We start from the raw sequence: 114,102 nt of genomic DNA, 5'->3' as shown, positions 1-114,102 counted from the left end.
GGCCTCGTCGGCCTCGAACACGTCATGGGCCGCACGGCCGAACTCGGTGCCGCGGGCGGTGGTCACGATCACGCCGTCGCCGGCGCGCACCTCGAGGTCCCCGGCGTCGAACCAGAGCGTCTTGGGGTTGTAATACAGGTTAATCGGCGCTATGCGAACCATAGAGCACCTCTCTTATCTCGAACAGCATCGCGTCGATGCACGTTTCCGGTGATACATTATATGAGATCGCCTCGTCGCAGCGGCGCACGGCCTTGAGCGCGGCCGCAGCGCGGGCCTCGTCGGTGGCCTCGGCCGCCTCCATGACGGACGCGCGCGCGTCAACGTTGATCACGAGCTCGGGCGTCTCGGCGCACACGGCCATGACGTCGCGCAGCCACGAGCGCACGATGGCCGTGAGCTGGCGCAGCGACTCGAAGGTCTTGGCCGTCAGCTGGCGCTTGTTGCGCGCCTCGATCTGGCGGATGGCCGACTTCGCGAGGAAGTCCGCGTTCTCGGCGAGCTCCTGCTCCTGCTCGGCGCGCGCCACGTCGAGCGGCGCCTTCACGAGCACCACGAGGTCGCTCGCGAACCCGATGACGTCCCAATCGTCGGCTTTGCGCAGGTAGCCCAGCACTTCCAGCACGCGGGCGCGGAACGCCATGCGCTCGTTGGACTTCAAGAACTCCACGGCGCGCGTGATGGAGCCGTCGCAGGCTTCGATGGCCATGCGCGCCTGCTCGCGCGACGCGCCGGTGTTCTGCACGATGATCCCGGCCGCCTCGCTGGCCGGGATGGTGCGGAACGGCACCACCTGGCAGCGCGACAGGATGGTGGGCAGCACGCTCTCGCGCGTGCGCGCGAGCAGGATGAGCACCACGTCGGAGGGCGGCTCCTCGAGCGTCTTGAGGAACGCGTTGGCGGCCTGGACGCCCAACAGGTCCACGCGGTCGAGGATGTAGACCTTCTTGTGCGCCTGGATGGGCGCGAGCGACGTATCGGACACGATGTCGCGGATCTGCTCGACCAGGTAGCCGCCCGCGCCCTCGGGCGCGAAGTAGCGGACGTCGGGATGCTTCTTGCGCATGATGCGGCGGCAGGCGTCGCATGCGCCGCAGTTGCCGCCGCGCGGGCCGGAAGCGCCCTTCGGGCACAGCACGGCCTGCGCGAACGCGTAGGCGGCCATCGTCTTGTTCGACCCGGCCGGGCCGGTGAACAGGTAGGCATGGCTCACCTTGTCCTGGGCCACCGTGGCGCGCAAGAACTCGCGCACCTGCGGCTGGCCGAGGATGTTCTCGAACGCGTCGGCCATGGCCCTAAGCCTCCACCTGCGAGCGCTTCACGTCGAGGCGCTCGAAGAAGGCGGGATCGTCGTCGACGACCTGCGCCATCCAGGGGAACAGGTCGGCCAACTCGGCGAACACCGCCGCGGCCGTCGAGGACTTGCTGCCGTTCGAGACGACCACGCGCACGCGCTCGGGATCGCGGCGGGCGATCTCCATGAACGCCTCGTTCACGCGGGCGTGGAACGTTTCGCCCGCCTGCTCCAGGCGATCGGCCCCGCCCCGATGCGTCGCGCGCACGAGGCCCACGTTCGCCTCGCCGCCCGTGGTCATGAGGATAGTGCGGTCGGGATGCACGCCCTGGCAGGCGAACTCGTTGACGCGATCGACGAACATGCGCGGCAAGCCCCGCCCGTAAGCTTGGTACGCCACCGTCGAATCGGTGAAGCGGTCGCACAGCACCACGGCTCCCCGCGCGAGCGCGGGCGCGATGACCTGCGCCATCAGCTGCGCGCGAGCGGCTTCGTAGATGAGCAGCTCGGCCTCGTCAGACATGCCGTCGTTCGCCGGGTCCAGCACGACGGCGCGCAGCTGCTCGCCCACCTCGGTGCCGCCGGGCTCGCGCAGGCACAGCACCTCGCGGCCGTGCGCGCGCAGCGCCTCGGACAGGAAGCGGATATGCGTCGTCTTGCCGGCTCCCTCGCCGCCCTCGAACGTGATGAAGATGCCGCGCAGGGCATCGGTCGTATCAGAAAAATCGTGTGTCACGGGTATGGCCGTTCCTTCTCCCTTGAAGCGTGCTGGGGCTTACGCCAGGTCGTACACGTCGCAGCCCCGTACGTCGACGCCGACGAACACGGGGAACTCCACGACCTCGATGCGGCGGAGCGCCTCGGTTCCCAGATCGTCGTACGCCACCGTCTCCGATGATGCCACGCACTTCGCCAGATAGGCCGCGGCCCCGCCGCATGCCACGAAATAAACGGAACCCGTGGCACGGCACGCCTCGCGCACCTCGGCGCTGCGGCGCCCCTTGCCCACCGTGGCCGCGATGCCCGCGCGGTGCAGCGCCGGCGCGGCGAAGTCCATGCGGCTGGCCGTGGTGGGCCCGACCGCGCCGAACGGGCGGCCGGCGGCTGCGGGCGTGGGGCCCGCGTAGAAGACGGCTTGGCCGTCCAAGCCGTAAGGCAGCTCTCCGCCCGCGGCCTCGAGCTCGGCCATGAGGCGCACGTGGCCCGCGTCGCGCAGCGTGTACAGCGGCCCCGTGAGCAGGCAGGCGTCGCCCGCCTCGAGCGTCGCGAGTTGCGCGCGGTCGAGCGGCAGCGTCAAGCGGATGGGTTCATCGTTCATCGCGCGCCCCCCTCGGCCTCGCCGCGCAAATCCACCGTAACCCTTCGCATCGCGCTGCAGCCCATGTTGATGGCGAGCGGCAGCGCCGCGATATGGCACGGCGCGGTCGCCACGCGCACGGCGAGCGCCGTCGTGCGCCCACCGAGCCCGCCGGGGCCCACGCCCGTGGCGTTCACGGCCTCGAGCAGCTCCTCCTCGAGCGCGCGCAGCTGCGGATCGGCCGCCGGCTCGTCCACGGGCCGCATGAGCGCCCGCTTCGCCAGACCGGCCACCTTGTCGAACGTGCTTCCGATCCCGATGCCCACCACGAGCGGCGGGCAGGCGTTCGCGGCCTTTTCGCGCACGCAGCGCACGAGCTCGTCCACGATGCCCTGCTTGCCGGCGCCCGGCACGAGCATGACCACGCGGCTCGCGTTGTCCGAGCCGCCGCCCTTCAGCATGAGGTGCAGCCGCGCCGCGCCCGGCTCGTCCACCGGGTGGATATCGCAGAACGCCGGCGTGTTGTCGCCCGTATTCGCTCGGTCGAAGACGGCATTGCGCACCACCGATTTGCGCAGGCGCGCCTCGTCGTACGCGCGGGCCACCGCGTCGTCCACGTCGGCGAACACGTCGCCGCGCACGAGCACGTCCGGTCCGATCTCGAGGCTCGCCCACACGGTGCCGGTATCCTGGCAGATGGGAACGCGATCCTCGGCGGCGATCGAGGCGTTCGTCAGCAGCTGGTCGAGCACGGCGATGCCGCGCGGGTTGTCCTCGGCGGCCCGGGCGGCGGCGAGACCGGCCTCGATGTCGGCCGGCAGCACGCAGGCAAGCTGCGGGATGGCCGCGCGCACCGCGTCTGCGACCTGTGATTTCGTGATGATGGTATCCATAGCGAGAGATTATACCGCAAGCACGGGCGCTTCATGCCGTCCATCCTGCAGGAGCGGGATCGCGCGCGATCAGGGCGCCCCGCCGCACCGGCCGCGCGTCGGTCGAACCCGAAGCGCCCGATGCGCTTCCATGGGAAATCTTGGCAAGTTCGCGTTGTTTTGGCTTTCCTCAATGGAGGAAAGAGTTAGCGTGCCGACTCGTGACCAGGCAATTCTTACGGCGCTCATCGACACGACCCTTCTCCAGCGAGCAAAACCCTCGCATAACGGCACGAACTTGCCAGAATCTCGCCGGCACGCCCGCATCCAGGAGGGGGCGCGTCCTATCCGAAGCTCACGCTCAGCAACGGCTGCCCCCGGAAGGCGGCGTACTCCTCGGCGAGCGCGCGCAGCCGAGCCTCGTCGCAGGGGCTCCACACCTCGCACGAGATCGTCAGGCCACGCGCTTGCTTCTTGCTCGTCCAGACCCCCACCGCCTCGCCATCGCGCACGACGACGCCGGGATTCGCCACCGTCCGCCAGATGCGGCGCTGCAAGGCTCGATCGGCTTGCAGGGTCGCGCGGTCGCGCTGGTCGAGGTACGGATCGTGGGCAGCCAGCAGCAGCAGGCGGCGCTCCGGCCACCCGGAAGACGCGAGCGCATCGCGGTCAGCGGCCAGCGCCCACGCCCGCCCGTCCCCGAACCCCACCGGCTCCAGTTCGTCCGCGACAAGCTTCCACAGGCGCCGCGCCTGCGCGCCCGAGCAGCCGAGCTGCTTCGCGAGCGCGTCGGGCCTCGTCGGGCCGTAGCAGTGCACGAACTTCCGCACGAGGCGCTCCGCCGCGTCGTCGGCGGGCTCCAGCGCGTGCCCCAGCCAACGCCGGTACGAGGTGAACGTGGGCGCGACGCCGTCGCGCTCGCCGAACACGACGAGGCCGAGAAAGGAACAGGGGCGCAGCAAGAACGACACCGCCGCCCCGCCCACCGTCTGCCTGTCGGGGCTGCCGTACATCGACGGCTCCCGCCACGCCGCGCGCTTACCCTCAGGCAGCAGGGGCTCCACCGCATCCGCCAGCACCTGGTCGAGGGCCGCCTTGCTCGCGACGGACCGCTCGTCGAGCAGCGCCGTCGCGCGCCTCACCAGGTCCAGCGCCTCGGCGAACCCTATGCCCAGCGCATCGAGGGCGAGACGGATGCCGTTCGTGTATATCCACGGCTCGCCGTCGCGCGGCACGAGGGCCGAGAGGAACGCGTCGCTCTCCGCCGCCGGGAACACGACGGGGGCGCCGCGCAAGCTCCAGGCCTGCACGAGCGACTTCTCGCCGTACAGCAAGCGCTCGGCGTCCTTCCCGCGGAAGGTTGGCGCGCGGTTGAACAGGGCCGCCTCCCATGCGCCCGGCGGGGTGTTCTGCATCCCGCACGCCCCCGCCAGCGCGAGGGCGTCCCGCACGTCGTAGGAGCGATCGAGGTGATGCGCGCGCAATCGGAACCGTCGTACCTGGTCGACGCCTACGCTCAGCATGCTACTTCACCACGAAGTCGCCCGGCAGGCGCGGCGCCGTGCGCGGAAACGACACGGCCGGGTACCCCAGCAGCATGCACACCTGCAGCGGCTTGTCCTCCGCTTCGAGAAATGCCTTCGCTGCGGGAAGCTCTTCGGCCGCGCGGCATAGGTAGCCGTTGTACAGCACGCCGAGGCCGAGCGAGGAGGCCACGAGCTCCATGTTCTGCGCGGCCAGCCCCGCGTCGTCGGCGCGCTCGGCGGCCACGAACACGACCGCGGGCGCGTTGCGGAAGAGGAAGTCGACGGGCTCGTCGGCGAACCGTCCGCGGCTGAACGGCTTGTACAGCTTCGCCCAACGCGGCTTGTCGGAGGGCGGCAGGGCGAGCAGATCGTCGATGCCGTCCCACACGAGGCCCTTGAACTCGTCGAGCGCGTCCTGCACTACGACGAAGCGGCATCCTTGGGCGTTCTTGGCCGTCGCGGTGTAGCGGCCCGCTTGCAGCACGAGCTCGAGCTCGTCGCGCCCCACCGGACGCGGGCGGTAGTCGCGCACGCTGCGGCGCGACTTGATGGCGCGCAGCAGCGCGACCGCGTCGAGCGTCTCGCTTGCGGGCGCGGCGGGCTCCACGTCAGCCATGTCCAAGCTCGGGATCGACACGGCAGCCGTCAGGCAGATGGCCACGCAGTGCCCGCACAGGATACAGCGGCCTTTCACGCGCGCGATCCCGTTCTCCACCAGCAAGTTCGTTCCCACGCAGTCGGCGACGCACCGTCCGCACCCGATGCAGCGTTCTTCTTCGATTTCGATCAGCATGGATGCCTCCCTTGAAACATCTTCGCTCCGAAAACACGCCACAGCGGCTGTGGCGTGTTTTCGGAGCGAAGATGCATTGATTTCGATGCAGGCGGGCGCAGGGGCCCGCCCTCGCTCCGCCGCGCTTACTCCGGCAGGTTAGCCAGCCCGGCGCGGACGCTGTCGGCGCTGGCGCGCAGGGCTGCCAGCTCGTCGTCGTTCAGGTCGAACTCCACGACCTCCTCGACGCCGTTCTTGCCGAGGCGCACCGGCACGTTCATGTAGAGGTCGTCGATGCCGTACTGGCCGTCGATGTGCGCGCACACGCTCATGACCTCGTGCGAGTCGGTGAGGATGGCTTCCACCATCTTCGCGATGGATGCGCCGGGAGCGTAGTAGGCGCTGCCGGTCTTGAGGAAGGCCACCACTTCGGCGCCGCCCTTCACGCAGCGCTGCACCACGCTGGCCACCGCCGACTCGTCCATGAGCTCGGTGATGGGGGTGCCGTCGACCGTGGTGAAGCGCGGCCAGCACACCATGCCCTCGCCGTGCGCGCCCACGGCCCAAGCCGTCACCGACGCCGGCGGGCAGCCCAGCTGCTCGCACACCGCGAACGCGAGGCGCGAGGAGTCCAGCACGCCGCCCATGCCCATGAGGCGGTTCGCCGGCAGGCCCGACTCGCGGAACGCCAGCGTGGTCATGACGTCGAGCGGGTTCGTCACGCAGATGAACACGGCGTTCGGGGACGCCTCCATGGCCTGGCCGATCACCGACTTCATGATGCCGGCGTTCACGCCGAGCAGGTCCTCGCGGGTCATGCCGGGCTTGCGGGCGATGCCGGCGGTGATGACCACCACGTCGGAGTCGCGCGTATCGGCATAGTCGTTGGTGCCGGTCACCTTGACCGTGAACTGCTCGACGCTGCGCATGTGCATCATGTCGAGCGCCTTGCCCTGGGGCAGGCCCTCGGCCACGTCGATGAGCACGACGTCGGCCAGGTTCTTGGATGCGATGATGTGGGCGGCGGTGGCACCGACGTTGCCGGCGCCGACGATGGTTACCTTGGGCATGTGATAGCTCTCCTTCGATGTCAGGTTCTGCGCCCTGCATTGTAGCGCTTGGGGCGGCCAAGCGCGAAGGCGAGCCGCGTATCTCCAGCGAAACGGCACGTCGCGCGCGAGCCGACGCCCTTAGGCACCCATACGGGGGGCCGCAAGACGTACAACTTGAGGCCTTGCAGCCTCCGTGGCAGAGATCGAACGTTATGAACGATAATAGCCAAAGCTAACTTTTAGCGACCTGGTGCTTTCCCGACCGAAGACGAAAAACATGCCGGAAAATCGTTCATATCGTTCGATCTCTGCCAACACGAAAGGCTTCCGCACGCGGGAAGGAATCGCCCGGCCCGTCAACTCGACGGCGCCGCGCCGATCACGTAGCTGAGCCGGCAGATCTCAGCGGAGGATTCGACGAAAGAGAGCTTCGCATTCGCCGGGAGCGACAGACCGAACGACACCGCGAGGGTGCCCTTGGCGGGGACGACGAAACCCGCGGGCTGGCCGTCCGCCGAGGTCTCGAGCGGGACCTGCACGGCCGAGCCCGCGGAGGCGGGCGGCTCGAGGGTCATGCGGACGCCGACGAGGGTTGCCGGGTCGGAGAAGACGGACTCCGCTCCTGCGAGCCTTGCGCTCTTGACGGCGCTCACCTCGATGGGAGCCACGGATCCAGACACGAAGGGCAGAACCTGGCCCGTTGCGTCCCCCGAAGCGTCGATCGCGACGACGGCGGTTGCGGGCACGTCGCAGGACACCCTCAGCGCCCACTGGGCGTAGAGCACGACGTCGGATGTCGCCGGCGAAGAGAAATCGTAGAGCAACCCGCCTGAGGGAGCATCGAACCAGCCGAGGAAAGAATACCCGTCGCGTACCGGGATGCCGGGCTCGGACGCAGGCGAGTTGTAAGGAACCTCCCGCATCGACACAGCCGAACCGTTGCAGGGGTCGAACGATACCCGCACGGTCAGCGGAGCCGAGCTCGACGAGTCCGTCACCCGAATGCCGAGCAGCGTCGCTCCCGGCTGGCCTCCATCTTCCGAGCCCTGGCCCTGCGAAGAGTCCCACACGCGCAGACCGAGCTGCATGGAGCCTGCGAAGGCCGTGCCCGACAGCGCGAGCGAGGCCGCCAGGACGCAGACCGCCGCCGCATGCCCGACCCAGCGAAGCCTGATCCCTGCTCTGTTGCGTTGCATGCTTTCCGCCTTCCTTTCCATCGCCGATCAGAGGCAGAAGCAGGGGCACACGCCGCCGGGAGCGCTTGCGCTTCCATTGTTGCTAGGATTGCCGTCCGTTATGACGCGGAAGAAATGGGTGTCCGTGTCAGGGTATATCGAACGCTCCCACCAGAGGTTCGGGACGCCCGGCGTATTCTGGAACCCCTTGACGAGTCTGGGGTTTTCGCCAAGTCCGTTCTCGACCTTTCCCTTCCAGTATTCGTATTGCGAACCTTCGCGAGACAGCCATTCTTTCGAAAGCCAACGGCCCTGAACTGTCCCCGTGAGCTCGAAGTAGCTGGCGACGAAAAGTTTGTCGGGAGAATATTCGACATCGGGAGACGTCTGATTTCTCTCGATCCCGTACCCCTTTTGCACGGCCTCGATCGCCTCACTCAGGTCGCTTGGAACCGATTTCCAAATGACGCCCTCGTTCATGCTCTTTCGAAGATCGCTAGAGCCCCAGCCGCCAGCGCTGATGTTTACGGGCTTCATGCTGTGCTCATCGTTCAGAAGATTCTTGAACTGGAACGTGAGGCCGGCCTTTCCGGTTCCGTCCGACTTTACGTCGTGGTTGATGCCGATGACGCGCACCTCGTAGGGGGTGCCGTCCCACGTCGTCCAGCATTCGTATGCGGATTCGTCGGCGATGTAGCCCTCGTATTGACGGTACCACTCGGAGCTTTCGCCTTTCGCGGAGATGTCCTCAGCATGCGATTTCACCTCGACGAGGCTGTACGTCAGGTCCTTGTCGACGTCCTTGAGGTAGAAGGAGTCGCTCTCCTTGCCCTGCCCGGGAACAAGCTCGAACGTGCAAGTCACCGTCGCCAGCGGCTTCACGGTCATGCCATGGTCGGCGGCCGAGCTTTCGATCTGGGCATTTGCAAGGTCCAAGCCGAAGGAGCACACGAGCGTGCTTCCGGGATCGGCGGCGAAAGCCGCTTTATCGGTAGGGACGACGCCAGTGTCGGTCAGGCCGAACGACACCGACTTTGAGGGATCAGATGTTGGCGCGATGGAGAACAGGTCTTGGGACTCCAGGGCCGGTGCGCCTTGTTTCGCGTCGAGAACCGATCCGGCGCCTGCGTCGGCGCAAGACACGCTCGCGAGCCGAACCTGATAGTCGCCGTTGTTCTTGAAGCTGGCGCTCGACGTCACGCTGTCGGCGGGGTTCGCCACGTCGTAGCCGTTGCCGTCGCCGAAGGTGACGGCGACCGGCGCGGTGACGCTGATGGGGGCCGCCGCGGCGCGCTCGCCGGCGAGGTAGGCGGACGGAAGGAGCGGGCGGTCCTCGCTGACGACCGCGGGCTCGGGAACGGCGCCGGCCTCGCCGGGGGCGACCTCGACCGGGCGCGAGGCGCGGGCGAGCTCGACGCCGTCGAGGGAGAGCGACACGGCCACGTCGGCCGCGCCCTCGGACTTGCCGGCGACCGAGCCGTCGGCGTCGACGGAAAGCGGCTTGGCCGGGTAGGAGTAGGACGCCTCCACGGGCTCGGGGGCGAGCAGCCCGCCTCCCTCCAGCAGGTCGGCGGTCTCGCCGGCGGCCAGGGCCAGCGGCTCGGCAGAGAGCGTCGCGGCGTACGGGAGCACGCGGTTGCCCGCGGCGGGAAGGCCGGGGTTCCAGGCGCCCTCGGAGCCCGACGGGCAGTAGACCGAGACGCCCGAGCACTCGGCGAGGGCGTCCGCGGCGACGTCGGGGGTCCCGAGCGCGACCACGCGGGCCAAGGAGGCGCACGACGCGAACGCGCGCGGGCCCACCGCCTCGACGCTTTCAGGGAGCCACGCCTCCGTCAGCGCCGTCGCCTCGAAGGCGCGCTCGCCGATCGAGGAGACGCCGTCGGGGACGTTGACGGAGGAGAGGCTCGAGCAGCCCGCGAAGGCGGCGTCGCCGATCGTCGAGAGGCCCGCCGGGAGGACGACGGACTCGAGGGTCGCCAGGTTCGAGAAGCCCGCGGGGGCGACGGCGCTCACGCGGTAGGACGCGCCCCCGACCTCGGCGGCGGCGGGGACCTCGATCGTCGCGGGGGCCTCGCCTCCGGCCCAGGAGGCGGCCAGCGTGTAGTCGCCAAGCACCTCGAAGGAGAGCCCGGCCCGCGGGGAGCCGGGATCCTCGCCTTCTGGCGCGTCGGGGCCGGCAGGTTCGGGCTCGGCCGTGTCGCCGGGGCTCGCCGGCTCGGCGAACCGCGAGAAGCCCGCGGCCTCCCAGACCCCGCGGTCGGAGCCTTCCGGCAGCGCGACGACGGCCGACTTCGCGGCCTCGTCGAACGCGTCGGGGGCGATGGAATTCACTTCGCCGAGAACCGCGATCGAGTCCACGGAGCAGCCCGCGAACGCGCCGGGGGCGACGGACTCGACGCCCTCCGGGACGACGACGGCCCCGCCCGCGCCGGGCGGGCACGCGACGAGCGCCTTCATGTCCTTGGAATACAGGATACCGTTCCGCGAGGAGCACGCGGCGCAGCCCTCCCCGGCCTGGACGGCTTGGAGCCTCTGGCACCGGGAAAATGCCGAGGCAGGGACAGTCGCCGTCTGGTCGGGGATGCGGGCAGCGCCCTCCTTGCCCTCGGGAACGAGCAGGAGGCTTGAGAGGTCCTTCGAGAACAGCATGCCGTCGAAGGAGGAGTAGGCTTCGTTCTCGTGAGAGACGGCGATGCGGGACAGGGAATCGCAGCCGGCGAGAGCGCCGTCGGCGATCTCGGAGACGGTCGCGGGGATCGAGAGCGACTCGATCTCGGAGCCTTTAAGCAGGGGCCCGCAGCGCCCCTCGTCGTCGGCTAGGCCGATCGCCCGCACCTCGTAGGGGTCGCCGCCGCTCGACACGCGCGCGGGGATCACGACGTCGGCGGGGAGCGCCTCGCCGTACCAGCCGACGAGCGCGGCGGACGCGCCGTCGGGCTGCACGCGGAACACGAGGCCGTCGGCGCGCATCTCGCCGACGGCGGGCTTGGGGTCTTGGGAGAGCGGCACGCTCGCGGCCGCTTGAGAGGACGGCACGACCGCAGGCTCATCCCCGCTTGAAGCCGTCTCGACGCCCTCGGCCGCGAACGCGCAGGACGCCTCAGCTACGGCCCCGACGGACGCGCCCAGCGCAAGCAAGCATGCGCATGCGAAAGCGCAGACGGCTCTTCCGGAGTTGCGAATTTGGTTGCCATGCCGCATATGTTCTTCACGCCTCTCTCTGCAAAATGCTATATATCATAGTCATTATGCTGATTATAACGGCATCTTCGGCAATGTAAAGCTATATATATTCTGTCGATTTATATTATGAGTTATTTGAAACTTGTCGTCAGGAACTACGGGCATCCGCCGCTATCTGAGATGAAGGTTAATGGATATCCTGCTGACGCTTTCGACCAATCTACGGCACTACCGAAAGAAGGCCGGTCTCTCGCAAGAACAGCTTGCGAACAAGACGGGCCTTCACCGCACCTATATCGGGGGCATCGAGCAGCGCCGCATCAACGTGTCCACGTTGAACCTGCAAAAGATCGCCGAGCCGCTCGGCATAGAGGCGTACCAGCTGCTCATGCCTCTCGAGCATTAGCCCCGCAAACGCTCGAGAGCACTCCGGTCTGCCGACCTCCCGCCCGCCGATCCCCCGCGCGAAAACGAACGATGCCGGCGGGTCTTTCCCTGCCGGCATCGTCAACCAGTTCACCGCATCCAAGACGGTTCGCTACTTCTTCGCCGCAGCCTTCTTCGCCGGGGCTTTCTTGGCAGGCGCCTTCTTCGCCGCCGGCTTCTTCGCGACGGCCCCCTTCGCGCCCTTGGCGTCCTTCGCGTCCTCCTTCTGCTCCTTGCCGGGGCAGTCGAAGTTGGGGCACAGCTTCCACGGGCCGCGCGCGGTGGTGACGATCACCATGGGCGCGCCGCAATGCTCGCACACCTCCTCGGTGGCCGTGAGCGCGCCGTACTGGGGCAGCGGGTAGCCCGTGCCGCAGTCGTCGTAGTTCTCGCAGCGGATGAAGCGCTTGAGCGTGCGCGGGTTCTTCTGCGCGATCAGCTTCGCCTGGATGCCCTTCTCCTTGCAGGCCGGGCACTCGCCCACCACCACGTCGGGCTCCTGGTTCGTGGCGCAATGCGGGTCGATGCAGATGGTGCGCGGCTTGGATCGGAACGCGGTCACCTTCACCTGCGGCATGCCGCAGGTGGGGCACGGCTCGGGAACGGCCTCCACCTTGCCCTTCGGCAGCGGATAGGTCACGTCGCAGTCGGGCCAGCCGGAGCAGCCGATGAACATGCTGCGGGTCTTCTGCGACGCGCGCAGCTGCAGATCCTTGCCGCACTTCGGGCACGGCCCCACGTAGGCGTCGGCGGCCACGGCGTCGGCCAGGGCTTCCTTGACCTCCTCGGAATGCGGCAGCAGGCTTGCCAGCTGCTCGGACAGGAGGTTGCGGCTCGTGTCCACCACCTGCGTTTTCGTCGTGCGGCCCTCGGCGATGTTGTCCATCTCCTCCTCGAGCTCGGCCGTCATCTCGGGGTGCGTGATGTGCGGCGCGAACTTGTCGAGGGCGTCGCACACGGCCATGCCCAGCTGGCTGGGCTCGATGGGGTCGTTCATGCAGTACTTCACCGCGTAGAGGCGCTCGATGATGGAGTGGCGCGTGGACTTCGTGCCGAGGCCCAGCTTTTCCATCTCCTGGATGAGCTTGCCCTGGCTGTAGCGCGCGGGCGGCTCGGTCTGCTTCTTCGTGCAGGTGGCGCCGCCGAACGCGATCGTATCGCCTTCGGACAGCGCGGGCAGCTGCTCGTCCTTCTTGAGGCCGTAGGGGTAGATGGCGCGGTAGCCCTGCTTCACCAGCACGTCGCCCTTCGCCACGAACGGCTCGGCGTTCACGTCGAGGGTAACCTTCGTGCCCTCGATGACGGCCGCCTCGGACAGCGTCGCCAGGAAGCGGCGCGCGATGAGGTTGTACAGCTTGTAGTCGGCGGGCGCCAGGTCGTCGGGCGTGGCCTTGGCCGTCGGGTAGATGGGCGGGTGGTCCGTCGTCTCCTTCTTGCCGCGCGTGGCCGTGAGCTTGCCCTTCGCCAGCAGCTCCTTGCAGTACGGCGCGTAGGCGGGGTTGCCGGAGATGGCCTTCACCGTGTCGGCGAGATCGAGCGAGCTCGGGTACACGGTGTTGTCCACACGGGGGTAGGAGATGTAGCCGTCCATGTACAGGCTCTCGGCGATGCGCATGGTGCGCGCGGGGCTCAGGCCCTCGGCCGATGCCGCCGCCATGAGCGACGTGGTGTTGAACGGCGCGGGCGGCTGCACCGTGCGCTTCTTCTTCTCCACCGACGACACGGTCGCGCTCGTCACGCCCTCCACGTGCGCCATGACCGCGTTCGCCTCGGCCTCGGCCTTGAAGCGGGCCGTGGCGTGCGGGGCTTCGAAAGCGTCGGGATCGGTGCCGAACGCGCCGCGGATCACCCAGTAGTCTTCCGGGATGAACGCGAGGCGCTCGCGCTCGCGCGCCACGATGAGGGCGAGCGTGGGCGTCTGCACGCGGCCCGACGAGCGCACGTTGCCGTAGCCGGCGAACTTCACGAGCGTCAGGTAGCGCGTGAGCACCGCGCCCCAGATGAGGTCGATGTCCTGGCGCGAGGCGCCGGCGGAGGCGAGGTTCGTGTCGAGCTCGACGAGGTTGTCGAACGCGTGAGTGATCTCCTCTTTCGTGAACGCCGAGTAGCGGGCGCGCGACACGGGGGCCGTGGGATTCACTTCCTGGATGCAGCTGAGCGCGTCGCTTCCGATGAGCTCGCCCTCGCGGTCGAAGTCGGTCGCGATGATGACCGAGTCGGCCTTCTTCGCGAGGTTCTTCAGCGAGCGAATGATCTCCTTCTCCTTCGGCAGCTTGTTGATGGGGGCGTACACGAGGTACGGCAGCGCGTCCATCTTCCAGGACTTAAGCTCCACGCCGTCCTCGGTGAAGGGCTTCTTCTTTTTGAACGGGGGCTTCGGCAGCGTCGCGGGCAGCTCGGCCGGGAGCGTCTCGCCCTCCTCGGTGACGCCCTGCCATCCGCCGCGCTTCTTGTACACCATCGTCGGCGCGAAGTCGGGCTCGAGGATGTGGCCGCGCAGGCCGATGGTCACCCATTCCTCCCCGTCGACGTCGAAACGGTACACCGGCGTCGAGTACACCTTGTCCGCCTTGGGTTTCTTGACGCCGAGCAAATCGGCGATCTTCTGAGCCGCGTCGTTCTTCTCGGTTACCACCAGCTTCACGCGGTTCCCTCCTGTCCTGTTCCGGCCGCCTCCCGCAGCCTTTCATTCACACGGTTGCCCCACCTATTTATTAACGTGTGCGGGGATGGGCGCGCTTGCAGGCGCGCGTTCGCCGCGCCGTCCGGGCGCAGCAGGTGTTAGCATACACGATTTCTCGCGGGGAGGGCGAAAAATTGCCAAGCTGGCGAAAAACAAGAGCGCCGCACGCGACGAGGCCGTCGGAAAGCCGCACAAGGCGATCCGCGCCCGAGGAGCCGCGCTAGACGAAGCTGATCCTGAGCTTCTTGCCGAGGCCTTCGGCCACGCGCTGAAGCGTTTCGATCGTGGGGTTGGCGTTGCCGGATTCCAGGCGCGCGAACGCGCTTTGCTTCATGCCGCACCGCTGCGCCAGCTCACGCTGGGTGAGGTTCTCTTCGGCGCGCGCCGCGATAATGGCATCGACAACGTCATAGTGCGCGAGGCGCATGCGGATCCCACGCAGGCTCCACGTCACGCCGCAGCGGCGCGACGGCACGCCGCGACTTCCGGAAATCGGATGGGGATTTCGTCACCGTGCGTTGAAGATGCTGGGGGCGTTTTGTGAAGCGGCCGTATGTCGGGTACCCTTGAAGACAAGGGATGAGCCGCCGAATCGCCGCACCGCTGAAATCTCGCCGCACCACGAACGAAGCAGCGGCGGCGTCCCGCCGAACGCACGGCCCGTCGGGCCGACAAACGGGAGGTATGCCATGAAACGAGTTCTGGGCGTGTTCCTCGGGCTGATCGCCCTCATCATCGTCGGCATCGTGGGCGTGTTCGCCCTTTCGGGCGCCGACGCGGGCCCCGCGAGCGACCTCGCGAACGACGCGAAAGCGGCCGCCGCGAACGCCGCCATCGACGCCGCCGGCCTCAAGGACAAGGCCAAGAGCGCCCTCGAGGACAACAAGGCGAGCATCGTCGCCGCAACGGGCCTCAGCGAGAGCCAGGTGGATCAAGCCATCGAGCAGCTCAACATCGACGAGTGGCAAGCCGCCTCGCTGCCTTCCTCCGCCACGCCCACCGGCACCATCGACGGCAGCGCCGCCGGCGTGAACGGCACCATCACCACCTACGACGACCCTGGCTACATTTCCGTCGAAGCCTACGGCCAGACGATCACGCTCGCCGTGCCCGAAAGCGCGCAGGACTACCTTCCCTACCTCGCCTACGTGCAGTAGCGTCGACGACCCAGCAAGCGGCGCGCCGCGGAACTGAGCGGCTCGCCGCGCGACCCAGGTTCTCTTTCGCGCGCTTTTCAGGGGACGATCTGCGGCAAAATCGGATTTTTGGCAGCGTTTTCCCGTTTTGAACGCCGAGAGAAAGCACCCGACCATCAAGCCGTCGGCAAAATGCCTGGTCGCCTCACCGCCTCCGCGAGAAACGCGTTTCCGCACTGCCAAAAACCCGATTTTGCCGCAGATCGGCCCTTCTTCACTGTCACATGGAGGAACTCCGGTCGGCGAGGCCCCAGCGGACGGGGCTGACGCGGGGCTGATCGGCGAGCCTCCGGCGGGCGAGGCTCCGACACCGGTCCGATCGGCGAGCCTCCGGCGGACAGGGTCCCAACACGGGCCCGGTCGGCGAGCCTCCGTCAGACGGGGCTCCAGCCGGATAAAGCCGTACGGCGCCCTTCGACTTCGCGCGGCATTCGGAGATAACAGGGAAACGCGCCCGCATCCCCTTCTACGCCGTGCGGGCTTCCTTCAGCCTGCGCTGGTAGGCGCGCACGATCTGCGACAGCGTGAAGCACACGATGAAGTAGATGAGCGCCATGATGCCGAAGATGGCGAAGATCTGCACAGTGGAGTTGTAGCTGTTCATGAGGATCATGCCGCGACCCATGAGCTCCTGCAGCGCCATGGCGCCCCAGAGGTAGCTCGTGTCCTTGATGGTGGTTACGAACTGCGACAGCAGCGCGGGCACCATGTTGCGCAGCGCCTGCGGCAGGATGATCACCGCGTAGGTCTGCACCGCGGAGAACCCCTGCGACTTGGCGGCCTCGTACTGGCCGTGCGGCACGCTGGCCAGGCCTCCGCGCACGATCTCGGCCACGCTCGCGCTCGTGAACAGCGTGAACGCCAGCACGGCTGCCCCGATGGGCGGTAGCTGGGCCACGAAGAACGTGAACATGATCCACAGCAGGAGCGGCGTGTTCTTGAATATCTCGATGTACACCGTGGCGATGCCCCGCAGCACGCGGACGTTCGACGTGCGCATGACCGAGATGACCGTGCCGAGCACCACCGAGCAGAGGATGGCCAGGGCGGAAATGAGCAGCGTCATGCCGAGCCCCTGCAACAGGAAGCGCATGTTGACCCACGTGAACAGGGCGGCGATGTCGCTCATCAGCGATCCTTCCGCCCGTCGTCGGTCGTGGCGGCCTCTTCGCCCGCGGCGAGCTCGCTGCGCTCCACGTCCATGGAGCGCTCGTCGATCTCGGCCGCCTCCTCGGCGTCCTCGAGCGCTTCGTCCGCCTCCTCGTCGAGGCGCACGTCGTCGGGCTGCACGGTCTGAGGACCGCCGGTCTCGTCGGCCCGCTCGCGCGCCTCGCGTCGCTCTCGACGTTTTGCGCGATGCTCCTCGCGGCGCTCGCGGCGGCTTTCGCGCTCCGCGGCGTCCTCGGCCTCGGCGTCGAAATCGGCTTCGTCGTGCGGCGCGCGCACCTGGGCGATGCGCTCATCGGGCTGCTCCAGCTCGCCCGGCAGGTAGTCGTTATCCAAGAAAGCCTCCTCTCCCAGCTCCGCGCGGTCGCGGACCCGGTCGCGCGCGGCCTGGGCCTGCGCGCTTTCGTCAACGCGACGTCGCACGTCGCTCGTGATACGGTCGCTCGTCACCGTCTCGGCCCGCGAGGCGAGCGCGTCGTCGGCCTCGGGCGAGCGATGGCGCGCCCGCCCGTCGCGCGCGCCCTCGGCGGCGGCGTCGGGCGTCGTGGGCATCGCCGCCCCCGACCCGCGCGCACCCTCGACGCCGCGGCGCGCGGCGACCCGGCGCTCGAGGCGACGGTGCGCCTTCACGCGCCCCGACTTCGTGCGCATGATGCGAGCGGCGCACGCCTCGTCGTCGCCGCACTGCTCGGCGATCTCCTGCGCGATCTCGCGCCCGATCTCGTCGGCGATCTCGGCAGCCTGGTTACCGGTGAAGGTCTGGTCGTACGGATCCTCCGGCGCCACGCCCGGCTCGAGCGCGTCCTCGGCGAGCGCGTGCAGCGGGTGGCGCGGCGAGGGCGCCACGCGCGCCGGCGCGATGTCCACCGTGCCGTACATGGTCTGCACGCCGCCGGCCATCGTGTCCGCCGCCGCCCGGCCCGTGATGTCGTGCGTGCCCGGCGTGACCTCCATCGTGTCCTCGGACAGCGCCTCGGTGGCGTCGCCGGTGGCCAGGTGCCTATGAGAGCGCGTGCGGCGCTCGAGGTACAGCGCCAGGCGCGACAGCGGGAAGCAGATGACGAAGTACAGCAGCGCCGCAACCACGTACACCGGGCCGTAGTAGCTCGTCGCCCCCGCGAACGAGTTCGAGAAGTACATGAGCTCGCCGCCCGCGATGAGCGCGAGCACCGACGTGTTCTTCACGAGGTTCGCGGCCTGCACGGCCAATGGCGGCATGATGATGCGGATGGCCTGGGGCAATATGATCACGAACATCGACTGCCAGTACGAGAAGCCCTGGCTCTTCGCCGCCTCGAACTGCCCGCGGTGGATGGAGCCGATGCCGGAGCGCACCACCTCGGAGATGTAGCCGCCGTGGTAGATGCCGATGGCCAGGACCCCGATCCAGAACGCGGCCAGCGACAGGCCGAGCAAGGGGAAGATGGCGTAGAACACGAACACCTGCAGCAGCAACGGCACGTTCTGCACAACCTCGACGTACACGCGGGTGATGCCGCGCAGCACGGGGATGCGCGATACCGACAGCACGCCGAACACGATGCCCAGCGCCAGCGCGATGACCAGCGCCAGCACCGAGATGCCCACCGTGGTGCCGAACGCGGCCAGGATGTCGGGCCAGCGCTCGAACAGCGCCTCCCATTTGTAGGGCGCGAAGATATCAAGCATGGGACGCGCCTCCCTCGCCCTCGCCGGGCTTCTCGGTGGACAGCCCCCACCGCTGCTGGAGCGCGGCGAGCGTGCCGTCATCGGCCATGCCGGCGATGGCGGCGTCCACCTGGTCGGCAAGCTCGGTGTTCGACTTCTTCGTGGCCACGCCGTACTCCTGGGGCGCGAACTGCGCGTCCAGCAGCATGGTGGAGTCGTCCACGTAGCCGTTGAGGATGGAACGGTCCACCGAGAACGCGTCGACGCGGCCGGTGACCAGCGCGATCTTGATCTCGGGATACGTCGAGTACTCGGCGAAGTTCATGTGGATGCCGATCTCGTCGCCGGCGGCGGTCAGCTTGTCGCGCGTCGTGGCCGACAGCGCCACGCCCACGGTCTTGCCGTCCAGGCCCGCCAGATCGACGATCCCCGACGACTTCTTCACGAGCACCCCGATGTGGTCGGTGTAGTACGGGCGCGAGAAGTTGTAGCTCTTCTTGCGCGCCTCGGTGATGGTGAAGGTGGCCAGCGTCGCATCGAGCGTGCCGTTGTCGAGCATCGCGCCGCGCGTGGTGACGTTCACGCCGGTCACCTTGAGCGCGTCGGGGCTGCCCTTGATGCGCTTCGCCAACTCGCGCGCGATGTCCACTTCCATGCCCTCGATGTTGCCCGTCTCGGGGTTCTGGAAGCCGAAGCCGGGCACGTCGATCTTCGTGCCCACGCGCAACACGTTCGGGTCGGCGGCGCAGCCGACGAGGGCGCCCGCCGTCCCTCCGAGCGCGAGCGTCGCCGCGGCCAGCGCCGACGTGCGGATGAATGTCCTTCTCGTGATCATGGCGCGCCTACAAGATCTTCGACAGGAAGCTCTTGACGCGAGCGTTGTCGGTTTCGTCGAACAGGTAGTGCGGCGTGCCCTGGTCCACCACGAGGCCGTTCTCCATGAACACCACTTTATCGGCCGCCTCGCGCGCCAGGCCCATCTCGTGGGTGACCATTACGATGGTCATGTTCGTCTCGGCCAGCGACTTGATGACGTCGAGCACCTCCTGCACCATCTCGGGGTCGAGCGCGCTCGTGGGCTCGTCGAGCAGCATGATCTTGGGGTGCATGTTGAGGGCGCGGGCGATGGCCACGCGCTGCTGCTGGCCGCCGGAGAGCTGGTCGGGGTACTTGTCCATCTTGTCGACGAGCCCCACGCGCTCGAGGTAGGCGCGCCCGTCCCGCTCGGCCTGGTCGCGCGGCACCTTCAGCACCTTGATGGGAGCGAGCGTCACGTTCTCCAGCACGGTCTTGTGGGGGTAGAGGTTGTAGCTCTGAAACACCATGGCCACGTCGCGGGCGAGCGCGCGGGAGTTCACCTTGCGGTCGGACAGGTTCATGCCCTCGACCACCACGGAACCCGAGTCGGGCACCTCCAAGCCGTTGATGCAGCGGATGAGCACGCTCTTGCCCGAACCGGACGGCCCGATGACGACGACCTTCTCGCCCTCGGCAACGTCGAGCGACACGCCTTTGAGCGCCTCGACCGCGCCGAAGTTCTTCCGAATATCCGTTACTGTGATCGCTTGAGCCACGCTTGACGCCTCCCGTATGGTTCTCGGCCGCGATCTACGAGGGGCGCCGCGGTCAACTGGTCGATGTAGGAATGCACCGATCAGTCTAGCATGCACGGCATCTTCCCAGATGACAGGGAGGTTACGAGACTTTGACGATAGCGAAATCGGTCGCGCTCAGCGCGAAACCGGCCGAGGCAGGGGACGGGGATGAGACAGAGGGACGGGGTAATTGTCTCATTTTGCCCGCAAAATGAGACAATTACCCCGTCCCTCTGTCTCATCCCGCCCGGAGCTAGCGGGCGAACATGAGGCGCTCGCTGTCGAACATGCGCTGCAGCACCGCCACGCCCGCGGCGGTGTACACGAGGTTGCTGACCACGCAAGCGACCACGTTGATCGGTTGGAAATCGAACGAGAAGATGCCGATCATGCACTGCACCGCGTTGTACAGGGGGATGAAGTAGTACCCGATGTCCGCCTTCGCGTCGCCGAACATGCCGAGGATGCCAACGAGCATGACCGCGATCATGAGCGGAGTCAGGTACATCGTGGCCTCTTTCACCGACTTGGCCAGGGTGGACACGATGGTGATCAGCATGACGACGAGCAGCGTCGTCGACAGGATGACGAGCGCCAGCAGCAGGTAGTCCGTCGGGCCGTACACGTTCACGTCCACGGCCCCCTGCATGATGCTGGGCAGCCCCGCGAAGATGCCGAGCGCGCTCGACACAGCGATGAGCAGGCCGATAGCGGTGATGGCCAGCACCTTGCCCAGCGCGATGTCGCGCCGGTTGATAGGCGTTGCCAACAGCGTCGCCATCGTGCCGCGCTCCTTCTCGCCCGCCACCGATTCTGCGGCGATGGACATGACGCTCGTGAACACGAGGATGAGCAGCAAAAGCGGCACGATGGACACCACGATGCTGCCCGCGACGTCGCGCTCCTTGGCCACGTCGTAGCCTCCCTCGCCCGCGTTGACGTCGAAGCGGTTCGACAGCGACGATTCGTAGGCGTCCAGCATCGCGGCGAACGACGAATGCGCCCGGCTGGAATCGGGGTCGGCGGAGTTGTAGAAGATCTCCACCTGCGGCGCCGGAGCGCCCGATGCGGGATCGTACGCCGCCACATCGGCGTCGAACCCGTCGGGGAACGCGGCGAACGCCTTCACATCGCCCTGCTCGATGCGCTCGCGCATCTCGTCGGCGTCGGGCAGCGCGGTTTCGGGCACCACATCGATGCCCGCGGCGGAGGCGAGCGCCTCGACGCTGGCCGGCTCGTTCACCACGGCCACCACGGGCCGCTTGCTGTCGTCGGGATTGAACATGCCGCCCATGGCGTCGCCCATGAACGTCCACATGAAGAAGATCAGCAGGCCAGGCAGCGCGATGGACACGAACGCCGAGGCCTTGTTGCTGAAGAAGCGCGCCAACTCCTTGCGCGCGATGACGAAGGCGCTGCTTTTCATGAGGCCTCACCTGCCGTTTCCGCGTACAAGTCGAAGAACGCGTCCTCGAGCGAACGCTCCCCCGCCACCTCCGGCAGCGTGCCCGAGGCCACCATGCGCCCGTCGATGACGATGCCCACGCGATCGCATACCTTCTCTACGAGGCTGAAGATATGGGTGGACAGGAGCACCGTCCTGCCCTCGGCGGCCAGTTCCAACAGGAAGTCGGTCACCGTCTTGGCCGTGAGCACGTCGAGGCCGTTCGTGGGCTCGTCGAAGATGATGACCCGCGGGTCGTGCACGAGCGAGATGGCCAGCGACGCCTTCTGCTTCATGCCGGTGGACAGGTCGGCCACCTTCGTCTGGGCGAAGCGGTCGATGCCGAACCGCTCGAACAGCGCGCGCTTGCGCTCGTCGCGCACGGGAGCATCGACATGGTGCAGCTCCGAGAAGAAGTCGAACAGGTAGTCGGGCGAGAACACGTCCTCCAGCTTGAGCTCGCTCGTCAAGAAGCCGATGAGGCTGCGCACGCGAGCGGGGTCGGACACGACGGAGGCGCCTTCCACGAACGCGTCGCCCTCGTCGGGCTTCACGAGCGCGGCCAGCATGCGCAGCGTCGTGGTCTTCCCGGCGCCGTTCGGGCCGAGCAGCCCGTAGATCTCGCCGCGGTGCACGTCGAACGACAATCCGTCCACCGCGACCTTCACGGGCGCATCGGTGCGCTCGAGCTTGCGTTGCTTGGCGGAAAGCTTGAACGATTTCCGCAGTCCTCGTGCGGACAGGGCTGATTCCATCGGCTCACCTCTCTGAGTCGAAATCGATAACAGGTTCCGCATGAGTATAACAGCGAGGGGGGGGGCAAGCACATTCGGGCCATCGGTTCGTCTTTAGCGCACCCCCCCGTTGGTGTATACTCGTTGGGTTGCGAACGGGCTACCTTCGCGCAGCGCAGCCTCGATCCGTCCAAAGGAGGCATCATGAAGCAGGTGTACTCACGGCTCGTCGCATCGACGTTCGCCCTCGTGGCCGCCGTCGCGCTCGTATGCGCCGTCGCCGGACAGGCGTACGCCGACGACGAAGGCAGCGCCCCCGCAGACGATCGGCGCACGATTCGCGTCGCATGGCCCGACCAGACCGGTTTGACCGAAATGGACGAAAACGGCGCCTATTCCGGCTACACCTACGAGTACCTCGAAAGGATCGCGCAGTTCACGGACTGGAAGTACGAGTTCGTGCGAGTGGAGGGCGACCTCAACGAGCAGCTCGTCACGCTCCTCGGCATGCTGGAATCCGGCGAAGTGGACATCATGGGCGCTATGAACTACAGCGATGCGTACGCGCAACGCTACGACTTCGCCATCAAGTCCTACGGCACGGCCCACACGGCGCTGCTGGCGTCGGACGCCAACGAAGACCTCACCGACGTCAACGTCTACGCGCGGGAGACCTTGCGCGTCGCTTTCGTAGGCTCTTCGCCGAAAAGCACCCAGACGGCCCAGACGTTCTGCGACATGAACGGCATCGGTTTCGAGCGCGTCGAGTGCGAGGACTCGAACGAGCAGGTCGAAGCCGTGCTGTCCGGACGCGCCGACGCGCTCGTCGGATCGGACATCGGCCCCGTCGAGGGCATGCACGTCGTGGCGACGCTCGGGGCCAACCCGTTCTATTTCGCCGTGGCCAAAGGCGAGCAGGACGTCGTCTCCTCTCTGAACGAGGCGATCACCCAGATCGAGAAGTCCGAGCCCTCGCTGAGCATCGAGCTGTACGACAAGTACTTCAGCGGCGCGAGGGGCTCTCAGACGCTGTCGAAGGACCTGCAGGCCTTCGTCGGACGCAGCGAGCCCGTGCGCGTAGGCTACCTCGCCGGCGCCGCGCCCATCCAAGACATCGACGAGTCCACCGGCGAGCCCGTCGGGGCGTCGAAAGCGACGCTCGAGTTCATCGCCTCGTACACGGGGCTCGAGATCGAGTGCGTCCCCATCCCCAACCCCGACAACTGGAACGACGCGGTCGAGCAGTACGACCTCGATGCAATCGCCGGTATCATCCACGATTTCGATTTCGCCCGGCAGTACGGCCTCTCGCTCAGCACCCCGTACCTGTCGTCGTACCAGTGTCTCGTGGTGCGCGAAAGCAGCGATGCCTCGAACCTCGACGACCAGCGCCTCGCCGTGTCGAGAGGGGCCGCAGGAAGCATGAGCATCAAAGAGGGAACGCTGATCTGCGAGACGCTCGAGGACTGCATCGAAGCGGTGAGCTCAGGGGATGCCGACTACACCTACGCCGAAGGGTTCACGACCTCGTACCTGATCAACGCAAAAGGCTTGCGCAACGTGACATCCCTGGTAAACGCCGACATCCCCAGCGACTTCTGCTTCGCGATCGCTCCCGACTGCGATTCCGCGCTGCTGCGCGCATTCAACGAGGCCATCCGCGAGATGCCGGCCGGGACCGTCAACGACGCCATCTACGGCGAGATCCTGCAGGACCGCGAGATGACGCTCAGCCGGTTCGTGGAGGCCAATGCGAAGACGATCATCGCCTGCGGCGTGCTGTTCACCCTCCTGATCGTCGTGCTCACCGTGGCGTACGCGCGCAACCGGTCGAAAGCGCTCGCCATCATCAGGGCGGAGAAGGAGCGCCTCAAAGCGGTCGCCGAGCAGGACGACCTCACCGGCCTGCTCACGGTGGGGGCGCTTCGCGAGACGGCGGCCGACCTCGCTGCGCGCAAGGAGATCGGCGGGTTCGCCGTCATCGACATCGACGATTTCAAGAACGTGAACGACACGTACGGCCACAAGGCGGGCGACGAGGCCCTGTGCCTTCTGGCCCGCGCGCTCGAGGCTTCGTTTCGGGAAAGCGATGCCGTCAGCCGCTTCGGAGGCGACGAGTTCGCCGTGTGCCTCGGCGGCCCCATCAGCAAGGAGGCCCTCGAAACGCGCTGCGCCGAGCTCGGGGAGCGCGTGCGGCTCGAGTCGCTGGCCCAAGGGCGCCCCTTCACGGTGAGCATCGGGGCGCATCGGGCGACTGAGGGGGACGAGAGCTACCTCGATCTCTACGATTGCGCGGACAAGGCCATGTACGAAGCGAAGCGTTTGGGCAAGGGGCGCTTCGTCATCGCGTGATGCGCGACGATGCGCCCCTTGCGCGCGAGGGTTACGAAGCCGACGGCGCGGAAGGCTCCAAGTCGGCGGCGACGGGCGAAGCTGCGGCCTCGGAGGATGCGGCCTTCGCCTCCTCGGCCTGCTCGCGCTCGAGCACCTTCTGCATGGCGGCGATGGCGCACTCGATCTGGCCGTCGTCGGGCTCGTTCGTGGTGAGGTACTGCATCTGCATGCCCGGCCACAGCACCACCTTCACGAGCGGGTTGTCGGGGTGGCTGCCCGCCCACCTCACGGTGATCTCGTAGGAGATGCCCGCGATGACGGGCATGAGCAGGATGCGCACGAGGATGACGAGCGCGAGCTTCGGCGCGCCGTCGGGCACGCCCCACATCTCGATGAGCCCGTTGATGGGCGTGATGGTGTACACGAAGATGGCGATGACCATGACCATGATGAGGAACGCCGTGCCGCAACGCACGTGCAAGCGCGGGAAGCTGCGCGCGTTGGCGGCCGTGAGCGGCAGGCCGTGCTCGTAGCAGTGGATGGTCTTGTGCTCGGCGCCGTGGTAGCCGAACATGCGCTTGATCTCGCCCATGCGCCCGATGAGCCACAGGTAGAACACGAACACGGCCACGCGCAAAAGGCCGTCCACGATGTTCCACAGCACGGTGTTCTGGTCGTACTCGCCCACGATGAGGTTCGTGATGAACGCCGGCGCCACGATGAACAGCACCACGCCCAGCACGAGGCCGAGCACCATCGAAACGGCCATCTCCTTCTTGCCGAACTCCACCTCTTCGTCCATGAAGGATTTTTTGGCGGGCTCGGGCTCGGGTTCGGAGACCACCTCGAGGGAACGCTGCGCCCCGAGGGCGTCGATCATCGTATCGGGTCGCCCGAAGTCGTCCTTCCAGGAGAAGTCGCCTTCTTCAGCGAGCGAGCCGATCGAGCGCTCCTCAACGGCGGCGCCGTCCCCCTCCGCGGACTCGCCGGACGAGCCCTCCCCCTCCTCCGCGAACGCGTGCAGCGCCGCGATCTCGAGGGCCTTGTACCCCAGCACGAGCGACTCGACGAGCGCCCGGCAGCCGCGCACGAGCGGCCAGTGCATCCAGCCGTTCTTGTTGCGGCCCGAGGCCAGGTCGTGCTCTTCCACGTAGATGTCGCCGCCCGGCTCGCGCACGGCCACCGACCAGTTGTACTTGCCGCGCATCATGATGCCCTCGATGAGCGCCTGGCCGCCGACGTGCGTCTTGAGCGCGCCGTCTTCGGAGAACGCGCGCGACAGGTCGCTCTTCTGCTCGCCCATGCTAGTCCCTCTTCACGCGCGGGTACGGATTCCCGCAGGTCATCTTGCCCTCGGGACAGTTGCCGCGAATGCAGGGCGCGCCCGCGTCCATGAAGATGAACGGAGCCGTGGGCTTGGCCAGCTCCAGCATGCGATGCGCCATGGCGCGGATCTCCCACTGCGCGCGGTTGCAGCAGCGCAGCGAGAAGAAGTGCAACAGCTCGCGCACGTTCATCGTGATGACGATCTTCGTCTCGGCGGCGTTCGGCAGCAGGTAGCGCGCGTCCTCGGCGGGGATGCCAGCCGCCAGCAGCTTCTCGTAGGCGGCGATGGCTGCCTCGATGGCCTCGTCGAACACCGCGTTCGTCTCCTCGCTCGCCCTCACGCTGTCGGGCTTCACCGTGGCCAGGCCGTCCGTGAACTTCACGTAGCGCTGGCTCTGCTGGTTGAAGCTGGCGATGCGGTGACGCACCAGCTGATGCGTCAGCGCGCGCGAGACGCCGTCCACCGCGAACGTGTAGCTGGCATGCTCGAGCGTGGACGTGTGGCCTGCGCTCATGATGGTGGACAGCACGCTTTTCACGCGCTCCTCCGGCATGGTCTCCATGAGCTCGGCCGCGCCGACGGGCGCGTAGCACAGGCGCGCGGCCGTGGCGATGGCGCGCTCGGGGTCGGGCGTGTGGTACAGAAGTTCAACTTGCATGGGATGAATGCTCCTCGCTTCGAGATAAATTCGGCGGTTCGCGCGCACAGAGGCGTTCACTTTCGCTAGTATAGTACCCGAAGCCCCCGACCAGCGAAGCGAGAGGCGCGCCATGCCCGAAAACAACACGTCCCAACCCTTCGTCCCCCAGCTCACCACCCGCGACTGGAACGCCGAGTGGAAGCAGCTCCAACAGGCGCGACGACGGTTCGACGACGCGAGCTACTGGGACAAGCGCGCGGCCACCTTCACGACGAAGGACGCGCCGAACCCCTACGTCGAGCGGTTCCTCGAGCTCGCTGGCATCCGCGAGGGCGAGACGGTGTTCGACATGGGCTGCGGCACGGGCGCGCTGTCGGTGCCGCTGGGCAAGCGCGGCATCAAGGTGGTGGCGGCCGACTTCTCGCAGGGCATGCTCGACCAGATGCAGGCCACGCTCGATGCCGAGGGCGTTCGCACCGTGTTCCCCAAGCGCATGAGCTGGTCGGACGACTGGCCGGCCCACGGCGTGCGCCCGGGCATGGTGGACGTGGCGCTGGCCTCGCGCTCGGTGGCCACGGCCGACCTGCGCGACGCGCTGCTGCGCCTCACCGACGTGGCGCGCCGCCGCGCGTGCGTCACGCTGGCCACGGGCTCGTCGCCGCGCACCGATGAGCGCATCCTCAACGCCATCGGCCTCTCCAGCGTGCTCGGCCGCGACCATCTCTATGCGTTCAACATCCTCGCGAACGAGGGGCTGCGCCCTGAGGTCGCCTACATCGACAGCGAGCGCACCGACACCTTCGACTCCCTCGACGACGCGTTCGGCGTGTTCTCCCGCATGGTAGACGACGCCACCGCGGCGTTCATCGGCGCCGAGGAGCGCGCCGCGGCCATCGTCCGGCTGCGCACGTGGCTCGAGGAGAACCTCGTCGAGAACGAGCGCGCGGGCATGCCCGACAAGAAGGGGCTTCCGGAGAAGCCCCTGCGTCTGCGCGTGCCCCGGACGGTCACCTGGGCCTTCATCGCCTGGAACAAGTAGAGGACCGAAGCAGCGCGCCTCCCTTTTGGCATGGAAAGGGGCTATCCCTTCCCATGCCGTACTCGGCGCCTACAGCTCGATGCGCTCGAACATGTCGGGACCTACGCTGCACACCGGGCATGCGAAGTCCTCGGGCAGCTCGTCGCCATACTCGATGTGGCCGCACACCTTGCAGCGCCACGCGTACTTCGGCTTCGGAGCCTCCTCGTCGCCCGCAGCCGCGACCGCCGGGGCAGCCGGCGCCGCGTCGGGCGCGTCAGGCAGGTAGCTCGAGGCCTTCGGCGGCGTCTTCCCGCCTTTCACCTGGTGGTAGTAGGCGTACGTCATCGGATCGCCCGCGCACACCTTCTCAGCCTCCTCCACCTCGCCGATGTAGAGGATGTGCGTGCCGAGGTTCACCGCCTGGGTGACGCGCACGGAGAAGCGCGCGACGCACTGCTCGGCCACATAGGGCACGCCCGCCGCGTCGAGCCCCGTTTCGCAGGCTGCGAACTTGTCGGTATCGGTGCTGCAATGGAAGCCGAACGTGCCGATGAGCTCCATCGTCGCCTCCTGCGCCAGGCACGACACGGTGAAGCGGCCGGAGTCCAGGATGACGTCGGTGGTGGCGTTCTCCTTGTTCAGCGCCACGCTCACCTGCAACGGCGATGATGTGACCTGCTGAAACGTGTTGGCGACGCAGGCGGCTTTACGCTCGCCGTCCGTCGCGCCGATGATGTAGAGCCCGTAGCTCAAACTGAAGAACGCAGTCTGATCGATCATGATGACGCCTTTCCCCTGCTCTCGTTTACGTTTCCAATAATGATAATCATTCTCATTAAGGAACGCAAGGCCTCAATGCGATTGGTCGGCAAGTCCGCACGCGGCGCGGACGAGGGCGCGGGACGCGTCGTCGGGCGCTATCGCCTGCGCACCGCCCCAGGCTGCGGCGAAGCGCTCCTCGGCGCGCGGGAGCAGCCAGCCGCGCACCACGGCGATCGCATGGCGGAAGCCCGTTCGGGGCCCCTGCGCCAGCAGCGCCGTGGCCGAGACGAGGCCGCCGTCGTGCATGAGCTCGAGCCGTCCCAGCTCGTCCACCACGAGCAGCCCGGAACGCGTCTCGCACGCCTCAACCGCGCCCGATGTTTCACGTGAAACATTTGTTTGCGCGAACGAATGTTTCACGTGAAACACTTCGTTCGGGAGCACAGGGCACGCGGGGCTTGAGAGGCGCGCGGGGGCCGCCGAACATGCAGGGACCACGGGGAGCGCGGGGCTTGAGAGGGCCGTCGAACTCTCGGGACACGCATGATCCGCGGGAGCCGCCGAAACCGCGGGGCGCACGTGATCTACTGGGGCCGCCGCCCCGTGGGCGAGGGCGTCGAAGTGGGCGTTGACGCGCGCGATGGCGTCGTCCGATATCTCCCAGGCCAGCTGGGCGGCGGCGCTCTGGCTCGTCGGGTCGAACGATCCCTCCGCCAGCGCGAGGTCGCGGCGGCGCGCGAACGCGATGCGCTCGCCCGTGGGCAGCAGCACGTTGTCGATACCGAGCTTCTCGAAGCGCCTTTCGCCCGCCCGGCCGCGCTCGCGCCACACGCCGGGCGCCAGCACGCCCGCGACGTCCACGCCTCCGCTCGCAAGCTCGTCCGCCAATGCGGCGAGCCAGCGCGTCTTGCCTGTCTGAACGTCTCCCGTCAACAAGAACAGCACGGGCCTTCTCCTTCCGCATTTCTTCTCATCGGTGTATTATATATCATCACGAATAATACAGAAAGGATGCGCTATGCGAAAAGCCGATGCCGAGGACGCCGCACCGTGGAAGCTGTACGACCGATTGATCGAGAGCGTTCCCGACGACCTCGTCGTGCGCGACTACTGCCTGGGAACGCACTGGTCCTACGTCGAGGCCGACTGCGGCATGGGCGTGAGCTTCACCTGCAAGGGCGGTGGCTTGCGCACCTGCAAGCAGGATCTGCGCGGCGTCCCGCTGCGCGCGATGGCCGAACTCGCGAAGTCATGGTGCTTCGAGGAAGCCACGCTCGGCGTGGCGGCGCTCAACGCCTACTACGCGCGCGCCGAGCTGCTCGACCCGCTCGGCGCCGTGTACGACGAGCCTGTCGAGCTTCCTGACGGCACCGTCCGCACGATGGACGCATTCGAGCGGTACCGTCCGCGCATCGAGCGCTCCGCTGGCAAACGCGTGACGGTGATCGGCCACTTCCCCCACGTCGACCGCATCGCCGCCTACGCCGACCTCACGGTGCTCGAACGGAACTGCACGCACGAGCTCGACACGCCCGACCCCGCGTGCGAGTACGTGCTGCCCGGCACCGACTTCGCCTTCGTCACCGGCGTCACCCTTATCAACAAGACCGCGCCGCGCCTGCTGGAGCTCGCGAAGGACGCGACCACCGTGCTCGTGGGCCCCAGCGTGATCATGGCGCCGTGCCTGTTCGAGCAGGGTGCCGACGCGCTGGCCGGCAGCGTGGTGGCCGATCCGGAGAAGGCGCGCTTCGCCGTGCAGAACGGCGCCGGCCAGTTCTTCGGCGAGGCGCTGCAGATGACCCTCGTCGAACGCGAGCGGTCCTAGCCTCCGCGCCCTCGGACGCATTCCCGCACGGATGTTTCACATGAAGCATCCGTGCGAAGCGGTTGCTCGGTGCAATCTTGATTATATTCAATTGATAATAATTGTACTTTAGTATATATTGCTCTCAGTATTATTCTCAATTGCGAATCATAGGGGACGAGAGCGATAGAAGCTATTGAAGACACTTTAGACGAGGGGATGCGAAGCGCTGCTGATGCCAGAAGCATCAGCAGCGCCGAGGGGGTACCCCCTCGGGCGCGTGACGGCGAGGTTGCGGCCCGATGCGCGTCCCGCCGCAACGCGCGGCGCGGCACGCTCATCCTGATCGCGCTCGGCGCGCTCGTCGTAGCGAGCACGCTCGCCTCGCTCATGCTCGGGCGCTACCCCATCACCCCCATCGAAGCCGTCGGCATGCTGGCCAACCTCGCCTTCCCCATCGACCCGTTCTGGACGTCTCAGCAGGAGACGCTGTTCTTCCAGGTGCGCCTGCCGCGCATCGCGCTCGCGCTCATGGTGGGCTGCAGCCTGGCGGCCGCCGGCGCCGCCTACCAGGGCACGTTCCAGAATCCGCTCGTCTCCCCCGACATCCTCGGCGCCTCGCAGGGCGCCGCGTTCGGCGCCGCGGTGGCCATCCTGCTGGGGCTCGGCTCGCTCAGCATCTCCGTCTTCGCGTTCGCCTGCTCCATCGCCGCCGTGCTGCTGGTGCTGGCCATCGGCACCCGTGCGAAGGGCAACCACCTGCTCATCGTGGTGCTGGCGGGCGTCATGGTCAGCTCGCTGTTCCAGGCGGGCGTGTCGTTCACGAAGCTCATCGCCGACCCCACCGACCAGCTGGCCGCCATCACGTACTGGCTCATGGGCAGCCTCACCGGCGCGAAATGGAGCGACATGGCCTTTTCTCTGGGCCCCATCGCGATCGGCCTCGCGGCGCTGTTCGCCCTGCGCTGGCGCATCAACGTGCTCACCATGGGCGACGACGAGGCCTCCACCATGGGCGTGAACGCGCGCCGCGTGCGGCTCATCGTCATCGTGGCCGCCACGCTCGTCACCGCCGCCAGCGTGTCCATCTCGGGCATGATCGGCTGGGTGGGCCTCGTCATCCCCCACTTCGCGCGCATGATCATCGGCTGCGACTACCGCAAGCTGCTGCCTGCCAGCATGCTCATGGGCGCCAGCTTCCTGCTCGTCGTCGACGACGTGGCACGCCTCGTGGCAACCTCCGAGATACCCATCGGCATCCTGACCGCGTTCGTGGGTGCGCCGTTCTTCCTGTACCTCATCACGAGGAGGAAGCAGGGGCTATGAGCATCGACGTCGAACGCCTCGATTTCTCGTACGGCAGCCACCATGTGCTGCGCGACCTGAGCTTCCATATCCCCGACAACACGCTCGTGAACGTGCTGGGGCCCAACGGCGTGGGCAAATCGACGCTGTTCCGCTGCATCCTGTGCCTCGACAACGGTTGGACGGGAAGCATCCACGTGAACGGGAAGGACCTGCGCACGATATCCATCCGCGAGCGCGCGAGCGAGATCGCCTACATCCCCCAGTCGCATTCGTCCACCTACGCCTACGACGTGCTCGACGTGGTGCTCATGAGCGCCGGCGGCGGCATCGGGCTGTTCTCCTCGCCCAAGCGCATGCACGTCGACCGCGCCTGGGACGCGCTCGAGCGCGTGGGCATCGCTCATCTGGGGCATCGCCCCTACACGCAGATATCGGGCGGCGAGCGGCAGCTCGTGCTCATCGCGCGCGCCATCGCGCAGAACGCGCGCACCATCATCATGGACGAGCCCACGAGCGCGCTCGACTACGGCAACACGGTGCGCGTGCTGTCCACCGTGCGCCAGCTCGCCCGCGAGGGCCTGAGCATCATCCAATCGACGCACCAACCCGACCAGGCGTTTTTGTACGCAGACCAGACGCTTGTCATCAACGAGGGCCGCGTGCACGCGTTCGGCGACCCCAAAGACGTCATCACCAAGGAGCTGGTCAGCACCATCTACGACGTGGACGTGGAGGTCAATTCCCTATACGGCGACAAGGTGCGCGTGTGCGTGCCCGTACGCGAGATAGAGCGTTAGAAGCAAGGCGACAGAGGTTGAGAAAGGAAGAATCTATGGGAGGGATTACCGCAAAGAACACGCAGCGGGCGCGGCGCCTGCTGGTCGCGGGCATGCTGTGCCTGGGGCTGGCGTTCGCGTTGAACGGATGCTCGCAGGCCCCGTCGCAGGACGCGCCCGCAAGCACGGACGGAGCGGCGCAGACCGATCGGGCGACGCAGAACGAGATGCGCACGTTCACCGATTCGGCCGGGCGCACCGTTGAAGTGCCCGCGCAGATCGACCGCATCGCCCCGGCTGGCCACACCGCCACGCAGATCCTGCTGACGATGGCGCCGGAGAAGATGGCGACCGTCTCGCAGGAGCTCACCGCCGATCAGGCGAAGTACCTGGGCTCCGACTACGCCAACCTGCCCGTGACGGGAGCCGCCTTCGGCGCGAAGGGCGACCTCAACAAGGAGGCGGTCGCCGCCTCCGGCGCGCAGATCCTCATCGACACCGGCGAGCTCAAGGACGGCATCAAGGAGGACCTCGACACGCTGCAGGAGCAGCTGGGCATCCCCGTGGTGGTCATCGAGACGAAGATGGAAGACTACGGCGCGGCCTACGAGATGCTGGGCGAGCTTTTGGGCATGGAAGATCGCGGCAAGGAGCTGTCCGACTACTGCAAGGCCGCCTACGACGAGACGGTGTCGGTGATGGGCAAGATCCCCGAGTCCGAGCGCGCGAACGTGGCCTACCTGCTGGGCGACAAGGGCACGAACACCATCGCGAAGGACTCCTACCAGGGCCAAGTGGTCGACCTCGTGGCCAACAACGTGGCCGAGCTGGGCGAGGTGTCCGGCAGCGGCGCCGGCGTGGAGATCAGCATGGAGCAGCTGGCGCTGTGGAACCCGCAGGTCATCCTGTTCGCGGAGAACAGCATCTACGACACGGTGGGCTCCGATGCCGCCTTCGCCGACATCGACGCCGTCAAGTCCGGCTCGTACTACGAGGTGCCCGACACGCCGTGGAACTGGCTGAACAGCCCTCCGACGGTGAACCAGGTGCTGGGCATGCAGTGGCTGCCGCGCCTGCTGTACCCCGAGCAGTACGACAACGACCTGTATGGGACGGTGGCCGGCTACTTCAAGACGTTCTACGGGTACGACCTGAGTGAATCCGAGTTCGACGAGATCGCCGCGAACGCACAGCCCAGGGCCTAGCGTCTCGTCCCGCGACCCGTTCGCACCCCTGCGGGAAAGCCCGGCGCGCGCCGGGCTTTCCCGCTATCATCGTGGAAAACCGAACAAGGAGATGCGTATGGGAGAGAAGATCATGGACGGCTTCCCCTCGCGGGAAGAGGCGCTGACCGACTTCTTCGCCGCATGGGAGCCGGTGCGGCGCGTCGAGCACGTCGCGCTCGACGGCGCAGTCGGGCGCGTGCTCGCCGAGGACCTCGCGTCCGCGAACACACTGCCGGTGGTGCGCGCTTCGGCGTTCGACGGCATCGCGGTGAAGTCTGCGGCGTTCGCGAACGGCCTGCCCGACGCGAGCTGCTGGAAGCCCGGCGCGGACTACGTGCGCGCCGACACCGGCGACGACTTCCTCGATGCGTTCGATGCCGTGGTGATGATCGAGAAGGCGGCCGTTCAGGAGGACGGTTCGGTGAAGCTCGACGACGACGTGACGGTCGAGCCCGGCTCGGGCGTGCGGCCCTCCGGCTCAACGTTGCGCGCGGGCGAGCCGCTCATGAGCGCCGGCAGCGTCATCCGCCCCACCGACCTGGCCGCACTCGCCATGGGCGGCGCCACGATGGTGCCCGTGCGCGTCAGGCCGCGCGTGGCGTTCATCCCCACGGGCAGCGAGCTCGTGCCCGCCGGCATCAAGCCGCGGCGCGGGCAGAACGTGGACACGAACAGCCTCATGTGCAAGCACCTCCTCATCGAGTACGGTGCCGAACCCGTGGTATTCCCCCTCGTGCACGACGACCCCGCCGAACTCGAGCGCGCCTTCGAGGCGGCGCTGGCCACCGCCGACGTCGTGGTGGTCAACGGAGGCTCGGCCCTCGGCGAGGAGGACTTCAACGCGAAGCTGATCGAGCGGCGCGGACAGGTGGTGCACCACTACATCGCCGCCGTGCCGGGGCGACCGCTCATGATGGCCGTGGTGGACGGCAAGCCGGTCGTCGACCTCCCCGGCCCCACCATGGCCGCCTACTTCGGCTCCGAATGGTGCCTGCAGGCGATCACGGCGCGCATCCTGGGAATTCCGCCGCACCGCCGCCCCGTCGTGCAGGCGCGGACGGACGCCGCGAAGACGAGCATCCCCAAGATGGCGAACATCGCCCGCGTACGCGTGACGCGCGGCGGCGAGGGCTACGTGGCGCACTTCCTCGACTTCAAGGCCGGGGAGCTGGCCGTCTGCATGACGTCGAACGCCCAGCGCGTCTCGCCCCTCGGCGAAGCGGGGTGGGAGGAAGGCGACCTCCTCGAGGTGGAGCTGCTGCGCGGCGAGGAGTTCATCGAGGAAGGGTAGCTTGCCAACGCGGGGAATCGCATGGGGCGCGGGCGCGCCGTACCGCGCCGACCGGACGCCATAAGGCCCCGAACGCACGAACGCCCGGCATCGACCGGGCGTTCGTCTTGCTTGCTGCAGAAGCGGCGCGGATGCGCTATTCGGCGGCCGGAGCCTCCTCGACGAGGGCGTCGACGGCAGCGGCTTCCTCGGCCGTGGCCTCGGGAGCGGTCTCGGCGGCAGCCTCGACCTCAGCGGCCTTCTTGGCCTCGGCCTCGGACTTCTTGGCGAACTCCTCGGCGCGCTTGGCCTTCTCGGCAGCCTTCGCGTCGCGCTCGGCCTTCTTCTTGGCCTCGGCCTCGGCGATGGCGGCGGCACGCGCTGCCTTCTTGGCGGCCTCGCGCTCGGCCACGGTCTCCTTCGCGGCGCCGAACTTGTCGGCGAAGCGCTGGACGCGTCCGCCGGTGTCGACGAAGCGCTGCTGGCCGGTGTAGAACGGATGGCACACGTTGCAGATGTCGATCTTCAGCTCAGGCTTCGTGGAACGCGTCGTGAACGTGTTGCCGCAGCTGCACTTGACCGTGCACTCCACGTACTCCGGATGAATACCCTGTTTCATTATGGTTCTCCTTTACAGGCCTTGGTTTCCGACCAAGGCGAAGACAAGCCTTTGCACTATAGCACAGCCATCCTTCGAACGCACGCGTTTTCTCAGGAAATCCCCTCCCCTAGCCGAGGAACGCCTCGTTTACCGGGAGGTTGTAGGCGGCGGCGATACCGCGCAGGCCCTCGTCGGGGATGGCGCTGGCGAATCGGTCGCTACCGCCGTTCATCGCGCGAGCCTGAGCGTAGATGGTCGCCGCTTTGTCGATGGTGTGCGCCAGCCCGAAGGCGGCGTCGAAGTCGGAGCCGGCGCAGAACAGGCCGTGATGCGCCCACACGCACGCGTCGTAGGTGCGCATCGCATCGGCCGTGGCATCGGCGATCTCGGGGCCGCCCGGCACCATCCACGGCACCACGCCGATGCCCTTCGGGAACGCGATCATGCACTCCATCAGCATCTTCCACAAAGCGCGCGTGAACGTGCGCGCGTCGAGCGGCAGCACGTTCGTCAGCGCCACCACGTGCGCGGGATGCGCATGGTACAGCACGCGGCCTGTGCCGCCGGTGACCTCCTTGCGCACCGACTGGATGGCAACATGGCTGGGGAACTCGCTCGTGGGGACGCCGCCGTTCTTGAAGCCCCACACGATGCGCCATGCATCGCCCGCCGCGTTGATCTCCGCGATGCCCGCGCCCGTGTCCGGATCGAGCGCCACGTTGCGCATGTGCGCGCCCGCAGCCGTCACCAGGAAGAACTCGCCGCCCAGGTTGGCGGCCTGCAAGCCCAGCGGCACCCACGAGCTGGGGTTGTCGTAGAAGAACGAGCGGCTTGACGCCACGTCCTCCGGCGTAAGCCGATACGACGCGTTTCCGCCGTTGCTCTCGTGCCAGCCCTGGCCCGCGCCGTCGCTGCACAGGCGCACGAACCCTTTCACGAACGCCTGCTGCTCCACGGCCACGCCCGAGACGGCGCCCTTCGCCGCCGACACGCCGCGATCGAGCACTTCCTGAGCGTTATCGAAGAAACCCATGATCAACTCCTTGTCCGTAGTTCGGTTATCGCTATCGCGTGCGTATCTGCACGACGTACATCACGTTCGTGGCGGCCACCGCGCCGGAACCCGGCTCGCCGATGGTTGGGCTCGTGGACGGGTCGCCCGCCGTGAACACCGCCAGCTGGCCCGGCTGCGCCAGCCCGCTGGCCAGCACGGCGTCGTGAGCCTGCTCGATGACGTGGCGCATGTCGCCCTGCACGTCGCCGAGCATGGGCGTCACGCCCCAGTTGAGCTGCTGCTGGCGCATGACGCGCGGAAACGGCGTGACCACGTAAATGGGCACGCGCGGCCGCAGGTTCGACACGAGGCGCGCCGTGCGTCCCGACATCGTGGGCGCCACGATGCAGGAGGCCCCCACGTTCTCGGCCGTCTGCACGGCGGCCAGCCCCACGGCCAGCGCCACCCGCGCACGGTCGCGCGTGCGGTCGGGCGCGCGTTCGTCGAACAGGTAAGGCTCGCTCGATTCGGCGATGCGCGCCATCATGCGCACGGCCTCCACCGGCCAGCGGCCGCTGGCCGTCTCGCCCGACAGCATGACCGCGTCGGTGCCGTCGTAGATGGCGTTGGCCACGTCCCCCACCTCCGCACGCGTGGGACGCGGGTTGCGTATCATCGAATCGAGCATCTGCGTGGCCGTGATCACCGGCTTCGACGCGCGGTTCGACGCGCGGATGATCTCCTTCTGGATGTGCGGCACCTTGTGCGCCGGCACTTCCACGCCCAAATCGCCGCGCGCAACCATCACGCCGTCGGCCGCCTCGATGATGGCCTCGTAGTTCTCCACCGCCTCGGCGCACTCGATCTTCGCGATGAGGCCCACGTCCGCGCCGCCGTGCTCGTCGAGGAAGCGCCGCAGCTCGCGCACGCCCTCTGCGTTGCGCACGAACGATGCCGCCACGAAGTCGACGTCCTGCTCGATGCCGAAGACGAGGTCTGCGCGATCCTGGTCGGTCATCACCGGCAGCGGCACGCTCGTGTCGGGCAGGTTGATAGACTTGCGCTCGCCCAGAAGACCGCTGTTACGCACGGTGCAGCGGATGTCGGAACCCTCGACGGCGTCCACCGCGAGCTCGATGAGCCCGTCGTCGAGCAAGATGGCCGCGCCGGGCTCGACGACCTTCGCCAGCCCCGCGCAGGTTTGAGCGACCAGCTGCGCGGTTCCTTCCACCGCGCCCTCGGTGAGCACGAGCGCGTCGCCCGCATGCAGCTCGACGGGACCTCCTCCCTCAAGCGAGCCCGTGCGGATCTCGGGGCCGCGGGTATCCAGCAGGATGGCGCACGGCGAGCCGAGGTCGCGGCGCACGCGCTTCAGCATGTCCATGCGCGCGCGATGCTCGTCGTGCGACCCATGCGAGAAGTTGAAGCGCGCCACGTCCATGCCGGCGGACAGCAGCTCGCGCAGGGAGGCCTCGTCGTCGACGGCGGGTCCCAGCGTGCAAACGATCTTCGTGCGTCTGGCCATGCTCCTCCTCGATCGCGCCTGTTCCATGATCGCATGATACCGTGAACCGCAGCGCGCCCATGCCGCAGCGCGCCCAATCCGGCGAGTCTGCACACAACCGTAACGTGCCGTAGACGGCTTCGGCCCGAAGGCACGTCCGCAGGTTCGCCTCTTCGATACCTGACCTGACGCATCATGGACAAAAAGGGCAGTTTTCTCTAGATTTCGAGCGGGAATCCGAGACGCGGGAATTTCGGGTTTTCATAACCGCAGGTGAGGACTTCGCTCGCGCGATTATTCTTTATTCAAGATAAAGAAAAGTCGGCTTTTTGTCCACCCGACCCGTTCAGCGCGCAGTATCGCCCAGCCGAGCGAAAGCGACGCACCCGGCGCGATCCGCAAAATGCTCGCGACCGTCGCGCCGCCCCGAACGGCGGCGCGCGCCGAGCCGCCCGCAGGAGGCACCCCGAAACGGCAACGGGCCCCGAAGCATCCTTCGGGGCCCGCCTGCGCCTTTCGAACGCGCACCCGCACGCGCGCGCTTACGCGACGAGGAAGTCGGCCACCGCCGAAGCGGGGCTAGTGCGGCCCTCCTCGTTCATCGACCGCACGCGCAGCCGGTAGCTGCCGGCGCGCTCCGGCGTGAACGCGTACGTCCAATGCACCCAGAGGTCGGCCGACGCGTCGGACACGTCGTGCGTGCACCACGTGCGGCCCCCGTCGAGCGAGAACTGTAGCGCGACGATGCGCGTGCCGTAGTCGTCGGCGTATCCTTCGAACGTGACGGTCTGGCCTACGGCCAGCTCCTGCGGCGCGATCATAGAATCCCCCTTCGCCTTACGAGACGGATGCCGCCAACACGCCCACGTTGGGGCTGTTGGGGTACGTCATGTCCTCGCCCGGGTTCGCGGGCGGCTCCTCCTCGCGCGTCACGCGCACCTCCACCACGTCGCGCACGAAGTAGTTGGCCGGCGTGCGCGTCATCCACAGCTGGTTGTTGCCGCCCACCGAGGCCGACAGGTCCTCGTCGTTGATCTCGTAGGACAGCACGCCGTGACGGCCCACCACGTAGCTGATGGGCATGGCCAGCTCGGTGCCGTCGCTCGACACGAACGTCACCGTGTTCACGCCGTCGCGCGCTTCGGCGCGGTCGAGCAGGTGCGAGACGGGGATGCCCTTCACGTCGGCGGTGATGATGGCCTTGCCGTCGGCCGGGTTCCCGCCGCAGGTGCACGTCATCACCTGCTTGACGCTGCTCTCGGACGCCAGCACGTCCACCGGGGCGGTGAACGCGTTGTCCACCTCGCCGGTCACCGCGAGCTTCCATTCGAGCGGGTTCGTGACGACGAGATCGTCGGTGGCGCCGCATAGCGCCGACGTCGCCCGCTGGAACACGTCCTTGATGGCGCTGTTCAGCGTGAGCTCGGTCTGGTCGTACGAGAACGTTCCCGCCGCGGCCGATGCGCTGACCAGCGGCGAGGCGACGGCGGTGCCGACGGGCGCCTCGACGGTCGACGCAGGGGAAGCGCCCTGGTCGGATGCCGGCGCGCCGTCGGCCGCGAAGGCCGTGCCCGCCCCGCTCAACGTCAAGGAGGCGATCATCGTGCCGGCCATCAGGCCTTTCTTGTAATCTTGCATGCTCATCTCCGATCTACTTGACGTTGAACAGGAAGTTGGTGTCGCGCGATGACACGCGCTCGGAGCCGTCGGGCTGCGTCGAGGTGGTGCGCACCTTCAGAAGGTACGACCCCGCCTCGGCCGGCGTGTACGTCATGCGCCAGTACGTCCAGCGCGTCGGGTCGTTGACGGGCGTCTCGAGCGTCGTCCAGGTCTTGCCGTGGTCGAGCGAATACTCCACCTTCGCGATGGGCTCGTCGTAGGCGTCGGCGAAGCCTTCGATGGTCAGCTCCTTGCCGGCCTGGCCGTCGAGCACCACGCCGTCGGGGTAGTTGAGGATGGCGCTGTTCGGCTTGCCCTGCATCAGGCCGGTGTGCGGGTCGAGCGGCGTGTCCACGCCCTCCTCGTCCTCGAACTCGGGATCGTTGACGAAGTCGATGGTCATGATGGCCTTGATGTAGGAGGCGGCGGAGTTGCGCGGCACGGCGAGCGTCACCGGGTAGCCCTGGCTCGCGGGCAGCGGCTGGCCGTTGATCTCGGTGACCAGCAGGCAGTCCTCCACGTTGATCGACTCGAACGAGGGTGCCACCATGTTGTAGCCGTCCTCGGACGTCACCTCGATGTTGGTGGTGCCGCCGGCCGGCTTCACGTAGTCGATGACGTCCTTCATGGACACGCCGGTCAGCTCGGCCTGGTAGATCCACGCGTTGGCCGTGGCGTTCTCGATGCACCCCTGCTTCTGCACGAAGCTCTTGGTGCCGAACTTCTCCTTGAGCTCGGTGACCGTCATCTCGAGGGGGTTCTCCACGTCGCCGCCGATGGTCAGCATCCATGCGTCGGCCACCGCCGGGTCGGTGTCGGTGCGCCACTCGGACGGCTCGTTGTTCAGCGACTCGAAGAACAGCTGGTCGTTGTCGGACACGGTGTCCTGGTCGTAGCTCAAGCCGAGCTTCGCATCGTCGGCCTTCACGTCCGTGATGCCCTTGTACAGGTCGTACTTGGCGTAGTCCCACAGGTTGAACTCGCTGTTTTCGTCGATGTAGTGGCACGAGTCGCAGCTGCCGTTCATGCCCGAGAACTTGGCGTTGCCGTTGTGGATGCCGTGCAGCGTCTCCACGAGCTGGATGTTGCCGAACCCGGCGTTGCGGTGGCAGCCCAGGCAGTTCGCCACCGTCAGCTGCGTGGTATAGCCCATGGCGTACACGTTGTGCTTCGTGGGCAGGCTCATCACCACGTCCTCGATGCTCTCGTGGCACGACAGGCAGCCGCGGTTGTCGGCGTCGAGGTACGTGACGTTCCAGCCCTTCGGGTCGGCCGGCACGGGTTGCGTGGTGAACCCGAACTGGTCGGCGTACTGCGCCGGCTGGTTGTCCTCGGCGTTCTTGGCCACCTTGTCGGCGTACTTCAGCTTCTCGGCGTATTCGGCGTAGTTCTCGAGGTACGTGCCCCCGTCGTCGGCATAGCCGATGTCGTTGCCGATGCGGCCCAGATCGTCGGCCGTGATGGGGGCGGGCTTGTCGGCCCCCTGCGTGGACTCGGAGCCCTGCGGCGCGCATGCCGCCATGAGCCCGACGGCGGCCACCAGGCACAGCGCCGATGTCGCCAGCTTTCCTTTCGTCTTCATGCGATCCCTCCTTCTTTCTCGTTCTTCGACGAGCGAATCCCGTGCGCTCGTCCCCCATGGCAACTCTAAGGGAAGACGCCGTTCGACTGTAGGCGCAGGATATCGGCTCGTGACGTCTTTTTCGCGCGGAAGCGACTCGCGCGTGCGCGCGGGAAGTTATTTCTCGACGAGAATGTTCTGAAACGAGTATTCGACAAGATCACATACGGACACGTGAGCGCCTTTCGATTCGGCTGCGATTGTGGCACACTACCAGCTGAAAGAAACGCGCTCGACAAAGGGGGCCGAGCCGCACCAAGCAAAGGGGGACCCATGAGGCTGAGGGGCCAAGAGGGGCACAACGATGAGACGTCGATCCTGCTCACGTCGTCGCTGCACCGCAAGATGGATTTCGATCGATACCTGGATCAGGGCACCGTGCTCAAACTGTTCCGCGAAGAGGAGCACGACGCCACCTGCGAGACGCCCGAAGACCCCTACCTGTTCTACGTGCAGACCGGAGCGATGGAGGTAGGGCTCAGCCGCGACGACGGGCGCAAGCTGAGCTATTTCTACGTACGCGGCGCCGGGGACGCAGCCGTCGCAGGGCTGCCGGGCTATCTGTCGCTCGGATCGAGCCGCCTCACGTTCAGGGCGGTGCGCAACACCGTGCTCATCAGCTTCACGCGCGCCCAGGTGCGCGCCCTTATGCACGCCGACGACGCGTTCTACGACGACGTGATGCACGCGCTGCACATGACGATGGCGCAGCTGGGGCACCGCATCGATGCCGCAAACCAACAATCCACGAGCCGTCGCATGCTGCTATGGCTCGAGAAGCTGTGCGAAGCGAATGCGCCCGACGCCGACGGCGTGTACCGCATCCCCTGCAACCTCATCGTCGACGAGATATCCGGATTGCTGGAGATCCACTACGCCACATGCAACAAGCTGCTGAAATCGCTCAAGGAACAGGGCATCGCCAGCAAAACGAGAACGCACCTCGAGATCGCGGACCGCGGCGAGGTGCAGCGCCTGCTGCTCGAGGAGAACCCCGTCCTGTACTGACAGGGGGCGGCTCGGAAGCAACGAGGAACAAGAACGGATATTTCACGTGAAACATCCTAGCCGGCGCGTGGCCGACGGCGCCGCCGAGCGCTCGCCGCGCGGCACTCCCCTCCGAACGAGAAGCGCCCGCCCCGCTTGGCGGGACGGGCGCATCGCAGACCGGCAGCGGAGCGGACGAACCGCCCGGCCGCGAGACGAAAAAGCGCCCGCCCCGACGACCGGGACGGGCGCTTCGCAGACCGGCGAGCGGAGCTGCTTACACCTCGGCGACCCAGAGGCCGTGGATGTTGCAGTACTCGTACACCTTGAGGGCCTCGTCGCCCTCGGCGATGGCGAAGTCGGCCACGGGGGCGTCCTCCGGCGTGAGCTCGACGATCTGGTAGCCGTTCTTCGTGACGAGGCAGATGAACGTGATGTAGTGCTCAGGGGTCATGGGGTGCAGCGTGCTGCCCACCTCGACATGCACGTTCGCGCCGTCGACGCGCACGACGGGCACGTGCTTCTCGACCGCGGCGTCGGTCGTATTGGCGGTGAGCTCGGTCATCTGCTCGCCGCAGCACACCAGCGGAACGCCCGCGTCGAACGGCTTGATGGCGATGTTGCCGCAATGCATGCACTTGTAGAACTTGAGATCCATGGTGGGTCCCCCTTCGTCGTCTGGTATAACCTGCAATCAATCTGTTCTGTTGCCAGTTTAGCTTCGTCAGGCCAGCAAACCGTTACCGAACGCCCGGTTGCCGCCGAACCGTAACCAAGCGCGTATGCGTCGCCGGATGGCGGCGAAACCGTCGCTCGGTTCGCGTTAAATGTTACTCAGATTGTTGCATTTCGGGAAGACCCTGTTGGGGCTTTTTCACGACAAGCGCATAAACGAACACGCCGACGCCCACGAGGATCAGCGGGACCGACAGCAGCTGCCCCATCGTGAGCCAACCTCCCCACAGGTAGCCCAGCTGCACGTCGGGCTCGCGCACGAACTCGACGAGGAAGCGGAAGCATCCGTACATGATGAGGAACAGGCCGAGGAACGTGCCGCGCGGGCGCGGCGGCATGCGGCGCGACAGCAGGTACAGCACGGCGAAGATGACGATGCCCTCGAGGAACGCCTCGTAGAGCTGGGACGGATGACGAGGCATCGTGCCGGCCGCGCCGCCGAACACCACGCCCCAGGCCGCGTCGGTGGGCGCGCCCCACAGCTCGCCGTTGATGAAGTTCGCGCAACGGCCGAACAGAAGGCCGAGCGGCGCGCCGATGCAACCGAGGTCGGCCAGCGTGAGGTACGGGATGTGGGTGAGCCTCGCCGCCACGATGCCCGACAGCAGGGCGCCGATCAGGCCGCCGTGGAAGCTCATGCCCCCCTGGTTGAACGCGAGGATCAGCTCGGGGTGCTGGAAGTAGTAGCCTTCGCCGTAGAACAGGACGTAGCCGAGGCGCCCGCCCACGATGACGCCGATGATGACGCAGAACATGATGGTGAGCAGCGAGTCCACATCCACGCGCACGCGCCAGCGACGCGCGACGCGCCAGATGACGAGACCGGCGAAGACGAAGCCCAACACATAGGCGACGCCGTACCAGCGTACGGTGAACGGCCCGAAGGCGAAGAGGACGGGATCGATGGATTGGTAGATGTCGTTGAGCATGTCGTTCCTTCATCGCCCGCGCGCGGCGCGGGCCTCTCGTTGTAGTTCGAGCCGCACAGAAAACGGTTCCGCCGGACCGAGCCGACGGAACCGTTATTCGAGACCCATGCCGGCGCCCACTTCAAGGGCGGCGAACCGCACCTCCTCGAGCAGCTGCGGCGGGATGGGCTGCATGCTGGATACGGTCGCATCGCAGTGCGGGCAGCGCAGCGTGAACAGCGCGAGATCGGCGCGCACCACCATCATGGACTCGTAGCGACACACGTCCAAACCGACCGCTCCGCATGCGGGACAGGTCACGCCCTTGCCCATCGGTTCACGCTCCTCTCGCTTCGCCGTCCGCCTGCCGTTGACCTCATTGTAGCAGAACTTCCCAGACCGGCATCTGCGATTGGAAACGCCCCGTCAACGCGTCCGGACCCTCACGATCCCGCGACGTGCTCGAGGAAATAGGCGTGCACGCGGTCGTCGTCGGTGAGCTCCGGATGGAACGCCACGGCGAGCGCCCGGCCCTCGCGCACGGCCAGGGGCTCGCCGTCCTCGGCCGTGCTGAGCACCTCCACGCCCGGCCCCCGATCGGCGAAGCGCGGCGCGCGGATGAACACGCCCTTCACCGGCCCGCCCTCGATTCCCGTCCACGGCACCGTCGTCTCGAACGAGTCGATCTGCCGTCCGTAGGCGTTGCGGCGGATGCGCACGTCCATGAGGGCGAGCGGCTCTTGGTCGGGGCGCGCGCCCTCGATGTCGCGCGCCATGAGGATGGCTCCGGCGCACGTGCCGAATACGGCCATGCCGTCCGCATGCGCGGCGCGCAGCGGTTCGTACAAGCCGTGGATGGCCAGCAGCTTCGCAATGGCCGTGGACTCGCCCCCCGGCATCACGAGGCCGTCGAGGCCGTCGAGCTCGTCCGGCCAGCGCACGAGGCGCGTGTCGGCCCCCAACCCGTCGAGCATCCTCCGATGCTCCCGAAAGGCGCCCTGCAACGCCAGGACGCCGATGCGCTTCGTCGTCATGCGAGCCTTACCAGCCTCGGCCGGCCATGAGCTCGTTGTCGGGGATGTCCGATATCTCGATGCCCACCATGGCCTCGCCCAGGTTGCGCGAGACGCGCGCGATGGTGTCGGGATCGTCGTAGTTCGTCGTGGCCTCCACGATGGCGCGGGCGCGCTTCGCCGGATCGCCCGACTTGAAGATGCCGCTGCCCACGAACACGCCGTCGCAGCCCAGCTGCATCATGAGCGCCGCGTCGGCGGGCGTGGCGATGCCGCCGGCCGAGAAGTTCACCACGGGCAGGCATCCGTGCTCGGCCACCCACTTCACCAGCTCGTAGGGAGCCTGCAGGTCCTTTGCGGCAGTGAACAGCTGCTCGTCGCGCAGGCCCTTGATGCGGGCGATATCGGTGGTCACGGTGCGCATGTGGCGCACGGCTTCCACCACGTTGCCCGTGCCCGGCTCGCCCTTCGTGCGGATCATGGCCGCGCCCTCAGCGATGCGGCGCAGGGCCTCGCCCAGGTTGCGGGCGCCGCACACGAACGGCACGTCGAAGTCCCACTTGTTCACATGGTACTCGTCGTCGGCCGGCGTGAGCACCTCGCTCTCGTCGATGAAGTCGACGCCGAGGCTCTGCAGCACCTGGGCTTCCACGAAGTGCCCGATGCGGCACTTCGCCATGACGGGGATGGACACGGCTTCCACGATGCCCTCGATCATGGTGGGGTCGCTCATGCGAGCCACGCCGCCGTGAGCGCGGATGTCGGCCGGGACGCGCTCGAGGGCCATGACGGCCACCGCTCCCGCATCTTCGGCGATCTTCGCCTGCTCGGGGTTCACGACGTCCATGATGACGCCGCCCTTCATCATCTCCGCGAACCCGGTCTTAACCTTCAGCGTACCCCTCGCCTGCTCTGCCATCGTCTCCCTTTCGTCGGTGATCTCGTGTCGTGCATGGGTAGCGCGCGGCCGCGCAGATGCCCTGCACGGCCGCGTTGGTGATGCGATTGGCGCGCCCGGCCCCGCACGGCCGCGCGCTTTGACCGGATCCGCTCGGCTAGAGCAAAAACCGGTTCGGGTTGCCCTGACGCGTGACCTCGCCGGTGCGTTCGGCAACGTCAGGACCATGTTCCAGGAAGTGCTCGCAGAAGCGGCACACCTCCTTGACGGCCGCGTCGTAATCGCGCTCGGGATTCAGCAGCTTGTTGAAATCCTGGCACACCACGTGCGTCGAGCGCGTGCATGCGGCGAAACGGCATTCGGCGGGGCACGGCTCGCCCGGGATGTTGTGCGGGCAGCGCGACATCATCTCCTCGTCGCATCCGCGACGCTCCCAACACTGCGCCATATCCGCCTCCTTCCCCGCTCTCGTCTGAATCAGGTCTGGCTTACAGGTCTGCCGGGACGACCTTCGTCACGCCGGGGACGCGCTCCTTGAGGATGCGCTCCACGCCGTTGGCCAGCGTCATCTGGGACATCGGGCAGCCCTTGCAGGCACCCTGCAGCTCCACGGACACCACGCCGTCCTCGCTCACGTCCACGAGGCGCACGTCGCCGCCGTCGGCCTGCAGGCTGGGGCGAATGAGCTCGAGCACTGCCGCCACATCGTTCTTATCTACCATGAAAAGCTCCTTTTCGAACTGTAAACTTCCGTCTCGGTTGCCGATTCTACCACAGTCTACGACGTGGGCTTCCAATCCTTGCCGAGAACCACCAACACGTCGGTGTCGAACGTGTAAAAACCGGCGCCCGCCACCGTGCGCCCCATGCCGAGCGACGACACCACGGTTTCCGCGGCCGCCTCGTAGGCGTCGTCGTTATACACCACGAGCGTCTCGTCGTAGGCGTACGTGTCGGTGTTACCCGTTTCGGTCACATCGAAGCCGCGGTCTTTCAGCGCGTCGGCGATCTGGCTCGCCCCGCCCGTCACGCCCGAGCCGTTGCGCACGGTGATGGTGAAACTGCCCGGATCGACCTGGGGCGCCGCCTGCTCCACCACGGGCTCGGACCCGGCCGCCACGAGCTCCATCATGCTCTTCCAGGAATCGGACGATGCCGCGTACGTGGTCACGCCGTCGCGCGTAGTCTCGTAGCCGGGCACGAGCGCGCCGTACACCGCGGAGGCGTCCATACCGCGCATCGCGTCGGCGATGGAGAGCGCCGCCGTCGCCGACAGGTCGGTTTGGAAGGAACCGCCCACGCTGTCGAGCATGGTGAGGAAGCCGAGCGACCCGTCGCCCAACAGGCGCAGCGACAACGCCGTGAGAAATGCGCGTTGATTCGCGGCCTGCGCCTCGAGGCCGTTCGCGAAGTTGCTGGCGCGCAGCAAGGTGAGCGCCTGAGCGCCGTCGAGCGTCTGCGTTCCGGGCTGCAGGAAGGCGTCGCCGGCGTTCGGATCGTCAACCTCCTCGGTCACGTTCACCTCGATGCCGCCGAGGGCGTCCACGAGGCGCACGATGGATTCCGCGTCGGTCTTCACGTAGTGGGCCACGTCCACGCCCGCGAAATCGGCCACGGCCGACACGAGCGAGGCGTCGCCTTCCTGCGTCTGAGCCTCGCGCAGCGGGTGCGTCTTGCCGTCCTTGAGCGACACCTGCAGCGTGGGCGGGATCGACACGACCGTCACGGTGCGGGCGGCCTCGTCGACGCGCACGAGCGCCACGGCGTCGGGGCCGTCGATCCCGTTCGCCGATCCGGGCGCATCCAGGTCGGCGGCAACCACCGTGTAGAACGCCTTCGCGTCGGCCTTCGGCGCGACGAGCGCCGACGAGGCATCGGAGTTCTTGAGCGCGAGCTTCGCGTCGAGCGACCCGAAGAACGTGGCCACGCCCACGGCGACGGCGATGCCCACCGCAACGACGAGGCACACCGCGATCGCGAGGATGCGGCGCACGCGCGCCTTGCGCTGGATCTCCTGGGTGAACTCGCGCCGGCTGACGCGCCGAGCGTACTGCGAAGAGCTCTCCCCCGACGCGGTGGCGGGCAGGATGGTGTCCACGATGCCGCGCGCCGCGCGCTTCTGCTTGCGGGGGCTGGAGAATCCCACCGATTCGCCGTTCATATGGCGCGACGAGCGGCGCGGCACGTGGGTGCCGACCGTCGCCGACTTCATGCGGTGGGACGTGAGTTTCGAGCGGGCCTGCGTGAAGCCCTGCTTGCGTTTGTTGACCATGGGCGCTCGCTAGTGCGACGACCGGGCTTGCTCGGCGTCCGCGCGCACCACGTCGGCGCCGAGGCCGCGCAGCTTGCCCACGTAGTCTTCGTAGCCGCGGTCGATGTGGCCGATGTTGTGCACGCGGGTCTCGCCCTCCCCCACGATGCCGGCCAGCACGAGGGCGGCTCCGGCCCGCAGGTCGGTGGAAGACACGTCGGCGCCCTGCAGCCCCTCGACGCCGCGCACGAGGGCATGGTGGTCTTCGATGGCGATGTCGGCGCCCATGCGCATGAGCTCGCTCGCGAACATGAAGCGGTTCTCGAACACGTTCTCCGTGATGACGGACATGCCTTCGGCGAACGCGGCCAGCAGCATGAACTGAGCCTGCAAATCGGTGGGGAAGCCGGGATGCGGCAGCGTCTGCAGGTCGATGGGCTGAAGCGGGCGCGTGCGACGCACGGTGATCCAATCCTCGCCCGTCTCCACGTCGCAGCCCATGGCGCGGAGCTTCATGAGCGCCACGCGCAAGTACGACGGATCGATGCCGTGCACGGTCACGGGGCCGCCCGTCAGCGCGCCGCCGGCCAGGAAGGTGCCGGCCTCGATGCGGTCGCCCACGGTGGTATGCTCGCAGGGGTGCATCGAGGCGAGCGGCACGCCCTCCACCTCGATGATGTCCGAGCCGGCGCCCGTCACGCGCGCGCCCATGGACGCGAGCATGTTCGCGAGGTCCACGATCTCGGGCTCGCGCGCAGCGTTCTCGATGACCGTGGAGCCCTCGGCCGCCACGGCGGCCATGAGCAGGTTCTCCGTCGCGCCTACGCTGGGGAAGTCGAGCACGACGTGCGAACCGTGCAAACCGTTCGGCGTGGTGGCCTCGAGGAAGCCGTGGTCGATGGAGAACTCCACGCCGATGGCCTCGAGGCCCACGAGGTGCATATCGATCTTGCGCGCCCCGATCTGGCAGCCGCCGGGCATGGCAACGCGGGCCCGACCGAAGCGGCCGACGAGCGGGCCGAGCACCGAGATGCTCGCGCGCATCTTCGACACCAGCTCGTAGGGGGTCTCGTGCTTGTCGACGGCGGAGGTGTCCACCGTCAGCGTATGGCCGTCGCGCTCCACGCGCGCGCCGAGGCAGCGCAGCACGTCGGACATGATGCTGATGTCCGAGATGAGCGGGACGTTGCGGATGACGGTTTCGCCCTGCCCCAGCAGGGCGGCGGCGATCAGCTTGAGCGCCGAGTTCTTCGCGCCCGCCACGGCGACGTCGCCGGCCAGCGTGTTGTTGCCCTGTACGATGATGATCTCTTCAGCCATGGAAGCATCCTCCGAGCCCGATGCGATGGGCTCGGGCGTTTTCTCGTCTATAGACACGCACCGCAGCGGGTGCGCCTGATTCGTCGTTCCACCATTATAGGAACAGGGGGGCTGCCCGCCCACCCTCATCACAACGAAAGCAGAACGGCTGATGGAGGGCGAGCGGCACGCACATCATCGTCGCCCGATTCGTACGGTTTTCGAGCGGGAACCGTGCGAATCGGGCGACGATCTCCGTTGCGGACGCAAAAAGGCCCGGAGCCGAAGCCCCGGGCCTTGGGTGCGCGGTATGCGAGCGAAGCTTACGCTTCCTCGCCAAGCACGAAGCGCTTGAAGTCGACGATCTTGATCTCGCCGCCGAGGTTCTTGGCGACCTCAGCCGCGTACTCGCTGACGGACTGGTCCGGGTTCTTCACGAAGGGCTGCTCGGTCAGCGTGCTCTCCTTGAAGAACTTCTCCAGGCGGCCGGTGGCCATCTTCTCCTGGATGGCCTCGGGCTTGCCGGACTCGGCGGCCTGCGCCATGTAGATGGCCTTCTCGTGCTCGACGATGGCCGGGTCGACCGACTCGCGCGTCGCGGCGACCGGAGCCGCAGCGGCGACCTGCATGGCCACGTCGCGGCCGAACTGCTTGAAGCCGTCGGACGCGGGGTCGATGCCCTCGACGTCGAACTGCACGAGCACGCCGATCTTGCCGCCGCCGTGGATGTAGGACGACACGGCGCCGCCCTCCACCACCGCGAAGCGGGCGAGCTGGATGTTCTCGCCCAGCGTGTGGATAGCGTCGGTCACCACGGCCTCGACCGTCTCGCCTGCGGCGTCGGCGGCCTTGAGGGCCTCGAGGTCGGCCGGCTTGGAAGCCAGGGCGGCCTGGGCGATCTTCTCGGCGTAGGCCTTGAACTTGTCGTTCATGCCCACGAAGTCGGTCTCGCAGTTCAGCTCGACGACGGCGCCGGACGTGGCGTCGTCGGAGACGATGGCCATGACGGTGCCCTCGTTGGTGGCGCGGCCGGCCTTCTTGGCGACGGCGGCGAGACCGCGCGTGCGCAGCACGTCGACGGCCTGGTCGATGTTGCCGTCGGCCTCGACGAGCGCCTTCTTGCACTCCATCATGCCAGCGCCGGTCATCTCACGGAGTTCCTTGACCATGGAAGCGGTAACAGCAGCCACGTTGTTCCTTTCTCTCACGATGCCGCGGCCTCGGGGCGCGGCGGGGTGTCGAGCGCCGCCGCGCTGGAGAGCGGGGCGGCGCGTTCAGTGCGGTAGATGCGCGAAGCAGCTTACTCGGCGGCAGGCGCGGCAGCCTCGACGGCGGCCTCTGCAACAGCCTCGACGGCAGCGGCTTCGACGGCGACCTCGGCGACGGCTTCGGCAGCCTCGGCGGGCGCAGCCATGTCGGCGGCGGTCACCGGCACGCCCACGCCGGCGATGACGGCGTCGGCAATGAAGTCGGCCAGCAGGCGGACCGAGCGGATGGCGTCGTCGTTGGCGGGGATGCCGAAATCGACGTCGTCCGGATCGCAGTTCGTGTCGAGCGTGCCCACCACGGGGATGTCGAGACGACGGGACTCGTGGATGGCGATGGCCTCGCGGTTCGTGTCGATCACGAACACGGCGTCGGGCGTGCGCTTCATGTTGCGGATGCCGTTGAGGTTCGTCTGCAGCTTGGACAGCTCCTTGTGCAGCAGGATCTGCTCCTTCTTGGGCAGCACGGCCATGCGGCCGTCGGCCTCCATGGCCTCCAGCTCCTCCATGCGGTTCACGCGGGAGCGGATGGTCACGAAGTTGGTCAGCATGCCGCCGAGCCAGCGAGCGTTCACATAGGGCATGCCGCAGCGGTTCGCAGCGTCGGCGACGGCCTCCTGGGCCTGCTTCTTCGTGCCCACGAACAGCACGGTGCCGCCCTTCTTGGCCAGCTCGGAAACGAACGTGTACGCCTGGTCGAGGCCCACGAGCGTCTGCTTGAGGTCGATGATGTAGATGTCCCCGCGGCTGCCGAAAATGTACGGCTTCATTTTGGGGTTCCAGCGGCGCGTCTGATGGCCGAAGTGGCTGCCCGCATCGAGCAGCGAGGTAATGCTGACTTTCGTCATGATTCTCTCCATTCGTTAGTCCTCTGCTTGCGGTCATCCCCTTGCATCCGCAGCCTTTTTCGGTTGGCCACTAGCGGATCGGGTCGCGCAAGCATGCGTATTTAGAAACTGCAGAAGTATACCACGCCGCCGAGCGTTTGCAAGCGAAAAGCGCAAAAGGCCGTTCGCGCGCGGTTGCGGCGAATTTGCCGACGACGACGCGCGAGTGCGCCCGAATATGGGCGCGAATCGGTACCCATGACAATCCGGCGACCCTTTGAGCGGGCAACACTGCCTCTGAAGAACGAGAAACCCCAGGTGGGACGAATCACTTTCGTCTGTCGCCGTCCGCAAACACCGTCCACATTGTCACAGCTGCCGATTCGCGCCCACATTCGGCTGCGCGACGAGATCAGGCGTTTTAGAACAAAGCATGTTTGTTGCATGCACTATGCATGTAACAGATTCGCTCTCGCCGAATCGCGGTACACTCTACCCAGCGTATCGGAGATGCCGCAGGCTTGCATGGGAAGGCGGCGCTCCGGACGGCTCCTCTCGTTCGTCGCCCCGGCTTACGTTACCGACACCGAACGAAAGGACGATCATGGACATGCACGATTCACGAAACGCAACGTCCGATGGCTCAAGCACGCTCGTCGACGCCGCGTTCTACACGCACATCCACGAGATCATGGAAAGCGCCCGGAAGCGCGCGTACTCCGCAGCAAACTTCGCCATGGTGCAGGCGTACTGGCGTATCGGCGAGAGCATCGTCGCTAAGCAGAAAGGCATGGAACGCGCAGAGTACGGCACGAAGCTCATCCAGCAGCTGTCGAAACGCATGACCGCCGATTTCGGAAAGGGGTTCACCGTTGCAAACCTCAAGAACATGCGGCAGTTCTACCTGACGTTTCCAATTGGCCAGACACTGTCTAGCCAATTGAGCTGGAGCCACTATTGCGAACTCATGCGCGTCACCCAAAAGGACGCTCGTGCTTTCTATCTGGAAGAATGCATCAAAGAGGGCTGGAGCGTACGACAACTCAAGCGACAGATCGGAAGCTTTCACTACGAGCGCCTTCTCGGCAAGCCCACGCTCGCCGCCCAGCCAGAAGGCGAAATCGCCCCCACGCGCCCCGAAGACCTCATCCGCGACCCGTACGTGCTGGAATTCCTCGGCCTCAGGCAGGATGAAACATGGCTCGAGAGCGACCTTGAGCAAGCGCTTATCGACCATCTGCAGGACTTCATGCTGGAACTCGGTCGCGGCTTCGCCTTTGTCGGTCGGCAGAAGCGCATCACGATCGACGGCGACCACTTCTACATCGACCTCGTGTTCTACAACTACGTTACGCGATGCTTCGTGCTTATCGACCTCAAAACCGGCACGCTCACGCATCAGGATCTCGGACAGATGCAGATGTACGTCCATTATTACACGCGCGAGCTCATGAACGAGGGCGACAACCCGCCCGTGGGGCTCGTGATGTGCGCGAACAAGAAAGACGCCGTGGTAAAGTACACCCTCCCGGAAGGCGAGCGGCAGATCTTCGTGCCGGAATGCCTGCCCTGCTTGCCATCCGAAGACGAGCTGCGCGACGAGATCAGGCGTCAGTACGACGCCCTCGAAGGAGGGATCGGATCGTGAGATCGGGAGCGCCGTTGTAGAAGGACACGTCGACGCGGCGATCCATGAGAACGGCGTGGACGAGCAGGGCGATGGCGGCGGCGAAGCAGGCGAACAGCCCCAACGGCACGAACGAGAACATCTGAATCGATTGGAGCATGCCGGGCATGAACATGCCCAAGACGAGCAGCGCGACACCGCCGCCGACACCGAACAGCTTCCGACGGCGCGCTTCCGCCTTCTCCTCCGGCGTGTAGCAGTCCTCGACCACCGGGTGCTCTTTGCGAAATGCCGCATGGCTGCGATACGCCGGAACGAAAAGGCACAGGCCGAGCGCGATCCCTACGAGGTGGACGACGATGTTCGCCAAAACCGTCGTGCTGTTGTAACCGCCGCCCGTCACGAACATCGCCACCCCGAAGCTCATGACGATCACCGCCACACCGGCGGCGACGTCCCATGCGCGGCGGCGCATGTGCTCGTCGTAGCCGCATGCATCAGCGACTTCGCCCTCGGGTGCCTCGCCCTCGACGCCCACCGCTTCGAGCACGGACTCCCCTTCGGCGGTCCCCGGCATAATGAGCGCGCCACCCACGGATGTCGACGCCTTCAGCGCGACCGTCGGCTCCTCGGCAGCCGTCGCGCAGCCGGTTAAGTCGCCGCGCACGAGGTCGTCGAGCGAGCATTCGAACAGGTCGCACAGCTTGATGAGCTTGTCCATCTCGGGGTAGCTCTTCTCGGCCTCCCACTTGGCTACCGACTGGCGGCTCACGCCGAGCAGCGTCGCAAGCTGCGCCTGGCTCAAATCGCGCGCTGCGCGCAGATGTTGGAGATTGTCTCGGAAGCTCATGGGGCTCTCCTCTCGATCGCCTTCTTCCCCATCATGCACCGAAACCGCGGTTACCTCAACCAACTACGGGATGCTTTTCACGGTCTCCCCGACAACCGGAAGTTGTCAGCGCCGGCCAGACGCCGGTTTGCGCATGGCGCGCGCGTAGAAGAACGCGACGAGCAGGCCCGCCACGGCTATGACGATGGCGATCGAGAGCGTGTGCTCGAACGCCGAGGCGTATGCCTGCGCCTTCGCCGCGCCCGCCGCCGTGTCCCTGAGCACGTCGGCCGACAGCACGCCGACGAACAGCGACGAGCCGATGGCCGAGGCGATTTGCACGGCCGTGGAGTTGATGGACGCGCCGGCGGAGTACGTCGCGGGCGGCAGCGTGCCGAGCGCCGCGGTCTTGGACGGCGCCACCACGAGCCCGGCGCCCGCGTACACGGCCGCAGACGACAGGATGATCAGGATGGCGATCATGCTCTCGGCCGAGAAGAACGCCGCCGCCTGCCCGACGAGCACGAGCACGAGGCCCGCTGGTACGAGCGGCCACGCGCCGCGCCTGTCGAACACCCGGCCGCCCAGAAACGTGAACGCCGCGTTGACCAGCACGGGACCGAGCAGCAGCAAGCCCGCGAAGAACGCCGTGTACCCCAGCGCCCCCTCGTAGTACAGCGGCAGCAGGATGCTCATGGAAAACGACGTGAGCATGCCCACCATGACGAGCAGGATGCCCACGGCGAACCGCGGGTGGCCGAGGGGGTGCAGGTCGAGCAGCGGGCTCTCCAGCGCGAACTGCCGCCAGGCGAACAGGGCGAGCAGCACCGCGCCGACCGCGAGCGCCGCGAGAGAGGGAGCGAGATCGCGCGTGACCTCGCCCAAGCCGTACAGGAACGCGGCCAACCCGAGCGGCCCGAGCATCACGCTGAGCGCATCGATGGGAACGCGCTTCGTCGAAGGGCCGCCGTGAACGCGGAAGAAGCCGACCGCCAGAAGCGCGACGGACATGGCGAGCGACACGACGAACATGGCGCGCCAGCCGAACTGCGTGAGCGCGAATCCCGAGGCCGTCGGGCTGACGGCAAGCCCTACGGCGATGACGCCGCTGTTCAACGCGAGGCGCGTGCCGCGCACCGCGACCGGCGAGTTCGTCATGATGACGCTCGTCACCGATGGGAAGAACAGGCCCGTGCCCACCGCCTGCACGAGGCGGCTGGCGAACAGCATGGGGAAATCCTGCGAGAGCAGCGCGAACGCGCTTCCGAGCGCGAGCGCTCCCGCGCCGACGAAGAACACGCGACGCAGCCCGAGGCGCCTCAGCATGAACGACGACAGCATGATGGCCGTCGCGGCGACCACCATGTACCCCACGATCACCCAGTTCGCGATCGACAGCGTCACGCCGAAGCGCTCCGCCAGCTCGGGGAGGGCGACGTTCATCATGCTCTGCCCGAACGAGGCCGTGAAGGAGCACGCCAGCAGCACGGGCAGCATGCTCGCCACGGTCCCTTTGCGCTTGTTCGCCTCGCCCATGTCGCCGCCTTTCCTCGTTCGCCGAACCGCCCGCGCCCGACGCCTCGCGGCGACGAACGTATCCAGTGTAGCGACGCTCCGGAGCCGGTTCGCATGCGTTTCGGACACGCAACGCTCCGGTTGCGAAACCGAAGCGCAGCCGCCGTCTCGCCTCGCCCCTTGGATTTTTCCGGGAGTCGGGCGGCGGCGTTCGGGTGCACGGGGCTTTCGGGTATGCTGAGGCTCAGCTATCCAGCCGATTGAAAGGACCACCCGATGGGGCTCTTCTCCATGAGCGGTCGCAAAAAGCACCGCACCAACCAAGGCAGCGGCTACTATCAACAGCAAGGATTCATGGGCAAGCTCGGCGGCTTCATGGGCTCGTTCAGCAGCTCGGACCGCAAGCGCTACGGCCACGGCTACCCCCAGCAGAACGCGCAGCCCTTCCCCGGCCAGGCGCAGGCCGCACCCCAAGCGCAAGCGCACGCGCCGCGCGCCGCCTCGGCCGCCGGATCGCTTTCCTGCCCGAAGTGCAACGCGCAAGTGCCGGCGGGTTCCAAGTTTTGCCTCGAATGCGGCGAGAAGCTGGGCGGCGGGTTCTGCGGGCAGTGCGGCGCGACGCTGCCTCCCAGCGCGAAGTTCTGCCTCGAATGCGGCACGCCGCGCGGCTAGCGCGCTTCGCCACCGCTGCCGGCGACCGCAGGCTCGTCGGCAGCACGTTCGGGGCGTGGCATCTCGATGCCGTGCTGGGACAAGGCCGGTTCGGCACGTGCTTTCGAGCCTCGCGCTCCAGCGACGAGCCCCGCATCGCGGCCCTCAAGCTGATCAAGCCCGAGCGGGGATCCCTCGACCGCGACGCCCTCTGGAGAGAGGCGAAGGCGCTGTCGCTGTGCGCGCACCCCGCCGTCCCCCGCTGGCTCGGCATCGTGTGCGAGCGCGACGACCCGCGCGACCGCGGGCGCTGTTTCATGGCGCAAAGCCTCATGCCCGGCACCTCCCTCGACCGCGTGCTGTTCCGGCAGCGAAGACCGTTCGACCATGCTGAGATCGCCTCCGTCGGCCGTCAGGTCGTCGACATGCTCGCGCACTTGGAGCGCTGCGGCGTGACGCACGGCGACGTGCGGCCGGCGAACCTGCTGATCGACGACGAGGGCGCCGTGTCGCTCGTCGATTTCGGGCTGGCCGATTTCTTCGAGCGAGGCGCGCCGGACCCTACGGCGAACGCCTCCGACCGTGCAGGCCTCGCCGACGTGTTGCTGTTCCTGTTGTACGCGAACCCTGCCGTGGCGCGCCGTCGCGGACGGCGCGCCGAGCTTCCCTGGTTCGACGACCTCGACCTCGCGCACGCCCAGCGGGATCTGCTGCTCGACCTGTTCTCGGACGAACCCGCGCTGCCCGACTTCGCATCCATCGGCCCCGCCTTCGAGGAAGCGTTCAGGTGCTGAGCGAGCGCCCCATGGGGAATGCGAGGGGGTTGCCAGGTCTGGCCCGCATCGCCGACGGGGTTCGGGTACCATGAGGGGCATCGTGAATGCAAGAGCGGCAAGGAGCGGCCCATGAACATCAACAACGTGACATTCGAGCGATCGTTCGGCGTATCGTCGCAGCTCACGCCTTCGACCATGCCCGAGATCGCGTTTGCAGGGCGCTCGAACGTGGGCAAATCGTCGCTGCTGAACAAGCTGTTCAACCGCAAAGGGCTGGCGAAGGTGTCGCAGACGCCGGGCAAGACGGCCACCATCAACTTCTTCTCGTGCGACGGCGTGCGCTTCGTCGACCTGCCGGGCTACGGCTACGCGAAGGTGTCGAAGTCGGACAAGAGCCGCTGGTCGGAGCTGATCGAGGGCTACTTCAACCAAGATCGCGACCTTGCGCTCGTGGTGTCGCTCGTAGACATCCGCCATGAGGCGTCCGACCTCGACGTGAACATGATCGGCTTTTTGCAGGAAGCCGAGCTGCCGTTCGCCGTGGTGCTGACGAAAGCCGACAAGCTCAGCCGGCAGCAGCAGATGAAGCAGAAGGCCGCCCTGAAGAAGCAGCTGAAGCTAGGGGCCGACGTGCCGCTCGTCGTGTGCTCATCGGAGAAGGGCACCGGCATCGACGAGCTGCGCTCGCTCATCAAGAGCAGCGTTCGGTAAGCGCGTTCCAGCGGCGCGGCGAGCTTCCCGTCGCTCGATCTCCTCTCCGCAACGCATGCTCCCAGCAGGATCCATCGCGTGCGCCCCTCCGTGCAGCGGACGCCTCCGAGAATGGCAGGTTTTCACCGAATTCGGAGGTTCGGTGCGCCAAGGGCGGGGTCTGCGAACCCGTCGGTGAGATGGGTCTTCCCGCCACCTGGTCTTTTTCCGGGAAGGAGCGCGCAGCCGAGCTTTGGGACGGAGCCCAAAGCTCCGAATTCGATGAAAACCTGCCATCCCGCCCCTTCCAGGATGCACGACGGGCGGAAGCGGACCGGAGGCGAAGCTGCGACCGCGTGGGCGTCGAGGTCGGCGCATTGCGTCGTTCAATCTCATCCATGAAGAGAGGCGGCCCATGGGCCGCCTCTCCGATATCGCTATGAAGTTCGCGCTACGGGCGGACGAACACCATCCCGCTCTGCACCGGGCCCTGCACGACACCGACGCCGTACGTGGCCGCGTGGATCATCTGGCCGCCGCCGACGTAGATACCGCAGTGCTCGGCGTTCACCGCAACGTCGCCCGGCTGGGGTTCGCCTTGCACGCGCGGCCAGCTCAAGAACGTGAGCGTACTGCCCATGCGCGAGTAGCTGCCGCTCAGGCAAAACGAGACGAAGCCGGAGCAGTCGTACGAGGTAGGACCGGCACCGTAGCTGGGATCGTCGTAGCCGTACGCCTTGCCGATCTGGCTGTACGCACGTCCGACGACGGAGCTCGCGATGGGCTCGTTGTAGTCAGGGGCAGGCGAAGGGCTGGGTGCAGGCGAGGGGGAAGGCGCATTGCCGCCGCCTTCATTGCCGCCGCCCGTGTTGCCCTGCTGAGACTGCTGCGCCTGCTTCACGGCTTCGTCTACCACAGCCTGCGCCTGGGCTTCCTCGGCGGCGGTCTGGGCGGCGCGTTCCTGCTCGAGCAGTTCGGCGGCCTCGGCGCTCAACCCGTCGTAGGTGGCCTGCATGGCGGACATCGTAGAGGCCGCCTCTTCCTTGGAACGCAGGGCCTCATCGGCCTTCTCGGTGGCGACGCGCTGCTGCTCGGCGTAGGTGGCTTCCTGCTCCTGCACCTCGGCACGCAGGTCCTTCGTCTGCTGCACGAGGTCGGCGTCGTTCTCGTTCAGGGTGTTGAGCATGTCCCAACCCGTCGAGAACTCCTGGAACGTGGTGGCGCCCAACAGCAAATCGAGGAACGAGCTGCCGCCCGTGCGGTACATGCTGCGCGCGCGAGAGCCCAAGCGCTCCTGCAGATCGGCGATCTGGCCGTTGGCCTCGTCGATGCGGGCCTGCGCCTCGTCGCGCTTGGCTTCGGCCTCCCGCTGTGCGGCCAACGCCTCGTCGTAGACGACGGCGGCCTGGTCGAGCGTGCTCTGCATGCTGTTGAGCGATGCGAGCGCGGCCTGGGCTTCGGCCTGCTTCTCGCTTGCCGACGGATCGGCGTACGCCAACGAGGGAATCATGAGGGTCGCTGCAAGAGCCGCAGCCACCACTCCCGCGAACACGCCCTTGCGGGCGCACGTTGCTTGCTGTTGCATGTGGGAACCTCCACCTGCGCTTAGATGCTTGTATACACTGCGAACCAGTGTACCAGATCGTGCGGTTCGCCTACGAAACAGGTTGGAAATCAAACAGGAACATCATACGAACCCCAGGGGCCGTGCGAGTGCGATCGCAACCCTCAACTAACCGTTGAACCCCTCGTCGCGAATGCGCCCCGTCCCGTCGGCCGCGGTCGTGGCAAGCTCGTCGCACCGCTCGTTCTCGGGATGCCCCGCGTGCCCCTTCACCCACACGAACTCCACGTCGTGGGGCTTCTTTGCCGCGAGCAGGCGCTTCCACAGATCGTCGTTCTTCACGGGCTGCTTCTGCGCGTTCTTCCAGCCGCGCTTGAGCCAACCGTCCACCCAGTGCTGGTTGAACGCGTTCACCACGTACTGGGAGTCGGAGTACAGCGTGATGGAGCACGGGCGCTTGAGCACTTCGAGGCCCGCCACCACGGCCATGAGCTCCATGCGGTTGTTCGTAGTGCGCTCGTAGCCCTGCGACAGCTCCTTCTCGTGGACGACGCCCTTCGAATCGGTGAAGCGCAGCACCGTGCCGTAGCCCCCCGGCCCCGGGTTTCCCCGCGCCGCACCGTCGGTGTAGATGTCTACGTGCATGTGAAAGGCCTTTCGCGTCCGGGAACAAACTGGGTAGGTATCATACCACGAGCCTCTCCCCCGCGCGTCAGCTCCAGATGAGGTCCATCATCTCCTGGCGGTCGTGCACGCCCATCTTGGCGTAGATGTGGGAGACGTGGGTCTTGACGGTGCTGCCCGACAGCACGAGCTCGTCCTGGATGAAGGCCCGCGTGCGGCCCTGGGCCAAGAGCACGAACACCTCGGTCTCGCGCGGGGACAGCCCGTAGCGCCCCGCCAGCTCGAGGCACGTGTCGGACACGGTGTCGGCCAACGGCTGCGCCGCCTCGGGCCGGAATGCAGGCTCGAGCGCGCTCGCTGGTGCGGGTTCGGCCGCGAGCGCCGACGAGGGCGCATGCGGCTGCGGCGCCGCAGCTTCCGCTTCGGCCTTCACGGCGACGGCCTCGGCGGCAAGGGGCGCCTCCCGCTCGTCCGGGCGGCGCTTGCCGCCCAGCCACGTGGCGTACATCGCCCCGATCACGATGACGTAGGTGGCCAGCAGCACGTAAATGTTGCTGATGATCTCCGACGAGCTGAGCAGGAGCAGCCACGCGATGGAGGCGCCGGCGAACACCGCCTCGGAAATGCCGATAACGCGGTACGACGGCATGTCGAGCGCATCGAGCGCCGTGACGATGACCGTCCAGAACAGCAGGTGAGCGCACAGCTCGTCAACCTGGATGACGTCGGTGAGGAACGGGAGCGTTTCGCTGTCAGGACTGGCCTGCAACGCGACCACGAACAGGCCGGCCAAGATGAGCAGCATCGCCGGCTGGAAGCGCATGGTCAGCGTGAAGTCGGCCAACTTGATGAGCGTTCCGTAGGCGAACGCCACGATGACGAGCGCCGAGGCGACGAAGCCCGCGAACCACGTGGGGGACACGCCCCCGTTGGCCGCGTCCCCCCACAGCCCCAGGTAGGTGACCGAGCGGATGACGGCGAGCAGGATGGCCGACACCGCCAGGAGGATGTACAGGTTGCGCTTGAACGCCTTGGACGCGGGCGCCGCCGTGCGCGGCTTCGCCGGTATTCCGTACACCGTGCGCCCCGACGGCGCCTCCCCCTCCGCCGCGCCGCCGTCGAGCCGGGCCTCCCTGCGAGCCATCGCGCAGGCCGCCTCGAACACGAGCGCCGAGACGACCGGGAGCGTGATGGCCACGAGCACTTGCCACTCGGGGCTGATGAGCAGGCTGAACGCAGGGACGATGGGCAGCTTGATGATGATGCCGGCCGCGATGGACCACACCACGCAGACGAAGCCCTGCGTGCGCGCGAGTAGCAGGATGTAGCGCGCCAGGAACCAGAAGAAGCCGATGCCCACCACGAACAGGCCGCCCACGGCCAGCGCCGCAGGGGCGAAGAACGCCTGATGGTACGCGAGCCCGAAGCATGCCGTGCCGAACGCCGACAGCAGCGGCAGCACGTAGCGCAACGCGTTGTCGGCTCGCTTGAGCGCGCGCGGGAAGGCGATGAACGCGAGTGCGAGCAGCAGGATGCCCAGCAGGTAGAACATGCGGGGGTTGACGAGCGCGCCGATGCCCTCCGTCGAGGAGGTGAACCCGAGCGTGTGGCTTGTGAGCATGCACCACGCCAGCGTCAGGCCGAAACCGACGGCTGCGAGCGCTGCGGACATATGGACATGCAAACCCCGGATGGTCATCGAGCGTTCCCCTTTCGCCGTTGACATTATGGCACATCGCGCTCCGCGACGCATCGGCCATGCCTCAACCTTCCTCATATTCGCAGGTCAAACGATTGGCATCGGCCAAAACATCACCCAAACTGGCCGATGCCGAGCCCGTTGGATGAGCGTCGGAAAATCGGACGTACGGGTGATGGCGGGGCGCAGGCGGGCGGCGTAGGATCGAACGATCATCCGGCGTGCACCGTCCGGATCGACCTCAAGGACGAGAGAAAGGGGAACTATGACAGTCGATAAGCGACGGGAAGCAGCGCGAGGAGGGTCGCCGTGCAAGCTCGCCATCACGCTCGCCTGCTGCGTTGCGGCCGCATCCGCGCTGGGCCTGTGCGCCTGCCAGCCTCAGGCGGCACCCGAGCCCGCAGCGGCCGACCAAGCTGCGGAAGCGGGCGTCACGAAATCGTACGACCTGCAGGCCGGGCGCGACACGTTCGACGATCCTTCGAAGCTCGAGGACTACGTGGCAAACCGCACGAAACGAGACGAGGACTCCAAGGAGCTGTACAAGGCGACGGTCACCACGCTCGAGGACGGCACGCAGGTGCAGCCCGTGCCCAACGACGCGCGCGGCTACAACATGGGCATCATCAAGGCCGAGGAGCGCGGCTGCACGTCGTGCCACTCGCTTGAGAACGCGATCGAATGGTGCCCCATCTCGCACAACGGGCTGAACAGCTACGGCGACGACCCCATCAACGTGACCACGTGCATCGCCTGCCACGACGGCCAGCAGAAGCCGCTGTTCGGGCGCTCCGGCTTGGAGATGGGCAACGTCATCCACAACTCCCATCTCAACAGCGACAACTTCACCGACAAGAACGGCAACTGCCTGTCGTGCCACTACATCGATCCCGTCTCCGGCGACATGCCCCTGTGGGACGAGGTCAAGTACGACCAGATGCAGGGCTTCACCGCCGTGGCCGACGTGAACGGCGCGTTCTCGTTCGACCAGAACGTGCTCACGGACAACGACCTGGCGTTCTACCAGCTTTCCGCCTCAACCGACCCGAACGGCATCGCGCTGCACTCGAGCAGCGACGACTCGGTGCTCCAGGAGCGCGTCGTGGCCGTGAGCGGCCAGGTCGAGAAGCCGCTCGACCTCAAGCTCGTCGACATCCCGCAAGACCAGCTGGAGACGCGCATCATGAAGATGAACTGCTCGGCCAACGGCGTGGGCGACGCGTTCATCGCGAACGCCGAGATCACCGGCATCCCGTTCGAGGACATCGTCGAGATGGCCGGGGTCGAGGCCGACGCGGTGACGCTCGTGTGCGAAGAGGGCAAATCCACGTTCAAGGTGGATTGGCTCATCGAGAAGAAGGCCATCCTCGCCTTCAAGATGAACGGCGAGAACCTGCCGAGCGAGCTGGGCTACCCCTGCACGATGTTCACCGAGGGCACCGGTGCCTCCTCGAGCCGCCGCTACATCACCAGCCTCGAGTTCGTCGACGGCGCCGAGGTGAAGAAATGGAAGAACGACGTGCCCGGCACGCTTTTGCCCGGCGAGGACGACACGTACTTCAACAAGCCGGTGGGCGCGTTCCTCAACGTCCAGGACGGCCAGATCTTCACCGGCACGTCGTCGGTCACGTTCGAGGGCTATGCCGACGGTTTCAACGAGCAGGTCACCGAGGTTTCCTTCTCGCTCGATCAGGGCAAGACCTGGCAGACGTGCGACACCTCCTCCTCCATGATCGACCGCTGGATCTATTGGACCTACCGCATCGACGGCCTCGAGCCCGGCAGCTACGATCTGCGCATGCGCATCGTCACCGAAACCGGCCGCGTGATCCCGCAAGACGTCAACACCGTGTTCCACATCCAATAGCGAGGAGAGCCATCATGACCCGAATGAACGCGAAAACCCTGACGGCCATCGCGGGCGCCGTGGCGCTGACCACGTCGGCGGCTGCCGGATACGCACCGGCGCTGGCGGACGGCACCGTGCAGGCCCCCTTGGCCGGGGACGTGCAGCCCTCCGATGCCACCGCGCCCGGCGGCATCGTGCGGGAGTCGAACGTCCAAGGAGCCTTCACCTTCGATCAAGCGGTGCTTTCCAGCACCGCCGACATCTCGAACGTGTTCTCGAAGGCAGCCGCCGTGCTGTGCACGAGCATGCCGGAATACGGCGAGCCGCGCGACGATGAGCCCATCAGCGTGGGAGGCGACGTCGACCAGGCGTACAGCGCCACGCTGTCCGAGCTTGCCGACGAAAAGGGCACCGAAGCCTACGACATGGCGTGTTCGTGCGCTTCCAACGTACCCGGCGGCGGAGCGATCGCGAACGCCGAGGTGGAGGGCGTAGCCCTGGCGTCCATCGCCGACAAGGCCCAAGCCCGGTAGCCTTCGCGCTTCCACGCACGCAGCCGAGCACCGCGCCGTCGGGCTCGGCTGCGTCTTGCAACCGCCGTCTTTTCGAGGAGGAACCCATGCGCTGCAACACCGTAACGTTCACCGCCGCCGACGGGTACCGCACGTCGCTGCCTCTCCAACCGCTCATCGACCGCGGCGCCGTCGTGGCGTCTCGCGTCAACGGCGAGGACGTCTTCGACGTCATGCGCGCACGCAACCAGCTATGGGTGCCGGGGCTGCCCGCCAAGCTCTTCGTGCGCGACATTGTGGACATACGGTTCACCGAAGAGGACGAACCGCCCTCCATCCCCGCGTTCGAGAACGACGGGCACGATTTCACGAACAGGCCCAACGTGGCGGTGAAGGCCCCGTACGCGGCGCGCGTCGGCCAACCGCTGATCCTCGAAGGCTGGGCGAGCGACTTCGACAAGGCCATCGCGGCCGTGGAGCTCTCCTTCGACGAGGGAGAAACCTGGAGCGTCTGCCCCACCGAGGGCGCCACGTTCGAGCGCTGGGTCTGGTGGCGCTTCGAGTTCGCGCCCCGCGCGCCGGGACGCCACAAGGCGCTCGTCCGCGCCGTCAACGAGGACGGCACCGCGTCTCCCGTGCCGGCCGCGCACGTTTTCGACGTGACGCCGTGAGCGAGAGGCGCGCCCGATGAGACAAAGGGACGGGGGCAACGTCTCATCGGCACCGCCCCGTGTCAGCTCCAGATGAGGTCCATCATCTCCTGGCGGTCGTGCACGCCCATCTTGGCGTAGATGTGGGAGACGTGGGTCTTGACGGTGCTGCCCGACAGCACGAGCTCGTCCTGGATGAAGGCCCGCGTGCGACCCTGGGCCAAGAGCACGAACACCTCGGTCTCGCGCGGGGACAGCCCGTAGCGCCCCGCCAGCTCGAAGCACGTGTCGGACACGGTCTGCGCAAGCGGAGCCGCGTCCTCGTCGGAGGAGCCCTTCCGGTTCGGCACGAACCATACCGCGCACAGCGCGATGACCACGAAAGCGTACGTCGCCAGCATGACGAGCAGCGTGTCCACGATGGCCGCGCGCCCCAGCAGCAGCACCCAGGCGATGGACGCCCCCGCGTACACGACGCCGGCCACCCCCATCACGCGGTACGACGGCACGTCGAGCACGTCGAGCGCCGTCACCACCACGGTCCAGAACAAGAGGTGCGCGAACAGCTCGTCGATTTGGATGACCACGGTGAGGAAGCCGAGCGAGGCGCCCGTGGGGTTCGCCTGGATGGCCACCACGAACAGGCCCACGAGGATGAGCAGCAGCGCGGGCTGGAAGCGGATCGGCAACGCCGCGTCGGCCAGGCGCGCGAGCGCCGCATAGGCGAACACCACGACGCAGGCCGCCGGGACGACCAAGGCGGTGAGCCACGGCAGCGCCGTGGAGATGCTCGCGTTCGTGTCGCCCCACATGCCGAGGTAGCTGACCGAGCGGATGACCGCCAGCACCACCGCCGCGATGGCAAGCAGCACGAGCATGGTACGGCGCTCGGCCGCCGACGTGTGCTCGCGCGTGCGCGGGACGGCCGGCACGCCGAACACCGTGCGCAGCCGCACCCCCTCCGCTGCAACGGCCGCCTCCGCGCCGTCCGCAGCTCGAACCGCGCGGTCGCGCGCCAGGGCGCAGGCCGTTTCGAACAGAAGCGCCGTGGCAACCGGCATGACGATGGCGACGATCACCTGCACGGCGGGGCTCGCGAACGCGCCGAGCACGAGCAGGATGGGCAGCTTGACGATCAGCCCGCCCGCGATGCTGCCGACGGCGCACACGTAACCTTGCGTGCGCGCGAGCAGCAGGATGTAGCGCGCCGCCAGCCAGAAGTAGCCCACGCCCGCTACGAACAAACCGCCCACGGCCAGCGCGCCGGGATCGAATATCGTCTGATGGAACGACATGCCGAAGCACGCCGTGCCGAACGCCGACAGCAGCGGCAGCACGAAGCGCAGCATGCCGTCGGCGCGCTTGAGCGCGCGCGGCGCCGCCGTGAACGCCACCGTGCACACAAGGATGCCCGCAAGAAAGAACAGGCGCGGGTTCACCCACACGTCCATGCCGGCCGTGGACGACATGAACCCCAGCGTGTGGCCCATCAACGTGCACCACACCAGGTTGAGCCCCAGCCCGCACGAAGCGAGCACGCCCACCGGATTGATTTGCAGACCGCGGTTGCCCATGATCAGAGATTTCCCATGCTTCCCCCAACGTCCGATCGCCCATGCGGCGACCGTCCCCCATTATCGCACGCCCTTCGCGCACCCGCACCCTCAAATATCGGCAGAGCGCAGCCCGCCAGGCGAATCACCCCGTCCCACACGGGCATCGCCCAAAGTGTCCGATGCGCGCATCGTCGAATACGAAGCGAATCGGATACTTGGGTGATGGCGCGCGCGAGGGCGGGCACCCTACGATGAAACGGTCCGTCGATACGCCGTCAGCACGATACGGAAGGGAACGCGAAGGGAGGAGGCACGACCGGAAAAAGCGGCTGCAGGCGCATCGGACGATAGGATCCAAGACAAGGAAAGGGGGATGCATGAGGTTCAACAAGAAGGCCATCATCGTGGCAACCTGCGCGGCCTGCACGCTCGGCCTGGCGGCCGGATGCGCGCCGCAGCAGTCGGAGAACGCGAGCACCGCCGCCCCGTCCGGGGACGGCGCCGCCGCCCCGCAGGAGCAGAATCTCACGCCCGAGCAGCAAGCCATCATCGACGGCGCCGAAGGCACCACGAACGAGGACATCAACGAAGACTACTATCCCGGCAAGGAGTACCTCGACGGGCTATGGGACCGCTGGGACCAGGTGGCAACCGAGTACGCGCCCGAAGTGAGGACGCTGCCGAACGGCCAGATGGTGCAGCGCACGCCCACCGAGTACGAGGTCGACCCCGACGCCTGGCAGATCCAGGCCGGCTCGAACTCGTACAACACCTACTGGCTCGATGCCGACAACCGCGGCTGCGAATCGTGCCACGCCGACATGAACGCGCTGCTGAAGAACCTGCCTTACGAGCACCCGGTGGCATGGAACGACGAGCTGGACAACAAGACCACGCTGCAGCAGTGCCTGTTCTGCCACTCCTACGCGCCCGGCTACATCTCCAAGCAGTACGAGTTCGGCACGCTCATGCACGGCATCCACTTCGGATCGCGCACGAAGGGCGAGTTCACCGAGCAGTACGACGGCGATTGCATGTCGTGCCACAACGCCACCGAGAACGGCGGCGGCATGGAGCTGTGGGACACCACGAAGTACGACCGCCTGTGGGGCATCAACGACGTTGAGAACGTGCAGGGCGCCTTCGCCATCGACCAGGAGAGGACGCAGGATCAAAGCGGCGTGTTCTCGTACGACTGGATGCACGCCTACTACGACAACATGCGCCACGGCGCGGGCGTGAACGGCCTCGACCTCGAGATGCCGCAGAGCCTGTTCGACGAATGGACCATCACGGTGGACGGCAACGTGAACGCGGAGTACACGGCCACGCTGCCCGAGCTCATCAAGGAAGCGGAAGCCGATGGCGCCGTGGTGACGAAGACCTCGAAGATGGTGTGCAACTGGAACCCGGTCGGCGGCGGCGGCGTCACGAACACCGAGATCACCGGCATTCCCGTGAGCTGGCTCGTCGAGAAGGCGGGCGGCTACAAGGACGGCACCACGGGCGTCAAGGCGCTGCGCGCCGACGGCAGCTCCAAGCGCGCCTTCCCCGTGGGCAAGGTGGACTCCGACGAGGCGCTGCTGGTGTACAAGATCGGCGGCGAGTACCTCGACGCGACGCGCGGCTACCCGTGCACGAACTGGGTCGAGGGCGTCGATGCGCAGATCAACTCCAAGCAGGTCGACACCTACCACGTCACCGACGAGGACATCGACTACACCGACAAGTGGGCCGGCAACCCGAACGGATGGCAGAACGAGGACGACGTTCCCATGAACAAGCCCAACGCCACCATCCTCGGCGTGCCCGACGGCCTGCTCGTGCAGAACGGCCAACCCTACGAGTTCTCGGGCTACGTGGACGGCTACGACGAGAAGATCACGAGCGTCGAGTTCTCGATGGATCGCGGCGAGACCTGGACGAAGTACGACCTGGCCGACACCGACCGCAACAAGATGGTGTGGTGGACGTACTCCTACACGCCCGAGCTGGAAGGCGCGTACTGCCTGACCGTCCGCGCCACCACCGAGAGCGGCATGGTGAGCTTCGAAACGCAGACCGTGATGTTCAACGCAAAGGACAAGCTGCCCAGCCCCGAGGAGACGACCGTGCTGCAGACCGCGTCGCTCGTCCCCCCGAAGGTCGAAGCGGCTGCTGACGAGAAGAGCGAGTAGGAGGACGCTATGGCTTACAACCCCAAGAAGATCGCGGGCGGCGTGGCCGGTGGTGCGCTGCTCATGTTCGGAGCGGCGGGGGCCCTCGGCACCGCAGCCGGGCTGCCGCAGACCGCCGACGCGGACCCGATCGCCACGACGCACACCGTGGGCGACAACGTGGTGACGGCCCAGTGGTTCAACGAGGACGACGGGTCCTTCGTGGCCGTGCACGACGCGCAGGGCTCGTTCTCCTTCAACCAGGAGGGCGTCACTCCCAACGACGAACTGTTCAACGTGTTCGGCGCGGCCCTGACCAGCATGTGCTCGAAGCCCGCCACCGAGTTCGTCGACACGGAGGGCGGCGTCGCCAACTTCTACGTGAACGTGGGCGGCAACATCAAGAAGAACTTCACCATCGACGTGCGCGACATGGCCGACGATGCCAGCCAGGAGACGATGATGGCGTGCTCGTGCGCCACCGGCTCCCCCTTCGGCCAGGCGGCCGTCATGGGCGTGCCGCTGTCGGCCGTCGTGGAGATGGCCGATCTCGAGGACGGCGTGAACACCGTCACCGCCTACGGCGCGGACGGCTTCGGCCAGCCGCTGCCGCTGCGCTACGCCCTCGAGAAGAACGCGCTTCTGGTGTACCAGGTGAACGGCCAGGAGCTGGAAGCGGCCACCGGGTCGAGCCTGCAGCTATGGATGCCCGAGACGGTGGCGCGCTACTTCACGCGCGACATCGTGAACATCGAGCTGACGCAGGAGGACGCCGAGCCCGACGTGCAGCAGGTGGATCCCTGCTACCGCAACAAGATCAACATCATGAACTACGCCGACGACTGCGTGTTCAAGGCCGGCGACGAGATCACGTTCGAGGGCGTGGCTGACGATCTGGGCAGCCCCATCGCCGCCATCGAGTTCTCCTTCGACAACGGAGCCACCTGGACGACGTGCGACACCGACGGCGCAACGGCCGACAAGTGGGTGAACTGGCAGTTCACCACGTCGTTCGAGGAGAAGGGCGACTACCGCATGACCGTGCGCGCGAAGACCGCCGACGACGTGGTGTCCCCGCTCGCGGCGACGCTCGAGTTCGAAGTGGTCTAGAGCGCCCCGCGTTCCGCACCGATCGAGACGCCCGCCCGCATCCCGCGGGCGGGCGTTTTCCTTGCTCGCGCATGCAAGCATCGGTCGAAAGACGCTGCGGCCACGAGACGAAGGGACGGGGTTATCGTCTCGTCCCGCCGTAAAACGTGGAGGCAAGCGCCTCGTTCTGCGGGACGAGACGATAACCCCGTCCCTTCGTCTCACGACGAGCGCCCCGGCGGGCGGGGCGCTCTCGGTTTCGCTACTTGTACTGGCTCGGATGCTTGGCGAAGAAGTCGAAGCGGGGCGGCAGCTCACGGATGCGGTGGCGCGCCTCGGTGATCTCGCCGGCGCTGCACAGCTCCTCCATGCCCTCGAAGTCGTAGTTCCAGCTGAAGAAGTCGTCGAACTCGAAGCTGAGGTAGTCGCAGATCTTCTCGGCGCCCGCCGGCACCACGGGGTGCATGAGCAGCGTGGCCATGCGCAGCAGGAAGAACGAGTCCACGAGCACCTGGCGGCGCAGCTCGTCGTCGCCCGTGTTCTCGGCCTCTCTGATGCCGTCCGACCAGCGCTTGTTCGCCCAGCGGATGAACTCGTCCATGATCGACATGATGGTGTGCAGCTCCACGCGGTGCATCGTGTCGTCGTAGGCGCGCAGCACCTCGTGCGCCTTCGCCACCACGTCCTCGGATACCTCGCCCAGCGGCAGGTAGCCCTCGAAGTTCTTCTGCGCCTCGTAGAAGCAGCTGCGCGCCAGGCGGTTGAACACGTTCGTCAGCAGCGCGCCCTCCTTGAGCACCGGGTCGGCCACGCGCGTGTCCTCGAGCTCCTCGGGGGTGGCGAGGAACGGCTTGGGCTTGAAGCCCACCGACTTCTGGTCGAGGCCGAGCGCCAGGAAGTGCGCGCGCAGCTGCTCGACGGTGTAGTAGTCCAAAAGCTCGTCGGCCGTGGGCGGCTTCACCGAGCCCGACGATGAGGCCTTCTTGTCGCCGAACAGGATGTGGTGGTTCGCCACGAGCGTCGTCTGGCGGATGGGGTGGTCGGTGACGCCCGGGGCGAGGATGTCGCCGGGGCGCAGCGCCTCGATGAGCGCCGGCTGGGCCACGCCGTAGAAGTACAGGTTGTCCTGTCCGATGAACTGGTACACCTCGGCATCTTCCGAGCACCAGTAATCGCGCCAGCTGCCGCGCGGCAGCCCCATCTTGTCGTTGACCGCCATCGTGAACGACATGGGAGCCCACAGGCTCTCGGGCCAGCACCACACCGTGAGGCCCTCGAGACCGTCGATGACCGGCGCCTTCACGCCCCACTCGATGTTGCCGGTGATGCGGAACGGCACGAGCGCCTTGCCCGTGCGGAAGCGGATGCCCGCCCGCCCTAGCACCTCGCGCGCCGCGTCGCGGTCGTCGATCGTGGCGAATTCGATCTCGAAGCTCTGCTTGCCCTTCTCGGCCTCGCGCAGCTCGTGCTTCGGCAGCTCGGCCGCCACGGCCTCGTAGGCCTCGCGCGCGTCGTTCTTGATGTAGACGACGGGCGGGGCGAGGAATTCCTTGATGGTCTGCGGCACGATGGCGCGCACCTCGGGATCGGCCTCGAGCGCCGCCACGTGGCCGCGCAGGAAGTCGGCGAACGCGGGCAGGTCGAAGTACCAGTTCTCCACGGGACGCATCTCGGGCGTGGTGCCCGTCAGCGACGACTTCGGCGCGATGAGGTCCTCGGGCGCGTAGCTGTGCCCGAGGTCGCACTCGTCGGCGTAGGCGTGCTCGGACTTGCAGCCCTGCACGGGGCAGCGGCCGACCACCTGACGGCCGTTGAGGAACGTGTCGGCCTCCGTGTCGTAGAACTGCAGCGTGGCGCGGCGCTGCAAGTGCCCGTTCTCGTGCAGCTTCTCGATGAACTTCTCGGTGATCAGCTGGTGCACGTCGCCCGAGTGGCCCATCCCCGACCCCTCGTAGATGGACAGGCTGATGCCGTAGGCCTCGAGCGTGCGCTTCTGCGCCTCGTGGTTGCGTTCGACGTAGTCGGCGATGGAGCCGTCGAACTCCCCCGCCTCCACGAGCTTGCGGTAGCCCTCGTTGATGGGTGAGCCGAAGCAGTCCGTGCCGCTGATGAAGCGAACGTTGGCGGCGCCGATGCGGTCGCGCAGGAAGCGCGCGAAGGCGTCGGCGGGCACGAACACGCCGGCGATGTGGCCGAAGTGAAGCGGCTTGTTGCCGTAGGGCATGCCCGCCGTGACCACGGCGCGCTTGGGCCAGGAGATTCGTTCGTTGCTAGTGGGCGATGCTGCCATCGGTGTCCAGCTCCTTCAGCGCTCGGGCGATATCGTCGGTGGAGACGTTGCTTTCGGACATGAGATCGAGCAGGCTCGAAAGGCTGCTCGAAGAATCCTTGAGGGTGACCGTGGCGTACTGCGAGACGCCTGCGAGCTCGGCCGCCTTGGACACGGCGTCGTCCTTCGTGCCGATCTCGTCGGCCAAGCCGTTCTCGACCGCCGTCATGCCGGTGAAGGTGAGGCCCGTCGCCAGCGCGCGCACGTCCTCGACGGGCATGTCGCGGCCCTCGGCCACGGTCTGGATGAACGTCTCGTTGATCTGGTCGACCTGATCCTGGTAATAGGCGCGCTCCTCGTCGGTGAGCGGGCGCGTGCCGTAGCTGGAGTCCTTGCTGTCGGCGCTCGTGACGTTGTCCACCGAGATGCCCAGCTTCTCCATAAGGCCCGACAGGTCGGTGACCTGCATGGCCGTGCCGATGGCGCCGATGGCCGTGGTCTTGGCCGTGTAGATGTAGTCGGCCTGCGAGGATATCTCGTAGGCGGCGCTCGCGTTCATGGACGCGCTCGACACCACGACGGGCTTGCCGGAGCGTTCGGAGAACTCGCGCACGTAATCGGACATCTCCTCGCCCGCAGTGGCGGTGCCGCCGCCGGAGTTCACGCGCAGCACGACGGCCTTGATGTGGTTGTTCTTCTCGGCGCGGTCGAGCTGGGCCTTGAGGCCCTCGGGGCTCGAGGTGGAGCCGTCGTATTGGATGGTGCCGTCGATGTCGATGACGCCCACCGCGTCGCCCGTGAGGTAGTCGACGTCGTCGACCGCGGAGCCGGCGCCGAAGGAGCCGAACGACGAGGACATGACGGACGTGCACGACCACATGCCCAGCGCCAGCAGCGCGAACACGAGCACGACGGCCACGAGGGCCACGATCCAGCCGCGGCTTTTCTTCGGAGGCTGCTGCACGGCGTAGCCGTACGGGGCGCCCTGCGGGGCCGGTTGCTGCGGGGCGGCCGGCTGCTGCCATACCTGCTGCTGCCAGTTGTTATCTTGAGACATGGTCCCTCCTAGGTTCATGCGTCTGCTCATACTACCGTATGCGGCACGGAACCGCATCCAACGGATGCGGTTCCCTGGTGGTTTCCATTATAAGACCGCGGGCGGCATGCACGTTGACGCCCGGATGACGGATGCCGGGCCTTAGAACTCGAGCGATCCGTCCGCCTTGGTATGCTGGGCCTTCTTCGCCGTGCGCACGAGGAACTCCTGGTTCGTCTCGGTCTGCTTGAGCGACTTGATGAGCATGTCCATGGCGCGCTCGGTGCTGTTCGTGTTCGCCAGGATGCGGCGCACGGCCCAGATGAGCGGCGCCTCCTGCGGCTCGAGCAGCAGATCCTCCTTGCGCGTGCCCGAAGCCACCGGGTCGATGGCCGGGAAGATGCGGCGGTCGGCCAGGTTGCGATCGAGCTTGAGTTCCATGTTGCCGGTGCCCTTGAACTCCTCGAAGATGACCTCGTCCATCTTCGATCCCGTGTCCACGAGCGCCGAGGCCAGGATGGTGAGGCTGCCGCCGTGCTCGATGTTGCGGGCGGCGCCCAGGAAGCGCTTCGGCGGGTAGAGCGCCGTGGAATCGACGCCGCCCGACAGGATGCGGCCCGAGGCCGGCTGCGCCAGGTTGTAGGCGCGCGCGAGGCGCGTGAGCGAGTCGAGCAGCACGACGACGTCCTTGCCGCATTCCACGAGGCGCTTCGCGCGCTCGATGACCAGCTCGGACACGGCGATGTGGTTCTCGGTGGGCATGTCGAACGTCGAGGAGATGACTTCGCCCTTGATGGAGCGCTCCATGTCGGTGACCTCTTCGGGACGCTCGTCCACGAGCAGGCACATGAGGTGCACTTCGGGGTTGTTCGCGCTGATGGCGGCCGCGATGTCCTTGAGGATGGTGGTTTTGCCGGCCTTCGGGGGGCTGACGATGAGGCCGCGCTGGCCTTTGCCGATGGGCGACACGAGATCGATGACGCGCGCGGTGACGGTGTTCTTGCCGTGCTCCATGGTGAGGCACTCGTCCGGGTAGACCGGGGTGAGATCGCCGAAGCGGACGCGGCTTCCCAGCTCTTCGACCGGGGTGCCGTTGACGGCCGTCACCTTCTGGATGGCCGCGTACTTCTCGTTCTCGCGCGCCGGGCGCGTCTGGCCGGCCACGAGATCGCCTCTGCGCAGGCCGTTGCGGCGGATGGTGGACAGACCAACGTAGCAGTCCGTCTCGCTGGGCAGGTAGCCCTGCGTGCGCAAAAAGCCGTAGCCGTCGGCGAGGATGTCGAGGATGCCCGACACCTCGATGAAGCCCTCGGCCTTCACGCTGGCGCCGAACACGGCTTCGACGAGCTCGGCCTTCTTGAGGCCCGTGACGTCGAGGTTGAACTCGGCGGCCTTCTCGCGCAGCTCGGCCACCTTGAGCTTCGCCAGCTCCTCGCGCGACACGCTGGGCTGCACTTCGCGGTTGCCGCGGTTGTTGTCGTGCTGGCGGCGTTGGCGGCGCTGGTTCTGGTTGTTGTTCTGGCGGTTCTGGCCGCCGCCCTGCTTCTGGCGGTTGTTGTTGCCGCCGTTCGGCTTGCCCGCGTTCGAGGCGTTCTGGCGGCGGTTGTTCGAACCCGAGCCCTGCTGCTGTTGCTGCGTTCCGCCCGCCTTCACCGACTTGCGCGGCGTGCGCGTTGCCGACGAGTTGCGGCCTGGCGTCGCAGCGCCTTCCGCCTTGCTTGCCGATTTGGCGTTCACGCTCGTCGAACGGCGCTTGGCAGGAGCGGCCGCGGGGGCCGTGGAGGTTGCTTCGTTTTCGCTCATGCTTGCTGAACTTTCTCCCAGTCCTTCATGAACGCATCGAGGCCGCGATCCGTCAACGGATGCTGCACGCACTTCTTGAGCGCGGCGAACGGCACCGTGGCGATGTCGGCGCCCATGAGGGCGGCCTGCGTCACGTGGTTTGCGCTGCGCACCGACGCGGCGATGATTTCCACGTCGTGGCCGAAGTCGTAGTTGTTCACGGCGGCCACCACGTCGGCCAGCTGCGCGATGCCGTCTTCGGCGATGTCGTCGAAACGGCCGACGAAGGGGCTGATGTAGCGGGCGCCGGCGCGCGCGGCCATGATGGCCTGCGGCACGCTGAAGCACAGCGTCATGTTCACGGGGATGCCCTCTTCGGAGAGCGCCTTGGTGGCGGCGAGACCCTCCACCATGGTGGGGATCTTCACGACCACGTTGTCGGCGAGCGCGGCCAGCTCGCGGCCGTCGCGGATGATCTCGTCGCGCGTCATGGCGACGCTTTCGGCGGAGACGGGACCGTCGACGATCTCGCAGATGCGCTTGATGTGGTTGTGGAAATCGTCGAGCTTGCCGCCGGTGCGCGCGTACAGCGTCGGGTTCGTGGTGACGCCGGCGAGCACGCCCCAGCTGGCCGCCTCTTCTATTTCGTTGAGATCGGCGGTGTCCAGAAAAAACTTCACCCAGGTCCTCCTTATACAATGGCTATTACAGGTGAAACGCGCGCGACTGCGCGCATGGATTCCGTGATGAGATGCGGATGTGTTGGATGTGTGCTGAGAGATAAAAGAACTGATCATCATGGTACCGCATGTGTTCGGTTCGTTCAAGCGCAAAGCGCGCGGGTTCGTGGAAATGCGATGGAGGAAGGTCTACGAATCGGTGCGGACGGCGCGTTCCTGCCCGTGCGCCAGCTGCGGGTTCCTCCCGATATGCTCGAGCGAGCGTTCCATTTGCTTCTCGCGCGTGACGTTCTCCACGAGACCCACGGCCTTGTCGGGAGCCTTCGCGCCGTTCGGAACGGCCATCAGCGTCACGCGGTTCCATACGTCCGAGCCGTCCGCCATGTTGGCGCGGATCACCGCGGAGGCACGCGGGGCGCCCGCGTACAGGGCGCGGTAGATGCCACGGAAGTCCTCCACCGACTCGTCGGCCACCGTCCCCTGCTCGATAAAGCCCTCCGGAGCGTTCGCCACGGTTTCGGCCAGGCCGAACGCCTGCTGCACGAACTCCGAATAGCGCGCCGTTCGCGTGGGGATGTCCAGCTCGAACACCACGATGCTCGTGGCTTCCATGGCGATCTCGAAGCGCCGCTCGCTCATGCGGAGCGCCTCCATATCCCGCATGTGCGCCGTCACGTCGGCGATGCTGGCGTACACGGTGGCCACGCCGTTCGTCGTGCCGAGATGGAACAGGCGCAGCTTGTGCCAGCGGCATCCGCGCGTGCCGGCGCGACGCACGATGACCTCCACGCCGTCGTCGGGACATGAGCGCACCGCCTCCTCGGCTGCGGCGACGAGCGCGGGGCGATCCTCTTCCATCACGAACGGAAGCACGCTGCCGCCCTCTTCGGCGCCCCGCACGTCGGCGTCGAACGCCGTGATCAGCCGATGGTAGGCTTCGTTGCCGCGCAGAAGGCGCAGATCCTCGTCGGCGTAGGAGTACAGGGCGACCGAGCCGATGATGCTCGACAGCATGCGGTCGCTGATGATGTTCTCGTGCAGCAGGTCCTTGAAATCGAGGACGGGTCGGCGCGCCTCCTGCAGCACGCGCTGCTCGTGCTCGACGCTCGATCCGTCGGTCAGCAGCCCCTCGAACGCGGACACCTCCATGGGGCGCGCGTAGTAGTAGCCCTGGGCGTACGAGCAGCCCACGTCCAACAGGAAGTTCACCTGCTCGCGCGTCTCCACGCCCTCGGCGATGACGGGCAGATCGAGCCAGCGCGCCATGCGGATGACCGACTCCATGATGTCCTTGCTGCGCCGGTCGTCGCGGTCGAGGAAGCGCATGTCGATCTTCAACACGTCGACGTTGATGTCCTTGAGCATGTTGAGCGACGAGTAACCGCTGCCGAAGTCGTCCATGAGCACGGTGAACCCGCGCTCCGCCAACGCGTCGAACGCGGCGACGATGCGGTCGGGCCGCTCCGAGTAGGCGCTTTCGGTGATCTCGACTTCGATGAGCGAGGGATCGATGCCGTAGCGCTGAACGAGCGCATGGAGCTCGGCAGACACGTCCATCAGGTAGATATCGGCTCTCGACACGTTCACCGAAACGGGAACGGGGCGCACTCCCCGGTCGATGAGGCTCCTGACCCAGGCGGCCGACTTCTCCCACACCCGCAGATCGAGCGAGCGCACAAGGCCGTTGCGCTCGAGCAGGGGGATGAACTCGCCGGGGGCGACGATGCCGCGATCGGGATGCCGCCAGCGCGCAAGCGCCTCGGCGCCGACGATCTTGCCGGTGCGCATGTTGCACTTCGGTTGCAGGAACAGCTCGATGCGGTCCTCGCGCAGCGCGGACTCGATGCCGGCGATCACCTCGCGCTCGCGGATGAGCGACGCGCGCATGTCGGGATCGTACTGCGCGACGCGGTCGAAATAGCTGCCCTTCACCGTGCGCAGCGCGATGACCGCGCGGTCGCACATGAGGCTGACGGGGGCGTCGGGGTCCTCGATGTCGTAGACGCCGGCGCGCACGATGGCGTCGATGCCGAGCGGGCAAGTCGCGGCAATGTCAATGAGCGCGCGCTCGACGCAGGCAGGGTCGATGCCGGAGGAGCACAGGGCGAACGTGTCGGCGGCGAGATGAGCGAGCGGATACGAGCCGTCGGGCGAGAAGCGCTCCTTGAGCGCGGCGCCCAGAAAGGCCAGCAACTCATCGCCGCGATCGAGTCCGTGCAGATCGTTGAGTAGCTTGAAATGGTCGACGTCGAAGCAGACGATGCTCGCGCGGGCGCCGTCCGGGCCGCGCAGGTAGGCGGCGGCCTCGGCGAAGAACGCCTCTTTGGTCAACAGCCCCGTGAGGGAGTCGATGCGCACGGGCTCGGAGGGGCGCTCTGCCGATTCGGCCCCGCTCCTCGCGTCTCCATCGCATGCTGCCGTTCTCGCGGCCACTCGCGCTCCCTTCGCAAACGCGCCAACCTATCGGCAGTTATTATGGGACACGCTCAACGGCCTCACAACCCCTCTGAGGAGATCGCTCGGCATTGCACGGGTAAATCCCTCGTTTCGTGCTACGATGCGCCGCTCGGCTACTGCGCGTTTAACGAGGGACGGTGCGGAAGAAGCAGGTGCGCTCCCCCGTGTGGCAGGCCGGCCCTGCCGGGTGCACGAGCGCGAGCAGCGTGTCGGCATCGCAGTCGTAGCGCAGCTCCACGAGCCGCTGCACGTTGCCCGACGTGGCGCCCTTATGCCACAGCTCCTGACGGCTGCGGCTCCAAAACACCGTCTCGCCGCGCTCGAGCGTCAGCGCGAGCGATTCCTCGCTCATCCACGCCATCATGAGCACCTCGAGGGTGTCCGCATCCTGCACGATGCACGGGATCAACCCGTCGGCGTTGTAGGTCAGTTCGGGCATGTCCATGCAGCGCTCCTTGGTCGCTCGAATCGTGCAGCAGCTGTTGCACGATTGCATTTCATATTCGTTTCTCGATATCCTCCGGCGAAGGCAGCAGATCGGCGAAGCCCTCCGGCAGCACTTCGGCGAGCCGGTATTCGCTGACGCCCATCGGCTTGCCGATGTCGCGCAACGCGTATTCGGCTACCACGTTATCCTTCGTCTTGCACAAAAGCAACCCGATGCTGTGGTTGTCATGTTCGGTGCGCAGCAGGTCGTCTACCGCCGAAAGGTAGAAGTTCAGTTTACCCGCGAACTCGGGCTTGAATGCGGCACTCTTCAACTCTACGACCACGTAACTTCGCAGCCGAATGTTATAAAAAAGCAAGTCGATATAGAAATCCTGCTCGCCCACTGAAAGGTGGTATTGTCTTCCGACGAAGGCGAACCCTGTGCCAAGCTCGAGCAAGAGCTTGGTGAGGTTCTCCATCATGCGATCTTCCACCTCGTGTTCGACTGCACCTTGGCGCGTCGTGATGAAATCGAAAATGTACGGATCTTTGAGCGTCTGCTGCGCCAGCTCGCTTTCGGGCGATGGAAGCGTCCGCTCGAAATTGCTCACTTTACCGGAGAGCGCTTGTCGCTGGTAGAGTCTGGTCTCTATCTGGTGCAAAAGAACCGCACGGCTCCACCCGTTCTCTATGGTGGCCTGAACGTACCATTTGCGCTCCGCACCCGGTTCCGTCTTATCGAGAAGATGGGTGATATGGCCCCATGGAATTGTGCAACAGCTGTCGCACAATTGGCGATCCACCTCGCGCGCGAATTTGACCATGTACTTCATGCTTCTCACGGAAAAGCCTTTAATGCCCGGAAACGCAAGGCGTATATCGCGGGAAAGGGTTTCGAGGTACTTGTTTCCCCATAGGGATCGCTCGTCTATCAAGCGGCCGACGCGCCAATACAGCTGGATCACCTCTGCATTAGCGCTTTGTACCGCACGGTTCTGCGCGTCGGCTATTTCTCTTTTGATGTGATTCAGGGCGTTCAGATATCCATCGCTGTTGGCAAGCATGGACGGCCTCCTCTTTCGCACGCGAGTAGTTATGAGGCTGTCCCGGGAATTGCGGTTAGGCACCTACCAACCTGCTATGCAGTATAGCTTTCCAGCGTTCTCTAGTCAAGAACAAATGTTCCTATTTTACGGATAAAACAGCGTGCGAAGACGTCACAGCCTCACCGGGATGCCTTGGGCGCGCATGTGCTCCTTCACTTGGCGCACGGTGAGCTCGCCGAAATGGAAGACGCTGGCGGCCAGCACGGCGTCGGCCTCGCCCTCGATGACGCCCTGGGCGAAGTGCTCGAGCTTCCCCACCCCGCCCGAAGCGATGACCGGGATGTCCACGGCGCGCGCCACGGCGCGGGTGAGCGCGCAGTCGAAGCCGTCGCGGCTGCCGTCGCGGTCCATGCTGGTGAGCAGGATCTCCCCAGCCCCGCGCCGCGCCGCCTCTTGCGCCCACTCCACGGCGTCGATGCCCGTAGCCTTGCGCCCTCCGTGCACGTAGACCTCCCACTTGTCTCCCGCGCCCGCGACGTGCTTCGCGTCGATGGCGCAGAGGATGGCCTGCGAGCCGAACGCCGCGGCGGCGCTCGTGATGAGCGATGGGTCCGCCACCGCGGCCGAGTTCACCGACACCTTGTCGGCACCGGCCGCGATCATCGCGCGGATGTCGGCCACGCTGCGGAAACCCCCGCCCACGCAGTACGGCAGGTGGAGGCGCTCGCTCGCGCGGCTGGCGAGGTCGATGGTGGTGGCGCGGTCGTCGCTCGTGGCCGTGATGTCGAGGAAGATCACCTCGTCGGCGCGCTCCTCGTCGTAGCGCTGCGCGAGCTCGATGGGGTCGCCGGCATCGCGCAGGTTCACGAAGTTGACGCCCTTCACCACGCGCCCGTCCTTCACGTCCATGCAGGGGATCACGCGCTTCGCTAGCATCGCGCACCTCCCATCCCGCACGGATCGGACGCGATGGCGGCGGCCTCGGCGCGGCGCGTGGCCTCGGCGCAGGCGCGCACGCCGTCGGCCACCGACAGCGCGCCCTCGTACACGGCGCGCCCTGCGATGACCCCCTCGATGCTGCCGGCCACCTCGCCCAGGCGCACGAGGTCGTCCACGCCGGCCACGCCGCCCGACGCGATCACCGGATGGCCGAACGCCTCGGCCATGCGCACGTACGCCGCCGCCTCGACGCCGGTTTGCATGCCGTCGCGCGCGATGTCGGTGTACACGAGATGCCTAAAGCCGAGCGCCGCCACGTCGCGCGCCAGCTCCTCGGCCGCCACGCCTGCTCCTTCGCGCCAGCCGGCCACGGCCACCTCGCCGCCCTTCGCGTCGATGCCCGCGCACAAGAGCCTCCCGTACTTCGCGATGGCGGCCTCGGCGAAGGCGGGATCGGCCACGAGCGACGTGCCCAGCACCACGCGCGACACGCCCGCGTCGGCCAGGCGCGCGATGGTGTCGAGCGAGCGCACGCCCCCGCCCACCTCCACCTTGAGCAGGGTCTTCTTCATGATGCGCTCGATGATGGCGATATTCTCGGGGGTCCCCGACCGCGCGCCGTCGAGGTCCACCACGTGCAGCCACGTCGCGCCCTGCTCCTCGAACAGCTGCGCCTGGGCGGCGGGGTCGTCGTGGTACACGGTCACGCGGTCGTAATCGCCCTTGGCGAGGCGGACGGCCTTGCCGCCCAGGATGTCGATGGCCGGAAGCAGGTACACGGCGTTCACGCCCCTTTCACGATGGACACGAAATTGCGCAGCAGACGCGCGCCGGCGTCCGAGCTCTTCTCGGGATGGAACTGCACGCCGAACGCGACGTCGCCGTACTGGACGGCGCTCGGGAACGTCACGCTGTGCGTCGTCTCCCCGACGACGAACGGGCCCGACGGCGCCACGAAGCCGTGCGTGAAGTAGAAGTAGGTGCCCGACGGTATGCCGTCGAACAACGGCGAGCTTTTCTGTCCGTCCGCGAGGGGCTCGACAGCCTCCAGTCGCTCAGACAGTCCTCGCTGCGCTGCGGAACTCGCTTGGTGAAGGCCGCCAAGCCCCTCGCTGCCTCTTTGCAGCTGCACCGTGTTCCAGCCGACGTGGGGCACCTTGTAGGAGAGGCCTTTTTGATCGACCTTCGGCATTTTCGCCACCACGCCGGGCAGCACGGCCAGGCCGCGGGCGTTGTGCGTTGAGGCCTCGTCGTCCTCGCACGGGGCACCTTCGACGCCCTCCTCGAACATGAGGTGCATCCCCAAGCAGATGCCGAGGAACGGCACGCCGGCGGCGATGCGCTCGCGGACGACGTCGACCTGCCCGAGCTCCTCCATCGTGGCGGCCGCGTCGGCGAACGCGCCCACGCCCGGCAGCACGACGGCGTCGGCGCGGGCGATGGCCGCAGGGTCGGACGCGACGAACGCGCTGCCGCCCGCCGCGGCGATGCCGCGCTCGACGCTCTTCAAGTTGCCTTTGCGGTAGTCGACGACCGCAATGCGCGGGGCCGTCACAGCGCGCCCTTCGTGGAGGGAAGCGCGTCGCCGATGCGTGGGTCGCGCTCGACGGCCTGGCGCAACGCGCGCGCGGCGGCCTTGAACGACGCCTCCACCAGGTGATGCGCGTTCTCGCCCGCCAGGCTGCGCACGTGCAGCGTGATCCCTGAGTTCGCGGCGAAGGCGATGAAGAACTCCTTGGCGAGCGACGCGTCGAACGAGCCCAGCATGACGAGGGGCACGTCCACGGCCCAGTGCAGCTGGCCGCGGCCGGAGATGTCCACGGCCGCCAGCACGAGGGCCTCGTCCATGGGCAGCGCGAGCGAGCCGAACCGCGCGATGCCGCGCTTGTCGCCGAGCGCGCAGGCGACGGCCTGGCCCAGCACGATGCCCGTATCCTCCACGGTGTGGTGCGCGTCCACCTCGATGTCGCCCTTCGCGCGCACGGTCAGGTCGATCAGGCTGTGCCGTCCGAACGCCGTCAGCATATGATCGAAGAACGGCACGCCCGTCTCGACGTCCGTCGCGCCCGTGCCGTCGAGGTTCACGGCGATGCGGATGTCCGTCTCGTTCGTCGTGCGCTCGACTTCGGCGGTTCTTTGGTTCATGGCTGGCCTTTCTTTCAGGGGTTCGACGGGGACAGACGCCCGAATGCGCGCCGGGCAAGGATGGCGACCACGTGCGCGTCCTCAGCGCACGAGGGGTTGGCGCACGTCGCACTTTCCCATCACCGCGTCGCGCAGGGCGCGCAGGAACGCGTCGTTCTCCTCGGGGGCGCCCACGGTCACGCGCAGGCAGTTCTCCAAGTGCGGCGCGCTCGAGAAGTCGCGCACGAGCACGCCGCGCTCGTACAGCGCCTCCCACACGATCGCCGCGTTCTCCGCGCGGAACAGCACGTAGTTGGCATCTGATGGGAACGGCTTCACGCCGGGGATCGTTTTCAGCCCCTCGATCAGGCGGGCGCGTTCCTCGATCACCGCGAGGATGCCGCGCTCGAACTTCGCGCGGTTCGCGTACACCACCCGTGCCACGGCCTGCGAGATGGCGTCCACCGAGTACGGCTGGCGCACCTTGGCGAACTCGCGGACGACCTCGGCGTCGCCCAGGATGTAGCCCATGCGCACGCCGGCCAGGCTGAACGCCTTCGAGAACGTGCGCAGGATGACGAGGTTCTTGTGCTGCGCCAGATAGGGGCGCATCGTCTGGCGCGAGAATTCGAAGTAGGCCTCGTCCACCATGACGAGCGCGTCGGTGGCGTCGAGCAGCCGGAGCATGAACTCCTCGCCGGCCAGCTGGCCCGTGGGGTTGTTCGGGCTCGTCACCACGAGGTAGTCGACGCCGCCTTCGGCGACCCGCGCCAGCACGGCCTCCTCGTCGATGGAGAAGTCGGCGCGGCGCGGCACGTCCACCACGTTGGTGCCCGTGAGGCGGGCGTTGGCATCGTACACCGAGAACGTGGGCGGCAGGTTGAGGAACGTGCGCCCCGGGCCGCCCCACGCCAACGCGAGGTTGAACAGCAGCTCGTCGCCGCCGTTGCCCACGAGCACCTGGTCGCGGTCGAGGCCGTTCGCCTCGGCGATCATGTCGCGCAGGTCGTTGGCCAGCGGGTCGGGATAGCGGTTGAGGGGCAGACGCTTCACCTCGCGCATGATGTCGCGGCGGATCTCGTCGTCCACGTCGTGCGGGTTCTCGTTCGCCGACAGGATGGCGGTGGCGGGCAGGTACTTCGGATCGTAGGGCACCACGCCTGCAAGCTGCGGCGCGGCCGCGCACACGCTACGCATCGGCGATCCCGCCTCCGGCCGCGCGGCCCGCGCCGTCGCCGCCCTCTATCCCATACACGTTGCCCGTATCCAGCAGGTTCTTGCGCATCTCCACGCTCATGGCGTGCGCCCACAGGCCCTCGTGCCGCGCGATGGTCATCACCATGTCGGCGTCGCGGGCGAGCGCCTGCGACGAGTACTGGATGACGCTCGACTTCTTCACGAACTCGTCCACCGACAAAGGCGAGGCGTAGCGCGCCGTGCCGCCCGTGGGCAGCGTGTGGTTCGGGCCGGCCGCGTAGTCGCCCACGGCTTCGGGGGTCCAGGCTCCCAGGAAGATGGCGCCCGCGTTGCGGATGGCGCCCAAGAGGTCGAAGGCGTGGTCGACGTGCAGCTCGAGGTGCTCGGGGGCGATGACGTTCACGGTCTCGATCGCCTGGGGCATGCTGTCGCACACCACGACGAGGCCCTGGTCGGCGAGCGAGGCGGCCGTGATCTCGGCGCGCGTGGACGATTTCAGATGGCGCTCCACCATGCGCTCCACCTCGTCGGCATAGGCCGCGTCGAAGGTGACCAGGTAGCAGGCGGCCAGCGGGTCGTGCTCGGCCTGCGCCATGAGGTCGATGGCCACGAGCGCCGGATCGGCCGTGGAATCGGCCACGACGCACACCTCGGACGGGCCGGCGATCATGTCGATGCCGACGTCGCCCGACACCACCTTCTTCGCCGCCGCCACGTAGGCGTTGCCGGGGCCGGTGATCTTGGCCACGGGCGCGATGGACTCGGTGCCGTACGCGAGCGCGGCGATGGCCTGCGCCCCGCCCACCGCGTAGATCTCGGTGACGCCGGAGATGCGACACGCCTCCAGGATGGCCGGATCGAGCGAGCCGTCGGCCGTCGGCGGCGTCACGCATACGATGCGCCCCACGCCGGCCACGGCAGCGGGAATGGCGTTCATCAGCACCGACGACGGGTACAGCGCACGCCCGCCCGGCACGTAGATGCCCACGGACTCCAGCGGCTCCACCTTCGAGCCCACGAGCGCGCCGTCCTCGCGCACGGTGAACCAGCTCTGCTGCTTCTGGCGCTCGTGGAAGTCGCGGATCTGCACGGCGGCCTGGCGCAGGGCCTTCGCCGTCTTGTCGTCCACGTTCACGATGGCCTCGGCGATGGCGGCCTGGCTGACGCGGAAGTTCTCCACGCGCACCCCGTCGAACTGCTCGGTGTAGGCGCGCAGGGCCTCGTCGCCGCGCTCGCGCACGCCCTCGATGATGGAGGTCGCCGCCGTCAGCGCGGCGGCGTTGAACGCGCCGGTGCGCTTGAGGTGGGCGTTGGTGAACTGCTCGCCGGGTTGCAGGATGATGCGGCGCATGGGCTACTCCTTTTCCTCGCCGGAACGCTGCGCGGAGGCCTCCGCGTTTTGCTGCAGCGCGTCCGCTAATTGTACGATACGCGCGTCCGTGCGGAACGCGCAGGTGTTCGAGAAGAAGCGCGCGGTCGACGAAAGGACCTCGTCGACCACCACGAGGTCGTTCTCGCGCAGGGTGGTGCCGGTCGCCGTGATGTCGACGATGCGCTCGGCCATGCCCGTGAGCGGCGCCAGCTCGATGTTGCCGTGCAGTTTCACGATCTCGACCTGCGTGCCCGTCTTCGCGTAGTGGGCCCGCGTGATGTTGGGGTACTTCGTGGCGATGCGCAGCGAGCCCAGGCGGCGGTAGTGCTCGTCGGCCGCGTTGGCGGCGCCGGCGGGCTCGGCCACCACGAAGCGGCACGCGCCGTACCCGAGGTCGACCAGTTCCACGACGTCGGAGGCAGCCTCCAAGAGCGAGTCCTTCCCGCAGATGCCGCAGTCGGCGGCGCCGAGCGACACGAACGCGGGCGCGTCGGTGGGACGCACGATGACGTACTCGACGCCCGGGTTGCGGATGATGAGCTGGCGGCCTGGGTCGTCGAGCCCCGTCACGTCGAGGCCCGCCGCGCCGAGCGCGGCCACCGTGTCGGCGTTGAGCGAGCCCTTCGGCACCGCGATGCGCAGCGGGCGTTCGGCGTCGAACGCCGCAGGTCCGTCGGCATCGCCGCGAGATCGGGTGCCGAGGGAAGCCGCAGCGTCGGCTGCTTCCGTCGGCCGGGAGGCCGGCGGAGCCGAAGCAGCGGCGGCCATGGCCTGCTCGAGCGAGAACGCGAAGCCGGCGGCCGGACGGCTCTCGCCGTACGACCCGATCATGTTGTCGTAGCGGCCGCCGCTGCCGAGCGGGGTGCCCAGCTCGGGCGCGTAGGCCTCGAACACGATGCCCGTGTAGTAGTCGAACGAGCTCATCACCGAGAAGTCCACGAGTATGCGATCGGCCAGGCCCGCCTCGGCGAGCAGGTCGCAGGTGCGCTCGAAGTCGTCGAGGCCGTCCTCGCAGCCGAGCGGCGCCACGAGCGCGCGCACCTGCCCCACCGCCTCGCGCCCGCCGCGGATGCGCGGCAGCGCGCGGATGGCCGCGGCGAACACGGGCGGCACGGCCGTCCCCTCGCCCGTGAGCCGGTCGACCTCGACGAAGTTCGACGCGTGGAACGCGGCCAGTACCTGCTCGGTCCACTGCGCCGACGCCCCGCTCGCCGCGAGCAGCGCGCGCAGCACGCCCACCGTGGCCAGCGCCAGCTTGCAGCCGCGCGCGCCCGCCAGCTCGAGCGCCTCCGCCATGAGCTCCACCACTTCCGCGTCGGCCTGCGGCCCGGCCTCGCCGATGCACTCCACGCCGATCTGCGTCATCTCGCGCGCCTGGGCCTGCATGCGGCCCTCGGCCTCGCGGAACACGCGCTGCATGTAGCGGAAGCGCAGCGGCCCCGGCTGGCCCGCGAGCCGCGTCGCGCACATGCGCGCCACCTGCAGCGTCACGTCGGGACGCATGGCCAAGAGGTCGCCGCTCGCATCGAAGAACTTGAAGGGCGAGCCGGGCATGCGGCCTCCCGCGCGCATGACGTCCATGACCTCGAGCGTGGGCGTCTCGATGGGCAGGTAGCCGCGCGCGGCGAAGCACGCCTGCACGTCGCGGGCGATGCGCTCGCGCGTGCACGCCTCGTCGGCGAGCACGTCCCTGAACCCTGCCGGTGTCACGTAATCCATGGTCTTCTTCCTTCGTCGTATCGCCGCAACGCCGCGCGTCCTGTCGCCGGCGTCCGCGTTCGTCTCGTCGCGCCCGCATTGCCGGGCGGTTCTTTGTTCGCTGTTGGTACTTTATCACAGTAGAGTAGTAAAGCAAGCTGTTCGCACGATGTTTTGGAGAACGGCCACATTGTACGTCATGAAAGGGGCGCGGGGGCAGCCTCGCCGCATCTCGGGGCAAGAATGTTTAGCCGCGGAAGAAGACGCTGTATCCTATCTAGTCCTCGTACGCTGAAAACGCCGCCCGCATCGAGCGACGGATGTCCGCTTGAGTTGAGCTATCTGCTGCAAAATCGGGTTTTTGGCAGCAATTTCCGCGGTTTCAGCGCCATTGAAAGCCTTCAAGCATGTGAGAAGCCGGAAAACGCCAGGTCGCAGGATTTCCACCGAGAGCGTTTCTGCTCCTTGCTGCCAAAAACCCGATTTTGCAGCATATCGAGTCGTCCATCCGCGCCGCTGCTGCTGAAAAGCAACGAATCCGAAGCCGGCGATGCCGTCTGCCGCAGAAAAGGCAAGAAAGTCGAGAGAAGCCTGATCTGCGGCATTTCGGCCAACACCGCACACGCGTGCCATTGTCGGAACGAGGGCGCAGGCCCTCTCCCGTCCCACCCTAGAACAGCGAGAACTGCTGGGGGGCGAAATCGTAGGTGCACACCACTTCGTCTTGGAGCAGCTCGACCTCGTGGGACTCCCATTCCTTGACGGACACGACGTAGTTCGTGCCCTCCTGCTCGAACACGAGCGCGCCGCCCACCATGCCGACGCAACGGCCGCCGCACTCGTCGTCGTGGCCCTCGGGCACCTGCAGGTCGTGGCAGTCGGGCGACGGCCCGCCGAAGTAATGCGGCGACAGGTCCTCGGCCGGCTCCGCGCCCTCGAGGCCGAGCCGCTTCACCGCAGCATCGAGCACGTCCTTCGCCTCGGCGAAGTCGAAACGCTCGTTCACGAGCAGGTCGACCTTCTTCGACGCGCGCATGGTCTCCATGATGCCGGGCTGCGCGCACAGCGCCGCTTCCAGCTCGCGCGCGTCGTCGGCGTTTTCGAAGCGTCCCACGATGCGGGCCGCGCGTGCCCCCTGCTCCAGCAGGCGCTCGATGCCGCGCGTCTCAGACGAGATGCCCGCCTTCACGTGCTTCGGCGAGAAGTACGCCAGATAGGTAAAGTGGGGCGTGAGATTGTAGGCGCGCTGCTGGGCCGAGATGAAATCGGCGTAGTAGAACGAGGGGTTGAAGCCGGTGGCCTCCTGGCACGCCGGGCACATCGTGTCCTTCGCGTCGGGAAGCAGCTCCACGCCCAGCGGGCAGACCTCCTTCGTGTAGGACGCGAGGTCGAAGCGCCCCACGCAGCGCCGGGCCGGCAGCCGGCGCAGCGAGAACGTGTTCCCGAGCACGGCGAAACGGTGCTGGGTGCCCCGTTCCACGTCGTTGATCAGCAGGTAGGGGCCGGTTTCGGCGAAGCCGTGGCCCGCCAGGACGGTCGTGCGACCGTTCGCGAAGTTCGTCATAGCAATGTCCTTGTGCAACTCGTACCGAATAGATCACGTTTTTCGACGCGAATGATACCGCACAAGGAGCATTCGCCGCGGCCACGCGCGGCGAATGGCGAAAAATCGCACAGAACGAGCCTGCGCCCCGCAAAACGGGGCGCAGGAGACGCGATCGTTCGAAACGGGGCGGGCTACGCCACGCCCGCCGCCATGAGCGCCTGCGTGGCCTGGTACATGGTCACCGAGAAGTACACCATGAACGCCACCGCCACCGAGCAGAGGATCTTCGCCACGATGTGCCAGTCGCTCCTCCAGCACAGCACGATGCCCACCGGCCAGAACACGACGAGGAAGAAGACGATCCAGAACGTCTGCTTGTACCAAACCTTCTGGTTCGGCTCTTCGATCAGGTCGTTCGCGTTCTTGCGCAAGTCGCGCTTCAGCCAGTCGCCCGCGCGACGGTCGTCGTCAGCCATGCCGATTCCTTTCCCATGGCGCGCATCCGCCCGCGCGCCCGCCTTTTCGTCTATCCTACCACGCCCGTCGAGCAGCGCGCGTCAGTTCAGCCCGACGTACTCGGGGTCGAGCGCGTCGTCCAGGTACTCCTGGACCGGCGGCTTGCCGTAATCGTGCACCTCGGACACATGCCAGCATTCGGTCTTCGGCATCCCGGGGATACGGTCGGCCACGAACACCGGGTCGACGCCCTCCTTGCGCTGACGGGTGTAGTCGTCGAGCGCGGCGAGCGCCCACTTGCCCAGGAAGAGCAGGGCGATGAGGTTCACGAGGGCCATGAAGCCCATGAAGATGTCCGCGAGGTTCCACGCCAGGTCGAAGCTGTTCACCGCTCCGTAGAACACGACGCCCAGGCACACCAGGCGGAACACGAACAGCAGCGCCTTGCTGTCGCCCTTGATGAAGCGCAGGTTGTTCTCGGCGTAGAAGTAGTTGCCGATGAGGCTGGAGAACGCGAAGGCGAAGATGGCGAACGTGATGAAGTGGATGCCGAACTCGCCCACGGAGTTGTTCACGGCCATCTGCACGAGCGGCATGCCGTTGAGCGCGGCGGCGGCTTCCGGATCCTGCGCGTAGAACACGAGCACCATCATGGCCGAGCACGTGCAGATGAGCAGCGTGTCGATGTACACGGACAGGCTCTGCACGAGACCCTGCTTGCAGGGATGCGACACCGACGCCGTGGCGGCCGCGTTCGGCGCCGAGCCCATGCCGGCCTCGTTGGAGTACAGGCCGCGCTTGATGCCGAGCATGACCACCGAGCCCGCGAACCCGCCGAAGATGGCCTGGACGTCGAACGCCGAGGCGAACACCATGGCGAACACGCCCGGCAGCTCGGTGATGTTGGCGAGGGTGGTCCACACCGCGATGGCGATGTAGCCGATGGCCATGATGGGCACGATGATGGAGGTGATCACGCTGATGCGCTTCGCTCCGCCGAAGATGACGAACGCGGTCATCACCGCCAGCACGATGCCGCAGGCGATGGCCGTGCCGTTCGTGGCGTAGTCGGGGATGTAGTACTCGAGCGCCGAGGTGGCGTTGAAGGCCTGCAGGCCGTTGAAGCCGAACGCGAAGCACAGGATGAGCAGCACGGCGAACAGGATGCCGAGCCAGCGCTTGCCGAGGGCCTTCTCGATGTAGTAGGCCGGGCCGCCGCGGAACTCGCCTTCCTTGCCGCGCACCTTCCAGATCTGCGCGAGGGTCGACTCGACGAACGCCGAGGCCGCGCCCACGATGGCCATGAGCCACATCCAGAACACGGCGCCCGGGCCGCCCGTGGCGATGGCCGTGGCCACGCCGGCGATGTTGCCGGTGCCCACGCGCGAGGCCGTGGACACCATGAGCGCCTGGAACGACGAGATGGAGCGCTCGCCTTGGACGTGCTTCTTCTCCGTCAGCTGCGTGAACATGTCCTTGATGAAGCGGATCTGCACGCCTTTCGTGCGGATCGTGAAGTACACGCCCACGAAGACGAGCAGGATGAGCAGGATGTACGTGTACAGAAACCCGCTCACCTCGCCGGTGATCCCGACGAGCAGTTCGTTGAAGTCCATAGGTGTTCCTCCCCTTTCCTAGAACGAGGCACGCCGCCGCCCTTCCCGAGGCGGCGGCGCGCACGCTTAGCCGAGCTTCTTCGCCAACAGCTCGTTGATGAGCTTGGGGTTGCCCTGGCCGCGCATCTCCTTCATGCACTGGCCCACGAAGAACCCGATCAGACCGGTCTTGCCGCCCTGGTACTGCGCCACCTTGTCGGGGTTCGCGGCAAGCACCGCGTCGATCACGGCCTCGATGGCGCCCTTGTCCGACACCTGCTTCATGCCGCGCTCCTCCACGATGGCCGCCGGGTCCTTGTCCTCGTCGAGCACGGCCGCGAACACCTCTTTGGCCTGCTTGGACGAGATCGCGTCCTCGGCCTGCAAGCGCACGAGCTCGAGCGCGCGGGCGGGCGAAAGCGCCGTGTCGGCGAGCTTCACGCCGTCTGCGGCGTTCAGATAGGCGGTCACGTCGTTGATGACGAGGTTCGCCACCGGCTTGGCCAGCTTGGCCGCGTCCGGCCCGGCAAGCTCCATGCACGCCTCGAAGAAGTCGGACGTCTCGCGATGCTCCACGAGGTGGCGCGCATCGTAAGCGCTCAGGCCGAACGCGTCCTCGAAGCGGCGCGCCTTCTGGTCGGGCAGCTCCGGGAGCTTGGCGCGCACTGAGTCGATCCACGCGTCGTCGAGGTCGTAGGGCGCGAGGTCCGGGTCGGGGAACAGGCGGTAGTCGTCGGCCGTCTCCTTCACGCGCATCACGATGGTGCGCTTGGCCGACGGGTCCCAGTGCCGCGTCTCCTGGAAGATCTGGCCGCCCTCCTCGAGCACTTCCGCCTGGCGGCAGATCTCGTAGGCCAGGCCGTCGTGGAGGTTCTTGAAGCTGTTCATGTTCTTGAGCTCGGTCTTGACGCCGAACTCCTTGGCGCCGCGGCGGCGCAGCGACACGTTGCCGTCGCAGCGCATGCTGCCCTCCTCCATCGAGCAGTCGGAGATGCCGAGCGCCAGGTAGATCTGGCGCAGCTTCTGCATGAACAGGCGCGCCTCCTCGGGCGTGCGCAGGTCGGGCTCGGTCACGAGCTCGGTGAGCGGCGTGCCGGCGCGGTTGTAGTCCACGAGCGAGTGCGTGGCCCCGGCGATGCGGCCCTCGCCGCCGCCAATGTGCACCATCTTGCCCGCGTCCTCCTCCATGTGGATGCGCGTGATGCCCACGTGGGCGGTGTAGCCGTCCGCCGTGCGCGTCACGTTGCCGCGGCTCTCGCCCACGTCGAGCCCGTCCAGGTCGACGCGCTCCTTCGCGGCCGCGCCGTCCACGTCGAGGTCGAGGTGGCCGCGCATGCAGAAGGCGACGGGGCCCTGCGTGGTCTGGTAGTTCTTCGACATGTCGGGGTACATGTAGGTCTTGCGGTAGAACATCGAGTGCTTCTCGATGTCGCAGTTCGTGGCCAGGCCCGCCAGCACGATGGACTCGATGGCCGCGCGGTTCGGCACGGGCAGCGCGCCGGGCATGCCGAGGCACACGGGGCACGTGTGCGTGTTCGGCTCGGCGCCGAACTCCAGCTTGCAGCCGCAGAACATCTTGGTGTCGAGCGTCGTGAGCTCGGCATGGATTTCCAGGCCGATGACGGCCTCCCAGTCCTGCAGCACCTCTTCGAGCTTCCTCATGGCTACTCACCCGCCTTTCCGTCGTCGAGCAGGCCGGGCAGGTCGACGCCGGAGACCGCGTCGGCGGCGTCGGGGATGTTCGCCGTCGAGCCTTCCGGGAGGGGTCGCCCGGGGGCGAAGGCCGGGGCCACGGGGGCCGGGCCGTACACGGTTTCCAGCGCGGCGGCCACGCGCAGCATGTTCTCGTCCTTGAACTGCGGCGAGATCAGCTGCACGCCCACGGGCAGCTGCGTCTGCGCGCCCAGGCCCACCGGCAGGCTCATGCCGCCGTTGCCCGCGATGTTGATGGAGATGGTGAACATGTCCGACAGGTACATGTCGGTGGGATCGCTCACCTCGCCGAACGTGAACGCTGTGCGCGGCGACACAGGCGCGACGATGCAGTCCACCTGCTCGTAGGCGCGCGCATAGTCCTGCGTGATGAGCGTGCGCACCTGCTGCGCCGGATAGTAATAGGTATCGTACACGCCTGCGGACAGAAGGTAGCTGCCCAGCATGATGCGGCGGCGCGCCTCGGGGCCGAAGCCCTTGGCGCGGCTGGCCTCGTACTGGCCGCCGAGGTCCTTGTGGCCGGGATCGCAGTAGCCGTAGCGCACCGAGTCGAAGCGCGCGAGGTTGCTGAACGCCTCGCAGGGGCCCAGCACGTAGTAGGCGCTCATCGCGGCTTGCGCGTTCGGCAGCTCCACCTCGACGATGTCGGCGCCGAGCGCGCGCAGGTGCTCGACGGCCTCCTCCACCTTGGCCTTCACCTCGTCGGTGAGACCGCGGGCCTCCATGAACGCGGGCACCACGCCGATGCGCATGCCGCGCACGCCCTCGGCCAGGTTCGCCGTGAAGTCGACGTCCACGGCCTGGCTCGTGCAGTCGAGCGCGTCGCGGCCGGCGATGGCGCCCAGCGCATACGCCGCGTCCTCCACCGAGCGCGTGAACGGGCCCACCTGGTCAAGCGAGCTGCCGAAGGCCACCACGCCGTAGCGGCTGACCACGCCGTAAGTGGGCTTGACGGCCACGGTGCCGCAGAAGCTGCCGGGCTGGCGGATGGAGCCGCCCGTGTCGCTGCCCAGCGTGATGGTGGCCAGGCCCGCGCCCACGGCCGCCGCGCTGCCGCCCGACGAGCCGCCGGGCACGCGGGCGAGGTCCCACGGGTTGCGGGTGGGGCCGAAGGCGCTCGTCTCCGTGGAGGAGCCGAACGCGAACTCGTCCATGTTGAGTTTGCCGAGCGGGATGCCGCCGGCGTTGATCGTGCGCTCGACGCACGTGGCCGTGTAGGGCGACACGTAGTTGGCGAGCATGGTCGACGAGCACGTGGTGTGCGTGCCCTTCAGGTTCATGTTGTCCTTGAACGCCACGGGCACGCCGGCCAGAGGCCCGCACGCGTCCAGCGTGCCGACGGCCACGGCGGCATCGAGGGCGGCCGCCTGCTCGAGCGCCAGCTGCTCGGTGGTCTCGAGGAACGCGTGCGTGGCGCCGTCGAGCGCGCGCACGCGCGCAAGCGAGCTCTCGGCGATCTCGCGGGCCGAGAAGTCCTTGGCGGCGAGGCCGGCGCGGACCTCGCGCACGCTCATCGCGGCGAACGCGGGTGCGGAGGAAGCCATCAGCGATCGCCCCCCTCTCCGAGGATCGACGGGATGAGGAAGCTGCCGTCCTGTTGCTTCGGCGCGTTCTCGAGCGCCGTATCCTGCGTGAAGGAGGGCGCTTCGACGTCCTCGCGCATGACGTTGGAAAGGCCGCCGATGGGGTGGAACGTGGGCTCCACTCCTTCGAGGTCGTATTCGGTGATGGGCTTCAGGCTGTCGATGATGGCGTTGAGGTCGGCGGTCATCTGCGCCACCTCGTCGCCCGACAACCCGATGCGCGCGTATTCCGCGATGCCGCGGACGTCGCGCTCGGTGAGATGCTGGGTCATAGGGCCTGCTCTTTCCTTCTCTCGTTTTCACGCCTCGGCCCCGGCGCAGCGCGCCCGGAAACCGAAGGTGGAACAGGTGAAAACATAACGCCGTCCATAATAGCAAACCTTGCGGCCCCCGCAGCCCCGCACGCCCGCGCCGCACGATTTTTCTCGAAGGGAAGGGCGTCTTTCGGCCCCTGATCCGCAGAATCACCCGCTTCGGGTGTAGAACCCACCCGTTCGTCGGCTGCCCTGCCCCCCGCCGCGCGGTATATCGTCCGGGGCATAGAAACCGCACCGAAACGAGGGAAGGGAACCAATCATGACGAAGGGCGATCAGAACATCCAGACCACCGCGATGGGCGGCAGGGCCATCGGACGACGAGACTTCCTGCGCGGGGCGATCGGCTCGGGCGTGCTCGCGGCCATGTCGATGGCGGGGCTCTCCGGATGCGCGCCGAGCCAGGCGAGCGCGAGCGAGGCGCGCGACGGCGGGTCGTACGACGTGATCGTCGTCGGGGCCGGCGGCGCGGGCATGACGGCTGCCATGAGCGCGCACGACGGCGGCGCGCGCGTCATCCTTCTGGAGAAGATGGCCGTGGCGGGCGGCAACACCTGCTTCGCCGAGGGCGGCATGAACGCCTGCTGCACCAAGCTGCAGAAGGAGGAGGGCATCGAGGACAGCGTGGACCTGTTCGCGTCCGACACGTTCAAGGGAGGCCACGATCTGGGCAACATGGATCTCATCCGCTACATGTGCGAGAACTCCAACGCCGCCATCGAGCGCCTCGCCGAGCGCGGCATGAACCTCACGAAGATCTCCACGTCCGGCGGCGCGTCGGTGCCGCGCATCCATCGCCCCGAAGACGGAAGCGCCGTGGGCAAGTACCTGGTCAAGCATATGTGCGAGCAGTGCGCCCAGCGCGGCGTCGACGCCGTCACCCACATGGGCGTGCAGGAGATCCTCATCGGCGACGACGGGAACATCGCCGGCGTGCGGGCGCTCGACGACCGCAGCGGCCACCTCGTCGACTACCACGCTCCCGCCATCGTCATCGCCGCGGGCGGGTTCGGCGCGAACCACGAGATGCTGGCGCAGTACCGTCCCGAGCTGCGCGAGGCCGTGACCACGAACCAGCCCGGCGCGCAGGGCGACGGCATCCTGCTCGGCCAGGCCGCAGGCGGCGACATCGTGGACATCGAGCAGATCCAGGTGCACCCCACCGTCGAGCAGAGCACGTCGATCCTCTTGAGCGAGGGCATCCGCGGCGACGGCGCCATCCTCGTGAACGCCGACGGCAACCGCTTCACCGACGAGCTGCTCACGCGCGACGTGGTGTCGGCCGCCGAATGGGCGCAGCCCGGCGGTTGGGCGTTCGCCGTGTTCGACCGCAAGGTCTACGACGAGAACAAGAGCATCAAGGAGAAGTTCGAGGAGAAGGACCTCGCCCTCTCCTCCGACACGCTCGAGGGCCTGTGCGAGCTCATGGGCGTCGACGCGGCCAACTTCGCGGCCACGATGGAAGCGTACAACGGCGCGATAGCCGACGACGTCGACGACCCGTTCGGCCGTTGGAAGAGCCGCTACCCCATCGACGAGGCGCCGTTCTACGCCATCAAGGTGGCGCCGGGCATCCACCACACGATGGGCGGCCTGCGCATCGACACCGAGGCGCGCGTGCTGGACGCGAGCGGAGACCCCATCCCCGGCCTGTTCGCGGCCGGCGAGGTGACGGGCGGCATCCACGGCGGCAACCGCCTTGGCGGCAACGCCATCTGCGACATCAACGTCTTCGGCCACCGCGCCGCGGAAAGCGTGCTGGAGTTCCTCGGCCGCTAACAGCAAGCCCTCCCTCCCGAGCGACGGCGGCCAGCGGGCCGCCGTCGCCGTTTTTCCGAGGAGCAGCCGTCCCCGAGGCGACGACGCCCGCGCAGCCCGCGTTTTCCGTTCCCGAGGCGACGGCGCCCGCGCAGCCCGATCCCGCCGCCCGCTTCCATCGCCCGCTTCCGCTATACTGTGACCCGTCGGAGCAGAGATACGATAGGGAGCGGGTTGCATGGGAAACGCGGTTGACGGACGATCGGATGCACGGGGGTTCTCCGCGTTCCTCGCGCGGCACCTGCCGCTCTTCTCGATCAACTTCCTGGGCCTCGTGGCCGTGCGCATCTGGATCCAAGCCGACCTGTACGATCGCTACACCTCAACCGACTCGGGGATCATCACCATCGCGGCCAACCTGCTGCGCGCCGTGCTCATCCTGGTCATGCTCGCCATCATCGCGCGCCGCGGGTTCTCGCCCAAGGCGCAGAACGCCCTGAGCCTCGTCTCGGCCGCCGCCATGACGGCGGCGAGCGCGCTGTTCCTGCTGGAGAGCGTGTACCCCAGCCAGACGCTCGTCGCGTCGGCGTGCGCGCTGGCCGGGTTCGGCATCATCTGGGGCGGCGGCATGTGGATGTGCTTCTACGTTCGCCTGCGCCCCGCAGAGGCGCTGCTGTACGCGTTCCTGTCGCTTGCGGCCAGCTCGTTTCTGGGGCTGTTCCTCGGCATCGTCCCCGAAAACGTGGCGCTCCTCGCAGCCATCCTCATGCCCACGTTGTCCTGCATCGCGTTCAAGCGCGCGCAGGCGCTGCTCGACGCGCGCGCAGACCGCGAGGCGCCGGGCGTCCGCGAGGATGCCGCGCGCCCGCCCGAGCCGGTGTACGATCGGGAACCGCGTTCCACCTTCGTGCGGCTGCTCGCCGGCGTCGCGCTGTTCAACCTGGCCCTCGGCATCGCGCGCGGCTTCCCCTCGGGAGCCTCCATCGAGCTTCCCCTCCTCTTCCAGGCCCTCCACCAAGTCGGGGCGGTCGCGCTCTCGCTCGGCGTGATCGGCTGGGCGCTCGTGGCGGGGCGCACGCTCAAGTTCTCATCACTGTGGAACGTCGCCGTCACGCTCGTGGTGGCCGGCGTGCTGACGCTCGCCTCCATGAGCGAGCCCCTGGCGCCCTTCGGCGCCATGCTCATCGCGGCGGCGAACACGTTCTCGCTCGGGCTTTTGTGGTACAGCTGCTACGACATCGCGCGCCACAGCAGCTGGGCGCCGTACGCCATCCTCGGGCTGGGATGGGTCGCGCACATCCTGCCGCGCGAGCTGGGACGCGCGCTCATCTGGGTCGTCGAGCCCCACTCGGCGGCAGCCGTCGGCATCACCACCGTCATCGTCCTTCTGCTGGCGGTGAGCATGGCGCTGCTTTTGGGCGACTCCATCCCGCGCACGCGCCCCCTGTTCGCCGATTTCCGCACGCGCGGAGGGGGCATCGCGAGCAGCATAGCCGCCCATGCGCAGGCGGCGCTTGCCGGCGGCGGCGCGGCTGCGGACACCGACGCCGCCGGCGACACGCTGACGCGCCAGCTCGAGCAGCTGAAGCGGCGCTACTTCCTCACGGAGCGCGAGCACGAGGTGGTGGCCCTGCTCGCGCGCGGGCGCAGCAAGACCGCCATCGGCGAGAAGCTGTTCCTGTCCGAGAACACGGTGAAGACCTACGTCAAGAACGTGTACGCGAAGCTCGACGTCCACACCAAGCAGGAGCTCCTCGACCGCATCGACGAGCAGCCCCTCGACTAGCCGTCGCCGCCCGCGGAAGGCTGCGCCCCCGCGCCGGAGCGCAGCCGGGCGGAGCACGGTGCTCGAACGGATGTTTCACGTGAAACATCCTGGCCCTTCCCGGTTCGACGCGCAGCCTGCGGACAAGACATCCCGCCAGGGAGTGCCGCCGCGCGACGCGGCGGCGGCACGCGGCGGCGTAGGGGCGCGCGGCGGAAGCTGGGCGCGAATCGAAAGCTGTGACAATCTCGGGGGCGGATTCCTCTCCGAAAAACCCGTTTGAGACAAGAAAAGGCCAGGTGGCGTTTCGCATCGCCGTTGCAACAGGGGTTCCGGAACCCTTGTTTTTGTCATGACTGCCGATTTGCGCCCAAAACGTCGAGGGTCGACCCCCTCTTGGGCGCAGACGCGCAGCCGAGACGCCATCCTGGGCGAGCACACGCCCGCCGTCTCCCGAACGTGCGAAGCGAGCCGAAGGATGTCGCGCTCCTGCACCCGACGCACAGCCCTCTGCACCCTACGGCGCTCTGCGCGGATCGGCAGCCCCTCCCCCGCCCGCCTCTCCCGATAATTCTCCAAATACCCGTTGACGCCTTATACTATGTGTCATATAGTATAAGGCGAAAGGAGGTATGCGATGGATGCACAATTGAAGCGAGGGTTTCTCGATGTCTGCGTGCTCGCATCGATCAACCGCCAAGACTCGTACGGATACCAGATCGTCAAAGACGTGCCGTCGAGCCTGCATCTTACGGAATCGACGTTGTATCCCCTGCTCAAACGATTGGAAACAGCAGGATTGCTGACGGTGTACGCCGTTGAGCACAACGGACGTCTGCGCAAGTACTATCGCATCACGCCCGCCGGGGTCACCTACCTCGACGAGTTTTTGAAGGAATGGGACGACGTTTTGGACGTCTACGAGTATGTGAAACGAGGTGCCAACCGATGAACAAGACCGAGTTCTTGGATGCGCTGCGGCGCGCGCTCGGCAAGCTGCCGTCGTACGAGGTGGAGCAATCGATCGCGTTCTACGCCGAGATGATCGACGATCGCGTGGAGGACGGCATGGGCGAGCAGGAGGCCGTGGCAGCGCTCGGCCCAGTGGACGCCATCGCGGCGCAGATCATCGCCGAAACGCCGGCCATCCCGAAGGCCATCGCGAAGGCGAACACCGGCAGCCGCACGCTCAACATCGTGCTGCTGGCAATCCTCTCCCCCATCTGGGTGACGCTGGCGCTGGCGTTCGTCGTCGCGGTGTTCTCCATCTATATGGCCATTTGGGCCGTCGTCGTAGCGCTGTGGGCCGTGGTGGTCGCGCTGCTGGTGTGCGCGCCCGTCGGCGTGTTCGGCCTCGCCTGGTGCGCGGCCATCGGATTCCCCCTCTCGGGCATCTGGATCTTCGGCTGCGGCTTGGCCTGCGCGGGCATGGGGCTGTTCTCCTGGTTCGGCGTCCTCGCCGCAAGCAAGGGCCTCATCAACCTCACGCACTCGTTCGCCCGCTGGGTGAAGGGGCTGTTCATCAAGCTGCAGCGCAACGACGCCAGCCCGATCGCACCGGAAGGAGCAGCCCATGTCTAAAGGTAAGAAGACATTGCTCATCGTCGCAACGGCCCTCGTCGTCGGAGGCTGCGCCATCTCCTTCGGCGCGTTCGCGGCAGCCGGGTTCAACCCTGAGAACCTGTCGACCGAAGCCCGCAACTGGACGTCCACCACGAAGACGTTCGATCCCGAGGCGGAAAGCCCCCACACCGCCATCGTCTTGCGCGACGCGGGCGAGAACGTGCGCTTCGAGGCGACCGACGGCGACGCCATCGAGGTGACGTACTGGACGAACGAACGGAAGCGCTTCGACGTGGCGGACAGCGGCGGCACCATCGCCATCGAGGGCTCGCGCGAATCGTACATCGGCATCATGATGATAGGATCGTTCGAGGATCACACCACCGTCGTGAAGGTGCCGCGCAGCTACACCGGCACGCTCGACATCGACCTCATGGGAGGCAACGTGGATATCGCCGGCCTGGAGGACCTGAGCTCCGTCACGGCGAAGACCGCGAGCGGCGACATCGGGCTCGCCCGCCTCGTCGCGAATGACGTCGTGACGAGCGCGGCCAGCGGCAACGTGCAGGCGACGGACGTTCGGTGCTCGTACCTGAGCGCCACCACGATGAGCGGCAACGTGCAACTCTCCGACATCGAAGCGTCCGAGATCGTGAAGCTCGACACCGCGAGCGGCGGCCAGCTGTTGCGGGGCGTGAGCACCCTCGCCCTCGATGCGCACATGGGCAGCGGCGACGTTCTGGCGACGGAGGTGTCCGCCACCGACGCGAAGTTCGACGCCGTAAGCGGCAACGTGAGCGTCTCGTTCGCCGGATCGGACAGCGAGTACGCCATCGAGGCCTCGTCGGTGAGCGGCGACGTGCACTCCCCGGCCGGCAGCTCCACGGCGTCGCGCCACGTGAGCGCCCATACGATGAGCGGCAACGTGACGCTCACGTTCTCCGGCGGCGGCGCGAGCGTCAACAGCGGCGGCGACGGCACGCCGAACTCGTCGTCCGTCCCGGAAGCTCCGGAGGCCCCCGATGCCCCCACGGCGCCCGAAGCTCCCGCAGCTCCGACCCTCTAAGCGCCCTCCCTCCCTGCGCGAAAGCGCGATGAAGGCCCGCAGCATCCGCTGCGGGCCTTCCGCATGGGGGCGATCACGCCTCGTCGGCGGCCATGTCGAACAAGATATAGTGCGACGGCGTCTTCGCGCGGACCGTGATCTCGCGCGTGGCGGTGATCTCGGCCGCGTCGCCCTCGGCCAGCTCGTTGCCGTTCACCATGCCTTCGCCTTCGATCTGGATGAGGTAGGCCTGGCGCGCCGGATCGAGGTCGTAGTACAGCATCTCGTCCGCGCCGATGGCGCTGACGAGCACCCTCATGTCCTGATGGATGCGGATGGGTGCGAAGCCCTCCTCGCCCGAGGCGATGGGCATCCACTTCCCCACGCGATCCTCCCAGTCGAAGCGGTGGTCGCCGTAGTTCGGCTCCACGTTCTTCTCGTCGGGCAGGATCCATATCTGCAGAAAGCGCAGCGGCTCGCTCGTGTCGTTGAACTCGCTGTGCATGATGCCGCTTCCGGCGCTCATGTACTGCACGTCGCCGCGTTCGAGCCTGCTGCCGTTGCCCAGGCTGTCGCGATGGGTGAGCTGGCCGTCCACGACGTAGCTGATGATCTCCATGTTGTCGTGCGGATGCGTGTCGAATCCGCCGTGCGGATCGAACCGGTCGTCGTTGACCACGCGCAGCGCTCCGAACTTGATGTTGTCGGGATTGTAGTACTCGGCGAACGAGAAATGAAACAGGCTGTGCAGCCAACCGCGGTCGCTGCGGCCCATGTTCTCGTGCTTGATGACCTTGATCATGGCGAATCGCTCCTTCTAGTTGTCGTTGAAGCGATCATAGCGTGCGCCCGCGCGGCACGCGTGGCGATTGCATGTCGCGCACGTAACGAGATGATGAGGGGCATGCTCAACGGGCAGGCGGCAAAGCGGGAGCAGGCGCGAAGCGTCCCGGCTTCCGACGGCGTCCTGCGCCCAAAGACGACGAATTAGGGGCTGCGATGCTCCACGTAAAACATTCGTCCTGACTCCCCTGTTCGGCGCATAACCCTCTGTCGAGCCTGCCCGCCCGCTCCGCTTTCGTGCAGTATTCACCCACATGTTGCGGTATTTGCGGCACCGGGAGCGGCACGAGGCGACGCGGCGAAGGGCGACCTGGGAAAACGCTCCCGATCGGAAAGACACGGGGCCGCGGGGAGCCCGGATTCGCAACATGTGGGTGAAAACCGCGCATCGGAGACGCGCGCGGGATGCCGTAGCTCGTTCGATTACGCGCCGAGCGTGGAGTGCGGGCGGATGTTTCACGTGAAACATTTGTACGTGCTGCGACTTCGCGCCGGCGTGCGGCCCCTTCCCTCCGCGCGGATCGCGCTTGCGGGCGAAGGGGCGCGTTCCGTGCCGGCTCGCGATGCGCGCGGCATGCAGTCGGCGCGACGCGGGACGTATCGCTCCCCGACGACGCCCCGCGCCCAAGACGGGACCCGAACATGCGAGCTTCCAAGAGCAAGGTCGCTCGCGAACGCATGCGCCACCGGAGCCCTCCGCATGCTCTTGCGTCCCACCCTCCCGTTGTTCTACTTACCCACTTGATTATTCTAGTATTATAGAATAATATAACGATAGAACAAAGGGGCCGCCGAGACGGCAGGGGAGCGCGAAGGGAGGATCGGGGTTCCACGGTGCCGACGAGGGCGCCGATGCGGTCGTCCGGGTTGCCGGATGCCGCCAGCTACGGACGAGAGCAAGGTTCAACGAGAAAGGGGGACGCCATGACGAAGTACGGCATGGTGATCGATTTGACACGGTGCACGGGATGCCAGACCTGCGTGGTGACGTGCCAGATGAACAACAACCAGAGGCCGGGCGTGCATTGGAGCACGGTCGACACGATCGAGCAGGGGGAATGGCCCGACGGCGACCGCTTCGCCCTGCCCCACGCCTGCATGCACTGCGACGACGCCCCGTGCGTGCACGCCTGCCCCACCGCCGCCAGCTCGCAGCGCGCCGACGGCATCGTCACGGTCAACTACGACGCGTGCCTTGCCTGCGGGGCCTGCGTGATGGTGTGCCCCTACGAGGCGCGCACCATCAGCTTCAAGGACGAGTGGTACTTCGGATCCGCCGAAGCCGCGCCCTACGAGAGCTACGGCACCCCGCACGCGGACGTGGCCGAGAAGTGCATCTTCTGCGCCGGACGCGTCGACGAGGGCGGGCTGCCCCACTGCGTGGAAGCCTGCCCGATGGCCGCTCGCATCTTCGGCGACGTGGACGACCCCTCGAGCGAGATCAGCACGTACATCAAAGAGAGCAACGCCGAGAACCTGCGCGGCACGTCGCTGTATTATGTAAAGGGCGACCGCGATTTCAGCCTGCGCGAGACGCTCATGACGAACATCTCGAACGTGCCCAGCATCGTAGCGAGCGAGGCGGATCCAGCCGGTCCCCAGGGCGAGTTCCAAGGCCCGAACGCCGCGGTGATCGGAGTCGGCGCGGTGGCGGTAGCCGCCGTGGCGGCCGGAGCCGGGTTCGCGGCGGGCAACGTCCGCGGCAAGAAGCACGCAGCAGGCAGCACCGAGGGAAGGGAAGGCGAGTAACATGACCACGCCGAACAGCACGATCAACCTCTCGCGCCGCGCCTTCGTCGGCGCCGCCGCCCTCGGAGCCGCCGCGCTCGCTGCGGGCGGTCTGGAAACCGTCGCTCCCGATCAGGCCTTCGCCGCCGAGGAAGCGGGCGAAACCTACGTGTACACGTCCTGCCCCATGTGCAACCAGTCCGTGTTCTGCGGTCTCAAAGGCACGGTCAAGGACGGCAAGCTCGTGCGCGTGGAGGGCAACGACCAGCACTCCAAGCCCAAGCCGTGCCTCAAGGGACTCACCAGCCTGCAGAACGTCTACGACCCGAACCGCCTGCTGTACCCCCTGAAGCGCACGAATCCGAAGAAGGGCCTCGGCGAGGATCCCCAGTGGGAGCGCATCGGCTGGGACGAGGCGCTCTCCACCATCGCGGCCGAGTTCAACAAGGCCAAGGAAGCCTACGGCGCGCCCTCGGTGACGTTCCATTCGGGCGACCCGAAGGAGCACCTGCCTGTGTTCTGCCGCGTGGCCGCGCTGTTCGGCACGCCGAACGTGTCGTGGGGCGGCGCGCAGTGCGCGTTCGCCGAGATGCTGGCGGGCATCCTGGACTTCGGCGGCCGCACCGGCTCGCTGCCGAACGCCGACACCAAGGTGCACCTCCAATGGGGCTCCAACATCGCCTGGTCGATGTATCCCCAGCCCACTGCGTATAAAGGCATGCTCGACGCCAAGAAGGCGGGCTGCAAGTACATCGTCATCGACACGCGCCTGACGCCCACCGCCGTGCAGCTGGCCGACATCTACCTGCAGCCGCGCCCCGGTTCCGACGGCGCGCTGGCGCTGGCCATGGGCAACGTCATCATCGAGGAGGACCTCTACGACCACGACTTCGTCGAGAACTGGACGGAGGGCTTCGAGGAGTACAAGGAGTACGTGAAGGAGTTCACGCCCGAGAAGGCCGAGGAGATCACCTGGGTGAAGGCCGACGACATCCGCGCCGCCGCGCGCATGTGGGCCGAGGGCGGCCAGGGCACCATGTGGGTGAGCCCCCACTCCACCACGCATCACTCCAACGGCGTGCAGAGCACCCGCGCCATCCACCAGCTGCTCGGCCTCATGGGCTACTGGGACCGCGAGGGCTGCAACAAGATCGCCCCGGGCATCACCGGAACCGACGACTCGTCCTTCCAGCTCAAGGACGTGGCGAAGGAGCTGCTCGACCAGCGCGCCGGCGTCGAGCGGTGGCCGGTGTGGTCGGCGACCTCGACGTACTACCAGAACAACGGACTGCTCGAGTACATCAACGACGGTCTCATCCACGCCGGCGTGTTCTTGGGCACCAACCTCATGAACTTCGCGCAGACCACGCAGATCCAAGAAGCCGTGTCCACGCTCGACTTCGCCGTGGCCATCGACATCCACCTGAACCCGTGGACCCACGATTACATGGACATGGTGCTGCCCACGGCCGTGTGCTGGGAACGCATCGCGCCGTTCCAGTCGCAGCCGACCGGCCTCATCGGCAGCCAGGCCGCCATGGAACCGGCCGGAGAAGCACGCGAGGACTGGCAGATCCTGCTCGACATCGGCTGCGCGCTCGGCTTCGAGGAAGAGTGCTTCCACGGCGACCTCAAGGCGTGCATGCAGGCCTACCTCGATGCCGGCGGATCGGGCGCGACGGTCGACGACGTGCAGAACGCCCTGCCCGGCATCTACCCCCTGCCGTCTGCGGGCGAATGGTCGCCCAAGCAGTACGAGCAGAAAGGCTTCGGAACGCCGTCGGGCAAGATGGAGTTCAAGAGCGGCCTGCTGGAAAAGCTCGGCTTCGAGGGCCTGGCGAAATACGAGGAGCCGCACGTCAGCCCCGTGTCCACGCCCGACCTCGCGGCGAAGTACCCGCTGATCCTGACCACCGGCAACCGCGTGCCCTGGTACGTGCACAGCAAGTACCGCCACACGCCCTGGCTCAACCAGTTCATGCCCGAGCCCATCGTGAACATGAGTCACGAGGACGCCGAGGCCCGCGGCCTCGAAGAAGGCGACATGGTGCGCATCTTCAACCAGCTGGGAGAGGTACAGTTCAAGGTGCACGTCACCAACATGATGCACCCGGGCAACGTCGAGATCCTCCACGGTTGGGAGCAGGCGAACTCGTGCCTCCTCATCGACCGCGTGTTCGACCCGATCTCCGGCTTCCCCACCTTCAAGGACGCCCTCTGCGAGATCGAGAAGATCTAGCCTGACCACCCGCTTTCCGGGCCCCGCGCATCCCTCCCTCCCCTGCGCGGGGCCCGGAGCAACCCGGGTGGCGGGAACCTGCTCGGCGCGGGACTGCAATCACGCGTGCGAGCAGGTTCCCGCCACCGAGACGGAGGAAGGAACCGCCATGGACGAACAGGTATCCCTTGCGCTTGCCGGCCGCTGCGCGCCCTACGGGCTGCTGGCGCGGCTGTTCAACCGCGAGATAGACGAGGCCTTGCTGGAAGGCTTGCGCGCGCTGCCCTTCCCCGACGACACGGGGTCGGCCGCGCTCGACGAGGCGAACCGGGCGATGGGCTCGTACCTCGCCACCGCCGACGAGCATGCGCGCACCGAGCTGGCCGTGGACTTCGCGCGGCTGTTCGTCGTGCGCCGGCGCTCGACCCGCACCGCCCCCTATCCCAACGAGTCGGTGCACACGTCCGAGGAGCACCTCGTGATGGATCGGGCGCGCGACGAAGTGCGCGCGCTCTACCGCTCCGAAGGGCTCCGGGCATCCGACGCCGCACGGCTGGGCGAGGATCACATCGCCCTCGAGCTGGAGTTCATGCAGGCGATGGCGGAGCGCGCCGCGAAGGCATGCGACGAGGGCGACGACGCGGAGCTGCGCCGTCTGCTGGACGTCCAGGCCGCGTTCCTCGACGAACATCTGCTGACCTGGGTCCCCTCGTTCTCCGACACTATGGAGAAGACCGCGCAGACCGGCTTCTACCGCGGTTTGGCGAAGCTGCTGGTCGTTCACCTGCACGAAGATCGCGAGCTCGTGGAAGAGCTGAGGGGCTTGGGCGACTGAGCGCGGCAGGGGGCACGGAGCGAGTCGCTCCGCAGCCTTCGGCTCGCGCCGTGCGCTGCCGTTGGAACCGACGGGCAACTCCTGCTATGATGCCTCCGAAGGGGATGCGAAGGAGGGGCGAGCGTGACGAGATTCGGAATGGTCCTGGACATGGCGCACTGCACCGGCTGCCAAACCTGCGTCGTGGCGTGCCAGCAGCACAACGCCTTGCGTCCCGGCGTGGCTTGGACCTGGGTCGACACGCTGGAATGGGGGCGCTGGCCGGACGGCGACCGGGTCGCGCTGCCCCACGGCTGCCTTCATTGCGACGACCCCCTGTGCGTGAGCGTGTGCCCCACGGGCGCCAGCGGAAAGCGCGCCGACGGCATCGTGTCCGTGGCGTACGACCGCTGCATCGGGTGCGGCGTGTGCCTGACGGCCTGCCCGTACGGCGCGCGCACCGTCAACGCGCAGGGCGGATGGCATTTCGGCGCCGCGACGCCCGCACCCTACGAGAACGCCCCGACGGAGCGCTTGGGCGTCGCGGAGAAGTGCACCCTGTGCGCGGACCGCGTGGACGCGGGGCTGGAGCCCGCGTGCGTGGCCGCCTGCCCCGTGGGCGTGCGCGCGTTCGGCGATCTCGACGACCCGACCGCCGCGCTGAGCGCTTTCGTCGAGGAGACCGGTGCGGCGCGCATCGAGGGGACGGGCATGCTCTATGCCGTCGGCCCGCATGCGCTCGACGTGGAGGAGACGGTCAGGACGCGGTTCCATCGATCCTCGACCGAGGCCGGCGCGCCTGCCGACCGCACCGGCGAGGGCAACCCCGCCGTGGTGGCGGGCGCCGCCGTCGCCGCGGCGGCGCTGGCGGCTGGCGCTGGCTTGACCGCGAAGAAGAACCGGGACCGACGGGCCGAGCGCGCGTCGTCCCCCGAAGCGTAAGGCGGGCGTCCTTGTTCAGCGATTCCATCATCTGGTACCTGTTCCTCGGAGGGGGCGGAGCCGGTGCCGTCACGGTGCTGGCGCTCGCCGACCTGTTGTTCGGTCGCTGGTCAAAGCGCCCCGAGCGCGGGCGGCTCGCCTGGACGCAGGAGCTGTCGAGGCCGTTCTTCGTGCGCGGGTACCTCTTCGCCGGCGGCGCGCTGGTGCTGGGCACCCTGTGCTTGCTGCTCGACCTCGCGCACCCCGAGCGGTTCCTGTACGTGCTCGTCTACCCCACCGCGTCGGTGCTGACGTTCGGCTCGTACGTGCTGAGCGCCACCGTCGCCTGCACCGTGGCGTTGGGGGCCGTCGCGCTGTTCGGCAGCGCGCGCACGCCGCTTCCGCTCATCAGGGCGCTCGAGCTGGCTGCGGCGGCATGCGGCACGGCTACGATGTTGTACACCGGCGTACTGCTCGCGCAGATCGGTTTCGTCCCGCTGTGGGGCAGCCCGCTTCTGCCCGTGCTGTTCACCTGCTCGTCGCTGTCGGTGGGCGCGGCCTGCGCGCTGGCCGGAGCGTGGCCCGAAGCCGCCGCGAAGGGGCGCCTCATGCGGGCGTTCTCGCGCGCCGACGCCGCGCTCATCGCGTGCGAGGCGGCGGTGCTGGTCGCCTACCTAGCGCTCGCGGCGGGCGCGCAGGGTCAGGGTGCGGCGGTGGAGGCGCTCTTGCTGGGGCCGGATGCGTGGGTGTTCTGGATCGGGTTCGTCGGCGTCGGCCTCGTGCTGCCGTTCGCGCTGGACGTCGCCTTCGCGGCAACCGGCGCTTCGTCGCTCGTGGCGGTTGCCGTGCCTTTTGTGCTGGTCGGTGGTTTTTTCCTCCGATACTGCGTAGTCAACGTACAATTCGTATAGACCATGCACGGCATGATCGGGTTGGTGAACCATGGACGAGGATGAACGAGGTGAGAGCGTGGCCCTGATCGAGGTGGACGATGCGAGCGGCATCCCTATTTGGGTGCAGGTGCGCAATCGGCTCATGTACCTCATCGACTCCGGCCACTACAAGAACGGCGACCGCCTTCCCACGGTGCGCGCCCTCGCCGCCGACATCAACGTCAACTACCACACGGTCAACAAGGTGTACACCAGCCTCGAGCACGACGGCTACATCAGCTCGAAACGCGGGCGCGGCGCATTCGTCAGCAAGAGCGAGGGCGCTGACGACGAAGCGACGTCGGGGGACGCCATCCTCGTCGAGGGCATCCGCCAATGCCTCGAGCTGGGCATGACCGTCGACGACGTGGAAAAGCGCTTCGCGAAAGCGCTCGACGGATTCCGAGCCGACGCGTAGAGCGTCGCGCTCGTTTCATCTACCTGCATGGAGGACGCTATGAACACGAAATCGGGCAAGCAAACGAGCCAGGGGCGCACGCTGGGGGAATCGGCGCTCGTCGAGTCGGCCTCCGCGCCGTACCTCCCCTCCAAGGCCACGAAGAACGGCGCCGTGCTGTTCTCCATCGTGCTGGCAGCGGCGGTGTTCGCCGCCCTTTTGCTGGTGGCGTGGTTCGGACTCGGGCTGATGAACCCGTGGGTGCTGGCCGTCGCCGCGCTCGTGGCCGTGGGGCTGGCCATGACCGTCCACATCGCCATGGAGTGGGAACGCGTGGTCATCTGCCGCTTCGGCGCGTTCAACCGCGTGGCGGGCCCGGGGCTCATCTTCACCATCCCCGTCATCGAGCAGGCGGCGTGCCACGTCGACATGCGCACGGTGTCCACCCCGTTCGGCGCCGAGAAGACGCTCACGTCCGACCTCGTGCCGGTGGACATCGACGCCGTGCTGTTCTGGATGGTATGGGATGCGAAGGCGGCGTGCATCGAGGTGGAGAACTACAGCCAGGCCGTCCTCTACATCGCGCAGACCGCCATGCGCGACGCCATCGGCCGCATGAGCGTGGCCGAGGTGGCGCTGTCGCGCGAGCAGCTGGACAAGGAGCTGAAGGCGGTCATCGAGGAGGAGACGGAGCCGTGGGGCATCGCCATCCCGTCGGTGAAGGTGCGCGACATCGTGATCCCCGCCGAGCTGCAGGAGGTCATGTCGCTGGAAGCCCAGGCCGAGCGCGAGAAGAACGCGCGCCTCGTGCTGGCCAGCGCCGAGGAGGACATCTCCGAGATGATCGCGAACGCGAGCGACGTGTACGAGAACAACGACGCGGCGCTCAAGATCAGGACCATGCACCTGCTGTACGAGAGCATCAAGAAGTCGGGCGGCACCGTGGTGACCGTCCCCTCTTCGTTGAGCGACGGCCTGGGCTCGTCGGCCGAGGACATCGCGAAAGCAGTCAAGGGGAAGTAGGGGGGCCTTTCCGCCCCCCCCCCGGCGCAGGCACGCCTTACCCCCTCGCTGCGAGCTCCTTCTCGTACGAGGCGATCTCGGACAGGAATTCCTCTCCGTAGCGGGCGAGCTTCGTGGCGCCCACGCCGCTGACCTCGAGGAACTCCTCGTCGGTCGCCGGCTTCTTCGCGCACATGTCGCGCAGGGCCGCATCCGAGAACACGATGTAGGGAGGCTTGCCCGCTTCGTCGGCCAAGCGCTTGCGCAGCGTGCGCAGACGCTCGAACAGCTCGGGGTCGGCATCGCCTGTCGGCGCGCCCGACGAGCCGAACACGTGGCCGCCGCCCGCCGAGCCGCGGGCGCGCTCGGGCAATCGCCGTACGCGTTTCATCGACAGGCTGAACCCCTCTTCGGCAGCCTCGCGCGCACGCGGCCCCAGCCCCACCACCGGATACGACCCCTCGGTGATGAGCAGGTAGCCGTCCGCCGCCAACAGCTCGATCACTTCCTTCACCTGCGCGGCGGGCACGTTCACCGTGTTGTAGCAGGCGGCCTCGTCGAGGTGCATGTCGAGCAGCTTCGCGTTCTGCGAGCCGCGCAGCACGTCCACCACCATGCCCTTGCCGAAGCGCCCGCGCAGCTCCTGCACGCAGCGCATCGCCGCGAGCGCGGTGTCGGTGACGTCCATCGCCTCGAACTCGCCCGCGCAGTTCGAGCAGTTGGCGCACCCCGCGTCGGACGTCTCGGAGCCGGTTGCGCCCGGCGCGCCCGCCTCCTCGCCGAAATAGTCGAGGATGTAGCGGCGCAAACAGCCGGTGGTGTGGCAGTAGCCGGTCATGGCCGCCAGCAAACGACGGCGCGATGCGCGCACGGCGTCGGCTTCTTCGGGCGAGAGCTCCTCGTTGCCCGACTCCTGCTCGATGAAGAAGCGGCACGTGGACACGTCGCCGTCGCTCCAGTACAGAAGGCAGGTGGAAGGCTCGCCGTCGCGGCCGGCGCGGCCGGCTTCCTGGTAGTACGCCTCGATGCTGCCGGGCATGTTGTGGTGGATCACGTAGCGAACGTTCGATTTGTCGATGCCCATGCCGAACGCGTTGGTTGCCACCATGACGGGCGCATCGTCGGCGATGAACGCGCGCTGGCTCTCGGCGCGCTCGGGCGCCGGCATGCCCGCGTGGTAGCGCGCGGCGCGAATGCCGGCCTCGACCAGCGCGGCGTGCACCTTGTCGGTGTCCTTGCGCGTGGAGCAGTACACGATGCCGCTGTCGCCGGCGTGCTCGAGCGCGTAGGATGCGATGCGGGCGATCTTGCGCTTCGGATCGAGGCGTTCCACGCCGAAGTACAGGTTCGGGCGATCGAACCCGGTGACCACTTCGTAGGGATCGCGCAGGTCGAGCAGGCGCACGATGTCGGCGCGGACGCGCGCGGTGGCCGTGGCCGTGAACGCCGCCACGACGGGCCGCACGGGAAGCTGCGCGATGAAGTCGCCGACGGTCAGGTACGACGGCCGGAAGTCCTGGCCCCATTGCGACACGCAGTGCGCCTCGTCCACGGCGACGAGCGGGATGCGCGCCGCTTGCGCGAACTCGACGAACCGCGGGTCGGACAGGCGCTCGGGCGCGACGTACATGATGTCGTAGCGGCCCTCGAGCGCGCGGCGCAGCACCGTGGACTGCTGGCCGGGCGTGAGCGTGGAGTTGAGGTAGGCGCCGCGAATGCCCGCGTCGAGCAGGGCGCGCACCTGGTCGCCCATGAGCGACACAAGCGGGCTGACCACGATCGCAAGGCCGTCCATAACCACGCCTGGCACCTGGTAGCACACCGACTTGCCCGCGCCCGTGGGCATGACCGCCAGCGCGTCGCGACCTGCCAGCACCGCCTCCACCACGCCTTCCTGGCCCGGTCGGAACGACTCGTAGCCGAAGTGCTGCTTGAGCGCCTGGCGCGCCTGCGATAGATCCGTCACTGCTGCTTCCTCCCCGCCGATTCTCGGCCGTGTTTCGTGCTTCCCATGATACCGCATCCTCCCGCGAACCCGTCTTGCGCGCCGACGGGAAGCGTGTATAATGCGGGTTGTCAGCGATGCCCGTGGGATTGTGAGCTCCGGACGGGTGACGCCGGTTCGTTTCAGGGACGGTTAGGGACTACGACTCCCGCCGTCCTTTCTGTTGCTTCGACGCCTTCCGCTTTCGCTGCAACCAGTCGCAAACGGCCATTGCGCATGACGCGATGGAACAAAGTCCTGCGATCAGATTGAAACTATCCATAGGGCTTCACCTCCTTTCGAAGGCATCACCCGCCGGAAACGGACACCGATGACAGCATGATTCTAATTCGTCGGACGCTTCCTGTGAAGCAAAAGTTTTCCCAGATCAAAATATGTTTTTCGCATTTGATCCACGCTGGATTCGCGTCAGGATCGCGCCAGATCGGCGCTAGGTTCGCGTCAGATTCAAGCGCATTGCACGTTGGAACCGCGTGTGATTCGCGTGCGTTTCGCGCTAGGTTCGCGTGGGATTGCCGCTAGATTCGCGTGCGTTTCGCACCCGACGCACGCGAGATCGACGGCGGCAGAATCCGAGCCCTTCCCCATCCGGTACAATGTTTTTCATTCATCTCGCGACAAAACGCGCTGCTTGATCGTGTTCGGATCAGAAAGGGAACGAATCTGAGAAACGACCTCGACATAGCAGCACTGTTCAATCGCCACGCCAAGACGGTGTACCGGCTGTGCTACTCGTTTCTCGGCTGCGCCGCCGACGCCGAGGACGCGACGCAGAGCGTGTTCATGAAGCTCATCGACCGCCCGCGCTCCTTCAACGACGAGGAGCACGAGAAAGCGTGGCTGATCGTATGCGCCCAGAACCATTGCCGCGACGTTCTCAAAAGCGCGCACCGCATGCGGCAGACGGAGCTCGTCGACGACTACGCAGACGAGCGATCGCCGCACCGCGACGAGACGATCGACGCGGTGCTCGCCCTGCCCGAGAAGTACAAGACCTGCGTCTACCTGTTCTATTACGAGGGGTACCGCACGGCCGAGATCGCTGCCATGACCGGCGTGCCGGCCTCGACCGTTCGCAGCCACCTGAGCGAGGCGCGCTCGCTGTTGAAAACGATGCTGGGAGGCGAACGCCATGCATGACTGTCGCGCCGAATCGTTCGAATCGCAGCTGGCGAGCGCTTTCGACCGCATGGGCCCGTCCGAGGAAGCGGAACGGCGCATGCTGGCTTCGCTGCAGACTGCGAACCGGCACCGCGCGTCAAGGCGCCGCCCGACGCCGAGAATCGCCGTCGCCGTCGCCGCCTGCTTCGCGCTGCTCGCAGGCGTCGGCGCGCTCTCCCTCAACGCATTCTTCGACGGCATCGACGAGCCGCTCGGCAACAGCGCGGCACGCAGCGCGGACAACCTGGCGAGCCCCCTGTCGGCCGACCGGGCGCAAAGCGAGTCCGCCGCCGTGCCCGACGGCGACGCGCGCTACCCGTTCGTCACGCTCTCGTCGGGCGAGCAGCTTCGCGTGGCGATCGGCGACGACGGTCCCTTGACGGCCGACGAATCCTCCGTAGGGGCCGAGATCGAGCAGGCCGTCGCCGCGAACCCCCTCGAGCAGACGACGGCGCCCTGCACGGTGTTCGAGTCCGACGACCCCGCCCATCCCTACGTCGTCCGCTACGATGACGACGGCACCGCCTACTTGGCCGACCGCATCGACCTGTGACCGAACGGAGCTCGCCATGACCGCCTTCGCCGCCCGCCGCGCGCTCGTCGCCGGCATCCTGGCCACCGCCCTGGCCGCCGTCGCGCTGCTCGCCGGCTGCGCCGCCAACGACCTGCCCGACAGCGCAAACGCCAACCAGGCTCTCGGCTCCAGCTCGTCGGAAGCCGCCGCTTCCCGCCCCGCTCCCTTGCCCTCGCTCCAGCTCGGGCGCGAAGAGGACCGCCGCGCGTCGGCGGAGCCCGGCTTCGTCTCCACGGCGCGCAACCCGCGCTCCACGCTTTCCGCCGACGTCGACACCGCGTCGTACTGCAACCTGCGCCGCATGGTGGCCGACGGATGCGACTCCCTCGACATCCCCGCCGAAACCGTGCGTACCGAGGAGCTGCTCAACTACTTCGACTACGCCTACCCGGCCCCCGACGGCGACGACCTCTTCGGCGTGTCGGCGCAGGTGGGCGACCGTCCCTGGAACGACGAGGCGAAGCTGCTCGTCATGGGGTTCGCCACCGAGGCCGCCGACCGTGCGCCCTCCGAAGGATCGAACCTCGTGTTCCTCGTCGACACGTCGGGCTCGATGGACGAGCCGAACAAGCTTCCCCTGCTCAAAGACACGTTCGCCACGCTCGTGGAAGGGTTAGGCGAACGTGACCGGGTATCCGTCGTGACGTACGCGAGCGGCGAGCGCACCGTGCTGGAAGGCGCGTTCGGCGCCGACAAGCAGCGCATCCTGCGAGCCATCGACGGCTTGACGGCATCGGGCGCGACGAACGGCGAAGCGGGCCTGGAACAAGCGTACCTCCTGGCCGAACGCTCGTTCATCGAAGGGGGCGTCAACCGCATCGTCATGGCCTCGGACGGCGACCTCAACGTGGGGATATCCTCCGAAGCCGAGCTGCACGACTACGTGGAGCGCAAACGGGAAACCGGCGTGTACCTCTCGGTGCTGGGCTTCGGCTCGGGCAACTACCAGGATTCCAAGATGGAGACGCTCGCCGACCACGGCAACGGCGCATACCACTACATCGACTGCATCGAGGAGGCCCGAAGGGTGTTCGGCGAGAACCTGCGCGCGAACCTCGTGCCGCTCGCCGACGACGTGAAGGTGCAGGTGGAGTTCGACCCGGCTCAGGTGGCCGGCTACCGGCTGATCGGCTACGAGAACCGTGCGCTCGCGAACGAGGACTTCCTCGACGACGGCGTGGACGCGGGCGAGGTGGGAGCGGGCCACGCGTTCACCGTCGCGTACGAGATCGTCCCCGCCGGGGCGGTTGATGGCGCATGGCTCGCCGGTTCGATACGCTATCGTCCCGCAGGTTCCACGCAGCACGTCGAGCAGGCGTTTGAGGTGGACGGCACGGGCGACGCCGCCCAACCGAGCGACGACTGGACGTTCGCAGCGGCCGTCATCGAATGCGGCATGACGTTGAGCCGCTCGCCCTTCGCCGGCACGTCCACGCTCGAAACAGCCCATGCCCTGCTGCTCGATGCCGAGCTCACCGAGCAGCGGCGGGGATTCCGAACGCTCCTCGCCACGCTCATCGACCGCGGGGGAAGCTGCCCGCCCTTCAGTCCACCCTCTTCGCGCTAGGCGCTCAGGGCCTCGATGGCATCGAGCTCTTCACGGTACAGGTCGAGCGACTCCCAGAGGTCGACGTTGCGCTGCAAGTTGAGCCAGTACTCGGCCGACGTGCCGAATAGACGGCCCAATCGCATCGCCGTTTCCGTGCTCACCGCACGCCGCTCGCGCACGACCTCGTTCACCGACTGCCGAGACACGCCCAAACGCTTCGCGAGCGTCGCGACCGACAACCCGTAGTCGGGCATGAACTCCTCGCGCAGAATCTCGCCGGGATGCGTCGGCGTGCGCCCCCATCAACACGCGTCAATACTTCACGCTCTCGGCAAAAACCCGTCCAGCTCGGCATCGAGCTCGCCCAGGTGTTTGACGCGAGGATGCTCGTCGAGCACGCCGCGAGCCATGACCATGCGCACGTCGCGCAGCGCCTCGAGGTTGTCGAGCGGGTTCTCGTCGAGCACGATGAGGTCGGCGGCCTTCCCCTCCTCGACGGAGCCCGTCTCGTCGCCCAGCCCGAGGATGCGCGCGTTGCCGAGCGTCGCGGTGTGCAGCGCCAGCTGGCGCGAGGCGCCCACGATGCGCTCGAAGTACACCACTTCGCGCCACATGTCGTACTGCGTGATGTAGGGGCACGACGAGTCGGTGCCGATCCCCACGGGGATACCCGCCGCCAACGCCTGCTTCGCGGCCTGCACGATGCCCTC

Annotated in this window: 102 protein-coding genes and 1 pseudogene (2 of these 103 cut by a window edge); 34 read left to right on the top strand and 69 right to left on the bottom strand. The window is 67.1% G+C overall.

The genetic code is table 11. The features are described from left to right. The 10 genes from C1A15_RS07655 to C1A15_RS07610 all read right to left on the bottom strand — a co-directional run. Positions 1–162, bottom strand: the 5' end (the start) of a protein-coding gene (locus C1A15_RS07655) for a regulatory iron-sulfur-containing complex subunit RicT (RefSeq protein ID WP_101722008.1). Its footprint begins 1,407 nt before the window's first position; the window shows 162 of its 1,569 coding nt (coding positions 1–162); its start codon is at positions 160–162; its stop codon lies off the left edge, out of view. Next, positions 140–1,291 (bottom strand): DNA polymerase III subunit delta', encoded by a 1,152-nt coding sequence (gene holB, locus C1A15_RS07650; RefSeq protein WP_101722007.1) that lies wholly within the window; start codon positions 1,289–1,291, stop codon positions 140–142. The genes C1A15_RS07655 and holB overlap by 23 nt, the downstream gene beginning before the upstream one ends. A 4-nt stretch (positions 1,292–1,295) precedes the next feature. After that, complete coding sequence (gene tmk, locus C1A15_RS07645; RefSeq protein ID WP_101722006.1) at positions 1,296–2,030, bottom strand: dTMP kinase; 735 nt, start codon at positions 2,028–2,030, stop codon at positions 1,296–1,298. Between the two features lie 39 nt (positions 2,031–2,069). Then, entirely contained in the window at positions 2,070–2,612 is a 543-nt protein-coding gene (locus C1A15_RS07640; protein WP_101722005.1) for a fumarate hydratase C-terminal domain-containing protein, read from the bottom strand. Continuing rightward, positions 2,609–3,484: a fumarate hydratase gene (locus C1A15_RS07635; RefSeq protein WP_101722004.1), complete on the bottom strand. Its 876-nt coding sequence runs from the start codon at positions 3,482–3,484 to the stop codon at positions 2,609–2,611. The genes C1A15_RS07640 and C1A15_RS07635 overlap by 4 nt, the downstream gene beginning before the upstream one ends. Before the next feature lie 323 nt (positions 3,485–3,807). Further along, positions 3,808–4,986, bottom strand: a complete 1,179-nt coding sequence (locus tag C1A15_RS07630) for a winged helix DNA-binding domain-containing protein (protein ID WP_101722003.1) — start codon at positions 4,984–4,986, stop codon at positions 3,808–3,810. A 1-nt stretch (position 4,987) separates the two neighbouring features. Continuing rightward, positions 4,988–5,782, bottom strand: coding sequence for a nitroreductase family protein (locus C1A15_RS07625; RefSeq protein ID WP_101722002.1), 795 nt, complete (start codon positions 5,780–5,782; stop codon positions 4,988–4,990). A gap of 125 nt (positions 5,783–5,907) precedes the next feature. Then, the gene (mdh, locus tag C1A15_RS07620) at positions 5,908–6,831 is read right to left on the bottom strand and encodes a malate dehydrogenase (protein WP_101722001.1); all 924 of its coding nucleotides are present in this window, start codon (positions 6,829–6,831) and stop codon (positions 5,908–5,910) included. Between the two features lie 338 nt (positions 6,832–7,169). Then, positions 7,170–8,009 carry an InlB B-repeat-containing protein gene (locus C1A15_RS07615; protein WP_180953027.1) on the bottom strand — a complete coding sequence of 280 codons (840 nt, stop codon included), beginning with the start codon at positions 8,007–8,009 and terminating at the stop codon, positions 7,170–7,172. Between the two features lie 27 nt (positions 8,010–8,036). Next, positions 8,037–11,024 carry a leucine-rich repeat protein gene (locus C1A15_RS07610; protein ID WP_146001824.1) on the bottom strand — a complete coding sequence of 996 codons (2,988 nt, stop codon included), beginning with the start codon at positions 11,022–11,024 and terminating at the stop codon, positions 8,037–8,039. 337 nt (positions 11,025–11,361) lie between these two features. Between C1A15_RS07610 and C1A15_RS07605 the strand changes: the two genes are divergently transcribed. Beyond that, positions 11,362–11,577 carry a helix-turn-helix domain-containing protein gene (locus C1A15_RS07605; protein ID WP_101721998.1) on the top strand — a complete coding sequence of 72 codons (216 nt, stop codon included), beginning with the start codon at positions 11,362–11,364 and terminating at the stop codon, positions 11,575–11,577. Between the two features lie 132 nt (positions 11,578–11,709). Here the strand turns inward: C1A15_RS07605 and C1A15_RS07600 are convergent, their stop codons facing one another. After that, entirely contained in the window at positions 11,710–14,241 is a 2,532-nt protein-coding gene (locus tag C1A15_RS07600; protein WP_101721997.1) for a DNA topoisomerase I, read from the bottom strand. A gap of 259 nt (positions 14,242–14,500) precedes the next feature. Continuing rightward, positions 14,501–14,707 (bottom strand): helix-turn-helix domain-containing protein, encoded by a 207-nt coding sequence (locus C1A15_RS07595; RefSeq protein WP_101723740.1) that lies wholly within the window; start codon positions 14,705–14,707, stop codon positions 14,501–14,503. A 262-nt stretch (positions 14,708–14,969) separates the two neighbouring features. Here C1A15_RS07595 and C1A15_RS07590 point away from each other — a divergent pair, with 262 nt between their 5' ends. Continuing rightward, positions 14,970–15,437 (top strand): hypothetical protein, encoded by a 468-nt coding sequence (locus tag C1A15_RS07590; RefSeq protein WP_101721996.1) that lies wholly within the window; start codon positions 14,970–14,972, stop codon positions 15,435–15,437. Between the two features lie 505 nt (positions 15,438–15,942). Here C1A15_RS07590 and C1A15_RS07585 read toward each other — a convergent pair. From C1A15_RS07585 to C1A15_RS07560, 6 genes are all read right to left on the bottom strand, one after another. Then, positions 15,943–16,605 (bottom strand): amino acid ABC transporter permease, encoded by a 663-nt coding sequence (locus C1A15_RS07585; RefSeq protein WP_101721995.1) that lies wholly within the window; start codon positions 16,603–16,605, stop codon positions 15,943–15,945. After that, positions 16,605–18,311 (bottom strand): amino acid ABC transporter permease, encoded by a 1,707-nt coding sequence (locus tag C1A15_RS07580; protein WP_101721994.1) that lies wholly within the window; start codon positions 18,309–18,311, stop codon positions 16,605–16,607. Before C1A15_RS07580 ends, C1A15_RS07585 begins: the two co-directional genes overlap by 1 nt. After that, positions 18,304–19,125, bottom strand: coding sequence for a transporter substrate-binding domain-containing protein (locus C1A15_RS07575; protein ID WP_101721993.1), 822 nt, complete (start codon positions 19,123–19,125; stop codon positions 18,304–18,306). Before C1A15_RS07575 ends, C1A15_RS07580 begins: the two co-directional genes overlap by 8 nt. A 7-nt stretch (positions 19,126–19,132) precedes the next feature. Continuing rightward, complete coding sequence (locus C1A15_RS07570; RefSeq protein WP_101721992.1) at positions 19,133–19,864, bottom strand: amino acid ABC transporter ATP-binding protein; 732 nt, start codon at positions 19,862–19,864, stop codon at positions 19,133–19,135. 274 nt (positions 19,865–20,138) lie between these two features. Continuing rightward, on the bottom strand, positions 20,139–21,311 hold the full coding sequence (locus tag C1A15_RS07565; protein WP_101721991.1) for an ABC transporter permease: 1,173 nt from the start codon (positions 21,309–21,311) through the stop codon (positions 20,139–20,141). Further along, complete coding sequence (locus C1A15_RS07560; RefSeq protein ID WP_101721990.1) at positions 21,308–22,084, bottom strand: ABC transporter ATP-binding protein; 777 nt, start codon at positions 22,082–22,084, stop codon at positions 21,308–21,310. The genes C1A15_RS07565 and C1A15_RS07560 overlap by 4 nt, the downstream gene beginning before the upstream one ends. A gap of 183 nt (positions 22,085–22,267) precedes the next feature. Here C1A15_RS07560 and C1A15_RS07555 point away from each other — a divergent pair, with 183 nt between their 5' ends. Then, on the top strand, positions 22,268–24,415 hold the full coding sequence (locus C1A15_RS07555) for a transporter substrate-binding domain-containing diguanylate cyclase (RefSeq protein WP_101721989.1): 2,148 nt from the start codon (positions 22,268–22,270) through the stop codon (positions 24,413–24,415). 31 nt (positions 24,416–24,446) lie between these two features. Here the strand turns inward: C1A15_RS07555 and C1A15_RS07550 are convergent, their stop codons facing one another. Both C1A15_RS07550 and thyX read right to left on the bottom strand, forming a co-directional pair. Then, positions 24,447–25,700 carry a DUF1385 domain-containing protein gene (locus C1A15_RS07550; RefSeq protein WP_101721988.1) on the bottom strand — a complete coding sequence of 418 codons (1,254 nt, stop codon included), beginning with the start codon at positions 25,698–25,700 and terminating at the stop codon, positions 24,447–24,449. Between the two features lies 1 nt (position 25,701). After that, positions 25,702–26,382 carry an FAD-dependent thymidylate synthase gene (thyX, locus tag C1A15_RS07545; RefSeq protein WP_101721987.1) on the bottom strand — a complete coding sequence of 227 codons (681 nt, stop codon included), beginning with the start codon at positions 26,380–26,382 and terminating at the stop codon, positions 25,702–25,704. Positions 26,383–26,494: 112 nt separating this feature from the next. Between thyX and C1A15_RS07540 the strand changes: the two genes are divergently transcribed. Then, positions 26,495–27,403: a class I SAM-dependent methyltransferase gene (locus tag C1A15_RS07540; RefSeq protein WP_101721986.1), complete on the top strand. Its 909-nt coding sequence runs from the start codon at positions 26,495–26,497 to the stop codon at positions 27,401–27,403. Between the two features lie 69 nt (positions 27,404–27,472). On the opposite strand, the gene C1A15_RS07535 is transcribed toward C1A15_RS07540, so the two are convergent. Both C1A15_RS07535 and C1A15_RS07530 read right to left on the bottom strand, forming a co-directional pair. Beyond that, positions 27,473–28,165 (bottom strand): flavin reductase, encoded by a 693-nt coding sequence (locus C1A15_RS07535; protein ID WP_101721985.1) that lies wholly within the window; start codon positions 28,163–28,165, stop codon positions 27,473–27,475. A gap of 72 nt (positions 28,166–28,237) precedes the next feature. After that, entirely contained in the window at positions 28,238–29,092 is an 855-nt protein-coding gene (locus C1A15_RS07530) for a hypothetical protein (protein WP_101721984.1), read from the bottom strand. A gap of 73 nt (positions 29,093–29,165) precedes the next feature. Here C1A15_RS07530 and C1A15_RS07525 point away from each other — a divergent pair, with 73 nt between their 5' ends. From C1A15_RS07525 to C1A15_RS07505, 5 genes are all read left to right on the top strand, one after another. Then, positions 29,166–29,972, top strand: coding sequence for a DUF364 domain-containing protein (locus C1A15_RS07525; protein ID WP_101721983.1), 807 nt, complete (start codon positions 29,166–29,168; stop codon positions 29,970–29,972). 198 nt (positions 29,973–30,170) lie between these two features. Beyond that, a complete protein-coding gene (locus C1A15_RS07520) occupies positions 30,171–31,277 on the top strand; it encodes a FecCD family ABC transporter permease (protein WP_101721982.1) in 1,107 nt (368 codons plus the stop codon). Continuing rightward, complete coding sequence (locus C1A15_RS07515; protein ID WP_101721981.1) at positions 31,274–32,056, top strand: ABC transporter ATP-binding protein; 783 nt, start codon at positions 31,274–31,276, stop codon at positions 32,054–32,056. Before C1A15_RS07520 ends, C1A15_RS07515 begins: the two co-directional genes overlap by 4 nt. Before the next feature lie 35 nt (positions 32,057–32,091). After that, entirely contained in the window at positions 32,092–33,240 is a 1,149-nt protein-coding gene (locus C1A15_RS07510; RefSeq protein ID WP_101721980.1) for an ABC transporter substrate-binding protein, read from the top strand. A gap of 97 nt (positions 33,241–33,337) precedes the next feature. Further along, on the top strand, positions 33,338–34,552 hold the full coding sequence (locus tag C1A15_RS07505; RefSeq protein WP_101721979.1) for a molybdopterin molybdotransferase MoeA: 1,215 nt from the start codon (positions 33,338–33,340) through the stop codon (positions 34,550–34,552). A gap of 136 nt (positions 34,553–34,688) precedes the next feature. Here the strand turns inward: C1A15_RS07505 and rpmE are convergent, their stop codons facing one another. The 6 genes from rpmE to C1A15_RS07475 all read right to left on the bottom strand — a co-directional run bounded on the left by rpmE (position 34,689) and on the right by C1A15_RS07475 (position 40,871). Next, a complete protein-coding gene (gene rpmE, locus C1A15_RS07500) occupies positions 34,689–35,150 on the bottom strand; it encodes a 50S ribosomal protein L31 (RefSeq protein ID WP_101721978.1) in 462 nt (153 codons plus the stop codon). 109 nt (positions 35,151–35,259) lie between these two features. Further along, the gene (gene rhaD, locus C1A15_RS07495; RefSeq protein WP_101721977.1) at positions 35,260–36,165 is read right to left on the bottom strand and encodes a rhamnulose-1-phosphate aldolase; all 906 of its coding nucleotides are present in this window, start codon (positions 36,163–36,165) and stop codon (positions 35,260–35,262) included. A gap of 31 nt (positions 36,166–36,196) precedes the next feature. Further along, positions 36,197–37,651, bottom strand: coding sequence for a pyruvate kinase (gene pyk, locus C1A15_RS07490; RefSeq protein ID WP_101721976.1), 1,455 nt, complete (start codon positions 37,649–37,651; stop codon positions 36,197–36,199). A gap of 521 nt (positions 37,652–38,172) precedes the next feature. Next, a complete protein-coding gene (locus tag C1A15_RS07485; protein ID WP_101721975.1) occupies positions 38,173–38,451 on the bottom strand; it encodes a PKD domain-containing protein in 279 nt (92 codons plus the stop codon). Between the two features lie 16 nt (positions 38,452–38,467). Continuing rightward, positions 38,468–39,268: a molybdopterin-dependent oxidoreductase gene (locus C1A15_RS07480; protein ID WP_245864967.1), complete on the bottom strand. Its 801-nt coding sequence runs from the start codon at positions 39,266–39,268 to the stop codon at positions 38,468–38,470. Between the two features lie 13 nt (positions 39,269–39,281). Next, positions 39,282–40,871, bottom strand: coding sequence for a molybdopterin-dependent oxidoreductase (locus tag C1A15_RS07475; protein ID WP_101721974.1), 1,590 nt, complete (start codon positions 40,869–40,871; stop codon positions 39,282–39,284). A gap of 312 nt (positions 40,872–41,183) precedes the next feature. Here C1A15_RS07475 and C1A15_RS07470 point away from each other — a divergent pair, with 312 nt between their 5' ends. Next, a complete protein-coding gene (locus C1A15_RS07470) occupies positions 41,184–41,918 on the top strand; it encodes a Crp/Fnr family transcriptional regulator (RefSeq protein ID WP_101721973.1) in 735 nt (244 codons plus the stop codon). Between the two features lie 256 nt (positions 41,919–42,174). Here the strand turns inward: C1A15_RS07470 and C1A15_RS07465 are convergent, their stop codons facing one another. The 11 genes from C1A15_RS07465 to rpsB all read right to left on the bottom strand — a co-directional run bounded on the left by C1A15_RS07465 (position 42,175) and on the right by rpsB (position 51,114). Further along, positions 42,175–42,555, bottom strand: coding sequence for a desulfoferrodoxin family protein (locus C1A15_RS07465; RefSeq protein WP_101721972.1), 381 nt, complete (start codon positions 42,553–42,555; stop codon positions 42,175–42,177). Positions 42,556–42,727: 172 nt separating this feature from the next. Then, positions 42,728–43,561 (bottom strand): prolipoprotein diacylglyceryl transferase, encoded by an 834-nt coding sequence (lgt, locus tag C1A15_RS07460; RefSeq protein ID WP_101721971.1) that lies wholly within the window; start codon positions 43,559–43,561, stop codon positions 42,728–42,730. A 93-nt stretch (positions 43,562–43,654) separates the two neighbouring features. Further along, a complete protein-coding gene (locus C1A15_RS07455; RefSeq protein WP_101721970.1) occupies positions 43,655–43,873 on the bottom strand; it encodes a UDP-N-acetylmuramoylalanyl-D-glutamate--2,6-diaminopimelate ligase in 219 nt (72 codons plus the stop codon). 110 nt (positions 43,874–43,983) lie between these two features. Beyond that, complete coding sequence (gene pdxT / locus C1A15_RS07450) at positions 43,984–44,574, bottom strand: pyridoxal 5'-phosphate synthase glutaminase subunit PdxT (protein ID WP_101721969.1); 591 nt, start codon at positions 44,572–44,574, stop codon at positions 43,984–43,986. A gap of 7 nt (positions 44,575–44,581) precedes the next feature. Then, positions 44,582–45,472: a pyridoxal 5'-phosphate synthase lyase subunit PdxS gene (pdxS, locus tag C1A15_RS07445; RefSeq protein WP_101721968.1), complete on the bottom strand. Its 891-nt coding sequence runs from the start codon at positions 45,470–45,472 to the stop codon at positions 44,582–44,584. Positions 45,473–45,608: 136 nt separating this feature from the next. Then, entirely contained in the window at positions 45,609–45,899 is a 291-nt protein-coding gene (locus C1A15_RS07440; protein WP_101721967.1) for a hypothetical protein, read from the bottom strand. 40 nt (positions 45,900–45,939) lie between these two features. Continuing rightward, entirely contained in the window at positions 45,940–46,173 is a 234-nt protein-coding gene (locus C1A15_RS07435) for a NifU family protein (RefSeq protein WP_101721966.1), read from the bottom strand. A 56-nt stretch (positions 46,174–46,229) separates the two neighbouring features. Next, a complete protein-coding gene (locus C1A15_RS07430) occupies positions 46,230–47,723 on the bottom strand; it encodes an LCP family protein (RefSeq protein ID WP_101721965.1) in 1,494 nt (497 codons plus the stop codon). Positions 47,724–47,732: 9 nt separating this feature from the next. After that, positions 47,733–49,022 carry a UDP-N-acetylglucosamine 1-carboxyvinyltransferase gene (murA, locus tag C1A15_RS07425; RefSeq protein WP_101721964.1) on the bottom strand — a complete coding sequence of 430 codons (1,290 nt, stop codon included), beginning with the start codon at positions 49,020–49,022 and terminating at the stop codon, positions 47,733–47,735. Between the two features lie 302 nt (positions 49,023–49,324). After that, positions 49,325–50,191, bottom strand: coding sequence for a translation elongation factor Ts (gene tsf / locus C1A15_RS07420; RefSeq protein WP_101721963.1), 867 nt, complete (start codon positions 50,189–50,191; stop codon positions 49,325–49,327). Between the two features lie 110 nt (positions 50,192–50,301). Further along, entirely contained in the window at positions 50,302–51,114 is an 813-nt protein-coding gene (gene rpsB, locus C1A15_RS07415) for a 30S ribosomal protein S2 (RefSeq protein WP_101721962.1), read from the bottom strand. Positions 51,115–51,697: 583 nt separating this feature from the next. Between rpsB and C1A15_RS07410 the strand changes: the two genes are divergently transcribed. Next, positions 51,698–52,741 carry a PDDEXK nuclease domain-containing protein gene (locus tag C1A15_RS07410; protein WP_245864966.1) on the top strand — a complete coding sequence of 348 codons (1,044 nt, stop codon included), beginning with the start codon at positions 51,698–51,700 and terminating at the stop codon, positions 52,739–52,741. On the opposite strand, the gene C1A15_RS07405 is transcribed toward C1A15_RS07410, so the two are convergent. Next, complete coding sequence (locus C1A15_RS07405) at positions 52,698–53,570, bottom strand: helix-turn-helix domain-containing protein (protein ID WP_101721961.1); 873 nt, start codon at positions 53,568–53,570, stop codon at positions 52,698–52,700. The two genes, C1A15_RS07410 and C1A15_RS07405, sit on opposite strands and share 44 nt — an antisense overlap. Positions 53,571–53,675: 105 nt before the next feature. Further along, on the bottom strand, positions 53,676–55,085 hold the full coding sequence (locus C1A15_RS07400) for an MFS transporter (protein ID WP_101721960.1): 1,410 nt from the start codon (positions 55,083–55,085) through the stop codon (positions 53,676–53,678). Between the two features lie 270 nt (positions 55,086–55,355). Here C1A15_RS07400 and C1A15_RS07395 point away from each other — a divergent pair, with 270 nt between their 5' ends. The 3 genes from C1A15_RS07395 to yihA all read left to right on the top strand — a co-directional run bounded on the left by C1A15_RS07395 (position 55,356) and on the right by yihA (position 57,202). After that, on the top strand, positions 55,356–55,736 hold the full coding sequence (locus C1A15_RS07395) for a zinc ribbon domain-containing protein (RefSeq protein WP_245864965.1): 381 nt from the start codon (positions 55,356–55,358) through the stop codon (positions 55,734–55,736). Continuing rightward, positions 55,715–56,509, top strand: coding sequence for a protein kinase family protein (locus C1A15_RS07390; protein ID WP_101721958.1), 795 nt, complete (start codon positions 55,715–55,717; stop codon positions 56,507–56,509). Before C1A15_RS07395 ends, C1A15_RS07390 begins: the two co-directional genes overlap by 22 nt. 111 nt (positions 56,510–56,620) lie before the next feature. Continuing rightward, entirely contained in the window at positions 56,621–57,202 is a 582-nt protein-coding gene (gene yihA, locus C1A15_RS07385) for a ribosome biogenesis GTP-binding protein YihA/YsxC (RefSeq protein WP_101721957.1), read from the top strand. A 430-nt stretch (positions 57,203–57,632) separates the two neighbouring features. Here the strand turns inward: yihA and C1A15_RS07380 are convergent, their stop codons facing one another. From C1A15_RS07380 to C1A15_RS17235, 3 genes are all read right to left on the bottom strand, one after another. Next, on the bottom strand, positions 57,633–58,766 hold the full coding sequence (locus tag C1A15_RS07380) for a coiled-coil domain-containing protein (protein ID WP_101721956.1): 1,134 nt from the start codon (positions 58,764–58,766) through the stop codon (positions 57,633–57,635). Positions 58,767–58,913: 147 nt separating this feature from the next. Next, the gene (gene rnhA, locus C1A15_RS07375; RefSeq protein ID WP_101721955.1) at positions 58,914–59,390 is read right to left on the bottom strand and encodes a ribonuclease HI; all 477 of its coding nucleotides are present in this window, start codon (positions 59,388–59,390) and stop codon (positions 58,914–58,916) included. Positions 59,391–59,457: 67 nt separating this feature from the next. Next, on the bottom strand, positions 59,458–61,068 hold the full coding sequence (locus tag C1A15_RS17235) for a helix-turn-helix transcriptional regulator (protein ID WP_245864964.1): 1,611 nt from the start codon (positions 61,066–61,068) through the stop codon (positions 59,458–59,460). A 265-nt stretch (positions 61,069–61,333) separates the two neighbouring features. Between C1A15_RS17235 and C1A15_RS07365 the strand changes: the two genes are divergently transcribed. The 3 genes from C1A15_RS07365 to C1A15_RS07355 all read left to right on the top strand — a co-directional run bounded on the left by C1A15_RS07365 (position 61,334) and on the right by C1A15_RS07355 (position 64,100). Continuing rightward, positions 61,334–62,935: a molybdopterin-dependent oxidoreductase gene (locus C1A15_RS07365; protein WP_101721954.1), complete on the top strand. Its 1,602-nt coding sequence runs from the start codon at positions 61,334–61,336 to the stop codon at positions 62,933–62,935. A gap of 14 nt (positions 62,936–62,949) precedes the next feature. After that, positions 62,950–63,450, top strand: coding sequence for a molybdopterin-binding protein (locus tag C1A15_RS07360; RefSeq protein WP_146001823.1), 501 nt, complete (start codon positions 62,950–62,952; stop codon positions 63,448–63,450). Positions 63,451–63,536: 86 nt separating this feature from the next. Next, positions 63,537–64,100 (top strand): molybdopterin-binding protein, encoded by a 564-nt coding sequence (locus C1A15_RS07355; RefSeq protein ID WP_101721952.1) that lies wholly within the window; start codon positions 63,537–63,539, stop codon positions 64,098–64,100. Between the two features lie 62 nt (positions 64,101–64,162). On the opposite strand, the gene C1A15_RS07350 is transcribed toward C1A15_RS07355, so the two are convergent. Beyond that, positions 64,163–65,653, bottom strand: a complete 1,491-nt coding sequence (locus tag C1A15_RS07350; protein ID WP_101721951.1) for a helix-turn-helix transcriptional regulator — start codon at positions 65,651–65,653, stop codon at positions 64,163–64,165. 359 nt (positions 65,654–66,012) lie between these two features. On the opposite strand from C1A15_RS07350, the gene C1A15_RS07345 reads away from it, so the two are divergent. Then, on the top strand, positions 66,013–67,812 hold the full coding sequence (locus C1A15_RS07345) for a molybdopterin-dependent oxidoreductase (RefSeq protein WP_101721950.1): 1,800 nt from the start codon (positions 66,013–66,015) through the stop codon (positions 67,810–67,812). 9 nt (positions 67,813–67,821) lie between these two features. Beyond that, positions 67,822–68,901 (top strand): molybdopterin-dependent oxidoreductase, encoded by a 1,080-nt coding sequence (locus C1A15_RS07340; RefSeq protein ID WP_101721949.1) that lies wholly within the window; start codon positions 67,822–67,824, stop codon positions 68,899–68,901. A 241-nt stretch (positions 68,902–69,142) separates the two neighbouring features. Here C1A15_RS07340 and C1A15_RS07335 read toward each other — a convergent pair whose 3' ends face one another. The 20 genes from C1A15_RS07335 to gatC all read right to left on the bottom strand — a co-directional run bounded on the left by C1A15_RS07335 (position 69,143) and on the right by gatC (position 93,074). Beyond that, positions 69,143–71,170: a methionine--tRNA ligase gene (locus C1A15_RS07335; protein WP_101721948.1), complete on the bottom strand. Its 2,028-nt coding sequence runs from the start codon at positions 71,168–71,170 to the stop codon at positions 69,143–69,145. Further along, positions 71,151–72,206, bottom strand: a complete 1,056-nt coding sequence (gene sppA / locus C1A15_RS07330) for a signal peptide peptidase SppA (RefSeq protein ID WP_101721947.1) — start codon at positions 72,204–72,206, stop codon at positions 71,151–71,153. The genes C1A15_RS07335 and sppA overlap by 20 nt, the downstream gene beginning before the upstream one ends. A gap of 141 nt (positions 72,207–72,347) precedes the next feature. Beyond that, complete coding sequence (gene rho, locus C1A15_RS07325) at positions 72,348–73,988, bottom strand: transcription termination factor Rho (RefSeq protein WP_101721946.1); 1,641 nt, start codon at positions 73,986–73,988, stop codon at positions 72,348–72,350. Next, positions 73,985–74,647: a fructose-6-phosphate aldolase gene (gene fsa, locus C1A15_RS07320; RefSeq protein ID WP_101721945.1), complete on the bottom strand. Its 663-nt coding sequence runs from the start codon at positions 74,645–74,647 to the stop codon at positions 73,985–73,987. Before fsa ends, rho begins: the two co-directional genes overlap by 4 nt. A 189-nt stretch (positions 74,648–74,836) precedes the next feature. Beyond that, on the bottom strand, positions 74,837–77,080 hold the full coding sequence (locus tag C1A15_RS07315) for a GGDEF domain-containing phosphodiesterase (RefSeq protein ID WP_101721944.1): 2,244 nt from the start codon (positions 77,078–77,080) through the stop codon (positions 74,837–74,839). A gap of 148 nt (positions 77,081–77,228) precedes the next feature. Beyond that, positions 77,229–77,549, bottom strand: coding sequence for a phosphoribosyl-AMP cyclohydrolase (gene hisI, locus C1A15_RS07310; protein WP_101723737.1), 321 nt, complete (start codon positions 77,547–77,549; stop codon positions 77,229–77,231). Between the two features lie 52 nt (positions 77,550–77,601). After that, positions 77,602–78,597 carry a PDDEXK nuclease domain-containing protein gene (locus C1A15_RS07305; protein ID WP_101721943.1) on the bottom strand — a complete coding sequence of 332 codons (996 nt, stop codon included), beginning with the start codon at positions 78,595–78,597 and terminating at the stop codon, positions 77,602–77,604. A gap of 153 nt (positions 78,598–78,750) precedes the next feature. Then, the gene (gene hisF, locus C1A15_RS07300; RefSeq protein ID WP_101721942.1) at positions 78,751–79,515 is read right to left on the bottom strand and encodes an imidazole glycerol phosphate synthase subunit HisF; all 765 of its coding nucleotides are present in this window, start codon (positions 79,513–79,515) and stop codon (positions 78,751–78,753) included. Beyond that, positions 79,509–80,297 carry a 1-(5-phosphoribosyl)-5-[(5-phosphoribosylamino)methylideneamino]imidazole-4-carboxamide isomerase gene (hisA, locus tag C1A15_RS07295; RefSeq protein WP_101723736.1) on the bottom strand — a complete coding sequence of 263 codons (789 nt, stop codon included), beginning with the start codon at positions 80,295–80,297 and terminating at the stop codon, positions 79,509–79,511. The genes hisF and hisA overlap by 7 nt, the downstream gene beginning before the upstream one ends. 5 nt (positions 80,298–80,302) lie before the next feature. After that, positions 80,303–81,073, bottom strand: coding sequence for an imidazole glycerol phosphate synthase subunit HisH (gene hisH, locus C1A15_RS07290; protein WP_180953026.1), 771 nt, complete (start codon positions 81,071–81,073; stop codon positions 80,303–80,305). After that, positions 81,070–81,663 (bottom strand): imidazoleglycerol-phosphate dehydratase HisB, encoded by a 594-nt coding sequence (hisB, locus tag C1A15_RS07285; protein WP_101721941.1) that lies wholly within the window; start codon positions 81,661–81,663, stop codon positions 81,070–81,072. Before hisB ends, hisH begins: the two co-directional genes overlap by 4 nt. A gap of 81 nt (positions 81,664–81,744) precedes the next feature. Further along, on the bottom strand, positions 81,745–82,839 hold the full coding sequence (hisC, locus tag C1A15_RS07280) for a histidinol-phosphate transaminase (RefSeq protein ID WP_101721940.1): 1,095 nt from the start codon (positions 82,837–82,839) through the stop codon (positions 81,745–81,747). Then, positions 82,832–84,190, bottom strand: a complete 1,359-nt coding sequence (gene hisD, locus C1A15_RS07275; protein ID WP_101721939.1) for a histidinol dehydrogenase — start codon at positions 84,188–84,190, stop codon at positions 82,832–82,834. Before hisD ends, hisC begins: the two co-directional genes overlap by 8 nt. A 3-nt stretch (positions 84,191–84,193) precedes the next feature. Continuing rightward, the gene (gene hisZ / locus C1A15_RS07270; RefSeq protein ID WP_101721938.1) at positions 84,194–85,930 is read right to left on the bottom strand and encodes an ATP phosphoribosyltransferase regulatory subunit; all 1,737 of its coding nucleotides are present in this window, start codon (positions 85,928–85,930) and stop codon (positions 84,194–84,196) included. A 649-nt stretch (positions 85,931–86,579) separates the two neighbouring features. Then, a complete protein-coding gene (locus C1A15_RS07265; protein ID WP_101721937.1) occupies positions 86,580–87,473 on the bottom strand; it encodes a DUF2797 domain-containing protein in 894 nt (297 codons plus the stop codon). Positions 87,474–87,646: 173 nt separating this feature from the next. Continuing rightward, complete coding sequence (locus C1A15_RS07260) at positions 87,647–87,931, bottom strand: holotricin-3 (RefSeq protein ID WP_101721936.1); 285 nt, start codon at positions 87,929–87,931, stop codon at positions 87,647–87,649. A gap of 81 nt (positions 87,932–88,012) precedes the next feature. Continuing rightward, a complete protein-coding gene (locus tag C1A15_RS07255) occupies positions 88,013–89,527 on the bottom strand; it encodes an alanine/glycine:cation symporter family protein (RefSeq protein WP_101721935.1) in 1,515 nt (504 codons plus the stop codon). A 66-nt stretch (positions 89,528–89,593) separates the two neighbouring features. Then, entirely contained in the window at positions 89,594–91,168 is a 1,575-nt protein-coding gene (gene gatB, locus C1A15_RS07250; RefSeq protein ID WP_101721934.1) for an Asp-tRNA(Asn)/Glu-tRNA(Gln) amidotransferase subunit GatB, read from the bottom strand. 2 nt (positions 91,169–91,170) lie between these two features. Next, entirely contained in the window at positions 91,171–92,763 is a 1,593-nt protein-coding gene (gene gatA, locus C1A15_RS07245) for an Asp-tRNA(Asn)/Glu-tRNA(Gln) amidotransferase subunit GatA (protein WP_245864963.1), read from the bottom strand. After that, entirely contained in the window at positions 92,763–93,074 is a 312-nt protein-coding gene (gene gatC / locus C1A15_RS07240) for an Asp-tRNA(Asn)/Glu-tRNA(Gln) amidotransferase subunit GatC (RefSeq protein ID WP_101721933.1), read from the bottom strand. Before gatC ends, gatA begins: the two co-directional genes overlap by 1 nt. Before the next feature lie 304 nt (positions 93,075–93,378). Between gatC and C1A15_RS07235 the strand changes: the two genes are divergently transcribed. From C1A15_RS07235 to C1A15_RS07215, 5 genes are all read left to right on the top strand, one after another. Continuing rightward, on the top strand, positions 93,379–94,896 hold the full coding sequence (locus C1A15_RS07235; protein ID WP_101721932.1) for a flavocytochrome c: 1,518 nt from the start codon (positions 93,379–93,381) through the stop codon (positions 94,894–94,896). A gap of 217 nt (positions 94,897–95,113) precedes the next feature. Then, positions 95,114–96,661, top strand: a complete 1,548-nt coding sequence (locus C1A15_RS07230) for a helix-turn-helix transcriptional regulator (RefSeq protein ID WP_101721931.1) — start codon at positions 95,114–95,116, stop codon at positions 96,659–96,661. Between the two features lie 616 nt (positions 96,662–97,277). After that, positions 97,278–97,592, top strand: coding sequence for a PadR family transcriptional regulator (locus C1A15_RS07225; protein ID WP_101721930.1), 315 nt, complete (start codon positions 97,278–97,280; stop codon positions 97,590–97,592). Continuing rightward, positions 97,589–98,221: a DUF1700 domain-containing protein gene (locus C1A15_RS07220; protein ID WP_101721929.1), complete on the top strand. Its 633-nt coding sequence runs from the start codon at positions 97,589–97,591 to the stop codon at positions 98,219–98,221. Before C1A15_RS07225 ends, C1A15_RS07220 begins: the two co-directional genes overlap by 4 nt. Further along, entirely contained in the window at positions 98,214–99,269 is a 1,056-nt protein-coding gene (locus C1A15_RS07215; RefSeq protein WP_101721928.1) for a DUF4097 domain-containing protein, read from the top strand. The genes C1A15_RS07220 and C1A15_RS07215 overlap by 8 nt, the downstream gene beginning before the upstream one ends. Before the next feature lie 73 nt (positions 99,270–99,342). Here C1A15_RS07215 and C1A15_RS07210 read toward each other — a convergent pair whose 3' ends face one another. Continuing rightward, complete coding sequence (locus tag C1A15_RS07210) at positions 99,343–100,050, bottom strand: pirin family protein (RefSeq protein ID WP_101721927.1); 708 nt, start codon at positions 100,048–100,050, stop codon at positions 99,343–99,345. Positions 100,051–101,015: 965 nt separating this feature from the next. On the opposite strand from C1A15_RS07210, the gene C1A15_RS07205 reads away from it, so the two are divergent. From C1A15_RS07205 to C1A15_RS07175, 7 genes are all read left to right on the top strand, one after another. Continuing rightward, positions 101,016–101,840 carry a 4Fe-4S dicluster domain-containing protein gene (locus C1A15_RS07205; protein ID WP_180953025.1) on the top strand — a complete coding sequence of 275 codons (825 nt, stop codon included), beginning with the start codon at positions 101,016–101,018 and terminating at the stop codon, positions 101,838–101,840. A gap of 1 nt (position 101,841) precedes the next feature. Beyond that, positions 101,842–104,058, top strand: coding sequence for a molybdopterin-containing oxidoreductase family protein (locus tag C1A15_RS07200; protein WP_101721925.1), 2,217 nt, complete (start codon positions 101,842–101,844; stop codon positions 104,056–104,058). Positions 104,059–104,206: 148 nt separating this feature from the next. After that, on the top strand, positions 104,207–104,872 hold the full coding sequence (locus tag C1A15_RS07195) for a TorD/DmsD family molecular chaperone (protein ID WP_101721924.1): 666 nt from the start codon (positions 104,207–104,209) through the stop codon (positions 104,870–104,872). 123 nt (positions 104,873–104,995) lie between these two features. Further along, positions 104,996–105,793, top strand: a complete 798-nt coding sequence (locus tag C1A15_RS07190; protein WP_146001821.1) for a 4Fe-4S dicluster domain-containing protein — start codon at positions 104,996–104,998, stop codon at positions 105,791–105,793. Between the two features lie 11 nt (positions 105,794–105,804). Next, complete coding sequence (nrfD, locus tag C1A15_RS07185; protein ID WP_180953024.1) at positions 105,805–106,683, top strand: NrfD/PsrC family molybdoenzyme membrane anchor subunit; 879 nt, start codon at positions 105,805–105,807, stop codon at positions 106,681–106,683. A gap of 58 nt (positions 106,684–106,741) precedes the next feature. Then, entirely contained in the window at positions 106,742–107,122 is a 381-nt protein-coding gene (locus C1A15_RS07180; protein ID WP_245864962.1) for a GntR family transcriptional regulator, read from the top strand. A 39-nt stretch (positions 107,123–107,161) separates the two neighbouring features. Further along, on the top strand, positions 107,162–108,124 hold the full coding sequence (locus C1A15_RS07175) for a slipin family protein (RefSeq protein ID WP_101721921.1): 963 nt from the start codon (positions 107,162–107,164) through the stop codon (positions 108,122–108,124). Between the two features lie 37 nt (positions 108,125–108,161). Here the strand turns inward: C1A15_RS07175 and recQ are convergent, their stop codons facing one another. Beyond that, on the bottom strand, positions 108,162–110,069 hold the full coding sequence (recQ, locus tag C1A15_RS07170; protein WP_101721920.1) for a DNA helicase RecQ: 1,908 nt from the start codon (positions 110,067–110,069) through the stop codon (positions 108,162–108,164). Positions 110,070–110,822: 753 nt separating this feature from the next. Between recQ and C1A15_RS07165 the strand changes: the two genes are divergently transcribed. Genes C1A15_RS07165 through C1A15_RS07155 form a run of 3 tightly spaced genes read left to right on the top strand, consistent with a single transcriptional unit; the run spans position 110,823 to position 113,410 of the window. Next, positions 110,823–111,248, top strand: coding sequence for an RNA polymerase sigma factor (locus tag C1A15_RS07165; RefSeq protein ID WP_245864961.1), 426 nt, complete (start codon positions 110,823–110,825; stop codon positions 111,246–111,248). Then, complete coding sequence (locus tag C1A15_RS07160; RefSeq protein WP_101721919.1) at positions 111,241–111,822, top strand: hypothetical protein; 582 nt, start codon at positions 111,241–111,243, stop codon at positions 111,820–111,822. Before C1A15_RS07165 ends, C1A15_RS07160 begins: the two co-directional genes overlap by 8 nt. A gap of 16 nt (positions 111,823–111,838) precedes the next feature. Further along, the gene (locus C1A15_RS07155; protein ID WP_101721918.1) at positions 111,839–113,410 is read left to right on the top strand and encodes a vWA domain-containing protein; all 1,572 of its coding nucleotides are present in this window, start codon (positions 111,839–111,841) and stop codon (positions 113,408–113,410) included. Here the strand turns inward: C1A15_RS07155 and C1A15_RS07150 are convergent. Then, positions 113,407–113,676: pseudogene (locus tag C1A15_RS07150) on the bottom strand (HigA family addiction module antitoxin); the annotation flags it as partial. The gene C1A15_RS07155 and the pseudogene C1A15_RS07150 sit on opposite strands and share 4 nt — an antisense overlap. 36 nt (positions 113,677–113,712) lie before the next feature. Then, positions 113,713–114,102: the 3' portion of an amidohydrolase family protein gene (locus C1A15_RS07145; protein ID WP_101721916.1), read on the bottom strand. It continues 918 nt past the right edge of the window; 390 of the gene's 1,308 nt are visible here — the last part of the coding sequence; the start codon falls outside the window, past its right edge; it ends in the stop codon at positions 113,713–113,715.

Origin of the sequence: Eggerthella timonensis (genome assembly GCF_900184265.1) — a bacterium.
GTDB classification, from domain to species: Bacteria; Actinomycetota; Coriobacteriia; order Coriobacteriales; family Eggerthellaceae; genus Eggerthella; species Eggerthella timonensis.
This window is presented reverse-complemented; position numbering and strand designations above follow the sequence as displayed.

Excerpts from the sequence above, each read along its gene's own strand:
- C1A15_RS07455 (WP_101721970.1), bottom strand. The coding sequence starts at position 43,873 with ATGGGCAAGGGCGTGACCTGTCCCGCATGCGGAGCGGTCGGTTTGGAC.
- C1A15_RS07225 (WP_101721930.1), top strand. The coding sequence starts at position 97,278 with ATGGATGCACAATTGAAGCGAGGGTTTCTCGATGTCTGCGTGCTCGCA.
- pyk (WP_101721976.1), bottom strand. The coding sequence starts at position 37,651 with ATGGCCAGACGCACGAAGATCGTTTGCACGCTGGGACCCGCCGTCGAC.
- C1A15_RS07215 (WP_101721928.1), top strand. The coding sequence starts at position 98,214 with ATGTCTAAAGGTAAGAAGACATTGCTCATCGTCGCAACGGCCCTCGTC.
- C1A15_RS07335 (WP_101721948.1), bottom strand. The coding sequence starts at position 71,170 with ATGGCAGCATCGCCCACTAGCAACGAACGAATCTCCTGGCCCAAGCGC.
- C1A15_RS07350 (WP_101721951.1), bottom strand. The coding sequence starts at position 65,653 with ATGGGCAACCGCGGTCTGCAAATCAATCCGGTGGGCGTGCTCGCTTCG.
- rhaD (WP_101721977.1), bottom strand. The coding sequence starts at position 36,165 with ATGGGTTTCTTCGATAACGCTCAGGAAGTGCTCGATCGCGGCGTGTCG.
- C1A15_RS07410 (WP_245864966.1), top strand. The coding sequence starts at position 51,698 with ATGGACATGCACGATTCACGAAACGCAACGTCCGATGGCTCAAGCACG.
- C1A15_RS07560 (WP_101721990.1), bottom strand. The coding sequence starts at position 22,084 with ATGGAATCAGCCCTGTCCGCACGAGGACTGCGGAAATCGTTCAAGCTT.
- hisD (WP_101721939.1), bottom strand. The coding sequence starts at position 84,190 with ATGCGCCGCATCATCCTGCAACCCGGCGAGCAGTTCACCAACGCCCAC.
- C1A15_RS07535 (WP_101721985.1), bottom strand. The coding sequence starts at position 28,165 with ATGATCGATCAGACTGCGTTCTTCAGTTTGAGCTACGGGCTCTACATC.
- C1A15_RS07355 (WP_101721952.1), top strand. The coding sequence starts at position 63,537 with ATGCGCTGCAACACCGTAACGTTCACCGCCGCCGACGGGTACCGCACG.
- hisC (WP_101721940.1), bottom strand. The coding sequence starts at position 82,839 with ATGCGTAGCGTGTGCGCGGCCGCGCCGCAGCTTGCAGGCGTGGTGCCC.
- pdxS (WP_101721968.1), bottom strand. The coding sequence starts at position 45,472 with ATGGCAGAGCAGGCGAGGGGTACGCTGAAGGTTAAGACCGGGTTCGCG.
- C1A15_RS07510 (WP_101721980.1), top strand. The coding sequence starts at position 32,092 with ATGGGAGGGATTACCGCAAAGAACACGCAGCGGGCGCGGCGCCTGCTG.
- hisI (WP_101723737.1), bottom strand. The coding sequence starts at position 77,549 with ATGGACATGCCCGAACTGACCTACAACGCCGACGGGTTGATCCCGTGC.
- C1A15_RS07520 (WP_101721982.1), top strand. The coding sequence starts at position 30,171 with ATGCGAAGCGCTGCTGATGCCAGAAGCATCAGCAGCGCCGAGGGGGTA.
- C1A15_RS07565 (WP_101721991.1), bottom strand. The coding sequence starts at position 21,311 with ATGAAAAGCAGCGCCTTCGTCATCGCGCGCAAGGAGTTGGCGCGCTTC.
- C1A15_RS07345 (WP_101721950.1), top strand. The coding sequence starts at position 66,013 with ATGAGGTTCAACAAGAAGGCCATCATCGTGGCAACCTGCGCGGCCTGC.
- rpsB (WP_101721962.1), bottom strand. The coding sequence starts at position 51,114 with ATGACGAAAGTCAGCATTACCTCGCTGCTCGATGCGGGCAGCCACTTC.
- C1A15_RS07625 (WP_101722002.1), bottom strand. The coding sequence starts at position 5,782 with ATGCTGATCGAAATCGAAGAAGAACGCTGCATCGGGTGCGGACGGTGC.
- C1A15_RS07615 (WP_180953027.1), bottom strand. The coding sequence starts at position 8,009 with ATGCAACGCAACAGAGCAGGGATCAGGCTTCGCTGGGTCGGGCATGCG.
- C1A15_RS07470 (WP_101721973.1), top strand. The coding sequence starts at position 41,184 with ATGAGGCTGAGGGGCCAAGAGGGGCACAACGATGAGACGTCGATCCTG.
- C1A15_RS07360 (WP_146001823.1), top strand. The coding sequence starts at position 62,950 with ATGACCCGAATGAACGCGAAAACCCTGACGGCCATCGCGGGCGCCGTG.
- C1A15_RS07640 (WP_101722005.1), bottom strand. The coding sequence starts at position 2,612 with ATGAACGATGAACCCATCCGCTTGACGCTGCCGCTCGACCGCGCGCAA.
- yihA (WP_101721957.1), top strand. The coding sequence starts at position 56,621 with ATGAACATCAACAACGTGACATTCGAGCGATCGTTCGGCGTATCGTCG.
- C1A15_RS07525 (WP_101721983.1), top strand. The coding sequence starts at position 29,166 with ATGCGAAAAGCCGATGCCGAGGACGCCGCACCGTGGAAGCTGTACGAC.
- C1A15_RS07590 (WP_101721996.1), top strand. The coding sequence starts at position 14,970 with ATGAAACGAGTTCTGGGCGTGTTCCTCGGGCTGATCGCCCTCATCATC.
- C1A15_RS07465 (WP_101721972.1), bottom strand. The coding sequence starts at position 42,555 with ATGGATCTCAAGTTCTACAAGTGCATGCATTGCGGCAACATCGCCATC.
- C1A15_RS07230 (WP_101721931.1), top strand. The coding sequence starts at position 95,114 with ATGGGAAACGCGGTTGACGGACGATCGGATGCACGGGGGTTCTCCGCG.
- lgt (WP_101721971.1), bottom strand. The coding sequence starts at position 43,561 with ATGCTCAACGACATCTACCAATCCATCGATCCCGTCCTCTTCGCCTTC.
- C1A15_RS07575 (WP_101721993.1), bottom strand. The coding sequence starts at position 19,125 with ATGATCACGAGAAGGACATTCATCCGCACGTCGGCGCTGGCCGCGGCG.
- C1A15_RS07260 (WP_101721936.1), bottom strand. The coding sequence starts at position 87,931 with ATGGCTGACGACGACCGTCGCGCGGGCGACTGGCTGAAGCGCGACTTG.
- rnhA (WP_101721955.1), bottom strand. The coding sequence starts at position 59,390 with ATGCACGTAGACATCTACACCGACGGTGCGGCGCGGGGAAACCCGGGG.
- pdxT (WP_101721969.1), bottom strand. The coding sequence starts at position 44,574 with ATGACGACGAAGCGCATCGGCGTCCTGGCGTTGCAGGGCGCCTTTCGG.
- C1A15_RS07505 (WP_101721979.1), top strand. The coding sequence starts at position 33,338 with ATGGGAGAGAAGATCATGGACGGCTTCCCCTCGCGGGAAGAGGCGCTG.
- C1A15_RS07175 (WP_101721921.1), top strand. The coding sequence starts at position 107,162 with ATGAACACGAAATCGGGCAAGCAAACGAGCCAGGGGCGCACGCTGGGG.
- C1A15_RS07435 (WP_101721966.1), bottom strand. The coding sequence starts at position 46,173 with ATGGTAGATAAGAACGATGTGGCGGCAGTGCTCGAGCTCATTCGCCCC.
- murA (WP_101721964.1), bottom strand. The coding sequence starts at position 49,022 with ATGGCTGAAGAGATCATCATCGTACAGGGCAACAACACGCTGGCCGGC.
- C1A15_RS07555 (WP_101721989.1), top strand. The coding sequence starts at position 22,268 with ATGAAGCAGGTGTACTCACGGCTCGTCGCATCGACGTTCGCCCTCGTG.
- C1A15_RS07255 (WP_101721935.1), bottom strand. The coding sequence starts at position 89,527 with ATGGACTTCAACGAACTGCTCGTCGGGATCACCGGCGAGGTGAGCGGG.
- C1A15_RS07405 (WP_101721961.1), bottom strand. The coding sequence starts at position 53,570 with ATGAGCTTCCGAGACAATCTCCAACATCTGCGCGCAGCGCGCGATTTG.
- C1A15_RS07200 (WP_101721925.1), top strand. The coding sequence starts at position 101,842 with ATGACCACGCCGAACAGCACGATCAACCTCTCGCGCCGCGCCTTCGTC.
- C1A15_RS07365 (WP_101721954.1), top strand. The coding sequence starts at position 61,334 with ATGACAGTCGATAAGCGACGGGAAGCAGCGCGAGGAGGGTCGCCGTGC.
- C1A15_RS07235 (WP_101721932.1), top strand. The coding sequence starts at position 93,379 with ATGACGAAGGGCGATCAGAACATCCAGACCACCGCGATGGGCGGCAGG.
- C1A15_RS07390 (WP_101721958.1), top strand. The coding sequence starts at position 55,715 with ATGCGGCACGCCGCGCGGCTAGCGCGCTTCGCCACCGCTGCCGGCGAC.
- hisZ (WP_101721938.1), bottom strand. The coding sequence starts at position 85,930 with ATGGATTACGTGACACCGGCAGGGTTCAGGGACGTGCTCGCCGACGAG.
- C1A15_RS07630 (WP_101722003.1), bottom strand. The coding sequence starts at position 4,986 with ATGCTGAGCGTAGGCGTCGACCAGGTACGACGGTTCCGATTGCGCGCG.
- C1A15_RS07485 (WP_101721975.1), bottom strand. The coding sequence starts at position 38,451 with ATGATCGCGCCGCAGGAGCTGGCCGTAGGCCAGACCGTCACGTTCGAA.
- C1A15_RS07515 (WP_101721981.1), top strand. The coding sequence starts at position 31,274 with ATGAGCATCGACGTCGAACGCCTCGATTTCTCGTACGGCAGCCACCAT.
- holB (WP_101722007.1), bottom strand. The coding sequence starts at position 1,291 with ATGGCCGACGCGTTCGAGAACATCCTCGGCCAGCCGCAGGTGCGCGAG.
- C1A15_RS07155 (WP_101721918.1), top strand. The coding sequence starts at position 111,839 with ATGACCGCCTTCGCCGCCCGCCGCGCGCTCGTCGCCGGCATCCTGGCC.
- C1A15_RS07440 (WP_101721967.1), bottom strand. The coding sequence starts at position 45,899 with ATGGCGCAGTGTTGGGAGCGTCGCGGATGCGACGAGGAGATGATGTCG.
- C1A15_RS07395 (WP_245864965.1), top strand. The coding sequence starts at position 55,356 with ATGAGCGGTCGCAAAAAGCACCGCACCAACCAAGGCAGCGGCTACTAT.
- C1A15_RS07160 (WP_101721919.1), top strand. The coding sequence starts at position 111,241 with ATGCATGACTGTCGCGCCGAATCGTTCGAATCGCAGCTGGCGAGCGCT.
- C1A15_RS07195 (WP_101721924.1), top strand. The coding sequence starts at position 104,207 with ATGGACGAACAGGTATCCCTTGCGCTTGCCGGCCGCTGCGCGCCCTAC.
- C1A15_RS07550 (WP_101721988.1), bottom strand. The coding sequence starts at position 25,700 with ATGGGCGAGCAGAAGAGCGACCTGTCGCGCGCGTTCTCCGAAGACGGC.
- C1A15_RS07400 (WP_101721960.1), bottom strand. The coding sequence starts at position 55,085 with ATGGGCGAGGCGAACAAGCGCAAAGGGACCGTGGCGAGCATGCTGCCC.
- thyX (WP_101721987.1), bottom strand. The coding sequence starts at position 26,382 with ATGCAAGTTGAACTTCTGTACCACACGCCCGACCCCGAGCGCGCCATC.
- C1A15_RS07430 (WP_101721965.1), bottom strand. The coding sequence starts at position 47,723 with ATGGTCAACAAACGCAAGCAGGGCTTCACGCAGGCCCGCTCGAAACTC.
- C1A15_RS07265 (WP_101721937.1), bottom strand. The coding sequence starts at position 87,473 with ATGACGAACTTCGCGAACGGTCGCACGACCGTCCTGGCGGGCCACGGC.
- C1A15_RS07540 (WP_101721986.1), top strand. The coding sequence starts at position 26,495 with ATGCCCGAAAACAACACGTCCCAACCCTTCGTCCCCCAGCTCACCACC.
- gatC (WP_101721933.1), bottom strand. The coding sequence starts at position 93,074 with ATGACCCAGCATCTCACCGAGCGCGACGTCCGCGGCATCGCGGAATAC.
- C1A15_RS07635 (WP_101722004.1), bottom strand. The coding sequence starts at position 3,484 with ATGGATACCATCATCACGAAATCACAGGTCGCAGACGCGGTGCGCGCG.
- C1A15_RS17235 (WP_245864964.1), bottom strand. The coding sequence starts at position 61,068 with ATGACCATCCGGGGTTTGCATGTCCATATGTCCGCAGCGCTCGCAGCC.
- C1A15_RS07380 (WP_101721956.1), bottom strand. The coding sequence starts at position 58,766 with ATGCAACAGCAAGCAACGTGCGCCCGCAAGGGCGTGTTCGCGGGAGTG.
- C1A15_RS07605 (WP_101721998.1), top strand. The coding sequence starts at position 11,362 with ATGGATATCCTGCTGACGCTTTCGACCAATCTACGGCACTACCGAAAG.
- C1A15_RS07210 (WP_101721927.1), bottom strand. The coding sequence starts at position 100,050 with ATGATCAAGGTCATCAAGCACGAGAACATGGGCCGCAGCGACCGCGGT.
- C1A15_RS07585 (WP_101721995.1), bottom strand. The coding sequence starts at position 16,605 with ATGAGCGACATCGCCGCCCTGTTCACGTGGGTCAACATGCGCTTCCTG.
- C1A15_RS07595 (WP_101723740.1), bottom strand. The coding sequence starts at position 14,707 with ATGCGCCTCGCGCACTATGACGTTGTCGATGCCATTATCGCGGCGCGC.
- C1A15_RS07340 (WP_101721949.1), top strand. The coding sequence starts at position 67,822 with ATGGCTTACAACCCCAAGAAGATCGCGGGCGGCGTGGCCGGTGGTGCG.
- sppA (WP_101721947.1), bottom strand. The coding sequence starts at position 72,206 with ATGTCTCAAGATAACAACTGGCAGCAGCAGGTATGGCAGCAGCCGGCC.
- mdh (WP_101722001.1), bottom strand. The coding sequence starts at position 6,831 with ATGCCCAAGGTAACCATCGTCGGCGCCGGCAACGTCGGTGCCACCGCC.
- gatB (WP_101721934.1), bottom strand. The coding sequence starts at position 91,168 with ATGAGGAAGCTCGAAGAGGTGCTGCAGGACTGGGAGGCCGTCATCGGC.
- C1A15_RS07480 (WP_245864967.1), bottom strand. The coding sequence starts at position 39,268 with ATGCAAGATTACAAGAAAGGCCTGATGGCCGGCACGATGATCGCCTCC.
- C1A15_RS07205 (WP_180953025.1), top strand. The coding sequence starts at position 101,016 with ATGACGAAGTACGGCATGGTGATCGATTTGACACGGTGCACGGGATGC.
- rpmE (WP_101721978.1), bottom strand. The coding sequence starts at position 35,150 with ATGAAACAGGGTATTCATCCGGAGTACGTGGAGTGCACGGTCAAGTGC.
- C1A15_RS07580 (WP_101721994.1), bottom strand. The coding sequence starts at position 18,311 with ATGCTTGATATCTTCGCGCCCTACAAATGGGAGGCGCTGTTCGAGCGC.
- gatA (WP_245864963.1), bottom strand. The coding sequence starts at position 92,763 with ATGGCTTCCTCCGCACCCGCGTTCGCCGCGATGAGCGTGCGCGAGGTC.
- C1A15_RS07220 (WP_101721929.1), top strand. The coding sequence starts at position 97,589 with ATGAACAAGACCGAGTTCTTGGATGCGCTGCGGCGCGCGCTCGGCAAG.
- C1A15_RS07475 (WP_101721974.1), bottom strand. The coding sequence starts at position 40,871 with ATGAAGACGAAAGGAAAGCTGGCGACATCGGCGCTGTGCCTGGTGGCC.
- rho (WP_101721946.1), bottom strand. The coding sequence starts at position 73,988 with ATGAGCGAAAACGAAGCAACCTCCACGGCCCCCGCGGCCGCTCCTGCC.
- hisF (WP_101721942.1), bottom strand. The coding sequence starts at position 79,515 with ATGCTAGCGAAGCGCGTGATCCCCTGCATGGACGTGAAGGACGGGCGC.
- hisB (WP_101721941.1), bottom strand. The coding sequence starts at position 81,663 with ATGAACCAAAGAACCGCCGAAGTCGAGCGCACGACGAACGAGACGGAC.
- C1A15_RS07305 (WP_101721943.1), bottom strand. The coding sequence starts at position 78,597 with ATGCTTGCCAACAGCGATGGATATCTGAACGCCCTGAATCACATCAAA.